At 60.0% G+C, this 91,900-nt stretch carries 74 protein-coding genes and 1 pseudogene; 26 read left to right on the forward strand and 49 right to left on the reverse strand.

Going from position 1 to position 91,900, the window contains the following annotated elements; translation table 11 throughout:
• Nucleotides 1-352 precede the first annotated feature (352 nt).
• The gene (locus ILT44_RS15110) at nucleotides 353-2,368 is read left to right on the forward strand and encodes a PAS domain S-box protein (RefSeq protein WP_204240431.1); all 2,016 of its coding nucleotides are present in this window, start codon (nucleotides 353-355) and stop codon (nucleotides 2,366-2,368) included.
• 49 nt (nucleotides 2,369-2,417) lie between these two features.
• On the opposite strand, the gene ILT44_RS15115 is transcribed toward ILT44_RS15110, so the two are convergent.
• The 4 genes from ILT44_RS15115 to ILT44_RS15130 form a co-directional block, all read right to left on the reverse strand.
• Entirely contained in the window at nucleotides 2,418-2,633 is a 216-nt protein-coding gene (locus tag ILT44_RS15115) for a DUF1059 domain-containing protein (RefSeq protein WP_204240432.1), read from the reverse strand.
• Nucleotides 2,634-2,759: 126 nt separating this feature from the next.
• Nucleotides 2,760-3,680 (reverse strand): PfkB family carbohydrate kinase, encoded by a 921-nt coding sequence (locus ILT44_RS15120; RefSeq protein ID WP_204240433.1) that lies wholly within the window; start codon nucleotides 3,678-3,680, stop codon nucleotides 2,760-2,762.
• Nucleotides 3,681-3,683: 3 nt separating this feature from the next.
• Nucleotides 3,684-4,358, reverse strand: a complete 675-nt coding sequence (locus ILT44_RS15125) for a GntR family transcriptional regulator (protein WP_204240434.1) — start codon at nucleotides 4,356-4,358, stop codon at nucleotides 3,684-3,686.
• A complete protein-coding gene (locus ILT44_RS15130; protein WP_204240435.1) occupies nucleotides 4,355-5,242 on the reverse strand; it encodes a dihydrodipicolinate synthase family protein in 888 nt (295 codons plus the stop codon). Before ILT44_RS15130 ends, ILT44_RS15125 begins: the two co-directional genes overlap by 4 nt.
• A 140-nt stretch (nucleotides 5,243-5,382) precedes the next feature.
• On the opposite strand from ILT44_RS15130, the gene ILT44_RS15135 reads away from it, so the two are divergent.
• The 5 genes from ILT44_RS15135 to ILT44_RS15155 all read left to right on the forward strand — a co-directional run bounded on the left by ILT44_RS15135 (nucleotide 5,383) and on the right by ILT44_RS15155 (nucleotide 11,180).
• Entirely contained in the window at nucleotides 5,383-6,717 is a 1,335-nt protein-coding gene (locus ILT44_RS15135) for an ABC transporter substrate-binding protein (RefSeq protein WP_204240436.1), read from the forward strand.
• A gap of 42 nt (nucleotides 6,718-6,759) precedes the next feature.
• Nucleotides 6,760-7,689, forward strand: coding sequence for a carbohydrate ABC transporter permease (locus tag ILT44_RS15140; RefSeq protein WP_204240437.1), 930 nt, complete (start codon nucleotides 6,760-6,762; stop codon nucleotides 7,687-7,689).
• Between the two features lie 2 nt (nucleotides 7,690-7,691).
• Nucleotides 7,692-8,516 carry a carbohydrate ABC transporter permease gene (locus ILT44_RS15145; RefSeq protein WP_204240438.1) on the forward strand — a complete coding sequence of 275 codons (825 nt, stop codon included), beginning with the start codon at nucleotides 7,692-7,694 and terminating at the stop codon, nucleotides 8,514-8,516.
• 315 nt (nucleotides 8,517-8,831) lie between these two features.
• The gene (locus tag ILT44_RS15150; protein WP_204240439.1) at nucleotides 8,832-10,325 is read left to right on the forward strand and encodes a hypothetical protein; all 1,494 of its coding nucleotides are present in this window, start codon (nucleotides 8,832-8,834) and stop codon (nucleotides 10,323-10,325) included.
• Nucleotides 10,326-10,523: 198 nt separating this feature from the next.
• The gene (locus ILT44_RS15155) at nucleotides 10,524-11,180 is read left to right on the forward strand and encodes a class I SAM-dependent methyltransferase (RefSeq protein WP_204240440.1); all 657 of its coding nucleotides are present in this window, start codon (nucleotides 10,524-10,526) and stop codon (nucleotides 11,178-11,180) included.
• A 618-nt stretch (nucleotides 11,181-11,798) separates the two neighbouring features.
• Here the strand turns inward: ILT44_RS15155 and ILT44_RS15160 are convergent.
• Together ILT44_RS15160 and ILT44_RS15165 are read right to left on the reverse strand one after the other, a co-directional pair.
• Nucleotides 11,799-12,047 (reverse strand): hypothetical protein, encoded by a 249-nt coding sequence (locus ILT44_RS15160; protein WP_204240441.1) that lies wholly within the window; start codon nucleotides 12,045-12,047, stop codon nucleotides 11,799-11,801.
• Between the two features lie 212 nt (nucleotides 12,048-12,259).
• Nucleotides 12,260-13,453 (reverse strand): S8 family serine peptidase, encoded by a 1,194-nt coding sequence (locus ILT44_RS15165; protein ID WP_204240442.1) that lies wholly within the window; start codon nucleotides 13,451-13,453, stop codon nucleotides 12,260-12,262.
• Between the two features lie 343 nt (nucleotides 13,454-13,796).
• Between ILT44_RS15165 and ILT44_RS15170 the strand changes: the two genes are divergently transcribed.
• On the forward strand, nucleotides 13,797-14,084 hold the full coding sequence (locus ILT44_RS15170) for a hypothetical protein (protein ID WP_204240443.1): 288 nt from the start codon (nucleotides 13,797-13,799) through the stop codon (nucleotides 14,082-14,084).
• A gap of 310 nt (nucleotides 14,085-14,394) precedes the next feature.
• On the opposite strand, the gene ILT44_RS15175 is transcribed toward ILT44_RS15170, so the two are convergent.
• Nucleotides 14,395-14,655 carry a hypothetical protein gene (locus ILT44_RS15175; RefSeq protein ID WP_204240444.1) on the reverse strand — a complete coding sequence of 87 codons (261 nt, stop codon included), beginning with the start codon at nucleotides 14,653-14,655 and terminating at the stop codon, nucleotides 14,395-14,397.
• 446 nt (nucleotides 14,656-15,101) lie between these two features.
• Here ILT44_RS15175 and ILT44_RS15180 point away from each other — a divergent pair.
• Nucleotides 15,102-15,549: pseudogene (locus ILT44_RS15180) on the forward strand ((2Fe-2S)-binding protein).
• A gap of 5 nt (nucleotides 15,550-15,554) precedes the next feature.
• Here the strand turns inward: ILT44_RS15180 and ILT44_RS15185 are convergent.
• The 6 genes from ILT44_RS15185 to ILT44_RS15210 all read right to left on the reverse strand — a co-directional run bounded on the left by ILT44_RS15185 (nucleotide 15,555) and on the right by ILT44_RS15210 (nucleotide 21,897).
• Nucleotides 15,555-16,805 carry a Gfo/Idh/MocA family protein gene (locus tag ILT44_RS15185; protein ID WP_204240445.1) on the reverse strand — a complete coding sequence of 417 codons (1,251 nt, stop codon included), beginning with the start codon at nucleotides 16,803-16,805 and terminating at the stop codon, nucleotides 15,555-15,557.
• A gap of 48 nt (nucleotides 16,806-16,853) precedes the next feature.
• The gene (locus tag ILT44_RS15190) at nucleotides 16,854-18,041 is read right to left on the reverse strand and encodes an L-dopachrome tautomerase-related protein (RefSeq protein WP_204240446.1); all 1,188 of its coding nucleotides are present in this window, start codon (nucleotides 18,039-18,041) and stop codon (nucleotides 16,854-16,856) included.
• A 120-nt stretch (nucleotides 18,042-18,161) separates the two neighbouring features.
• Nucleotides 18,162-18,371 carry a hypervirulence associated TUDOR domain-containing protein gene (locus ILT44_RS15195; RefSeq protein WP_204240447.1) on the reverse strand — a complete coding sequence of 70 codons (210 nt, stop codon included), beginning with the start codon at nucleotides 18,369-18,371 and terminating at the stop codon, nucleotides 18,162-18,164.
• A 442-nt stretch (nucleotides 18,372-18,813) separates the two neighbouring features.
• Nucleotides 18,814-19,662 carry a transporter substrate-binding domain-containing protein gene (locus ILT44_RS15200; RefSeq protein WP_204240448.1) on the reverse strand — a complete coding sequence of 283 codons (849 nt, stop codon included), beginning with the start codon at nucleotides 19,660-19,662 and terminating at the stop codon, nucleotides 18,814-18,816.
• A 164-nt stretch (nucleotides 19,663-19,826) separates the two neighbouring features.
• Nucleotides 19,827-21,248 (reverse strand): amidohydrolase, encoded by a 1,422-nt coding sequence (locus ILT44_RS15205; RefSeq protein ID WP_204240449.1) that lies wholly within the window; start codon nucleotides 21,246-21,248, stop codon nucleotides 19,827-19,829.
• A 169-nt stretch (nucleotides 21,249-21,417) separates the two neighbouring features.
• Nucleotides 21,418-21,897 carry an Lrp/AsnC family transcriptional regulator gene (locus tag ILT44_RS15210; protein WP_204240450.1) on the reverse strand — a complete coding sequence of 160 codons (480 nt, stop codon included), beginning with the start codon at nucleotides 21,895-21,897 and terminating at the stop codon, nucleotides 21,418-21,420.
• Nucleotides 21,898-22,028: 131 nt separating this feature from the next.
• On the opposite strand from ILT44_RS15210, the gene ILT44_RS15215 reads away from it, so the two are divergent.
• Nucleotides 22,029-23,417 (forward strand): aspartate aminotransferase family protein, encoded by a 1,389-nt coding sequence (locus ILT44_RS15215; protein ID WP_239468277.1) that lies wholly within the window; start codon nucleotides 22,029-22,031, stop codon nucleotides 23,415-23,417.
• 54 nt (nucleotides 23,418-23,471) lie between these two features.
• Here the strand turns inward: ILT44_RS15215 and ILT44_RS15220 are convergent, their stop codons facing one another.
• Nucleotides 23,472-24,941 (reverse strand): M81 family metallopeptidase, encoded by a 1,470-nt coding sequence (locus tag ILT44_RS15220; protein ID WP_204240452.1) that lies wholly within the window; start codon nucleotides 24,939-24,941, stop codon nucleotides 23,472-23,474.
• Between the two features lie 371 nt (nucleotides 24,942-25,312).
• Nucleotides 25,313-25,633 carry a hypothetical protein gene (locus ILT44_RS15225; protein ID WP_204240453.1) on the reverse strand — a complete coding sequence of 107 codons (321 nt, stop codon included), beginning with the start codon at nucleotides 25,631-25,633 and terminating at the stop codon, nucleotides 25,313-25,315.
• Nucleotides 25,634-26,365: 732 nt separating this feature from the next.
• Here ILT44_RS15225 and ILT44_RS15230 point away from each other — a divergent pair.
• Complete coding sequence (locus tag ILT44_RS15230) at nucleotides 26,366-27,406, forward strand: hypothetical protein (RefSeq protein ID WP_204240454.1); 1,041 nt, start codon at nucleotides 26,366-26,368, stop codon at nucleotides 27,404-27,406.
• 147 nt (nucleotides 27,407-27,553) lie between these two features.
• The gene (locus tag ILT44_RS15235; protein ID WP_204240455.1) at nucleotides 27,554-27,904 is read left to right on the forward strand and encodes a hypothetical protein; all 351 of its coding nucleotides are present in this window, start codon (nucleotides 27,554-27,556) and stop codon (nucleotides 27,902-27,904) included.
• 524 nt (nucleotides 27,905-28,428) lie between these two features.
• Here the strand turns inward: ILT44_RS15235 and ILT44_RS15240 are convergent.
• From ILT44_RS15240 to ILT44_RS15260, 5 genes are read right to left on the reverse strand one after another with little or no spacing between them, the layout of a single operon-like run.
• Nucleotides 28,429-30,762, reverse strand: a complete 2,334-nt coding sequence (locus tag ILT44_RS15240; protein ID WP_204240456.1) for a DUF4962 domain-containing protein — start codon at nucleotides 30,760-30,762, stop codon at nucleotides 28,429-28,431.
• Between the two features lie 53 nt (nucleotides 30,763-30,815).
• Nucleotides 30,816-32,363, reverse strand: coding sequence for an extracellular solute-binding protein (locus ILT44_RS15245; protein ID WP_204240457.1), 1,548 nt, complete (start codon nucleotides 32,361-32,363; stop codon nucleotides 30,816-30,818).
• 58 nt (nucleotides 32,364-32,421) lie between these two features.
• Complete coding sequence (locus ILT44_RS15250) at nucleotides 32,422-33,336, reverse strand: carbohydrate ABC transporter permease (protein WP_204240458.1); 915 nt, start codon at nucleotides 33,334-33,336, stop codon at nucleotides 32,422-32,424.
• 9 nt (nucleotides 33,337-33,345) lie between these two features.
• Nucleotides 33,346-34,383, reverse strand: coding sequence for an ABC transporter permease (locus tag ILT44_RS15255; protein WP_204240459.1), 1,038 nt, complete (start codon nucleotides 34,381-34,383; stop codon nucleotides 33,346-33,348).
• Nucleotides 34,384-34,422: 39 nt separating this feature from the next.
• Nucleotides 34,423-35,265 carry a GntR family transcriptional regulator gene (locus ILT44_RS15260; RefSeq protein ID WP_204240460.1) on the reverse strand — a complete coding sequence of 281 codons (843 nt, stop codon included), beginning with the start codon at nucleotides 35,263-35,265 and terminating at the stop codon, nucleotides 34,423-34,425.
• Between ILT44_RS15260 and ILT44_RS15265 the strand changes: the two genes are divergently transcribed.
• The gene (locus ILT44_RS15265; RefSeq protein ID WP_204240461.1) at nucleotides 35,248-36,051 is read left to right on the forward strand and encodes an SDR family NAD(P)-dependent oxidoreductase; all 804 of its coding nucleotides are present in this window, start codon (nucleotides 35,248-35,250) and stop codon (nucleotides 36,049-36,051) included. The genes ILT44_RS15260 and ILT44_RS15265 overlap by 18 nt on opposite strands.
• Nucleotides 36,052-36,143: 92 nt before the next feature.
• On the opposite strand, the gene ILT44_RS15270 is transcribed toward ILT44_RS15265, so the two are convergent.
• From ILT44_RS15270 to ILT44_RS15290, 5 genes are all read right to left on the reverse strand, one after another.
• Nucleotides 36,144-37,229 (reverse strand): alginate lyase family protein, encoded by a 1,086-nt coding sequence (locus ILT44_RS15270; RefSeq protein WP_204240462.1) that lies wholly within the window; start codon nucleotides 37,227-37,229, stop codon nucleotides 36,144-36,146.
• Nucleotides 37,230-37,376: 147 nt separating this feature from the next.
• Nucleotides 37,377-38,183, reverse strand: a complete 807-nt coding sequence (locus ILT44_RS15275) for an amidohydrolase family protein (RefSeq protein ID WP_204240463.1) — start codon at nucleotides 38,181-38,183, stop codon at nucleotides 37,377-37,379.
• Nucleotides 38,184-38,369: 186 nt separating this feature from the next.
• Nucleotides 38,370-39,311, reverse strand: coding sequence for an ABC transporter substrate-binding protein (locus ILT44_RS15280; protein ID WP_204240464.1), 942 nt, complete (start codon nucleotides 39,309-39,311; stop codon nucleotides 38,370-38,372).
• A gap of 123 nt (nucleotides 39,312-39,434) precedes the next feature.
• On the reverse strand, nucleotides 39,435-40,430 hold the full coding sequence (locus ILT44_RS15285) for an ABC transporter permease (RefSeq protein ID WP_307826518.1): 996 nt from the start codon (nucleotides 40,428-40,430) through the stop codon (nucleotides 39,435-39,437).
• Nucleotides 40,431-40,435: 5 nt separating this feature from the next.
• The gene (locus ILT44_RS15290) at nucleotides 40,436-41,980 is read right to left on the reverse strand and encodes a sugar ABC transporter ATP-binding protein (RefSeq protein ID WP_204240466.1); all 1,545 of its coding nucleotides are present in this window, start codon (nucleotides 41,978-41,980) and stop codon (nucleotides 40,436-40,438) included.
• A 511-nt stretch (nucleotides 41,981-42,491) separates the two neighbouring features.
• Here ILT44_RS15290 and ILT44_RS15295 point away from each other — a divergent pair.
• The 5 genes from ILT44_RS15295 (at nucleotide 42,492) to ILT44_RS15315 (ending at nucleotide 49,414) form a co-directional block, all read left to right on the forward strand.
• A complete protein-coding gene (locus ILT44_RS15295) occupies nucleotides 42,492-43,469 on the forward strand; it encodes an aldo/keto reductase (protein WP_204240467.1) in 978 nt (325 codons plus the stop codon).
• A gap of 84 nt (nucleotides 43,470-43,553) precedes the next feature.
• The gene (locus tag ILT44_RS15300) at nucleotides 43,554-44,006 is read left to right on the forward strand and encodes an RbsD/FucU family protein (RefSeq protein ID WP_204240468.1); all 453 of its coding nucleotides are present in this window, start codon (nucleotides 43,554-43,556) and stop codon (nucleotides 44,004-44,006) included.
• A gap of 400 nt (nucleotides 44,007-44,406) precedes the next feature.
• Nucleotides 44,407-44,835: an Lrp/AsnC family transcriptional regulator gene (locus ILT44_RS15305; RefSeq protein WP_204240469.1), complete on the forward strand. Its 429-nt coding sequence runs from the start codon at nucleotides 44,407-44,409 to the stop codon at nucleotides 44,833-44,835.
• 115 nt (nucleotides 44,836-44,950) lie between these two features.
• Nucleotides 44,951-47,986 carry an aminotransferase class III-fold pyridoxal phosphate-dependent enzyme gene (locus tag ILT44_RS15310; protein ID WP_204240470.1) on the forward strand — a complete coding sequence of 1,012 codons (3,036 nt, stop codon included), beginning with the start codon at nucleotides 44,951-44,953 and terminating at the stop codon, nucleotides 47,984-47,986.
• 132 nt (nucleotides 47,987-48,118) lie between these two features.
• Complete coding sequence (locus tag ILT44_RS15315) at nucleotides 48,119-49,414, forward strand: NAD(P)/FAD-dependent oxidoreductase (RefSeq protein ID WP_204240471.1); 1,296 nt, start codon at nucleotides 48,119-48,121, stop codon at nucleotides 49,412-49,414.
• Between the two features lie 115 nt (nucleotides 49,415-49,529).
• Here ILT44_RS15315 and ILT44_RS15320 read toward each other — a convergent pair whose 3' ends face one another.
• The 3 genes from ILT44_RS15320 to ILT44_RS15330 all read right to left on the reverse strand — a co-directional run bounded on the left by ILT44_RS15320 (nucleotide 49,530) and on the right by ILT44_RS15330 (nucleotide 52,922).
• On the reverse strand, nucleotides 49,530-50,642 hold the full coding sequence (locus ILT44_RS15320) for an amino acid ABC transporter permease (protein WP_204240472.1): 1,113 nt from the start codon (nucleotides 50,640-50,642) through the stop codon (nucleotides 49,530-49,532).
• Between the two features lie 3 nt (nucleotides 50,643-50,645).
• Nucleotides 50,646-51,818: an amino acid ABC transporter permease gene (locus ILT44_RS15325; RefSeq protein WP_204240473.1), complete on the reverse strand. Its 1,173-nt coding sequence runs from the start codon at nucleotides 51,816-51,818 to the stop codon at nucleotides 50,646-50,648.
• 66 nt (nucleotides 51,819-51,884) lie between these two features.
• The gene (locus ILT44_RS15330) at nucleotides 51,885-52,922 is read right to left on the reverse strand and encodes an amino acid ABC transporter substrate-binding protein (protein WP_204240474.1); all 1,038 of its coding nucleotides are present in this window, start codon (nucleotides 52,920-52,922) and stop codon (nucleotides 51,885-51,887) included.
• Nucleotides 52,923-53,116: 194 nt separating this feature from the next.
• Here ILT44_RS15330 and ILT44_RS15335 point away from each other — a divergent pair, with 194 nt between their 5' ends.
• Nucleotides 53,117-54,754, forward strand: coding sequence for an amidohydrolase (locus ILT44_RS15335; protein ID WP_204240475.1), 1,638 nt, complete (start codon nucleotides 53,117-53,119; stop codon nucleotides 54,752-54,754).
• 104 nt (nucleotides 54,755-54,858) lie between these two features.
• On the opposite strand, the gene ILT44_RS15340 is transcribed toward ILT44_RS15335, so the two are convergent.
• From ILT44_RS15340 to ILT44_RS15385, 10 genes are all read right to left on the reverse strand, one after another.
• Nucleotides 54,859-56,310, reverse strand: a complete 1,452-nt coding sequence (locus tag ILT44_RS15340; protein WP_204240476.1) for an amidohydrolase family protein — start codon at nucleotides 56,308-56,310, stop codon at nucleotides 54,859-54,861.
• Nucleotides 56,311-56,362: 52 nt separating this feature from the next.
• Entirely contained in the window at nucleotides 56,363-57,034 is a 672-nt protein-coding gene (locus ILT44_RS15345; RefSeq protein ID WP_204240477.1) for an aspartate/glutamate racemase family protein, read from the reverse strand.
• A gap of 7 nt (nucleotides 57,035-57,041) precedes the next feature.
• Nucleotides 57,042-58,412 carry an amidohydrolase family protein gene (locus ILT44_RS15350; protein ID WP_204240478.1) on the reverse strand — a complete coding sequence of 457 codons (1,371 nt, stop codon included), beginning with the start codon at nucleotides 58,410-58,412 and terminating at the stop codon, nucleotides 57,042-57,044.
• Nucleotides 58,413-58,559: 147 nt separating this feature from the next.
• Entirely contained in the window at nucleotides 58,560-60,023 is a 1,464-nt protein-coding gene (hydA, locus tag ILT44_RS15355; protein ID WP_204240479.1) for a dihydropyrimidinase, read from the reverse strand.
• Nucleotides 60,024-60,216: 193 nt separating this feature from the next.
• Nucleotides 60,217-60,717 (reverse strand): hypothetical protein, encoded by a 501-nt coding sequence (locus ILT44_RS15360; protein WP_204240480.1) that lies wholly within the window; start codon nucleotides 60,715-60,717, stop codon nucleotides 60,217-60,219.
• Nucleotides 60,714-62,561, reverse strand: coding sequence for a glycoside hydrolase family 15 protein (locus ILT44_RS15365; protein ID WP_204240481.1), 1,848 nt, complete (start codon nucleotides 62,559-62,561; stop codon nucleotides 60,714-60,716). The genes ILT44_RS15360 and ILT44_RS15365 overlap by 4 nt, the downstream gene beginning before the upstream one ends.
• A 5-nt stretch (nucleotides 62,562-62,566) precedes the next feature.
• Nucleotides 62,567-63,043, reverse strand: coding sequence for a DUF2231 domain-containing protein (locus tag ILT44_RS15370; RefSeq protein WP_204240482.1), 477 nt, complete (start codon nucleotides 63,041-63,043; stop codon nucleotides 62,567-62,569).
• Nucleotides 63,044-63,053: 10 nt separating this feature from the next.
• Nucleotides 63,054-64,124, reverse strand: coding sequence for an SDR family oxidoreductase (locus ILT44_RS15375; RefSeq protein ID WP_307826516.1), 1,071 nt, complete (start codon nucleotides 64,122-64,124; stop codon nucleotides 63,054-63,056).
• Entirely contained in the window at nucleotides 64,121-64,831 is a 711-nt protein-coding gene (locus ILT44_RS15380) for an RNA polymerase sigma factor (RefSeq protein WP_204240484.1), read from the reverse strand. The genes ILT44_RS15375 and ILT44_RS15380 overlap by 4 nt, the downstream gene beginning before the upstream one ends.
• Nucleotides 64,832-65,091: 260 nt before the next feature.
• A complete protein-coding gene (locus ILT44_RS15385) occupies nucleotides 65,092-65,475 on the reverse strand; it encodes a hypothetical protein (protein ID WP_204240485.1) in 384 nt (127 codons plus the stop codon).
• A gap of 678 nt (nucleotides 65,476-66,153) precedes the next feature.
• On the opposite strand from ILT44_RS15385, the gene hemN reads away from it, so the two are divergent.
• Nucleotides 66,154-67,506: an oxygen-independent coproporphyrinogen III oxidase gene (gene hemN / locus ILT44_RS15390; protein WP_204240486.1), complete on the forward strand. Its 1,353-nt coding sequence runs from the start codon at nucleotides 66,154-66,156 to the stop codon at nucleotides 67,504-67,506.
• Nucleotides 67,507-67,521: 15 nt separating this feature from the next.
• Here the strand turns inward: hemN and ILT44_RS15395 are convergent, their stop codons facing one another.
• Nucleotides 67,522-67,980, reverse strand: a complete 459-nt coding sequence (locus ILT44_RS15395; RefSeq protein WP_204240487.1) for a MarR family winged helix-turn-helix transcriptional regulator — start codon at nucleotides 67,978-67,980, stop codon at nucleotides 67,522-67,524.
• 59 nt (nucleotides 67,981-68,039) lie between these two features.
• Here ILT44_RS15395 and hmgA point away from each other — a divergent pair, with 59 nt between their 5' ends.
• From hmgA to ILT44_RS15410, 3 genes are all read left to right on the forward strand, one after another.
• Complete coding sequence (gene hmgA, locus ILT44_RS15400) at nucleotides 68,040-69,395, forward strand: homogentisate 1,2-dioxygenase (RefSeq protein WP_239468275.1); 1,356 nt, start codon at nucleotides 68,040-68,042, stop codon at nucleotides 69,393-69,395.
• A 223-nt stretch (nucleotides 69,396-69,618) separates the two neighbouring features.
• Nucleotides 69,619-69,783, forward strand: a complete 165-nt coding sequence (locus tag ILT44_RS15405) for a hypothetical protein (protein ID WP_204240488.1) — start codon at nucleotides 69,619-69,621, stop codon at nucleotides 69,781-69,783.
• Between the two features lie 206 nt (nucleotides 69,784-69,989).
• Entirely contained in the window at nucleotides 69,990-71,873 is a 1,884-nt protein-coding gene (locus ILT44_RS15410; protein ID WP_204240489.1) for a tetratricopeptide repeat protein, read from the forward strand.
• Nucleotides 71,874-71,892: 19 nt separating this feature from the next.
• Here the strand turns inward: ILT44_RS15410 and ILT44_RS15415 are convergent, their stop codons facing one another.
• From ILT44_RS15415 to ILT44_RS15430, 4 genes are all read right to left on the reverse strand, one after another.
• The gene (locus ILT44_RS15415) at nucleotides 71,893-73,803 is read right to left on the reverse strand and encodes a CHASE2 domain-containing protein (protein ID WP_204240490.1); all 1,911 of its coding nucleotides are present in this window, start codon (nucleotides 73,801-73,803) and stop codon (nucleotides 71,893-71,895) included.
• 6 nt (nucleotides 73,804-73,809) lie between these two features.
• Complete coding sequence (locus tag ILT44_RS15420; protein ID WP_204240491.1) at nucleotides 73,810-74,319, reverse strand: FecR domain-containing protein; 510 nt, start codon at nucleotides 74,317-74,319, stop codon at nucleotides 73,810-73,812.
• A 206-nt stretch (nucleotides 74,320-74,525) separates the two neighbouring features.
• Nucleotides 74,526-75,299 carry a trans-aconitate 2-methyltransferase gene (gene tam / locus ILT44_RS15425; RefSeq protein ID WP_204240492.1) on the reverse strand — a complete coding sequence of 258 codons (774 nt, stop codon included), beginning with the start codon at nucleotides 75,297-75,299 and terminating at the stop codon, nucleotides 74,526-74,528.
• A 62-nt stretch (nucleotides 75,300-75,361) separates the two neighbouring features.
• On the reverse strand, nucleotides 75,362-76,522 hold the full coding sequence (locus ILT44_RS15430; RefSeq protein WP_204240493.1) for an adenylate/guanylate cyclase domain-containing protein: 1,161 nt from the start codon (nucleotides 76,520-76,522) through the stop codon (nucleotides 75,362-75,364).
• A gap of 293 nt (nucleotides 76,523-76,815) precedes the next feature.
• Here ILT44_RS15430 and ILT44_RS15435 point away from each other — a divergent pair, with 293 nt between their 5' ends.
• The gene (locus ILT44_RS15435) at nucleotides 76,816-77,640 is read left to right on the forward strand and encodes a DUF2189 domain-containing protein (RefSeq protein ID WP_204240494.1); all 825 of its coding nucleotides are present in this window, start codon (nucleotides 76,816-76,818) and stop codon (nucleotides 77,638-77,640) included.
• A gap of 57 nt (nucleotides 77,641-77,697) precedes the next feature.
• On the opposite strand, the gene ILT44_RS15440 is transcribed toward ILT44_RS15435, so the two are convergent.
• From ILT44_RS15440 to ILT44_RS15460, 5 genes are read right to left on the reverse strand one after another with little or no spacing between them, the layout of a single operon-like run.
• Nucleotides 77,698-78,033 (reverse strand): cytochrome C oxidase subunit IV family protein, encoded by a 336-nt coding sequence (locus ILT44_RS15440; RefSeq protein ID WP_204240495.1) that lies wholly within the window; start codon nucleotides 78,031-78,033, stop codon nucleotides 77,698-77,700.
• An 8-nt stretch (nucleotides 78,034-78,041) separates the two neighbouring features.
• A complete protein-coding gene (locus ILT44_RS15445; protein WP_204240496.1) occupies nucleotides 78,042-78,767 on the reverse strand; it encodes a heme-copper oxidase subunit III family protein in 726 nt (241 codons plus the stop codon).
• Nucleotides 78,768-78,779: 12 nt separating this feature from the next.
• Nucleotides 78,780-79,484 carry a cytochrome c oxidase subunit 3 gene (locus tag ILT44_RS15450; protein WP_204240497.1) on the reverse strand — a complete coding sequence of 235 codons (705 nt, stop codon included), beginning with the start codon at nucleotides 79,482-79,484 and terminating at the stop codon, nucleotides 78,780-78,782.
• Nucleotides 79,477-81,258: a cbb3-type cytochrome c oxidase subunit I gene (locus tag ILT44_RS15455; RefSeq protein ID WP_204240498.1), complete on the reverse strand. Its 1,782-nt coding sequence runs from the start codon at nucleotides 81,256-81,258 to the stop codon at nucleotides 79,477-79,479. The genes ILT44_RS15450 and ILT44_RS15455 overlap by 8 nt, the downstream gene beginning before the upstream one ends.
• Before the next feature lie 38 nt (nucleotides 81,259-81,296).
• Nucleotides 81,297-82,124 carry a cytochrome c oxidase subunit II gene (locus tag ILT44_RS15460; protein ID WP_204240499.1) on the reverse strand — a complete coding sequence of 276 codons (828 nt, stop codon included), beginning with the start codon at nucleotides 82,122-82,124 and terminating at the stop codon, nucleotides 81,297-81,299.
• A 660-nt stretch (nucleotides 82,125-82,784) separates the two neighbouring features.
• Between ILT44_RS15460 and ILT44_RS15465 the strand changes: the two genes are divergently transcribed.
• Together ILT44_RS15465 and ILT44_RS15470 are read left to right on the forward strand one after the other, a co-directional pair.
• Nucleotides 82,785-84,725, forward strand: coding sequence for an autotransporter assembly complex protein TamA (locus ILT44_RS15465; RefSeq protein WP_372441170.1), 1,941 nt, complete (start codon nucleotides 82,785-82,787; stop codon nucleotides 84,723-84,725).
• Nucleotides 84,725-89,026: a translocation/assembly module TamB domain-containing protein gene (locus tag ILT44_RS15470; RefSeq protein WP_204240501.1), complete on the forward strand. Its 4,302-nt coding sequence runs from the start codon at nucleotides 84,725-84,727 to the stop codon at nucleotides 89,024-89,026. The genes ILT44_RS15465 and ILT44_RS15470 overlap by 1 nt, the downstream gene beginning before the upstream one ends.
• Before the next feature lie 52 nt (nucleotides 89,027-89,078).
• On the opposite strand, the gene ILT44_RS15475 is transcribed toward ILT44_RS15470, so the two are convergent.
• A complete protein-coding gene (locus tag ILT44_RS15475) occupies nucleotides 89,079-90,080 on the reverse strand; it encodes a Bug family tripartite tricarboxylate transporter substrate binding protein (protein WP_204240502.1) in 1,002 nt (333 codons plus the stop codon).
• Nucleotides 90,081-90,401: 321 nt separating this feature from the next.
• Here ILT44_RS15475 and ILT44_RS15480 point away from each other — a divergent pair.
• Nucleotides 90,402-91,900 (forward strand): HAMP domain-containing protein (locus ILT44_RS15480; RefSeq protein WP_204240503.1); only part of this gene is annotated, 1,499 nt, incomplete at its 3' end.

The following is a 91,900-nucleotide window of genomic DNA, read 5'->3' on the forward strand; positions in this document are numbered from 1 at the left end:
CCGAGCAGAAGTGGCTTTCCACCACCGGCTTCCTCGACAAAATCGACGAAAACCTCAAAAAAGCCATGGCGGGTTAAGAAAGAAACCGCCTCTCCCCACCTTTGGGGGGAGGCTTGCGCGCGGCACATCTGTCCGGACAGCCAGCCTTTCGTTCAAAGGGTTGCGGAGGGCTGACCTCCTGCCTGCTCATACTTTCCTGAATAGGCACCTTTCCGTGTTCGGTTCGTCCCGTCCGTCAAAGCAAGCCTATTTCGGCATCAGGCTCCCTTAGGTGATCTCTCGACTTGCAGCGCAGCCGCTGTATCTTTGCGGCATGATCTCATCGCGACGTTTCACGATCCGCCAGTGCCTGATGGCGTTTGGTACTGCCCTTGTGTTGCCGGGTCTTGTCTTCGCGGCTCTTCTGTTGTGGCGCTACGCAAGTTCAGAGCGTAGCCGCTACGAGGAGGAGGCGCTCGGCACGGCACAGCGCATCATGGCGGCGGTCGACCGCGAACTGGTCGGCATCCAAGCGTCGGCCCAAGCGCTGGCAACCTCCTCAACCCTGCTGGAGGGCAACTTCGAGGCCTTCCAGCGCCAGGCCCAAATGACTCTGCAATCCTGGTCGCGGCAGAGGACCGATGACTACGCGATCGTGGTGCGCGACACCACAGGGCAGCAGGTCGTGAACACCCGTCTGCCTTGGGGCAGCCCGCTGTCCAAGGGCGCCAACCTGCCGATTGACCAGCAGGTGATCGCCTCCAAGCAGCCGGTCATCCAGGACCTGTTCATCGGGGCCACGGCAGGACGCCCGATCATCAGCATCCGCGTTCCTGTTGTCAAAGACGATACCGTCACGCATGTGCTGTCCATGGCTGTCGAACCTCGGCGGATCGCCGAGATCCTGCTCGCCCAGAACCTTCCCGCTTCGTGGGTCGCCACCATGATCGACCGGGCCAATCGCGTCGTGGCACGATCCCGGCAGCATGAGGCCTTCATCAGTAAGGCCGCCCCTGACGAGTTCCTCAATGCCGCTCGGGAGGCAGGCGGGATCTGGGAGGGGCACAATCTGGAGGGAACGGCGGTCCTGGGAGCCTATGCCCGCTCAGGCGTATCGGGCTGGACAGCGTTCGTCGGCGTGCCGGCAGACATTGTCCAAGCCCCACTGCGCCGCTCACTCTGGACGTTGTTCGGGCTGGGCGCTGTGCTGATCCTGCTGTCTCTGCTCCTGGCTCGCAGCTTCGGACAACGCATCTCCACCCCCGTGGAGAGGCTGGTCGATCTGGCGCAACATCTCGCCCGGAGCGAACCTGTCGCCGTGCCATTCACCGGACTTGTTGAGATTGATCGGGTTGGAAGCGCGCTCGCCTCCGCCTCGACGGAACTCCGTGACCGGGAGGACGCCTTGAGACGCAGCGAAGCCCGTCTGCGGGCAACCCAGAACAATGCCGCCGTGGGCATTGCCGAGGTCGACCGGGACGGGCGGTTCGTCTCGGTCAACGAGGCCCGCTGCAAGCTGACGGGCCATAGCCACGAGGAGCTGATCGGTCTTCACTTTGGCCACGCGACCGACCCGGAAATCCTGGAGAAGGATCTCAACCTATTCGCACGGCAGGTGGCCGGAGAAATGGACACCTACACCACCGACAGCAGGTTTCAGCGCAAGGACGGCAGCCGCGGCTGGGCACGTGTGACCAGTACCGCCGTGCGGGATGATACCGGCGGATTTCTCTATGCGATCCGGGTGGTCGAAGACATCACGGAGCGCTGGCAGGCGGATCGGCGTCAGAAACTGCTCATCGACGAGCTGAACCATCGGGTGAAGAATACGCTGGCTACGGTGCAGTCGCTGGCCTGGCAGGCAGCAAGACCGGGGCTGCCGCCACAGGTGGCGCAAGCGCGGTTTCAGGAGAGGCTGCTGGCGCTCTCACGCACCCACAACCTGCTCAACGAAACGCACTGGGAGGGAGCTTCCCTCAGGACGATCCTGGGAACCGAACTTCAGCCCTATGCGACGGCAAGCCAGCGCATCCAGCTCAACGGGCCAGACCTGCATCTGCCGCCTCGACAGGCCGTGGTCCTGGGCATGGCCTTCCATGAACTTGCCACCAACGCGGTCAAGTACGGCGCCCTGTCGGTGGCGTCAGGTCGGGTGCAGGTGGACTGGAAGGTCGACGGACAAGGTGAGGCAGCCGTCGTAACGATCGACTGGTGCGAGCTGGGCGGACCTGTGCTCGAGTCTCAGCCGAGTCCTGGTTTTGGTTCCCGGCTCCTGCGGCAGACCATCACCCACGAACTCGCTGGGCAGCTCGATCTCCGCTACGAGCATGAAGGGGTGTGCTGCGCCATCGCCGTGCCGATCGGAACGGCGAGCCAGCAGGCGGCCTGAGCCGCAAGACCAGTCTACCGTCGCTCGAGAACTGTCTCGTTTCGGCCAGTCACGCGGCTCGGCTTGGCGCTGCCTCTGATGGCATACCGTCTAGGATCGCGCCCCGGAGCTGGTCGCGCAGCTCGGGCGTGTCCTGATGCCCGTGCACGGCTACTGCGTGCTGCACGGCGGCCTCAAGCAGTTCGGCCTCACTGTCGGCGATGATGCTGATCGAGCAGTTCATCTCGCTCGGGAAGGCACGGCAGTCGATGAATTTGCGTCCCATGGTGACCTCCATGATCACAGCAACCCCGCCCGTCAGGCAGCTGCAATCTTACGGCCCAGGCCGCCCTGCCGCAACCGGATTGCTATCGGGATGGCAGAGCAAGGGCCGCCCATATGTTGGTGGCAGTCACATATGGCTTATTCGTTCCAGCAGCTCTGGGAGCCGAGGAGAGCCGAGCCGTCCTCCGAAATGCTCGCACTTCATGGCTGCTGCAACATTCGCCAGCTGAGCGGCCTGTGCCACACTCCAATTGTTGACGAGACCGTAGACATAGGTGCCATGCCAAACGTCCCCAGCATTCAAGGTGTCCACAGCGCTGATGGATATTGATGCGAACTCATGGACAGCCCCTGTGGCAGAGGCGCTGCGTTGCCATATCAACGACCCTGCTGCGCCGAGTGTCACTCCGACGACATCGGCTTCAAGGTCCGCTGCAATCTCCATCAGAGCCTCCCTGGGCGAGGCATTGGCAGCGAGGGAAAGCAAGGCAGGCTCGGAAAACAAAACATGGTCTGCAAGGGTGGTCATCTCGCGTAGCGCATCCGGCGGTGCAACATCGGCATCAAGAATGGTCGGAACCTTGTGACGGCGCGCTTCGGCAAGCAACGCCCTTGCACCTTCGAGCCAACGCATGTCGACAAGAACGGCAGCGGCGCTCGCCACTTCGTGCAAGGGGAGCCAACTTGGATCAGGGTCGAGTGATGGGTCCGTGTAGGGCACCACGAGTCGTTCCCCCGCACGGTCAACGAGAATGGTTGAGAAGGCGGTACGGGCGCCTGGGATCCTGCGGATCCGGTCGATGCGGACGGATTCTCGGGACAGGTCGTGCAGGAAGCTATCGCCGCTAGGGTCGTCGCCGACCCTGGCCCAGAGTTCGACATTGCCGCCAAGGCGGGCGATGGTGGTCGCAGCGGCCGTTGCCATCCCGGAGGCAGCCTGAACGGCGCTTTCCGGCAGCACCTTGGTGCCATGATCCGGAATCCGGTCAACCTTGAAGATGGTGTCCCAGAATGCGCATCCGAGGCAGATCACCGGCTTCCGGTTCATCGTCTACTCGAGCCTGAGGGCCCGCGCGCGAGCGTTCATGATGTGGGCAATGGTGGATTCCACGGCGGCCTGGGAATCACGCCGCTTCATGGCCGCGATAATGGCAAGGTGCTCCCGCATCACCGGGATCACGAGGTCCTCGTCGAGGCTCGTCTCGTTCTGGCGAATGAGGCGGACCTTGATCCAGTTCACCCGGTAGGCCTTCGAGATGATGTCGTTGTTGAGATCATCAATGACCGTTTCGTGGAACTCCCGATCGACCTGCTGAGCCTCAGCGACAAGTTTTTCCGTCAACCCATTGTCTGCTGCCGAAACAATCGATTGATGCGCAGCTTCAATCCGTACGATGGCGGCATCGCTGGCTGTTTGAGTGAAGGAAGCGATCGCCTCCCGCTCTAGGATCAGCCGGAACTGAAATGCATTGCGGATCAACGTGATGTCGAGGGGCAGGATCTGCAATCCGCGTTGCGGCACGGTCACGATCAAGCCTTCCGCTTCCAGTCGTGGAATCAGTTCGCGGATTGCGCCGAGAGGTTGTCCGGTGAGAACTACCAGCTCTCGCTGGGTCATGAACTGACCGGGCTTGATCTGGCTTCGCAACAAGTAATCAGTGAAGACGTCGTAGGCCCGCTCCCGCAGCTTGAGTTCCGAGCGGGGCGCTTGGCGAGCCATGCTCATGCGACAGCCTTGATCACTTTTCCGAATGGCTCCAGCAACGAAATCGCCCGCGCCGTGCTCCCTTCATCCAATGTCGGCAGCGGAGGCCTTGCCACCGCCCAAACCGGGTCTCGGCGGACATGGGCCGTGAGAGCCTTCACCATGGGAACGATGGGGTGGCGCCCGATCTCCTGAACCAATTCGACGATGCGAGGGTCATCACGACCGTTCTCGGCGAGAGCGATCACGGCTTCGGGCAGAATGTTGGCAACGCCGCAGATGGACCCTGCAGCGCCCGCGGCACATGCGCGACCAAGATAGGTTTCGTCGCCGACAAGGATATCGAGATCTGGGAAGGCCTTGATCAGAGCGAAGGTTGCCTCGGCATTGCACGCGCTGTCTTTCACGCCCCTGATGGCGCCAGGATAGCGTTCCTTCAGGCAGGATATGACCATGTGGGACAAGGGCACGCCGGTCATGCCCGGAATGTGGTAGAGAATGATATCCCGCAGATTGCTGCCGACGGCCTCGAACACGACCGAATACCAGTTGATGACAGCGTCGTCCGGGGCAGGGCGGAAATAGAAGGGTGGCGCCAGCAGGACGGCATGGGCACCACGGCGCAGGGCTTGGCTTGTGCTGTAGGCGGCCTCCTCCGGCGAGCAGGCGATCACGCCTTCCACCAATTTCTCCGCCGGGATGCCACTGTCCACTATTTCGTTCGCGATGCGCTCGCGTTCGGCGGCGCCGACGGAGGGACCTTCTCCGGTTGTCCCAAACAGGGTCGCTGTCCGGCAACCGCGGGCCAAGCAATCTTTGGCATGGGAGGCCAAGCGGTGAACGTCCACCTTTCCATCCGAAAAAGGGGTAATTAGGGCGGGGCTGATGCCAAAGCTGAGCGACAAGGGAGCCTCCAATAACAGCTTCGGCGTTAGGCCGAACAACTGCTGTGTTGACACTAACATGTTACATGGTGCTTAATCGCTTGCAAGCGCTGAAAAGAGTCCGAATGGACCGTTACATTAAATCACGGAGGAGACGAGCAATGGCTGCAAAAGGCGGTTCGGTTACGCGTCGTACATTTCTTGCAAGCACGGCGGCTGCGGCCGCATACGGCCTCGGTGGCGTAACGCCGGCCTTTGCGGACGTGAACTGGAAGAAATACGCCGGCGCAAAGATCGGGGTAAACCTGATCAAGAGTCCGCGTGGCGAGGTTCTCCAGAAGCACGAAAAGGAATTTACCGACCTGACGGGCATTCAGGTGTCCTCCGAGCAGACCCCGGAACAGCAGCAACGGCAGAAGGCCGTTATCGAGTTGAACTCAGGCAGCCCGAGCTTCGACGTGGTCCACATCAGCTACCACGTTCAGAAGCGCCAGTTCGAGAAGGCCGGCTGGCTGGCTGACATCAGCGGCTTCATGAAGAACCCGGAATTGACGGATCCAAGCCTCACCGAAAGCGACTTCTCCCAGGCTGGCCTGCTCTATGCCAAAAATCCGCAGGGGCAGATGCTGTCGCTTCCGTTCTCCGTCGATTACTGGATGGTGTACTGGAACAAGGAACTCTTTGCGAAGAAGGGGCTCGCCTATCCGCAGACCTTCGACGAGATGGTGAAAGTTGCGGAGGCGCTGACGGATCCGAAGGAGGGGACTTACGGCTTCGTTGCCCGTGGTCTGAAGAATGCCAATGTTCCCGTCTGGACGAGTTTCCTTCTCGGCCACGGCATCGATCCCGTCGACGCCAACGGCAACCTGATGACGGACACACCGGAAGCCATTGAGGCTGCAAAACTCTATCAGCGCCTTCTTACCAAGTCTGCGCCCCAGGGCGTTGCCGGCTTCAACTGGTCGGAATGCCAATCGGCCTTCTTGCAGGGCAAGGTCGGCATGTGGCTCGACGGCGTCGGCTTCGCACCCCCGCTGGAGGATCCGGAGAAGTCTCGAGTGGTCGGCAAGGTCGGCTACGGTGTCATGCCGCGCGGGCCGAAGGCACAGGCCTCAGCGACCTTCGGTGACGGCATCGGCGTCACCGCCGCCAGCAAGAACAAGGAGGCTGCCTATCTCTATTGCCAATGGGCCATCTCGAAGCTGATGGGTGCGCGCCTGTTGCAGGCGGGTGGTGGCGTTCCGTTCCGCCAGTCTATCCTCAGCGACCCCGAGACTCGCAAGGGCGTGAAGATGCCGCCGGCCTGGATCGACGCAGTGGTGGAATCGGGCAAGATCAGCAAGCTCGGCCTTCCCGTCATTCAACCGGTGACGGAGTTCCGCGACGTCATCGGCATCGGTCTGACGAATCTTATCGGAGGAGGGGATCCGGCCGCTGAGATGAAAAAGGCGACGGAGCAGTTCAAGCCTATTCTTGAGCGCAGCGAGAAGGCTTGATGCAGGCGGAACGGCAGAAGATCAGCATGGTGGAGCATGTCCATGTCCACCATCGCTGAGCGCCCGGTCGCTGCGGTGCCGGCGGCGTCTGCAACAGGCGCCCGACCGAAACGCACCTATTGGCCCTTCGTCGTTCCCGCTGTGGCTGTGGTGGGATCGGTGATCGTGTTCCCGTGGGTCTTCACGGTGTGGATGAGCATGCATGAATGGACGGTCGGTGGAGCGCGGCGCTTCAGCGGCTTGTCCAACTACCTGCGGCTCATGTCGGACGAGCGCTTTCTGACCTCCGTGGGTCATACGCTTGTCTACACGCTTCTGGCCGTGGTGCTGCCGCTGATCTTCGGCACCCTGGCAGCCCTCATCTTCAACTCCCGCCTGCCCTTCCGGGGTATCCTGCGCGGTGTGTTCGTCATGCCGATGATGGCCACGCCCGTTGCTGTCGCCCTCGTATGGACGATGATGTTCCATCCGCAGTTGGGAGTTCTGAACTACCTTCTGTCGCTGGTCGGGATTGGACCCCAGGCTTGGGTCTTCAGTCCCTCGACCGTGATCCCGTCGCTGGTTCTGGTCGAAACCTGGCAATGGACGCCGCTCGTCATGCTGATCGTCCTGGGCGGGCTCGCGGCCATTCCGACGGAACCCTATGAAAGCGCCGCCATCGATGGAGCAACCATCTTTCAGCGCTTCCGCTACATTACACTGCCGATGATCGCCCCGTTCCTCATGGTCGCCGTAATCATCAGGACCATCGATGCTCTGAAGAGCTTCGACATCATTTACGCTATCACGCAGGGCGGACCGGGCACGGCGTCGGAGACAATCAATCTCTATCTCTACAGCGTCGCCTTTGCCTATTACGACGTCGGCTACGGATCGGCGATTGCAGTCGTGTTCTTCGCCATCGTCATCGCCCTGTCCCTTCTCATGCTCCATCTTCGTCAGCGCACGAAATGGATCGACGTTCAGGGGTGAGCATGAACCTCCGAAGAGCCGCCAACTCGCTCGGCCTTCTGTTCGTCGGCCTCGTGCTGGTCTCGCCGGCCATCCTGTTCTTTCTTTGGATGATCTCGCTCTCGCTCAAATTCGAGGTCGATAACGCCGCTTACCCGCCGATTCTGATCCCGGAACGATTCGCCTGGAAGAATTATACCGGCGTGTTCGAATCCAACCGTTTCGGCCTGTTCTTCCTCAACAGCCTGATCGTGACCGGTGCTGCAACGGGCCTTGCACTGCTGATCGGTGTGCCAGCCGGCTATGGCATTGCCCGCATGAAGGCAAACAAGGCTGCCGTGGTCGTGCTCATTGCCCGCATGACCCCCGGCCTGTCTTACCTGATCCCGCTCTTCCTCCTCTTCCAGTGGCTGGGGCTCATGGGCACGCTGGTGCCACAGATCATCGCACACCTCGTGATCACGGTTCCGATCGTGATCTGGATCATGATCGGCTACTTCGAGACAACCCCGCTCGAACTTGAGGAGGCGGCCGTCATCGATGGCGCGAATCGGTGGCACGTTTTTCGCCACATTGCCCTGCCGATTGCGAAGCCTGGCATCACCGTCGCTTTCATTCTCGCGGTGATTTTCTCCTGGAACAACTTCGTCTTTGGGGTCGTGCTGGCAGGCCGGGAAACCCGAACCTTGCCGGTCGCGGTCTACAACATGCTGTCCTTCGAGCAGTTGAGCTGGGGACCCTTGGCGGCAGCAGCATTGATCGTAACCCTGCCGGTCCTCGTGCTGACGATCATCGCGCAGCGACAAATCGTAGCCGGCCTTACAGCCGGAGCCGTGAAGGGCGGCTAGAATCATTCCAGCGGTAAAGTCCGAGCACGGGAAGTGGTTCGCTTCTGGCATGGGATTGACCTTAGCCGTATTTCGCACTGCTGGGATGAGCAGACCTTCGTTCAGCTCTGCGGTCTTCCGAGCTTGACCCCGAGCTGCATGCGGCAGCGAGAAACGCAAGGATTTATAAATCCTAGCCTCATGTCATTGTCATGATATTCTCGTACTCTCCGAGCTGCGCACTTCCGCTCAATCGCCATAGTTGGAAGTACATCTTTTGCGCAGTACTGGTTCAGCCATACGACACGCAAGGTGTTCTCCTGCGAAGGGCCGAGCATGAAGCTTTTCACGATAGGTGACAGCATTTCGCAAGGGTTCATGTCCATGGCCGCGGCAAGGACCGAGCTTTCCTACTCGACCTTGCTTGCAAGGTGCATGGGGCTGGTGCCTGGGACAGACGAGTACTCCATTCCGATGTGGGGAGCAGGCGGCCTGCCGTTCAACATCGAGAACCTCATGAGGAGCCTTCAAAGGCAGTATGGGGCGGATATCCGAGGCCCAATCGAGTGGCTGGCCGCCGTCACATCGGTCAACGGCTTCCTTGACAATATCGAGGACCATTACGAACGCGGGCAGGGCAATATCGCGCTCCCGCAGGCGGGCAGGCGCCAGTTTTACCCCAACGTCTCGGTGGCGGGCTTCACGGTCGCCGATGCCTGGAAGGTCACGCCACGATTGTGCTTGGACCGCATCGCGATGGACCAGGAGAAAAACGGGGGCGACGGATTGTTCTTCTCCCTGCCCAACTGCCGCTTCGAGCGGACCGCGCACGCGGTGCTCAATCCGTCGCGCGATCCGCAGTACGATGACTTCAGCCAGTTGCGGTGGCTGGAGCATCATCACGTAGACGGGGAGGGAGTCGAGAACCTCATCCTCTGGCTCGGCGCCAACAACGCCTTGGGCACGATCGTCCGGATGGACGTGATGTCAACGGAGGAGGCCGAGGATCCGCCCCTTGAGATGGACCTCGACCAGCGGAACAGGTTCAACCTTTGGACGACGGAGCACTTCGAGGCCGAGTACGAGGAATTGATGGAGAAGGTCCACGACACTCTCACCCGGGGCAAGTGCGACTGCAAGGTATTCATCGGAACAGTGCCGGCTGTCACCATCGCCCCGCTCGCCCGAGGAGTCGGCAACTCCCGGGAAGAGGACGACCCTTTCAAGGTCCTGAAGAGGGCCACCTATTTCGACCGCTACACCTACTTCCTCTTCGACCACGACTACGCCCGCCGGAGCGGCAACTCGCTCACCTTCGAGCAGGCCTACCAGATCGACTCGACCATCGCGGAATACAACAAGACCATCAAGAGGATCGTCACCGCTTACAACAGGAAAAGCAGGGACACGGAAGGCCCGAAGGTCGAGTACTTTCTTGTCGACATCTGCGATCAGTTGCTCCGCCTTGCCTTCAAGCGGAATCACGGCAAGCCGACATACGAGCTGCCGCAGGAGATCATCGACCTGAACATGCGCCTCGGACGCACGGTGGACACCGTCTACTACACCGTTGACCGCATGGGGAGGATGTCGGCCGGGGGCGTATTCAGCCTGGATGGTGTCCACCCGACTGCACTTGGCCACGGTCTCATCGCCTTGGAGTTCCTCAAGGCTTTCGAGAAGGCGAAGGTGCCAATGGTAAGGGGACTGGATTGGAACGGGATCGCAGCCAGCGACAGCCTCTACACCAATCCGATATCGTTGATGCCCGAACTCTACGACAACACGAGATTGGCCGAGCTGCTGCTGGACCTGCTGCGGTTGCCGTGACCAGAGGCCGAACACTGGTATTATTCTCGGAATCTGCAGCGCAGGCAGTTCCGTACTCGGCCGCGTCTAGACTGACAAACTCCAGGCCTTGCTTATCGGGAGTGAAGCATACTTTCTCGCGGACACGAATACGAATGAGGTTATTTTGGGTATCGGCAAAGCGCTGATGGCGCATATAGATTATGAGCGAGGCAGAGCATGACAAAGGTCCGCGAGGCGTTGCTGAAGACGATATGGCGCGGTCAGGACCCGTTCCTGAACTATCCCAGCCAGCTGTATCGCCAAGATCAACAGGGGTGGGCATCAAGCCACCATTACCTGACCGATGCCATTGAGGCGCTCCGGCCAGCGGTCGTAGTCGAGGTTGGCGTCTGGAAGGGCGCATCAGTTTTATCGCTAGCTTCAAAGATGAAAGCGATGAACCTCGATGGCGTGGTGATTGCCATCGATACCTGGCTCGGAGCGTGGGATCACTGGACCAACGATGAGTGGTTCGCCCATCTGAATTTCAGCAACGGCTATCCTGCGCTCTATCATACCTTTGCGGCTAACATTGTTGGGGAAGGACTACAGGACTACGTCCTCCCCCTTCCGCTCGATTCGGTGAACGCCGCAAACGTCCTGCGACATCATCATGTCGAGCCTGACGTGGTCCATATCGACGGTGGCCATGACTATTATGCCGTCACGGCGGATTTGCGCGAATGGTGGCCGATGATCCGGCCACAGGGTGTGCTCATTGGTGACGACTACCCCCATTGGCCCGGAGTGAAGAAGGCCTTTGACGACTTCTTTATCGGCCAAAGCAAGTTCCCATTTGACGTCGACCCGCCGAAGTGCCGGATCTTCAAGTAAGGCCTTCTCTGATGCTATGGAGGAAACACACGCGCCATTCCGGTCAAACCTGAGCAGTATTGTCGCCACAATCGGAAACAAGGATCCGTCTGTGCTGATTCCAGCTCAACGATTGTGAGGATGCATGACCCGTAAGGATCGCGTTGTGCTCTATGGCCGTCTTGGCCTTATCTTGATGGCGTTTGCCATGATCGGAGGGGTGGTGGCCGAACCGCTTCTCCGGCCTTTGTGGCCCTCACGGCTGACGGTGGCTCAACGGTAGCACATTCTGAAGCCGGCTCCTCATGCTGAGCACATACCGAGGATCGTCCAGCCCTCATCGCAAAAGGCGACATCGCCCTCGCGCGATCCTTAGTCGTCATTCTCCATGCGATGCCAGCCGTGCTTGGAGCGATCATCAACCCCGATCACGGTAGCGATAAACCCGCCGCTCATCTTCCGTAATGACGGTATTGACTTGGGTATGGCCCCCGTTTGAGGATTTTGAGCTGGGGTTCGACGGGGTGTTGTCGTTTTGGCATGGCGTCGCAAAAGAAAGGATGCCCAGCACCTTTCCTGGTGCTGCGTGGCTTGTGACGAGGTGCCGATGATCTTCCGCTCCCCTCAGGGGGCGGCTCGTCAGCGTTGCTGCCTCAGCCGAAGGGTGTTCAGCAGATCTACATAGGGCTGCCGCTGCTTCTGATGAACGCGACGCACCTTTTCCTTGATGTAGTTCTTCAGCTCTTCGTCAGAAGAGGTGGTGTCAACCTTGCTGAGCTCAACATGATGCTGGTAGTCGATGTCGCTTATTCTATGCAGAACTTCTCTGACAACATGATGCAATTCGGAAGGATAAGTGCTGTAAGCATTATTGTAAGCTCTAGGCATACTATCTCCTCCCATATACATTCGTTCTCTTCAGAAAATCTCCCGTCATTACTTATTGGTGCTATCGGCGATTCGCGGCAAAAATGAGCCGGCTCGATAACGATCTAGCGGGTACGCAGGCTAAGGATCGCGATCAGACAATGATAGGCGCTCGCAATCCTCTGAGGCGCAGACGCATCTCAAGGCGGTGTCCCCAGATTGGTGTGTCCGGGTTAAGGCATCCCGAGGGTCTGCTTCTCGAATGGAAAAGCAAGCGGTGGGGTCTGGGTTGTAGCCACCGGCGCCAAGCTGGCAGGTGGTGCGCACAGGCCGGCCATGTGGATAAGGCCATATCCATACGTCGGATCCCATCCTGGCTCGCCGAGATCGCGGGTATGCTGCTCCAGGCGGGCCTGAACCGCTTCGGGGTCCAACTGCGGGTTGGAGGCAAGCAGAAGACCTGCGGCGGCGGATACGAAGGGCACCGCATAGGATGTGCCTGTCTTCAGGGCGCCGCTGCCCTGGACTGAGGCCGTCCAGACATTCACTCCAGGTCCTGCAAGGTCGATGTAGGCGCCTTGGGTGGCGCGGCGATAGACATTCAGGTCTTGATCTACCGCGGTGATTGCGATGACACCGGGATAGGCTGCCGGATACGCCGGCTCCGCGCTGGCGCCGTTGTTGCCCGCAGCGGCAATGATCACAATGCCCTCGGCTTGGGCTGCCTTGATAGCGTTCTGGAGAACTGCGTTGGCAGGGCCTGACAGGCTCAGGTTGATCACCCGAACACCGCGCTCGGCCAAGGCTTCAATGGCCGACACCAGGGACATCACATCCGTTCGGTCGGCGGTGCCTCCGTCGCGGTAGAATGCGTCCACCGCGATCAGCTTCGCCTCCGGCAGCAGACCTGGCGTTGAGCTCCCGGGGCGGCCCACCAGGAGAGCGGCAATCGCAGTGCCATGCTCCGGCAGGGAAGCATCGGCATGGGGGGCAGGACGGGCTACAATCTCGATGGCCTGACCTTTGAGTGCATCGTGGTCGAGGTTGATGCTGGTATCGATCATCCCAATAAGAGGTGTCGGGCCGCATTGCGTCGCGCGAGCTGCCGACCAGCTTACCAGAGCGGTTGCTTGGCACTCGGCGCCGGTGCATGTCCCCATGCCTTCATCGAGATAGTAGAAGTGATCAAGATCGGTTGTGGCTCGCGCATCGACCACTTGGACGGCTTGCCGGGCCTGAGTCAGGGACGTGCCCTGTGGAACGCGCAATCGGACGATCTGTGCGGCAATGCGGCCTAGTGTCTGGGTCTCGATCTGGAACCCTTGAGCGGTGAGCCGGACAAGATCCTCGCGCGACAGGCCTGACACCACGATGGAATCTGCGGCCTGACGCGGCTTGGGTCGGGTGTCGATGGCTTCGACGACCATGGGAGCACCGGCTTGCACAACCGCCATTGGGCTTGGGGTCGGTGCTATAGCTGGTACCGGGGAGGCTGGCTGGACTTGGCTCGATGATTGCAAATTCGATGCGGAGCCTGTGCTCCGTTGTGTCGGGGTTGGAGGGGCACTCACCGATCTCGGAGAGGCCTTCGGGGCTTGGTTTACTGTTTGTGGGATAGATGTGGGGATGGCGCTCTGAGATCTGGCTGGCGGGTTGGTAGGAACCACTGCGGGGACAGCCTTCGTCTGCGGTGACACCTGCGCTGTCGCTGGGGCCGGAGAGGCGACTGGCGCCTGGCTTGGGATTGCTCGATTGGCAGGGATTGTGCCCTTGCTCTTCGGCGCCGCGGTGCTGCTGGTCACGGCCTTTGCGCTGGTACCTTGGTTGTTGGTTGCCTTACCGGCTTTCGCTGAACTCCCGTTGCGGCTGCCGGCGGTCGCCTTGCCGCTGGTCTTCGAGGAGGCGGTGGCACCCTGTGCCCCGGCCTTTCCCTTTTTACCTGCTGTACTGGCCCAATCGTTGGCTACTACGCTGGTGTCGTTGCTCCTCTTGCCGTTTGCGTTATTGCTTTTGCCTGCAATCCCGCCGCTGTGGCCTCCGGCCTTGGTGCCGCCCTGACTGGTGCCAACTCCGCCTGTGCCTCCGCCAGGACTGCTGCCGTTGCCGCGACCATTGTTGTTGCCAACGCTGCCTCCGAGTCCTCCTCCGGCGCCAATGCCACCTCCGATGCTACCACCTCCACCTGAGCTGTTGCCGCGGCTGCCTCCGTTGCCAAGACCATTGCCGCCACTGGTACCAAGGCTGCCTCCAGCGCCAAAGCCGCCTCCGGCACTGCCGCCGGCGCTGTTACCAGGGCCAATCCCTCCGCCGAGAGCTCCTCCACCGATGCCTCCAATACCCCCGCTATTGCCATAGCCGGCTCCACCGCCTAGGCCACCAAGGCCGCCATCATTCGAGTTTCCTTTGCTGCCGCCATTGCCGTTGCTGCTGCCAAGGCCGGCATTCCCTCCGGCCTCACCACCGCCAGCACTGGACCCGCCGCCCATGGGTCCGCCATCGCTGCCTTTGCCACCGTTTCCTTTGCCGCCGCCGTCACTGCCTTTGTCGCCAGCATGGCCGTTTCCGCCACCATTTCCATTGCCGCCGCCATTCCCGTTTCCATTTCCGCCACCATTGTTTCCTGACCCATCGCTGTCCTTGGCGGAGGCTGAAACGTCCACAATAGGCCAACTGGCTCCGTGGCTCAGGTCAAGTTGAACCCGAAGGGGGAGAGCAGCAGCGGTGCCTGCTGCGACAATGAGAAGATGTCGCCACCAACGTGTCATGACTGCTTCTCGCGACGGCACTCCAAACCTGAGTGTTCGTCCATTAAGGCCAAGCTTAAGAACAGAAGCCGGCCGACCATACGCTTCACATAGCGCTGAAACACGACGACATTATCATAGCTAATATGAATGGGAGCGATCCAATCACTTCTTGTGTCAGGTGTTAAACTTGGCAATGAAGGTCGCGTGCAGGTGCCGTTATACGCAGCACCGCAAGAGAGCGGATCCGGGCTCGTCAGGTCATCTGCCAGGAACCTTGACAGATTTGATCCATTGAAAATCGTTTGCTGCCAAATCATCGCCTGCGCGGCTGCCCTGGACCAGCCTGCTCGACCTGTTGCGGGATCATCTCGGCCTGACAGGCACCAAGAAGGGCTGCGATCACGGGCAATGCGGGGCCTGCACGGTGATCGTCACGGCAGGCGGATCAATTCCTGCATGGCTTTCGCCGTCATGAACGATGGCACGGAGATCGCTACCGTCGAAGCTCTGGCCAGAAATGGAGCGCTGCATCACTTGCAGCAGGTTTTCATCGATCACGATGCCTTTCAATGCGGCTATTGCACGCCTGGGCAGATCTGCTCTGGTGTCGCCTCATCGAAGAGGGCACGGCGCATACACGCGACGAAATCCGCGAACTGATGAGAGGCAATATTCCTACGGGCAACCACATCCGCGAATACCCAATCACTATCGACAAGCTGCCCAGATTGGCTGATCCGCTGTCCGGGAGGTCAGGGACCAACATCGCCCCTTAGACCTTTCAGCGTGTGGAACCTGTGGCTTCCATCGAGACTGGTCGCCCTTCGCAGGCACTCTGGTAGATCGCCTGCATGATGAGAATATCACGCAAGCCCTCCTCTCCGGGTGTCTTCGGGTCATGATTGTTCATCACGCTCTGGGAGAAGTGATCCATCTCGGCGGCAAACTGGCTCTGCTCCTTCACCTTCACCTTCACCTCCTGACGGCCCTTCTCGGTCTGCAGGGCGAGCTTGTTGCCTTCGTATTCCGTGGCCGGATCGAGAATGATCGAGCCTTTCTCGCCGAAGGCCTGGATGCGCTTCACTGAGGCCGTGGAATAGGAGGAGGAGAGATTGGCCACTGCCCCGGACGGAAAGCGCAGCTGGAACGCGACTCTATCCTCCACCTCGCGAAACCGCGGGTCGTCCTTCGTGTTCGCAATCTGGCCGAACGCCTCCACCGGCTCTTCTCCGGTGAGATAACGCGCCGCCTGGAGCGAGTAGATGCCGATGTCGTAGCGCGATCCACCGCCGGCGAGCGACTTCACCATGCGCCATTGATCCGCAGGATCCTTCGGGTCGAGAATGCGGCCATGGTCACTGGTGACGAGGCGAAGCGCCCCGATCTCGCCGTCGCGAACCTTACGAATGGCTTCCACATTGTGCGGCTCAAACTGGGCGCGGTACGCCACCATGAGCTTTCGCCCAGCTTCGCGGCCTGCGCTGATCATCGTCTCGCATTCCTCGACCGTCACTGCCATGGGCTTTTCGCAGAACACATGCTTGCCGGCCTTGAAGGCCCGCACGGTGTATTCCGCATGAAGCGCATTGGGCAGGATGACATAGACGACGTCCACTTCCGGGTTGTCGGCGATACGGTCGAAGGTCTGGTAGTCGTAGAGGTCGCGGGTGTCGACGCCGTAACGAGAGGCGACCTGCTCCGCCTTCTGACGGTTGCCCGAGACCAGCGCGACCAGCTTGGAACAACGGCTCTCGCCAAACGAGGGGAGGATCTGGTTGAGAGCGAACTTGCCGAGACCCACCACGGCCCATCCAAGCCTGCGCCCGGGCTCTACCGGCGTCTCCTGTTCCATTTCCGGAAACGGCCTGCCCGTCGGACGCGACGGCGGCAAACCGGGCATCGATCCACCGCCGCCTTGGGCGAAAGCGGGCCCGATCAGCCCAAGGCCTGACCCCAGCAGGCCGCCGCCCGTGCTGCGCAGAAACAGGCGACGGGACAGATCAAGCCTACCGTCTTTGTCAAACAAGTTCATCGGGATCTCCATCAGGGAGGAGGGCTCCGGGGGCACTCTCATTCATCGTCACTGCTGTGGCTGGGTGGGTGAAGTGAGGGAGCCGGTCGCTTCCGCGCTGTCGAGCCTCATGCGCCAGAGCTGGGTCGGCAGGCTCTTGGGTGATTCAGGCCTGTAGGTGGTCGAGTCCTGGATGCGGGACGTCGTGAAATAGAGCATGCCGTCAGGTCCCTCGGCGAGGGTGTCCGGCCACCGGAGCTGCTTGTCCTGCACGAGGACAGTCGGACGGCTGCCCTGCTGGCCGCTGAGAATGCGAACCTTGAGAGCGTCCTCTTCCGGTGCCGTCACGATCATCCGGTCGCCGCGGCGCGTGATCAGTAGACCGTCGGCGACGCCGTTCTCGCCTACGGTCTTGATCTTGGCTACAATCTCCCGGTCGGAAGCCTGGGCGTTCTCAAGAGTGTCGGTGGAAATCCGGTAGAGCGTCCTGCCCTTGATGGCCTGCCAATAGAGATGCCGTCCGTCCGGAGTGAGGGCGATACCGTCGGCGGCGAATTCAACGCCGCGTCCGTCAGGACGCCGCAACACTTGACCATCCGCCTTTACCTGCACGTCCTTCTCGACCTGCGTGCTCGGATGACCATTGAGCACACGGCGCGCCCTGCCGCTTTGCAGATCGACCACGACGAGCGCGCCCTTCACGCCCGAATCCGTAATGTAGGCGTGGTGACCGTCGGGAGAGAAGCGCACATCGTTGAGATAGGAGCCCTGAGGCGCAATGTCTTCGGTGAATGAAATCGTTTGGCTCGGCTGGTTCGTCTTCAGATCGATCTTCACCAGCTTGGGACCGCCGGCGACGACCTTGTCCTGAGCGGGTGCTGCCGGATCGAGCACCCAGAGGTTGCCTAGACTGTCCGCTACGACACTCTGTACGCAGACCCAATGATCCTGGGGCGCCATCTCGTCCTTCTTTGCATTGCGCCACTCGTTCCAGCGCTGATCCGGATAAGGTTTGATCGACCCATCCTTCATCACCTCGGCCACGGAGACGGGTGCGTCCTCGGTCCAGCGAGGGAAGTTCACGAAGATGCGCCCATCCTGCGAAACGGCCACGCCGGTGACCTGATGATCCAAGGCAGCCACCTGCTCGAAGGGCTGCTGCGATGGAGATGTTTGGGCCATGGCTGAGCCGAGGCACACGGAGGCCGCAAGACAGGCGCCAAGCAGGAGCGTTGCGTGAAGAGGAGCGTAGCGCATGGAAACTCCAGTGGGATGTGGCGAAGGGGGGTGCCGCGCACATCTCCCATGACCCATCAACCGGGCGAGGCCGCCCTCGTTCCAACTCAGATCGCTCTCTGCCCGATGTTTAAGTCTTGGTCACGCCTTCTTGAGACCATCTGCTTTATGGGCCGCGATCTTGCCCGACTTGTCGCTCTTCACGATGTATTCGGGGTTGTCCTTGGACGCCGCTACCTTGTGGCCCTTGATCTGCGTCGGGCTAATCTGCTTTTTCACCACCTTCCCGGTGCTGTGGCCTCCCGATGAGTCCCAGGAGACCTTGTCACCGGCTTTCAGTGACTTCGCCATGACGAGTTCCTTCCGAATGATTGGTATCCGTCGGCAACTCAAGTCCAAGCGTTACGTTCCAAACAGCATTAAGTCGAGGGTTGGAATTTCAGCTTTGCAGCATCGTGTGGGCCGGCTCTTCAACCGGTGCCCTCTCGATCTCCTCGTGGCCGGGCGCGCCAGCCTGCATCGTCAAGCTCAAAGGATGCGGTCGGGCAGCTCACAGGCGGCGTCGCCTTCGACTTCAAAAATTGTCTCGCCGGTATCGTCTGCCTCTCTTTTCGAAGCATCAGCGTCGAAGCCGAAGGAAACTGCCCGCCGCCAATAGGCGTCAGGTAAACGAGGTCGGACGTGGGGGTGCAAGATGGTCGCGATTTAGGGACGGGACGAAAAGAGCAGCTTCTACCTTTGACTGCTTATTGGAACAGCCGGATCACGTAGCAAGGTGATCCGGCTGAAATCGTCAGCGCAGGCTGGACGGTGTGATGTCGAAGCCAAACCATTTCATGGAGAGGGTTTTCAACGTTCCATCAGCGGCAGATGCCCTGATGGCGGCATCGAATTTAGCTTTGAGATCAGCATCTGATTTCCGAAAACCTAAGCCGACGCCGCCACCGAAGACGCCGCCGTCAAGCACTGGGCCGATGAGCACGATATTCTGGAAACCTGGGGCCTTTGATGAGTTGTGCAGGAAGCTTCTCCCGTTGATCTCAGCGTCGACCCGTCCGGCGATCAGATCAAGGTTGATCTCTTCATTCTTCTGGTATTCCCGGATCTCTGCGACGTCCTTGAAGTAGGTTTTAGCAAATTCGGCAGAGACCGATGCCGTCTGGACGCCGATCGCCTTGCCCTTGAGCAGTTTTCGCATCTCCTCAATTTTAGCTGCGGCGCTCTCACTCGTAAGGGTCAGGGTTCCATTCCTCCCCGGCATCGCCTCGAGGGGGCTTCCCTTCATGGTCGCGAAAACATTGCCGGTGCCGCCGTAGGGAATGGAGAAGTTGATAGTCTCTTCACGTTTCTTCGTGATCGACATGCTGGCCATGATCACGTCGAACTTCCCAGCATTGAGCGCTGGAATCATGCCGCTGAAATCCTGCACTTCGATGATGCATTTCACCTGCATCTTCTCGCAAAGCGCCTTTGCATACTCGACCTCGAAACCTTCGATGGATCCATCAGGCTTCGACAGGCTGTAGGGTGGCGATTCCCCGTCGGTAGCAATGCGGATCGTGGACGGAGCCTGGGCGAGTGTCGGTCCTACCCCGAGCAACGTGATGGCAAGACCTAAAGCTAAGGAAAGATGTCGTTTCATAAGCCGTCCCCTTTGTTATGCCTGCTGTCGTTTAGACCTCGATAAACAAACGCATGATGGATCCGTTGCGGTAGGCCACGCATCCTATCGACCCTTGTTACCTTCCTCCCAGAGCGTCGGTTTTTATTCGCTCTGTCTTCATCCTGAAAAGGACGAATTCTTATCTAGTTTGGCGCCGCCGTCGGCAGATCGAGCTGTGCCGCATTCTCGATCGGGTTCTTGAACGGGTGGTTGGCCCGGAAGTCCGCGTGCTCTTGGCAGGCAGCCCGCAGAAGGTATGGCTCTGCATAGAGCGCGGCAGCGACCTCAGCCATGGCTTTTGCCGCGAAGACCATGCCCTTGTGCGCCGCTGGCGCACATCCCTGTGCAACCATCTGCCAGGAATGCGCAGGTGTGCCGACCGCGCATGTAGCAACGCGGCACTGTACCGTCGGGGCCACCCAACTGACGGTTCCCACGTCGGTCGATCCGATAGCATTGGGCGATCCTGCGCCGAGCGGATATATCTCCTCCGTCAAAGCGGCACCTGAATCCGGCGCAAGGTTGAAGTTCATGCGAGCACTGCGAATGTCGGCCGGGTTGAGTGTTGTCTGGATCGCGGCCGCATAAGCCTGATCTGCGATATCGAATCCCGGGCTGCCAAGGCGCCTGAGGGTCTCATCCATCAGTTGCTCAAGAACGGAATTGCCGATGAGGTTGGCCTCTCCTGCAACCTGAGCCCAGGACATGGTGGTTCCTGTCATCAATGCGGCGCCCCGGGCAATGTCGACGACCCTTGAAAACAACGACCACATCTCCTCGAGCGTCGCGGCGCGGACGAGATGTCGTGCGCGTGCCTGCGCCTGAACCACATTGGGAGCGATGCCGCCCGTCTCGGTAATGGCATAATGCACCCGTGCGCCGGGCGGCATATGCTCTCGCAGGTAGTTGACGCCCACGTTCATCAATTCGATGGCATCAAGAGCGCTGCGGCCAAGATGAGGCGCTGCCGCCGCATGGGCGGCCCGCCCCGAAAACGCGAATTCCGCCTCCACACAGGCCAGAGAGAGCGGAGTTGTGACGCCTGTAAAGGGTCCGGGATGCCAGCAGATGGCGATGTCGACGTCGTCGAAAACCCCTGCTTTTACCATAAAGCTTTTTGCCGATCCGCCTTCCTCGGCCGGACAGCCGATATATCGCACCCGCCCGGGCAGGTTGCTTTGGGCCAGCCATTCCTTGAGAGCCGCAGCCGCAAGAAGCGAGGCGGAACCCAGCAGGTTATGGCCACAGCCGTGCCCGTTGCCTCCTTGAATCAGTGGTTGTGGCGCAGTGATTCCGGCGACCTGGCTCAATCTGGGAAGAGCATCGTATTCCCCCAGAACGGCAATGACCGGTCCATCCCGTCCGGCTTCACCTCCGACAGCTGTTGGCATGCCGGCGATTTGCTTCAGCACGCGGAAGCCTTCGACTTCGATCATCCGAGCATGCTCGGCAGAGGAACGGAACTCCTGAAAATTGAGTTCCGGAGTGCCCCAAACGCGATCACTGAGATCGCAGTAGATCTGGCGCCTCCTGTCCACATAAGCCGAAACCGGCTCATTCCCCATGGTCAACTCCGACAGTCGTTCCCAGGCTGCCTCGGCAAGTCCTCTCCGGATATTATGCTATTACCAGTGGCCAAGGTCAGCAAAATCGAGTGGCTTTCATACTGAATTCCCCGTGTTGGGCCAAGCTAACGCAGGAATCCTGCAAAAGGATCTCAATGCTGGGTGTACCTCATTTCTCAGACGATCCCGAGATGGGAAGGACGAAGCTTGCCTTGACACGATCCATGACCACCATGGTTTTGAAACCCTTGATATCCGGGTTCTCATAAAAGAAGCGACGCGTGAACTGTTCATAATCCTGCATGTCCCGCGCCGTCACGATCAAGGCGAAATCCGCTTCGCCCGTGACGTAGAGGCCGATCATGATTTCGGCAGTGGAGCGAATAGCCTTCTTGAAGCGGTCGATGATGTCGGTGCGCTCGCGCTCGAGTGAAACCAGCACCAGCATCGAAATCGGGCGACCCACCGCTTTTGGTGAGATGATGGAGACATCCCCCTCGATGACCCCCTCACTGCGGAGGCGTCTTAGCCGCCGCTGGCACGCTGTGGGCGAAAGCCCGACGAGTTCTCCGAGCTGATCGGATGTCATCTTGTTGTTTCGTTGAACGGCGTTCAGGAGGAGAACGTCGATATCGTCCAGATCTGTCATGCAGAACTCCTGCACGTATGGGTGAGTATACGCCGGAAATAATCTTGCATGGCCTGATGTTCGCTGCCAAGCAATTACTGAATCGGTTAGGGTTAGCCGAGATCCAGCCCTTGACGTGCGAGAAGCATCTTATGCTCAACGATAATAACCAACTTAACGCCTGGGATCGTGATCACTTCTTTCACCCGTCGACCCACATGGGGACCCATGCCCGCGGCGAAAGTAATACGCGTGTGATGAGCAGCGGGGAGGGCGTTTACATTACCGACAAGACTGGCCGACAGAGCCTTGATGCTTTTGCAGGACTCTACTGCGTCAACGTCGGTTACGGTCGCCAGAAGATCGTCGATGCGATTGCAGAACAGGCAAAGAACCTTGCCTATTACCATGCGTATGTCGGTCATGGCACGAAAGCATCGATCACGCTTGCTAGAATGATCGTTGAACGATCACCAAAAGGGATGAGCCGGGTCTACTTCGGGCTGTCGGGCTCTGATGCGAACGAAACAAACCTGAAGCTCATCTGGTACTACAACAACGTCCTGGGGCGCCCTGAGAAGAAGAAGATCATCTCCCGGTGGCGGGGATATCATGGCTCGGGAGTCATGACCGGAAGCCTGACGGGGCTTGAACTCTTTCACAGAGCGTTCGATCTACCGCGGACGCCCATCCTGCATACGGAGGCACCGTATTACTTCCGCCGCGCGGATCGCTCCCAGACCGGGGAGCAGTTCTCGCAATATTGTGCGGACAAGTTGGAGGAGATGATCCTCGCCGAGGGGCCGGAGACAATTGCCGCTTTCATCGGCGAGCCGGTTCTGGGAACCGGAGGCATCGTGCCGCCGCCGGCAGACTATTGGGAGAAGATCCAGGCTGTTCTTGCCAAATACGACGTTCTTCTCGTCGCCGATGAGGTGATCACAGGCTTCGGCCGGCTTGGGACGATGTTTGGTTCGGACCGGTACGGGATGTCTCCGGATCTCATCACCATCGCCAAGGGGCTGACCTCGGCTTACGCACCTCTCTCAGGCAGTATCGTTTCCGATAAGATGTGGCAGGTTCTCGTCCAGGGTTCGGACAGGATGGGCGCGATCGGCCATGGCTGGACTTATTCCGCGCATCCTCTCTGCGTCGCAGCCGGCATCGCCAATCTTGAGCTGATCGATGAAATGAACCTCGTTGAGAATGCTTTTTCGGTGGGAACATACTTCCGCCAGCAGCTGACGGATGCCCTGTCCGAGCATCGCCACGTCGGTGAAGTTCGCGGCGAGGGGTTGATGGCGGCCGTCGAGTTCGTCGAAGACAGAAGCGATCGCCGCTTCTTCGATCCTTCCAAGGCGATCGGTCAGAAAGTGGCAGCCGCCCTTCTCGAGCGCGGGGTGATCGGCCGCGCCATGCCGCAGGGCGATATTCTCGGCTTAGCGCCACCCCTCTGTCTCACGCGTGAGGAAGCCGACGTCATCGTCAAGGCTGCGCGGGCGGCTGTGGATGCCGTCTTCCCATCAGGGAGCCGATTATAATCCGGATAGGCGTCAACGGAGGCTAGTCCTGAGCGAATCTTTGGTTGCTGCTCTCTAGACGAGAAGCCTTCCCGGTGGGAGCGGATCCAGGGGCCAAAGCGGCCGTTCGATGTTTCGGTAGGGCAGCTTTTGGATGTCGAGCGGGGAGGGGCCGCCGCCATCGGTGTAAAGCACCGCTCGTGCGATGGGGGCGTAAGCAGCATAGAAATGATTGGTCGACTTCAGGCAGATGATCCGCTTCGACTGAGGCTCAATGCCCACACTCGTGAATATCTCGAGCCCGATCGCCTGTGATCGCGTCGAAAGCAGTGATATCTCGATCCCTCCGAGCCGGATGCCAACCGCATCTCCAATCGCGACCTTGGCATCGCCAAAGCTCTGCACACCGTTTCGCACGATTCCTACTATCTCAACTTCGGCGTCTATGGGCAAACCCGATGTGGCTGCTGCCTTGCCACCGAAACGCAACGGAAGGGTCGCGCCGACTCCTGCGCCAAGGCAGAACTCGACGGCAATCGGATCCCAGATTGGTCCGAACGCGGCCTCCTGGACATTCAAAGTGATCATTCGGCGCAGGAGATTGGTGTTGTCCGACGGAGATCCTCCACCAGCGTTATCAGTGGGATCGGCAATCACGTATGGCCCCGGTTCCGGATCGTTGAGCGCCTGCTCAAGCGCAGAGTCAAAAGCCATAGAGGGAGCTGCGAACTGACCTCGCAGGTGGCGGAACGATTCTCCCAACTCCTCTGCGAGCGCCTCGCCATATGGTTTGTTCCCGTCGGTGACAACAAGGATCCGACATCCCATCTCTGCCACGTCGCCGAGCTGAAAGCCGTGTGCCAGTGAGATGGAAAGAACGCTGTTCTTGCCCTCGAGGGCTTTCATCTGATCGACAAAGTCTCGGCCCGGGCTTCGCGATGTGGGGACGCGCTCAATCATCCGGCAGTCGTAAAGCGACATCACTGGGCTAAGAGTGCCGCGGATCGAGCTCAGAAGAATGTCAATCAACTCCTCAGCCCGCTCGGCATAATCCGTGTGAGGGTACTCCTTAAAGAGAACGATCGCGTCGGCCTGTCTGACGCATTGCTCGGTCAAATGGCAGTGGGGATCAAGCTCGACGCCGATCTTGACATCTGGGCCAACGATCTCCCTGACGCGGGTGATCAGGTCGCCCTCACAATCCACATAGCCATGGGCCATCATCGCGCCATGTAATCCAAGCAGAACCCCATCAACAGGCAATGCTGCCCGCAACTGATCGAGAATTTCATCTCTGACGCTCTCGTAGTCCGCTTGCCTGCACAGGCCTGCCGGATCTGCCCAGAAGCAGGACCCTTCGATCAAGGTGTAGCCGTCACGTCTGGCGCGCTGGCGGGCCACCCAGAGAGGCGCGGTGCTATGGGTAATTCGGTCTGGATGAGTTCCTGTCGGAAAGTATGCTCCGGCCTCGAAGCTTCTTCGGGTCGTGGGGATCGGTGAAAACGTGTTTGTCTCTGTCGCGAGCGAGGCAACGAACAGTCGCATCAGATCATTCACCCCTCAATCGATCAATGATCGGCATTCTAAGGTGCCAGCACGTGCCGGTTCATGGTGTTGCTCTCGGGAGCCGCACTGAACAAGAAAAAAGCTCGGGAAGTATGACAAAAACATTCTCTCTTTCAAGGGCTTGTTCTCTAGCGCTTTGCCGCTCCTAACCTGGAATGCCCTTTTGACTTACCGTATCTGGCCCCTTGAAATGTTGAGAGCGCAAGTTGTTCACGACATCCACCGAAGCAGTTCAGCTCGAAGGGCGGATATAGCATGATTGGTCTCGCGCTTGCTCAAGACCCCTGTTTCAGAGAATGATATGGCGGAATCGACCTAACTCTTGTCGTTGTAAGTGGGCAGGCCGCTCATTAGTGTGCTGTCGCCAGATGCACCTCGTCTGACGAGGCCGCGCTGGGGAGCGGCTGCGCCAAATCGGGTTGAGGCGATGATCGGTCCTTGTTCTGGGTCGCCTCGAAGGCATGCATGAACGAACGTGGTCGGTTGCGCAGGTCCATCAGCGCGCGCAATTCGGTGGCTGGCAGATCCATCGGCTTCGCATCGCGCCACCGTCTGCGGAACTTAGGCTTCCTCGAGAAGAGTCCCCATGCGCTTTCGACTTCCTCTTCCACTTGTAAAATGATCCTTCCGGAAAAAGATTTCCGGAGATTGAAACGCCCCGTCAGAGCCATTGTCGTATCCCTTGATCTGGATTTTTGACCCAAAGACCTTATAGCAACATAGTATCGCTAAAACCTTAAGACACAAGGTAAACGCTGCAGGTCTGAGCAACCCAAACCGAGATCCTCTACTGTCTCAAGACCGAGGATCCGGATAGCGGGGGAGGCGGGCGATTGGGTTCTAGCCAGTACCATACCCCTGCAACGCTGCCGCCGCGCTCCAAGGCCGTCTGACAGGCTGTGATACTCACGAACTCACCGCCCATTGTGAGAGCCTGCCTGTGGGAGCCAGCAAAGCAGCTTGGGATGAGCAGATTTATAGTGGAAGCAGGGCTGTACTGGGTACAATTCTAAAATGGGTTTCAAAGCTGCAAAGGGCCTTAAGGGCTCAAAGGTAGCATCGCCCGAAATTCCCAAGAGCCCTACACGCCGAGAACACAATGCAGGTGAGTAATCGATCTCCGTTGGTGTGGGAGACCCGAAGCAGCACATTGCCCGCTACGGTTATGCATCCTTGAGGACGGACGTGTGCAATCGATGGAAGATGATCAAGGATCGCCCATGGTAAAGCAAAAGATTTGGCAGCCCCCTACTACGGTACAGTGCAACGGGCATGTCTCATCTGTGCCTAGAGTTACGAAGTGGTGTGCCATAATCGCTATTTTGGTCGCTGGAGGTGTTACGCCGTACTTAATGCCCAAATTTGCAGCCCCTATGCGGGCAACGGACGATCACTCGCCCAACATGACTGACCCTCAACCGAGCCCCGGTAGCAATCATGCAGACGGACTTGCCTCGCTTACATGGTATCCGCCGCCAGCTGGCAGGTGGCAGAACTTTCCTCTGCTCACGCCAGAAAACTCTACCGGAGCTGTTGCGAGTAATGAGGCCAATGCTCTTGCATTCCAGGTCGCCTTCGAGCGGGAGAAGGATCGGGCCGATGCTGCGCAATTACTGATAACGGACCTCAAGGAGCAACTCACCAGTTTAAAGGAAGAGCACGGAGAAAAACAGGAAGAGGTCATCGTGCTTCGAGAGGAGCTTGCTGAAGCAAAGACGGGCACACTGCAAATCATCGGACAGCAGCGAGCCACTATCAAGGAGGATAAGCGGGCAAACAGCGCCTTACCCAGCGAGACTGCATCTTACGAGGAACTGAATAGTCTGAGAGCAAGCGCGAGTGCGGCCTGGAAAGTAGCAGACAGCGAGAGGAAGAAGGCAGCGGCCGCTTTTGAACAATTGGAAGTCGTGCAAGGCCAGCTCACTGTTCTCGCTGCGCTTGAGTGGAGTAGGAAAGAGGTCAAGAGTCAACTGAGGTCGAGGGAGGATCAGGTTATTGCAGCTCCGCTTCTTGAAAGTCGCGAAGAGCTGCCACCAGTAACTCGAACGTTCCAACTCCCACAGACCCTGGAGGTTGACCGAGCTCCATCAAAGAGGCCGGAAATCGATCTCAAACGGGAATCTCAGCGGGGGAAGGGCCAAGTCGCGACACACGGAAATACTCGTCCAGTCTCAGCGCAGCGTGAAGCAAAGGCTCTGACTCGAGACGACGGCAAGGCAACGATTGCTGCAAGTCGCAGCCGTAGGGTTCAATCCGAGGCTGAGTCATCGAGACTGACAAGACTGACGCTTGAGACCCGCGGACAAAATGTCAGGATAGTTGAGAGAGCTCCCCCCAGAATAAGCCCAAGACCTCGCATACTCACACAAAGCGTTGATAATTCGCGCAATCCTGCCGCTCTCAGTCTCCCAAGTGCCTTGCGGCCTGACAGCAGGCTTTGGTGAACCCCAATTGGCTCACAGTCTCAGCGGTCGCGACAACGATCTTAGTATCAGGAGGAGCCATGCTTCGCGCATCAATCGTTACCATCACTGCCATAATGCTGATGGCCGCTCAGCCTGTCTTCGCCAAAGGTGGAGGTGAGGGAGGCAATGGCGGCGGCGGGAAAGACGGAGGCAGCGGAAAGGATGGAGGCAGCGGGAAAGATGGAGGCGGCGGTCAAGGAAACGGAGGTGGAAAGGGTGGAGGGGGAGGCCAAGATCAAGGAAACAGTGGAGGCAACGGTAACGGTGCTGGAAACAGCGGAGGGCGTGGTGGCCAAGGAAATGGGAACAACAGCAATGGTGGTGGGACCGCCGAGGGTCGCGGGAATCAGGGTAACGGGCGCAGCGGAGGAAATGCCGCGGGTGCCGGCAACCCAGGAAATGGCAATGGCGGCGGGAGCAGCAGCGGAAACAACGCAGCCACTGGCGGCCAGAACGTCGGAGCTAGCGGTGGTTTAGGAAGCTCCGGTGCTACCGGTGCGGTCAGCAATAACAGTGCCAGCACATCTGTGGGAGCGTCCAACCCCGTATCCACAGCCGCGACAAGCAATGTGACAGGTGCGGCAAATCAGCAGACGACGACTCCAAGTCCAACGGTTCCAACAGGCGGGACTTTAGCACCTGCCTCGCTCACAGCTGGTGGGGGCAGTGCCGAATTGAGCCTGCCATCCTCACTTGTCCCCCGCCTCGAACCATCAGGAAGCGAAAAGATAAACTCTGTCGTGCGGTTGATCCCACGAGCTGACATCCCAAGCCAAATTCTCCAAGCATGCCGTAACTCCATCGTAGCGGCTGCGCGTCCGTACCGGGCGATCCGGGTGGATGCCGTGAGTGCAGGGCAAGGGAGCCGTATACCGAGCGGCGGATTTACAGCTCCCATTGAGGTAAGGGTCGTATATGCCCGTGCAAATGCACTTCAAATCCGTCAGTCTCGCGTTGCGTGCCGGCTGAATGCTGCAGGGGCGGTCGTGGCCCTTCGCTGATCAGAATTCCTTTGGCAGGACTACTGAGAACTCCTGGTCGTATTCGTCCACGAAATAGATATCCGTGCTGAAGCCTTGGTCGTCGATGAAGTGCAGGACACGTGACGGCTGATCGAGAGCATAAGGAACGAGCAGGGTCACGAGGTTGTGCTGACGCGCGGCGGGCACTTCTGTGGCTAGATGCCATTGCAATGGCAGCCCCTCAATTTCCACCGGGTCAACGTCCGTGAAGCCCTGCTGCTGCCGGAGAACGGGCTTGCCCGCGCTGCTGAAGACGAAGTGGCCGTAAAGGCCTGCCCGGTTGCCGGTCACTCGGAAGGTCTGTCCGCCAATCTCCATCTCGTTTTCAGTGTGAAACAGGAACGTGATCGGCTCCGGTGCGTCGAGCGATACCCGATCGACGACGACGAAGTAGCGTTCGTGCACGAAATGCACGTCTCTTTGCACCAGCTTCACGCCGGGATTGAAAGACTGGTAGGCGGCGGTGGCGTCCCCCCTTATGAAGATGTTCCTATAGTCCTGCTCCGCGGCGAGAAGCCTGCCCGAGGCAGCCTTGCCCAGAGCTTTGTCGCGCTCTGCATACTGACCCTTGCCGCCGATCAGGATCGCGTTCTTCGAGCGCGTCTGTCGGCGCCACTGACGGTGCATGGTCGAGTTGAATGCGACGTAGTAGCCGCCTTGGATGGCAAGATCTTCCCCGAAGGCCCGCAGCAAAAATGCATTTTGGTCACCATGGCTATGGCTCAGGGAACCGTATGGACTGCTCTTGAAGACGAACTGGAGATGGCGCATCGGATCGCTCATGTCCTTCTGCACAGCCACCCAGCCGATGTCGTGGAACACTCGCAGGACGGGAAGATTTGTCGGCAGCTCCGCTTCTACTGCCGGAAAATCGTGGGCATATTGCAGATCCTCGAAGGCGAAATCCCACCAGCCATAATTATAGAAGAGATCCTCGGTGCCAGGGTCGTCGCGCCTCACCTGTTCGAAATACCATTGATAAAATCCATTGCCCGTCGCTCCCGCGAACTGGCGCATGTTATAGCCGGTCTTTAGGCTCGGCGGATCACCCATCGTGGAATCGTCGCCGAAGCAGGTGCGTCGCACCCCAGGAGCCTTCGTATAGAGGGGAAAGTCGCCCGTAGTCTGGAAGAAAGCCCGCTGGAGAACGTCAACGCCGTGATAGTTTCGGATGAGACTGGCTGCTTCCAGCAGATAGGCCATCCCCGTGGTCCAATAATGCGGACCTTCGGCCCATCCGCCGTCTTCCCCACCCCAGGGCGAGTAGATGCTGAACAAGTATTCGATCGTGTAATCGAGCCAGGTGCGGATCTCCTCTTCCTCGCCGAGCAGAGCGATGCAGCAGGGCGTCAGCACGGCTGACAGGGCTCGTACGGCATGGCTGTCATAAGGAAAGATATGAATGCGGGCATGGCCGATGACATGCTCGGCGATTTCACGGGTTCTCGCGAGGAGGGCTGTTCGAACGATTTCCTGCTCATGAGGGTCGAGACGATCATAAAGCCAGTCATAGCCCCATGCCAGGGCGCTCGCCACGCGAAAAGCGGCCTCGTCGTTATAGGAGCGGGAGGTTGGGCCGAGCACATCCCATTCGGCGACCGCCAGCAGCCACTCTTTGGCGCGTTCGAGCAGTCCCTCGTCCTCAAGCAGACGGCCAGCGATGGCGAGGTGCCTGATGGCGTAGATCACTTCCTGGCAGTCGATGTACATCTGTCGCCACAGGGAAGCGACACGCTTGTTGTCGGGATAGGGTGCCGGCTCAGCGATGATCGGGCGGTCTATCCACGGCTTGACAGAGCGCTCGTAAAAATTCTGAAAGCTGCAATGATCCGGGTTTTGCTTCAGAGCCGCAGCGAAGGCTGAGATCTTGTCGGAGTCGAGCCAGAGGCGCGGATGGGATTGGGTGGCGGCTTTCGCCCGGTCCTGGCTGGATGAAAGAGGAACTGGCTTCAGGTCCGCCGGTACGGTGAAGCTGCGGCTCTCGCTCCAGGCGCTTGCAGGAGCACCCTGAACGGGATCCCAAACTGCATAGGCCCAGGTGTATTCGCCGGGAGCATAGCCATGATCCGGCGTGAAGAAGTTTCTGTGCAGGTCCTCGTAGATGAACAAGGGCTCGCCGTCCGAGCTGCCGCTTTCCGTCACCTTGAGTACATATCGGGATCCTTCATCCAGAGTCGGAAGCCACACGAAGCGCGGAGGGTTCTCATAGACCTCCTCGGCGTCCGGGCTGTATCTCACTGTCAGCGTTCCAGCTCTGGGCTGATCGAGAAGGTACCGTTTGGTGCTGACATTGGCATAGACGTTGGTCGACATGATGACGGATCCGAAAGAGTGAGGCCGCCGGCTTTGAGGCCGGCGGCAGACATTCACCGATATTGGCGATCATAGGCTTTTTGCATGACGGCAAGGACTTGGTCCAAGCCGAGCTTCTTCAGCTGGGCGTTGTAGGATTCCCAGTCCTTGTCGACGTCGCGTGATCCGAGAACCCAGGCCTGCATCTGCTCGATCATGTAGGTCTGGATGTTGGGCATGTGACGGTCGAAGACCTGACGCTCATCGACCGTCATGCTGACGCCCAGGAACTCATCGATGAGGTAGTTGCCCTTCTCATAAAGCTCGATGCCCTTGAGCGCGTCCTCGTTGGTCCACTGGCGCTCATATTCATAATCTTGCCAGAAGCCGATTGGGATCTGCGCGCCGATATCCCACATCTGAGCATTGACCGGGGCTTTGGCATTCAGGATCTCCGGCTTGTAACGCGGCTTGCCGTCGACCATGTCGTAATGCTGCCCCTCGACGCCGAAATTCGAGAGCAGTCGGCCCTGGGGCGTGAAGTAGAAGTCGAAGAGCTTGATCGTCTCTACGGGATTTTTGTTGGTCGTGGTGATGGCCCACCCATCTGGACGCAGGCGCGCGCGCCGGTTCTCGTTGATGCGCTTGCCTGAAGGGCTCGCCGGCGGCTCGATCGCCAGGAACTTCAGGTCAGGCACCTTATCCTTGAGGCTCGTGTTATACCCGGCGGTCGAAGCGAACCAATCATAGGTCATGCCACCCTGATTGGCTCCGAGAAGAGCCTCGCGGGCACGGGCGCGGCGGGTATAAACCTCCTTGTCGATAAGACCTTCCGCGTACCATTTAGCGATGTTGCGCATGCCTATGCGGTAGTTGTCGCCGGTATAGGGATGCTTGACCTTGCCGTTGTCGATGTAAAAGTCGTGCGCCGCATCCGAGCCGCTGGAGCGGCCATCCCAAAGCACCACGAGACGCTGGAGTTCGGAGTCGGGCTCGCGGAAGAAGAGCGGCACCTCATCCTTCTGGCCATTGCCGTTCGGATCGCGCTCACGGAAGGCCTTCAGCACCGTGTAGAGTTCATCCACGTTCTGTGGCGGCTGCAGGCCGAGCTTCTCCAGCCAGTCGTAGCGGATGAACCAGCCGCGAGCGAACTTGCCGTCGGGCACGTAGGGAACCCAGTAGATATTCCCGTCAGGAGCCGTGATGGCCTTGCGCACTTCCTGGTTCTCGGCAAGGAATCGCTTCAGGTTCGGCGCATGCTGGTCGATGAGCTTATTGAGGGGTTGGAAGGCTCCTTCCATCCCATAGCGCACGAAATCGTGACGAAGTTCATTCCCGGCGACGATGTCCGGCAGGTTGCCGGAGGCGATCAGGAGGTTGAACGCCTCCCGGCTGAGGGTGGTGGCCTTCGAGGCCACGTTCTTCAGTTTGATCCCCGTAAGTCGGGTCAATTCCTTGGCCACGGGCCAGTCATCGTTCCACACATACTTGTCACGGAAATGCATGTGGATCGTCAGTTCAAGCGGTTTGTCGACGATCTTGGTGCTCTTGGCGTCCTGAGCCACAGCGGGCGTCGCGGCCAGTACGGCCGACAGCAGCGCGGCTGTCATGATCCTTTTCATGGTAGTCCTCCGAAAGCGTTTCCTCTGGGGCTCGCCGACTCGGCGCGACGCTCCCTCGTTATTCTTTGATGCCGCCGAGTGTGATGCCTTTGTTGAAATATTTCTGGACATACGGAAAAATGACTACGATGGGCAGGATCGACACGACCATGATCGCTGCCGTGATGGTTTCGAACGAATATTCCGTGGACATCAGTGCGCTGGCGAAGCTGTCGTCGCTGCGCATGTCCACGATGGTCCGTTTCAGATAAACCTGAAGCGGGACCTTCTCCTCGCTGCGCAGGAGCACCATGGCCCAGAAATAGCCGTTCCAGCGGGAGACGAGACACAGGAGCCCAACCGTCATGATCGCGGGCTTGGCAAGTGGGATGAAGATCTTCCACAGAAGCTGGAAGTCGCTCGCACCGTCGATCCGCGCGGCCTCCTCGAAGGAGGTTGGCACGGCCTCGAAATAGTTGCGCAGCAGGATCACGTTGAAGGCGTTGCAGGCGAACGCCAAGACGATTCCCATCCGAGCGTCGAGCAGACCGAGGTCGCGAATGTTGAGGAAGAATGGAATAAGTCCGGCATGGAACCACATGGTGAAGGCCACCATGAAGCCAATGAGGCGCCGACCCCTGAGCCTCGCCCGCGACAGCGCGAATGCGCCCGGCACCATGATGAGAAGACTCGTGAGAGTGCCGAAGAAGGCGTAGAACAGCGTGTTGCCGTAGGCGATCCAGAATTTCTGGTCCGCCAGCACGTACTCGTAGGCGGCGAAAGTGATGTCCACGGGCCAGAGCGTGACCTGGCCAGACGTGACTGCAAAGCCTGAGCTCAGCGATGCCGACAGGATGTAGACGAACGGGTAGAGAGTGCTCAGTACGAAGAGCAGCAGGAGCGCTGTATTGACGACACCAAAGATTTTGTCTCCGCGAGTATAGAGATTGAAAGGTTCGGACGAGCTGTCGGACGTGAGTGCGCGAGTCGCCATGTTCGAACCTCACCACACCGAGTTCTGGCTGTAGCGCCTGCTCAGCCAATTGGCGCTGACCACCAGGATGAGGGCGACGACGGCGTTGAAGAGATCCGCCGCGGTGCCGAGCGCATACTGATTATTCTGAATACCGGCTCGGTAGATGAAGGTCGAGATCACGTCCGCGGTCTCGAAGGTGGCAGGCTGATAAAGGAGGATGATGTACTCGAAATTCACCTCAATGAGCTGGCCGACGCGGATGATCAGCATGATCATGATCACAGGGACGAGAGATGGCAGCGTGATGTATCGCATCATCTGCAAGCGCGATGCGCCGTCCATGCGGGCGGATTCATACAATGCAGGATTGATGCCGGCGATCGCTGCGAGGTAGACGATCGAGTCGAATCCTGCCTCTTTCCAAATGTTCGAACCTATGAAGATTGGGCGAAAGTATTCGGGGATCGTGAGGAAATAGATTTTCTCGAAGCCGAGCCAGTCGAGCATGATGTTCACGATCCCGGTCGTTGGCGAAAGAAAGTTCACCACGAGCCCGGCGATGATCACCAGCGAGATGAAATGCGGCAGATAGGTGATGGTTTGGGCGATGCGTCGAAAGCCTTGGTGGTGGATCTCGTTGAACATCAATGCCAGGATGATCGGCACCGGGAAGGCGAAAACAAGCGAGTAAAAGCTGATGAGCAGGGTGTTCTTGACCGCTCGCAGGAAGTACTCGTTGCTGAACAATGCCACGAAGTTGTCGAAGCCCACCCAGGGACTGCCTTCAATGCCACGAAAGAGGCTGTATTGCTTGAAGGCGATCTGAAGTCCGTACATGGGTGCGTAGAGGAAAACGGCGAACCAGATGATCATCGGCGCGAGAAGCACGTAGAGCTGCCAGTCCCGGCGCACATCCGCGAGGAGGGTGCGAACCACGCTTCCGATGCTGAAGGTCCGGGCAGGCGGAAAGGCTGGCGGCGTGGCAAGTTCCGGCGTCGCGATGACCCCGTCCATGACTCTAACGGCTCCGCCCCCGCTCTCCCGATCGAGTGCCGCCTCTGCCATTCTACGTGTCCTCCCGTTGTCTCCGTCTGTATTCTTGCTTTATGCGGAGAGACGATATCGTGGTCGTTCTCGGTTGATAGCCTCGAAGAGCGCCCAGAACTCCAGGTTCTCGCCGAGTTCCCAGACTTTGTTCTCGATGCTGCCGAGATGGTCTTGCATGGCCTCTTCCGCCTTCGCTGTATTCTTGTCGGCAATGGCTGCGGTGATCGTCCGATGCTGAGCCAAGACCCGGTCCGTGGCGCGGATGTTCAGGCGTTGCTTAAGGCTGCGGATCCGGTCGATCTCGACTTTCGCGGTCTCGATCACTTGGATGACTCCTGGCAATTTCGCGGCTTCGATGATCAACGCGTGAAACTCTTCGTCAAGGTGCCGGAATGCCGTGTAGTCTTCTGCCGCTACAGCCGCCTCTTGGCGAGCGAGGCAGGCTTTCAGATTGCAGACATCCTCAAGGGTCCGTTCACTGGCGGCTCGACGGGCTGCGCCGCTTTCAAGCTGCAGGCGAACGAAGCAGCCCTCCAGGAAGCGATCGAGGTTGATAGGGGCCACATAGGTCCGGCTTTTCGGAACGACAGTGACGAGACCTTCCTCCGCCAACCGGATGATCGCTTCACGCACCGGGGTCTTGCTGACCTTAAGGCATGCGGCCACGTCCTTTTCCGACAAGGTTTGCCATGGAAGCAGAATCGTTTCGAGGATGAGTTCCCTCAGTGCCCCATGAACCTGCACGACGAGCGGCCCTTCACCTGTTAGGAGGCTGGGACCAAGAAAATCAGTGAGGGGGCGTTCAGGGCTTAGCATCATGACAGAAATATTAGCTCCTGAAGCTAAGATATCAGTTGACGATGCCCTGACAAGCGGCGTTTGATGAAAAAATACGCCCAAGCCTATACGGAGGTTGGCATGACACCTGAGTCCCGATTCACTGGAAAAACCGTCTTAATCACTGGTGGGGCGTCGGGAATCGGCGGTGCCACCACTCGGGCATTCGCCTCGAGCGGGGCGAGGGTCGCGTTCACCTATGTGACGAGTGCCGACGAGACCGCTGCCCTGGAAAAGGACTTCAACGGTTCCAGTCGTCAAGTTATGGGCATCAAAGCCGACATGACCGATTCAGCCAGCGTTGCCGATGCTTTTGCGGGGGTTGAGGAGGCATTCGGGCCTATCGATATTCTCTTTGCCAATGCTGGCGGCCTGCTCAAGCGCAGCCGCTGTGTCGAGACATCCCTGGATCTCTGGCAGGAGGCGATTGCCATCAATCTTACAAGTACGTTCCTGGCCTGCCAGTCGGCCCTGCGCAGCATGGAGCCACGCAAGTCCGGAACCATTGTGCTGATGTCCTCCCTTGCGGCTTTCGACGGCGGAGGACCTGGCGCTTCCCATTACGCGGCGACGAAGGGGGCCGTCGCGACTTATGTCCGAGCGCTGGCGAAAGAGGTCGGTCCCCTGGGAATCCGTGTCAATGGTGTGGCGCCGGGCCTAATCGGTACGCGCTTCCATGACGTGTTCAGCACGCCTGAGGGACGGAAAGCGACAGTCGAGCGAACTCCTCTCCGTCGTGAGGGTGTTCCTGAAGACGTTGCCGAAGCGGTACTCTACCTTGCCTCGGACAGTGCCTCCTATTTGTCCGGTGAAATCATCCAGATCAACGGTGGCCTCGGCATGGTCTGAACCGGATACGGCGAGCCTTTCTGCGTTCCGACCACCTCTCGGTGACCCTAACCTTGCCGGGGTCAGCAGGGCTGAAATATCCTGAGGGGAACTCACCTGCTGACTTGGAACAAAAGTGTCAAATCTCCGCCAAGTCCACTTGAGGCGACAGGGCGCTTTGAAGCCAGAACGGCCTCGATTTCAGGTGAGGGGAAGCAGCTCTGATAGATCTCAAGCCAGGCGATGCGGTTTGACGGCACGGTTCCGTCGCCGGGGTAGGGTTCCTGCTTGGCACCCGTGACCCTCTCAAAGTAAGATGGATCGTCAAGGGAGCTCACCACCCGGTTCACCAGCCGGCGCAGGGCCCCATTATGCTCGGTATAAAGATCGATACCTCGGTTGCGCGCCAACTCCGCGGTGGCGACCAGCAGTTCTGTTGCGAGGATGTGGTAGTCACGCGCGCGCTTGCCGCGGTCGATCTCGAGGGGCAGCGTGCCCTCCAGCGTGATCTGCGCAAGGCCAACGCGCGCGCTGTCGATGCCCCATTCGGTCAGGCGCCTGTCGCCGGTGGCGATGCCCGCCGCGGTTGCGCTCAGGCCCGCCCAATAGCGATGATTGTTACGCCCCGAGATCTCCCTGTTGTTGTCCATGAAGGTGGCCACTTGCTTGCCCAGTGTATGCAGCCAAGCTTTGACCCGCTTCTTCGGCTCTTCCTCCAACCCTGAGGCATTCTGGATCTGGAGATAGGCCAGTGCGAAGCCTCCGAGAGTTTGGCCCAGGTTGAACAGGGCCTGCTTCGACCGCATATCGGTCATCGCGTCTGCCGCAGCCCAGCGCTCTAGCCAAGCAAGTGCGCACTGGGCCGCCGCCGGATTCCTCGGGGCTGAGCGTACATAGTCGTTGGCTATCTTCACCAAAGCTTTAGCGTACGCGCGCAGGGGCTCCACAGCCTTCAGGTAGGTCTCGTTGGCATTTTCATCAATCGTCGCACGCGAGGTATCACTCTGCTTGTACTTGCTCTGCGTCTCGAGGGTTATCACGGGCGCCCCGGGCGCTTCGCATTCGTATTTCGGCTTTGCATGGTCATCGCCTTTTACCGTTGCCGGCACCAGATAGCCTGCCCCCTGCGCATAGCTAGGTGCCGTGAGAAGTGGGGCGAGAAGAACCGCAATAAGCGACGTGCTGCGCAGAAGCCGCATATCGGAGCTGAGAGGCATATGAACTGATCCTATTGCAGTTTCGTACTTATCTATGCCTGGGTGTACTTATCGCCAGGCTCATTGTTCTGACTCCTTTGGGATCGGATGAGGTTAGATCCTCCCAGGTGAACATTTAGGACCGAGACGTCAGACCAGCCCGTAAAAGCGCTGAGCCGTACCGCCGAAAATAGCGGTCTTTTGATCCTCTGTCAGATGGTCAGTGAGTTCCTGCGCCCATTGCCACCATTGAGGATAGGTGCTGCGCAAGGTGCACACTGGCCAATCGCTTCCGAACATGAGGCGCTCAGGCCCGAATAGGTCGATAAGGGCTTCGGCGACAGGCTGGAGCGTATCCTTTGAAGGCGGCTTCCTGCACTCGGTGACGAGGCCTGAAAACTTGCAATGCACATGAGGGATGCTCGCCACTTGCGCCAAATCCCTTCGCCAGGGATCCAGGCGCTCGCCAATGGGCGGCTTTGCGCCATGGTCAATAACAATCTTCAAGTCTGGATGGCGCTCGATCAAACGCAGGAGATTGGGAAGGTGATGAGGAAGAACCAAGGCATCGAAACGCAGGCCAAGATCTGTCAGGGCCCGATAGAAAGGAGACAGTTCGGCCTTCAGCATCCAGTGGTCGTCCGGGATATCCTGCAGCATCGGGCGGACGCCGCGGAGCAGCTTGTTCAAGGCTAAGCGCTCCAGATCGTCTATGGCATGAGGTGAGAGCATATCGATCCAGCCGACCACTCCTTTAACCTGCGGCTCGGCCTCCGCAACCGACAGGAGAAACCGGGTTTCCTCCAGGGTCGGAGCTGCCTGGACAAGGACCACGTAATCGATGCCGGCCTGTTCCCAGGACGATCGTACGTCGTTGATCATGAAATCGCGATAGATGGGGGCAAGATCTGGAGTGAGCCAGCCGTAATCGCCTCGCAACAGCTGCCAGACATGCATATGGGAGTCGATACGCGGGTGTTGGCTCATTTCTAACTAAAATCAGTTCGGGCGTGAGAACTCCAAACCTGCCGATCTTCAAAGGATTAGCCCGAAGACATGGTGTTAGGAGTCCTGGTCGCCGATGGCTGCCCATCTTCGACTGAGCACGGGAGAGGGAATGGACCCTCTCCCGGTAGGCCTCGCTCAATCATAGAGAACGGTTGCGATCTTTGGATCGCTCATGTTCGACTTGTCGTAGTAGAAGAAGCCGGTGTCGATAACCTTATCAAGCTTCTCGCCCTTGAGTGCTTTCACAGCAGCCTCAACCGTCTTGTAACCAATGCCAACCGGGTTCTGGGTGATTGCACCCGCCATGAGACCTTCCTGGATCGCCTGCTTCTGCTGCTTGCCGGAATCATAGCCGATAATGACGATCTTGCGGTTCATCTCACGGGCGCCGTTGACCACGCCAATCGCCGAGCCTTCGTTGGCGCCGAAGATACCCTTGAGCCGGGGATTGGCTTGGAGAATGGATTTCGTGATCTCCGTCGACTTCAGGTGATCGCCGGAGCCATACTGAACGCTCACGATGTTGATCTTCGGATATTTCTCCTTGACCCGGTTCAGGAAGCCGTCGCGACGGTCGATGCCCGTGCGGCTGGTCTGATCGTGAACCACGAGGGCAACGTCGCCTTCGCCGCCGATCAATTCCGCCATCCTGTCCGCGGCCAATGCCGCAGCTGCCAGGTTGTTCGTGGTGGCCGTGGTCACAGGAATGTCGCTGTCAACGCCGGAGTCAAAGGCCACGACCGGAATCTTGGCGGCCTGCGCCTTTCGCAGAAGTGGGATAGCCGCTTGGCTGTCGAGCGCCGCAAAGCCGATCGCCTTGGGATTCTTGGCAAGAGCAGCCGAGAGCATGTCGATCTGCTTGTCGACCATGGTCTCACTGTCCGGCCCCTCAAATGTTATGCGCACATTATTGTCCTTGGCAGCCTGCTCGGCTCCGGCCTTGACGGCTTGCCAGAACTGATGCTGGAAACCCTTCGAGACGAGCGGGATATAAATCTCTTGGGCTGCTGAGGGGCCTGCAAATCCGATCACCGCTGTGATGCCGATCGCACTGAGAAGAATGCGTCTATTCCACATTTTTTCCTCCTGATTGTGACTCGTGGTCGACCCCGGCGTGCTTGTGATAATCGTGCGCCGGATTGATAAGGCTTCTATGATTTTGTCTGCTCCTCCATGATCACGAGAGGTGAGGGGAGATCCTTAGCTTCTGCGGCGCAGGATATCCGCATAGACGGCGAGAATGATGATGACTCCGGTCACGACCGTTTGCCATTCCTGGGCCACCGAGAGGATGCGCAGACCGTTCGTAAGGACGCTGATGATCAACGCGCCGATGATCGTTCCAAGGATCGTGCCGCGCCCGCCGCTCAGGGAGGTGCCGCCAATGACCACGGCCGCAATGGCGTCGAGTTCATAGCCTTGGCCGAGTGCAGGCTGGGCAGAGTTGAGACGCGAGGCGATGATGAGACCGGCGATGCCGCAGATCCCACCTGAGACCGTATAGACAATGATCTTCCAGAAGTCGGTATTGACGCCCGAGAGACGCACCGCCTCCTCATTCGATCCGAGTGCGAACGTGTAGCGGCCAAGAGCGGTCCGTGTGAGAACAAGGCTGGAAGCCACCGCAACGACGAACAGGATCAGAACTCCATTGGGAATGGGCAGGAAAGGCAAGATCGCTCCGATGAAGGATTCCTGCGAGATCATTGAGAAATTGGGTGTATCGTTAAAATAGATCGGCCGGGTCCCCGAGATCACGAGGGCGAGGCCCTTCAAGAGCATCATCATGCCAAGTGTGGCGATGAAGGGCGGAATTTTCATCTTGGCGATGAGGGTGCCAGACACCGATCCACACAGCGCCCCTGCCGCAATGGCCGCGAGGATTCCCACTGGCATGGGCAGGCCCCAATAGGTCAGGAACACGCCTGCAATGACCGCGCAGAACGTCATCAAGGTGCCAACCGACAAGTCGATTCCGCCAGTGATGATGACGAATGTCGCAGCGACGGCGAGAACACCGTTCACGGCCGTCGCCTGCAGGATCCCGATGAGATTATCAGCCTGGAGGAAATTCTCGGAGGCGATGCTGAAGACGGCCATGAGAGCGATCAGGCTGGCGAAAGCAAGAAGCTTCTGCCACGCCCCCTGGCTCAACACAGCGGACCTGATAACGGTCTGGGTTTCCTTTTCTACGATGGTCGTCACGAGATGGACCCCTTCGTTGCCGCGTTCACATTATCTGCAGTGATACTATGACGCTGTGTTGCAAGACGCATGATATCCTCCTGCGTCGTTCCCTCGGAAGGCAGCTCGCCTGTCATCCTTCCTTCGCACATCACGGCGATCCGATGGCTCATGCGCAGGATCTCGGGCAGCTCGGACGAGATCATCACGATGGCTCGTCCCTGTTCCGCAAGGGCGTTCAGAAGCTTGTAGATTTCATTTTTCGCCCCGATGTCTATGCCGCGAGTGGGTTCGTCGAAGAACAGGATCTCGCAGTCCCGCGCAAGCCATTTGGCGATCACGATCTTCTGCTGATTGCCGCCCGACAGAAACCGTACCTCCTGGGCTTCCGAGGGCGTTTTAATCCGCAATCGCCCGATGTAGGAGCGCGCGGTCTCCCGGATGGCTCGTGCCTTGAGGAACACATTCATGGAAAGGAACTTGCTCAGACAGGGCATGACGATATTGGCCGCCACATCCATGCCTGTTGCAAGCCCGAAGCGCTTTCGATCCTCGGAGAGATAGCCAATGCCGAGCCGCACGGCGTCCTGTGGCGAGCGGATCGTCACAGGCTGACCTCTGACGATGATCTCTCCGCTATCGATGGGGTCTGCACCAAAGATCGCTCGCGCGACTTCCGTGCGGCCGGCACCCATGAGACCTGCGAAACCAAGAATTTCGCCTTTCCGCAGCTTGAAGCTGACATCTTGAATAGTGCTGCTTCGCCGCAGATTGCGGACCTCAAGCACCACCTCATGACTCGACAGGTCGGGAACGTCCGTTTTGGTCTCGGTCAGGCTGCGGCCAACCATCATCGAGATGATCGTATCGACACTCGTCGAAGCGGTAGGGACCGTGCCGACATATTCGCCATCGCGCATGACGGTGACGCGGTCGGAGATTTCCTCCAGCTCGTCCATCTTATGGGAGATATAGACGATGCCGACACCCTCGGCCTTGAGCTGGCGGATGATGCTGAACAGCTCCGCAATCTCGGCACTGTTCAAGGCAGCGGTGGGTTCGTCCATGATCAAGACCTTGGACCTGAATGACAGGGCTTTGGCGATCTCGACCATCTGCTGTTTGGCCACCGTCAGTCCGCCAACTTCGGCCTGAGGGTCGAGCCTCAGATGCATGCGCTTAAAGATTTCGGCGGCAGCCCGGTTCAGTGCCTCCTCATCGAGCAGGAGACCCATGGCCCGCTTGGGCTCGCGACCGATAAAGATGTTCTGGGCGGCAGTGAGATCATTCATCAGGTTCAGCTCCTGATGAATGATGCTGATGCCTAAGTCCTGGGCCGCACGCGGAGAGGGTATATCGACGGGCGTGCCGTCGATGAGGATCTCCCCAGCATCCTTGTGATAGATTCCGGCGAGAACCTTCATCAGGGTCGATTTACCGGCGCCGTTCTCTCCCATCAGGGCGTGGACCTCGCCCGCAAATAGCTCGAAACGAGCTTTCTTGAGAGCCTTCACGCCTGGGAACGACTTGTCCAGATCCGTGATCGTGACAAGCGGCTTCATGAGCGGCTCTCTAGGTGCAACACTGCACCAGAAGTATTGGGGAAGCCATCAGCACTCGCCATACTGGGCGTATCCTGACGCAGCCGAGCGAGGGCGCCGAGACACTCAAGATTCCAGGCCGCTGCGGTCGTGAGCAGGACTTTGTCCTGTACCCGCATCTGTTCCTCCCGGCCGCCGCCCTTTGACGATCCTTTGCTCTCGACACCATTCGTTCGGCGCCTTCCGGAACCGGATGGAATTGAGCGTCGGAAGCTTTCTTGTTTTGAGGATGATATTCATGAAGCCAAGGGGCAGGCAACTGGAAATATGGGATCAAGAAAGAGGGTGGATCAGCAACTGTAACTTTATCTCTTAGCCAGACTAGGGTGATTGGAATCTCAAGCGACTCACTGCCGTTGTTGTCAGCGGCTACAGCGCTTGCCGGCTCGATGGCAGCGCAATAGGCTTGAACCTCTTCCTCGAAGAGGCCCGCGGGACGAAGGATGCCGAGGGACCTGAATGGAGCAATCAGATGTCCATCGACCCAATCCAGAAGAGCCGGCTCGGACGCACGAACCTTTCGGTCTCCAAGGTCTGTTTCGGCACCTCCTCTTTAGGAGATATGCCGGGGACCTATGGCTACGACGTCAGCGAAGACAGGGCTCGAGAGACCGTGCGAGCCATCTTCTCCGGCCCTGTGAATTTTCTCGATACGTCGCGCATCTATGGTTTCGGCCGCAGCGAGGAACGAATCGGCGATGTCATCCGTGAACGCGGAGGATTGCCGGAAGGATTTGTGCTTTCGACCAAGCTGGATCGCGACCCGAGGACCAACCGCTTCGATGCCTCGCAGGCGCGGCGCTCCCTGGAGGAGAGCCTCAAGGCTCTCCGGCTCGACCGCATTGACCTCCTGCATCTTCATGATCCGGAGCACGCCGACTCGCTCGAAGCCACCATCGGCGCGCACGGAGCCCTTCCGGAATTGTTCAAGATGAAGGAGGAGGGGCTGGTCAAAGCCGTCGGGCTTGCCGCAGGACCTGTGGAGATCATGATGCCACTTCTGCGTGACTGGGACTTCGACGCAATGATTACGCATAATCGTTTCACCTTAGCCAACCGCAATGCGGAGGCGATGATCAGCTTCGCACATTCCAAGGGAATTTCCGTTCTCAACGCGGCGCCCTATGCGGGCGGTGTTTTGGCAAAGGGCTCCGATTCATACCGACGCTACGTCTACCAAGAGGCTTCGGAGGGTCAGCTTGACCCCATTCGCCGAATCGAGGCGATCTGCGCCAAGCACGGTGTTCCACCAGGCGCCGTCGCCCTGCAGTTCTCGATGCGCGACGAGCGGGTAACATCCACGATCTGCGGAGTCAGCAAGCCCGAACGGGTTGTTCAAACGCTCGAATGGGCACGCTGGTCGATTCCCCAGACAGTCTGGGATGAACTGGCATCTCTGTCTTACTCAACTGACGACCCGGAGGCGAGCCGCCAATACAATCCAGAATAAGCCGTCGGTGCGGGTTCTTTGCAGCTTTCTTGTGCAGCGCCATGTATGGACCCAGACCCTTCAATCAGTCAGGGATTGTCAGCCATGCTGAAAAACATTGATCCTCTCCTATCTCCAGATCTGCTGATGGTGTTACGCTCAATGGGACATGGCGATGAAATCGCTGTCGTCGACGGCAATTTTCCGGCAGCTGCCATGGCTCGGCGCCTCGTCAGACTCGATGGGCTGCCGGTAACAGCCGTGACCAATGCAATTCTATCAGTCATGCCTCTCGACGACTTCGTGCCGGAGGCGGCATGGCGCATGGAAGTCGTGGGTGACCCTCAAGCGGAGCAACCGATCTTCGATGAGTTCCGTGCAATCATTGCGCTTCATGAGGGATCGGCCTTTCACCTTGCGGCTCTTGAGCGTTTTGCCTTCTACGAGCAGGCCAAGGCTGCATATGCCATCGTTTCAACAGGAGAGACCAGACTTTATGGAAACGTAATTTTGAAGAAAGGTGTTGTTCGCAGTGCATCCCGTCCATCAGGAGAATGACGAAGGTCTCTCCTGGGTTCTTCGCGTTCTGCATCCTATGAAGTGACATAGGTTTCCTATCGCATTGGGATAAACGAGCGCTTTAGATAGCCGGTTCCTTTATTCAGGCACGTAGCGTGGACAGGTCGTTTTGTTTGTCTATGCAAAGGAAGGATCGATATCTAGCCGATCCGGGCGGCAGTCGATTTGGCAGACGGTCACTCGCATGTCTCAGACCTCTCTCTACACGGTTGCTGTAAGCCTGGCACTATCCTAAGACAACGAAAAGTGTCTGCTTTTTTACAAAGCTTACATATGTGGCTCAAGCATTGCGGCGGGAAATGCGCGGGTATTGTAAAGCTGGTTAAAGTAATTTAACAGAAGTTCTGCACCTTCAAAGCGGATCTGGGCATCGAAATACATGGACGAGAAGAATCTTCAGATCCTGCATCTTCTCCAGCAGAATGCCCGGCTTCCGCTTAAAACCCTAGCCGGCAAAGTCGGACTGGCGCGCAGCTCCGTTCGTGAGCGGATCGCCCGCATGGAAGCGGAAGGCATCATTCTCGGTTATAGGGCCGATGTCCGGCAGGACCATCGGGGAGGAGAGGTCGTTCGGGCCCTGCTGATGATCCGGCTTGGACGAACGCCGGCCCGCGAGACCGTCTCCCGCATCACGGCTCTTCCAGCCGTCCGCAGATGCCTCTCCGTCAGTGGAGACTTGGATCTGGTGGTCGAGATTGAAGCAGGTGCCATGTCAGGTCTCAATGCTGCTCGAGACGAGATCGCCCTCATCCCGGAGGTCGCGGATGTCACGACGGCGATTATCCTGAAGGATGAGAAACCAGCCTGAGCGGTGAACATCGACGCCTGAGCCGCCAATATGGCGGTCTGGCCGCCATATTGACTGGTGCAGCCGCCTCCCTACCAGTGTCAGATTTCGGGAAACACAAACTTGGAATGCTGCCGTGACCATTCTCGACAACCCTCGTCCTGCTTTTTCGAGCCCCGAAGCGCATGAGCTTTTGCAGGCCCAGTTTGGCATTGAAGGTGAGCTCACCTCCCTGCCGAGCGAGCGGGACCAGAACTTTCGCGTCGAGACGCCAAGCGGGCAGGATTTGACGTTCAAGATCATGAACGCGGCAGAACCACTTTCCGCCATAGAATTCCAGACTGCTCTCCTGCGCCACTTGGAGAACTGCGATCCGGACTTGGCCGTGCCGCGGATCGTGCCTACGGCGGGTGGGCAGGATTATGCGCTGATCGACGGCGCGGCCGGGCAGCACGCCGTTCGCCTTGTGTCCTATCTCCCGGGACACCCGCTCGCCAAAGAGAGGAAGACACCGCAGGTCCTGCATGGCATTGGGAGCCTGCTTGGGCGACTCGATCGGGCGCTTGACAGCTTCGGTCATGCGGGAGCTCACCGCTCCTTCGATTGGGAGATCCGTACTGCGCCTCTATCGCGGGAGCGCTTGCATGCTGTCACTGATCCGGAGCAACGCAGGCTCGTCGAAAGAGTCCTCGATATCTATGACACCCGTGTTGTGCCGGCCTTGAAGCACCTGCGCTGCGGCGTCATTCACAACGATGCCAATGACTGGAATATCCTTGTTGCTGATGGACACGTCAATGGCCTTATCGATTTTGGCGATGCCGTACACTCGCCCGTCGTCGCCGAAGTCGCCGTGGCCTGCACCTATGCCATGCTGGACGAGGCAAGCCCCATCGAGGCGGCTGCCCGGATCGTTTCCGGTTACCATGCCCAGTATCCTCTCCGGGACGAGGAATTCGCCATGATCCTGGATTTGATCATGGCCCGCCTCTCCATCAGCGTCACCATGTCGGCTGCCCGTCGCATGGGTGCTGCCGACGATCCCTACCTCTTCGTGAGTGAAAAGCCTGCTTGGGATCTTCTGCGAAAAATCTCCGTGATCGACCATCGTATCGCGACTGGCATTCTGCGTCAGGCCTGCGGGCTTGAGGCCGCGCCGGGAGCCCGCCGGATTCGGGAGTGGCTCTCCGCCAATCGCCGAAACCTTGCGCCTGTGATGAAGCCGCACCCGGCTCGTCAGGCGAAGCATGTTCTGAACCTCGGCAGCATGGACGAACCCTTGGCAGCTGCAAGTGCTGCCCAGGACAATGCCGGTGCCGACCGTGCCTATGCCGAACTGGTACGCAAGCACGGTTTCACCCTTGGTCTTGGCCCCTGGGGAGAGCGGCGCACCATCTATACTGCACCCTTCTTCGAGTCGGTGCTGGCTGAAGGCACACGTCGCAATGTGCATCTGGGGCTCGATATCTTCGCACCAGCCGGGGTGGAGATGTTCACGCCCATGGCTGCGACCGTCGTTGCGGCCACGATCAACCCGGAGCCGCAGGATTATGGCGGCCTCATCCTGCTTGAGCATGAGCCGGAACCCGGCCTTCGCTTCTGGACGCTCTGGGGACATCTCGACCATGCATCAGTCCGGGAGCGCTACGTCGGCGAGCGCCTGGAAGCCGGCGCCTTGGTGGCCCGACTCGGAGATTATGATGAGAACGGCGGCTGGGTGCCTCACGTTCACCTTCAACTGAGCACGGTGGCCTATGAGGATGTCAGCATCATCCCCGGTGTCGGCGAAGAGGCATTTGTCGCTGTCTGGGAGGATATTTACCCGCGTCCCTACGATTTCGCAGGACTGACATCCGAGGCCCTCGAGCGAGCCGGCCGCGAGAGGGAGGAACTCGTCGAGAAGAGGCGCGAGCGGCTGGGACGCAATGTCAGTATGTCCTACAGCACACCTCTCAAAATGGTGCGAGGCGAAGGTGTCTGGCTCATCGACGATTCAGGACGTGCCTATCTCGACTGCTATAACAACGTCGCTCATCTGGGCCATTGCCATCCGAATGTGGTGCAAGCGATTGCCCGTCAAGCCGCACTTCTCAACACCAACACGCGCTATCTTCACGATGCGATCATCGATTATACGGAGAAGCTGGCTCAAAGCCTGCCTAAAGAGCTCGACACATTCTTCGTCGTCTGCACAGGGAGTGAGGCCAATGACTTGGCATTGCGCATGGCGCGGGCCTTCACCGGTCGCAACGACATGCTGGTGCTCGACTGGGCCTACCATGGCCATACACAGTCTCTGATCGACATCAGCCCCTACAAGTACAAGCGAAGGGGAGGGCGTGGGCGGCCAGCCTTCACCCACGAGCTTCCGATTCCCGAAGTATACCGCGCGCCTATTGAAGGAACACCGGAGGAGATCGGCAGCCATTATGCTGCCGAGGCCGGGAGGATCATCTCTGATCTCGTGTCGTCGGGCCATGCTCCAGCGGCGTTCATCGCAGAAACGATCCCGAGTGTCGCAGGGCAGATCTTCCTTCCTCCTGGGTACTTGAAGGAAGTCTATGCGCGGGTTCGCGCCGCGGGAGGCATTGCAATCGCCGACGAGGTGCAGGTCGGGTTTGGTCGCGTCGGAAGCTCTATGTGGGCTTTCGAGGAGCATGGTGTCGTGCCTGATATTGTCAGCATGGGCAAGCCTATTGGCAATGGCCACCCGCTCGCGGTCGTCGCGGTGCGCCGTGAGATTGCGCAGGCTTTCGCGAACGGTATGGAGTATTTCAACACGTTCGGCGGGAATCCCGTATCCTGTGCAGCAGGACTTGCAGTTCTTGATACGCTCGAGAAGGAGAACCTGCTTGCCAATGCTTCGGAGCAGGGCGCCTATCTTCTCAACGGCATGAAGCGCCTCCAGGAGAAGTATCCAGCAATCGGGGATGTCCGCGGCCGGGGCCTGTTCCTGGGAATTGAGATGGTCCGGGACCGATCAACCAAAGAACATGCAGGCGACTTGGCTTCCAAGATTTCCAACAGGGCGAAGGAACATGGTGTTCTCATGGGTACTGACGGTCCCTACGATAACGTCATCAAGCTGCGCCCGCCGATGATCTTCAAACACGAGCACGCGGACTTGCTCCTCCAGGTTCTTGACCAGTCCATGGCCGATGTCCTTCAGTGACTCGTAAGGCGGAACTCTCAATCGGGAAGCAAAGCTATGCTCGGTCAACTGAAGAAAGTATGAGAGGTAGCTTTAAAGCCACCGATGATGCCGGTAAGGTTCGAGGGAGATTGCAAGGAGCGGGAGCTTTTCATGACTGGCTACGGAGATACCTACTACTCCCGCACGCTCACGGATGCGTCGCCACGCCCCTCCCTTGAGGGAATGGTGACTGCCGATGTTGCCATCGTTGGCGGCGGGCTTGCAGGTCTCACGGCAGCTCTCGATCTGGCACGCTCAGGTCGCTCGGTTGTGGTGCTTGAGGCGGAAAGGGTCGGCTGGGGTGCGTCAGGGCGGAACGGAGGTTTTGTCGGCCCCGGCTATGCAACGAGTCATGCCAATATTACCCGCATGGTAGGCCCTGAAAAAGCCCGGGAATTGCATCGGCTTTCGATCGAGGGCGTGCGCATTGTCGAGGATAATATCAACGATCTTGCCATAAGCGACAACAAGCGGGTCTACGGCAAGATGAGCGTGCTCCGGTATGATGATCCGAGCAGCCTCGCACGACATTGCGAGATGATGCAGAGGGAATTCGACTATCATCTTGAGGTCATGCCAACTGAGGCCGTGCGGGCCGTTCTGCGTTCGTCGAAGTACTATCAGGCTCTTCACGATCCCGCCTGCTTTCACTTCCACCCTCTCAATTATGCCCGGTCCATGGCAACGGCGATCGAATCTCTGGGTGGGCGGATCTTCGAGGGATCCCGCGTTACGGGCTGCGATCTCGATGATGTGGAAAAGACGGTCAGGACAGCCTACGGTGAAGTAAGGGCCCGTGATGTGGTCCTGGCGGGTGGAGGTTATACGGACAATTTGGTCCCCCGCCTGCGCCGCAGCATCTTGCCGATTGCGACCTATGTTCTTCTAACGGAATCAGCACCGGAGAGGATCGCAGAGGCGGTGCGCACGCCGATGGCGATCAGCGACAACCGCCGTGCGGGCGATTACTACCGTCTTGTCGATGAGGGAACACGCCTTCTCTGGGGTGGGCGGATCACAACGCGCACGACCGAGCCGCGCCGTCTCGCGGAGATGATGCAGAAGACGATGATATCCACCTATCCTCAACTCAAGGGTTTACGTGTGGAGACGGCATGGTCGGGCCTTATGGCCTATGCTCGCCACCTAATGCCGCTCATCGGAAAACTTCAGCCCGGAGTCTGGTACGTCTTCGGATTTGGCGGACGCGGCATGAACACGACGGCCATTGGAGGACGAGTGATCGCAGAAGGGATTCTCGGCCGGACCGATCGTTATCGTCTCTACGAACCCTTTGGTCTCGTATGGAGCGGGGGTCCTTTCGGCGTTGCCGCAGCCCAACTCACCTACTGGACTTATCAGGTCATGGATCTTGCCAAGGAACGCCGTGCGGCACGTGCCACCTGATGTGAGTTTTGTTTTGAGCACCATCTTATGACTAAATGGAAGGGCGCCTCGATCGAGGCGCCCTTCCATTTAGTCATAAGAGCTGTTCACGCAAGTCGGCAGCGTTCCAAATTTCCTAGTCGTGCCCGAGCCGCATGCGACGCTCAAGGAACCGGCTGTAGGCGCCCATTCCGTAAGAGAAGAATAGGAAGACGGCAGCTGCGAAGACGTATCCTTCCATGACCGCAATCCCAACCCATGCCGGATCCTGCATCGCCGTGCGAACGGTGGAAAGAAAGTCCAGAAGGCCAATGATCGTGACGAGCGTCGTGTCCTGGAAAAAGCCGATGGAGATATTCACCAGCGGCGGGATCGCGATCTTCAAGGCCTGTGGCAGAACCACGAGACGCATGGATTGCCAATAATGCAGTCCCATGGCGCTGGAAGCCTCGTGCTGCCCGCGGGGGATCGCCTGCAGACCGCCGCGGACGGCTTCCGCGATATACGCGGCCGCGAAGATGATGATGGCAATCTGGGCCCGCAGCAGTTTGTCCACTGTGACGCCGCTCGGCATGAAGAGCGGCAGCATGACTGATGCCATGAACAAGATGCTGATGAGGGGCACACCTCGAATCACTTCGATGAAGACGATGGCGATGACACGAATGGCAGGCAGCTTCGAGGAGCGGGCCAAAGCCAGTAAGACCCCAAGCGGAAATCCGAGCGCCAGCCCGACCGCCGAGAGCAGGAAGGAGAGGGGCAGGCCGCTCCATTGCGTCGTCGGCACATATCGAAGACCGAAGATGCCACCTCCAATGAGAACTGCCGTTGCTGCGATTGTGATCCCCCAGAGGACGAGAAGCTTCCTGTTCCAGAAGCGCGGGACCATTGTGATGCCGATCGCACCCAGGAACAGGGTCATCGCCAGCAGCACGCGCCAATGTTCATCGTAAGGGTAGACACCGAAGATCATGAAGCGAAGTTTTGCTTCATAGAAAGGCCAGCAAGCTCCTTGCCCCACTTTGCAGGCCTGTGCCCCTCCTTCGGTGACCGCTCGGGTCACAAGCCATCCATAAGCGCCTTTGACGCCAAGCCAGAGAACCCACAGGCAAACCAGTGTGACCGCTGCATTCACTGGAGTCCCGAAAAGAGGCTTGAACGTGCGCTGAAGCAGGCGACGCTCCACATTAGGCCCGCGCTGAAGCGGCATCTTCAGTTGCGCTTCGGCGATCTCAGTCGCAGTCGTCATGGCCTAGCGCTCCTTCAGCGCGACGCGGCTGTTATACCAGTTCATGAATATGGAAATTGTGATCGACAGGCCGAGATAGACCAGCATGAAGATCGCGATCCCCTCAATCGCCTGGCCCGTTTGGTTCATGGTCGTGTTCGAAACCATCACGAGATCCGGGTACCCGATGGCGATGGCAAGCGATGAGTTCTTGAAAAGGCTCAAATAGCTGCTGGTGAGCGGAGGAATGATGACCCGAAGCGCTTGAGGAAGGACGACGAGGCGCATGGTGGATCCGTCTCTCAGGCCCAATGCACGTGCTGCCTCCCACTGCCCCTTGCGCACCGACAATATGCCGCTTCGCACGATCTCTGCGATGCCGGCCGACGCGGAAAGGGCAAGCCCGACGAGGAGAGCGGTAAATTCCGGCGTGAGCTGGGCGCCTCCTGTCAGCCGGAAGCGCCCTTTCTCAGGGACACTGATCGTGAAATCGGGCTGCATGATCAGGATCGCGAGAATCGGTGGAGTCAGCAGGACGAGGGCAATCAGAGGCCAGATGGTCCGCTCTCCGCCGGTTCTGATGCGCTCAGCTGTTGCCCGGCGACGCAAAGCAACCGCGAGTGCCCCTCCGAGAACCAGTGCGACGAGAATGATCGTATGGGCGCTTGTCCATAACAGAGATGGCACGGTCAGGCCGCTGTTGCTCAGGAAGACATGAGGAAGAACCTCCCATGCCTCGCGGACAGCTGGCAGGCCGGTGACGATCAGAGCATACCAGAGAAAAAGGTAAAGCAGGAGAGGCACATTGCGGAGCGCCTCAACATAGAGAAAGGCGAGGAAGGCCAGCAGCGGATTGCGAGAGAGGCGGGCAATGCCGACAATAAGGCCTAGGATCGTTGCAATCACGACACTCCAGGCGGAAACCCAAATCGTGTTGACGATGCCGGCCAAGATCGCACGGCCATAGGTATCGGTCGGCTTGTAGTCGATCAATGTCTGACTGATGACGAAGCCAGCCTCACGGCTCAAATAGGCGAAGCCTGTGGCAATATTCTGTTCCGCCAGCTTCTGCGAGACGTTCGAGAAAAGGTAAAGTCCCAGAACGACGATGCTCCCGACGGCGAGCACCTGATAAAGGATGGCCCGGAAGCGGAGATTGTAGAGGAGCCTCGTCCCGCTCAACGCATCGACACGCATGGTGATCCTTTCCGGGGAGCGCCGAAGAAAAAACGGGCGGCCGCCAGGCCGCCCGCTGATCTCAGATTACCGGAACGGCGGAGAGTAGAGCAGGCCACCTTTGGTCCAGAGCTCGTTCGGGCCGCGCGTCAGGCCCAGGCGGGTCTTGGGGCCGAGGTTGCGGTCAAAGACTTCCCCATAGTTTCCGACGGATTTGATGATGTTGTAGGCCCACTTGTTGTCGAGGCCGAGCATCTTTCCGAAGTCGCCATTCACACCCAGCATGCGCTGGATTTCAGGATCTTCGCTCTTCAGGAACTCGTCCACTTTGGCCTGGGTGACGCCTTTCTCCTCGGCACCTATGAGAGCATAGATCGACCAGTTCAGAATATCGCGCCAGTTGGGGTCGTTCTGACGAATTGTCGGAGCAAGCGGTTCCTTCGAGATGGTTTCGGGCAAAACCACATACTGCGAGGGATCATTGGCGATGGCGCGTACGGAAGCGAGGTCCGAACGATCCGTCGTTATGGCATCGCAGCGTCCATTGAAGAAGGCATTTCTCCACTCGTCGGAATTCTCAAAGACCACCGACTCATACTTGATGTTCTTCGGCCGGAAGAAATCTTCCAGGTTCTGGAGCGTCGTGGTGCCGGGCAGCAGGCAGATCGCCGCATTGGCGAGCTCGCCGGCGCTCTTCACGTTGAGCTTGGCCGGCGCCATCAGGCCTTGGCCGTCATAGAACACGACGGGCCCGAAATCGAGGCCGAGGGACGCGTCACGCGTATAGCTCCAGGTGTTCTGCCGGGAAAGAATATCGACTTCACCTGACTGGACGGCCTGGAAGCGCACGTTCGTATTGAGCGGAACGTATTCAACCTTATCCGGATCGGCAAAGATCGCTGCCGACACGGCGCGGCAGATGTCCACGTCGAACCCGCGGCGAATGCCCTTGTCGTCAGCATAGGAGAAGCCGGGAGCGACCGGCGACACGCCGCAGAGAATCTTGCCGCGTTTCTTGACGGTGTCGAGCGTCGCTTGAGCAGAAGCGGGTGCCGCCGAAACAGCGGCAACGCCGGCAATGAGGCCCATTGCAAGCCAGCGGGCCATAGATTTGGATTGTATCATTGTACTCCCTCTTTCCGTGCGCCTTATCTGGTCGCTAACGCTTCAAGCTAGACCCGAAACAACTGGAGTTTCAAGGGCAGATTTTCCCAGCGTCATATTTCTGGGAACTTGCTGGCTGGCTAAAAGGTATGCAATCTTGCCCCTGTTCAACTGCAGCCGTTGCCGCAGCTCCGTCCTTAATGCGTGAGTCGTTCATGCCCATTCTGCCGAAAGCCGACATCGTCCTCACGAACGGCCGCATCTTTCGTGGACTTTCAGAACAGGTGACCGAAGCAATTGCCCTCTGGGCAGGGCAGGTCCTGGCGGCAGGCACAGCCGCCGAGATGCAGCCTCTCATTGGCCCGTCGACCCGCGTGATCGATCTCGCGGGGAGGCTTGCAACGCCAGGGCTGTGCGACTCCCACATGCATCTTCTCCCCTATGGGGTCATCATGGGCCATGTGGATGTACGGCCTGCTTCCGCACCCACTCTTGCGGCTTTGCTCGAAAAGGTCAGGCAGCGCGTCTCGGTCACGCCTCCCGGCCAATGGATCCAGGGGCGCGGATACGACCAGTTCGAGCTTGATGTCAGGCGTCATCCCCTCCGTGAAGAGCTTGATGCGGTTGCCCCCGACCATCCCGTTGCGATCGTGAGAGCCTGCGGCCATGTGACGATCTGCAACTCTAGAGCGCTTGAACTTGCAGGAATCGACGAGGTGACCCCAGTCCCGCAGGGAGGTGCCATCGAGCAGAGGGACGGACGATTGACCGGCTTGCTGGCCGAGACCGGGCGGGACCGTTTGAAGGCCGTGCTGCCGGAACCGACGGATCAGGAACTCGTTCAGGCGATCGACGATGCCGGCCGCGCATGCTTGTCCTACGGCATCACCAGCGTGATGGACGCAGGCGTCGGCATGAGGGCGGGATACCGTGAGGTCGCTGCCTATCGCATCGCCCAGCGCCTCGGCCGCCTGCCTGTGCGGACGACCCAGTGCCTGCTCGGAGGGCCAGGAGGCATCGTCGAGCAGGCCTATGCAGACGGTGTGGTGACAGGCGTGGGCGACTCCATGCTGCGCGTCGGGCCTGTGAAGATCTTCACCGACGGCAGTGCAGGCGGACGAACGGCCGCCATGTCCGAGCCCTATGTAGGGGAGCCTATAACGACGGGATTGATGCTCCTGCACGACAACGAGATGAATGACCTCGTGCACGAGTATCATTCAAAAGGCTATCAACTTGCCGTCCATGCCATCGGCGACGCTGCCATCGAACAGACCTTGAATGCCTTCGAGCGGGCTCTCGAGGCGATGCCGGATCCCGATCGCCGCCACAGGATCGAGCACGCGGGCTATGCGCGGGCTGACCAGAACGCCCGCATGAAGCGCCTGGGCGTTCAGCCTGTGCCGCAGCCTGTATTCATCTATGACTTCGGAGACTTGTACATTTCCGTTGTAGGCGAAAAGCGGGCAAAGCCCTCCTATCCACTCAGAACCTGGATCGACCTTGGCTTCAAGCCGGCCGCCGGCAGTGATGCGCCCGTCTGCGACATCAATCCCTTCCCCAACTTCTTCTCGATGCTGACCCGCAAAACGTCCCATGGCACCGTCATGGACGAGCGGGAGGTTGTATCCATCGAACAGGCCATCACTGCATTCACCGAGTTCGGCGCCTATGTGAACAAGTCCGAGCATGAATGGGGGCGTCTCGTCCCCGGACTTGCAGCGGATGTCGCGGTGTTTTCCCGTGATCTCATGACAGCCTCGCCCGAGGAGATCCTGCATGACACCCGATGCGATCTCACGATCCGCGGAGGCGAGATCGTCTTCGACCGCCATGGGGAGGCGGCTCGCTGATTCGAGCTAGGCTGGCAGAAGATTGGTTTGATAAAATAGCTCCGAGTTGTCTCGGAGCTTTCTTGCATTCTGTGGGCCTGACACAAAAAAATCTGCCAGTTCCATCAATTACGAACAGGAAACACGCGGGGGCTCAGTTGCTCGAGGTCTCGGCCTGCCCAGTCGCGCTGCGGCGCTGCCGCAATGGCTTCGGCCTGTCCCCTGCGAAGCATCTCAAGGTCTTCGCTGATGTCGAAGTCCAGCACCTCACCGTTCCGGACGACCTGACGCCCGTCCACATAGACGTCCTTGATGGCTCGGTCATTGGCCGAATAGACGAGGCTTCGAATGGGTTCGTAATCGGGCTGCATATAAGGATTGCCCATGTCGACCACCGAGAAATCCGCTTTGCAGCCTGGAGCAAGGCGCCCCAGGTCGGGGCGCCGGATCATGTCGGCACCGACGGCAGTCGCGGCCATGAACGCATCCCGCGTCGTGGCGGAGGTAAAGCTTCCCGCGATGATGCGGCCCGCATAACAGGCCATGCGAAGTTCGTCGAGCATGTTGTGTGGGAAGCTGTCCGTGCCGATACCACACCGGATACCCGCCTTGGCGTAGCGACTCAGGGTGTTCAAGGCAATACCGCGTCGGGCGAAGACCACAGGGCAGTGCGCGACCTGAGCGCCGCTGTCGCGCAGGCGCTCGAAATCGTTGGCGTGCGGCCAATGCAGCCAAGGGTGGTCGTTCAGGAAGATGCAGTGGCCGATGATCGTATCCGGCCCGAGGGCACCGATCTTGTCCAGCCATTCGATGGGTGTGCATCCATAACGGCGCATGATCTCCTGAAATTCCACGATGCTCTGTGCGGCATGGATCTGGATCGGCTGGCTCCGCTCACGTGCGGCCTCGAGCGCGTCGCGGATCTGCCCCTCCGTACAGGTGTCGATCTGGGCCGGGCCGATGAATCCGGTGATACGCCCGCTTGGGTGTTTCGAGGCGGCATCAGCAATTGCAATCGCCTCACGCAGCAATCGGTCGCCCGTGGCCGGATCGAGATCATACTCCACCGAGTGGCCGTTGGTGGTTTTCCATGGGCCGGAGCGAAACATGCCCCAGAGCACGGCGCGAATACCAGTTTCCGCGTATTCGTCCGCCCAGGTCTCCCGTGGCCTGCCGAGATCGCAGATGGTGGTCACACCGCTCTTCAACAACTCCGACGCCGCAACCCGCAATGCCGGGCGTGTGTATTCCGGGCCAATCTGGAAAACCGGCATGAACTCGTACAGCGAGCTCTGACCGAGGCGCGGACTGCCCAACTCCTCCAGCATCCCCTTCCAGCCGGGCTCATGGCCTGGGTGACTGTGAACGTTCACAAAACCAGGCATGATCATCATCCGGCTTGCGTCGACCTCGGCATCGACAGGACCGGAATAACCCGCTCCAACATGGACGATATCCGAGCCTTGGATCGCAAAATCCGCGTTGCGAAGATAAATGTGGGATCGAGCGGCCTCATCCCAGGCGACGATCCAATCACAATTGCGGAAGAGGGTCGTCTTGGCGACAACGCTGGTCATTTCAGACTCCATACGACAGAGAAGGAAGATCCTGCAGATAAGCTTGAGCGCACTAGGACGTTCGAGCGTGCGAGAGGCGGACATGGCCGACGGCCATAGCAACGGCTGCTTGAGTTGGCTCGACGACAGGAATTCCAACGGCCTCCTCCAGGGCGTTGCGATAGCTGGCCATGCCGGCACAGCCCATGACAAGCACGTCGGCTCCATGAACGTCCTTCAACGTGCGGCCCACCTCGATCATGCGACTTAAGGTTCGCGTTTCGTCGGAAAGCTCCGCAACGCCTAGTCCGATCGGCAGGTCGGCTGCGAAGCGGTCCATGACACCCATTGCACCGAGATAGCGGAGATGCCTTGGAATCGAGGTTGGCAGGATGGCAATGATCCCAAATCGCTGGCCGAGCGTGAGGGCTGTCAGTACGCCGCATTCGGCTATTCCGAAGACACGGCGCCGGCTCTGCTCGCGAAGCGCGTGGAGGCCAGGATCGGAGAAGCATGCGATCACAAAGGCGCCCGCGCTCTCTTCCAGTTCGGACGCCTTGCGCAGCATGGGCATGATGACACCGTCCACATCCCGCTGTGACTGGATGCCGGGCGGACCCTCCGCCAGGGACAGGCAAACGATGCTCGGTCCATCGGCACTCCTCAAGGGGGTGACGGCCTTGTCTATTGCTGCCGTAACAGTTTTTGAGGAGTTCGGATTGATGACATAGACCGACGGTCCCATCTTTGTATCATCCTCGGACAGCGAGCGGCAGGGAATAGGGAGCCAAGGTTGAGAGGGAGCGGCCCTGAGGATCATCCTGTTCAGCGCGCCGGCAGGCGCGCTTCTGCGCGTCCTGAAGCTCTCGAATTGCTCCGTCATAGTCCAAGTTGACGATTCGGTGGCCCTTCACGACCGCGTCGCCGTCCACGTAGACGTCGCGAATGGCGCGCTCGGCCGCACAGTGGATCAGATTGCGCAGCGGGTCATGGACCGGCTGCATGGCCGGATGGCTCAGATCCACGAGCGTTAGATCCGCTTTGGCGCCAGCCGCCAGCCGCCCAATGTCGCTTCGACCGAGGGCTTTTGCTCCGCCGAGTGTTGCGGCAGAAACCAGACTGCCCGTATCGAGGTCGAAGACACTCCGTCCTGCAATGCGGGAGCAGATCAAAGCCTCGCGCAGCTCCTCCAGCATATTGAAGGGATAGCTGTCAGTGCCGATGCCCACATTGACGCCTGCGCGACAGTAAGCGCCCAGACTTTCCAGCGTCATGCCGCTGCGCGCGAAAGTCACGGGGCAGTGGGCCACCGAAGTGCCGCTTCTGGCAAGTCGAGCAAGGTCGTCGCGGCTGCGTTGCCGTGTCCAGGTATGATGATCCAGGAAAATACAATGGCCCAGGATCAGATCCGGTCCAAGCACGCCCAGACGCTCCAGCAGGGCAGGTGCAGTCTCTCCGGTGCGCCGGAGCAGCTCCTCGTGCTCGGCCATGGTTTGCGCCGCATGGATGGTGATCCGCATGCCGCGGCGGCGCGCTTCAGCGACGGCATCCTGAATCAACTCCTCGGAACATGTTTCGATCTGTGATGGCGCAATCACGCCATCGATTCGGCCGCTGGGATGCGTACATGCTTGGTCCACGAAGGCCAGAGCCTCAGCGTAGCGCTCTCGTCCCCGGGCCTTGTTCCATTCGAAATCGAGGCGGTGACTGCCGGCCATCCGCCATTGCGCTTCGCGAAAACCAGGCGCGAGGTAGGCTCGCAACCCGCTTTCGGCGGCCAGGGAAAGCCATTTGGAATGAGGAGAGGCGATATCGAGATGGGTGGTCACGCCGCTGCGCATCAGGTCGCCCAGCATGATCGTCTGGCAGGCGGCTTTGGCATCGTCATCCGCGTCGATGAGGGCGGAATATTCATAAAGGGCGTTGCCCCAAAGCGCTGCTGTTCCAACGTCCTCGAACAGGCCTTTGGCAATGGGTTCATCGCCGGAATGGCAGTGGACGTTCACAAATCCCGGCATCACCATCAAGGAGGCGCCGGCAATAACCTCGTCGACGTGACCCTCATAGGCCGGACCCACATGCAGGATGCCGTCCTTGGAGAAGACTATATCGACATCTTGCATGTAGACGTGTTGAGAGGTGCTCTCGTCCCAAGCGACAACCCAAGCCGCGCGTCGGACAGCTGTTACCGTATTAGTCATGATGAACCGAGCCGGTGCAGATGTGAAGGTTGATAGGTGGGCGGGCCCGTGAAAAATCGACGTTGCAGGTCACAGGAGTTGAGCCCCAAAGTTAGTTGCCGGATCGAACTCGGGGCTCAACTTCCCGGCTGGGCGCATGGACGCAGCGCACCCGCGCAGCTGCAGCTGACCTGAACCTGGGGCGGCCTGGAGTTTTCCGTCTGCGATGATGATGTCGCCTCGACGCAGAACCGTTTCCGGCCAACCCCGCAGCGTACGACCGGCAAAGGGGTTGTAGCCGACATTGTCGTGCAGGCCATCATCGGTGAGCGTCACCTCGCGATCCGGGTTCCAAATCGCAATGTCGGCGTCAGCGCCGATTGCGATGGCACCCTTTCGGGGATGGAGGCCATAGATCTTCGCCGGGGCCGTTGCCGTCAGCTCGACAAACTTTTCGAGGCTGGACCTTCCTTGGCTCACCATGGCATCGAACAGAAGCGGCAAGCGTGTTTCGAGCCCTGGAAGCCCATTGGCGATCTGCTTGAAATCAGCTTCGGGGCCGGCGGCAAGCTTGCCACTGGAATCAAACCTGTATGGTGCGTGGTCGGAGGAGACGACCTGAAGATCCCCAAGTTCCAGCGCTCGCCAGAGCGCTTCCTGGTCGGCCGTTGAGCGGGGAGGAGGGCTGCACATCCATTTGGCGCCTTCGAGGCCCGGGCGGTCCAGGTCCTGCGCCGTTAGAAACAAGTATTGCGGACAGGTTTCGGCGAAGACTTTGATGCCTTCGCCGCGCGCGCGCCGGATAACGGCAGCGCCTTCCGCCGTGGATACATGGAACAGCATGATGGGCTGGTCCAGGAGCTGAGAGAAGCGGATGAGACGCTCAAAAGCCTCGATTTCGCATACGCGAGGGTGACTCACACCATGGTACTTCGGCTCGATGTAACCTCGGGATACGAGCCTGTCGGCCATCCACTTGATCATGCCGTGGTTCTCGGCATGGGCGCAGACCAGCGCTCCATATTTCCGGGCGACCATCATCACATCCAACATCTGCTCGTCGAGCAGGCGGACACGATCATAGGTCATGAAAATCTTGATCGAACGATGCCCGCTTTCGATCAGCCGGGGCAGGTCATGCTCCAGCGCTTCCGGCGTCGGGTCGGAAATCCAAAGATGGAAAGCGTAATCCGTCACAGCGCCGGCTGCCGCAACGCGCGAGTAATTCTCCACGACATCCTGCAGCCTGTCCCCTCGATGCTGCGCTGCGAAGGAGATCACCGTCGTCGTGCCGCCGAACGCTGCGGAGCGCGTAGCCGTCTCAAATGTATCCGCATTCATCAGCCCGCCGCCGGACAATTGCTGGATATGACAATGGGCGTCTACTCCGCCCGGGAGAACGAGCTTGCCCGCGGCCTCGATCGTACGGAGCCCCCGAGGCAGGTTCTGGCCTAGTGCGGTGATCACGCCGCCATGAACAGCGATGTCCATGGACGTGACACCATCGGTGGTCGCAACGGATCCACCTTTGATCACCAAATCGAACTCGGTCATGGGCCCCAAAGCTTTAGGGTGGGAGAGCTCACAATCTATGCAGATGAAATCGGCCTCAGCAAGGGGAAGTTGATAGTGAGCTTAGAGATGGTCCCTATTCCATGATGGGTCATGGCGGACCGGATGTAACCATGCATCAGGGTTGCTTTGGCCGTCGTCGCTGAGATGCGGAAGCGTTTTGTCCGCTTTCTTCCTACGCCATCGCCATCTGTGGCAGGCCGCCCAATACGGCCCCGTACACGGCCTGGCCGGCGAGGGTCGTCAGAGGCGTCCGATGGCCGTAATTCAACCCCATGAAGCCGGGAGGCTCGAGCTGCCGTATCGCGGATGCGCCATCATATTCCGACGCCATGCGTGGATGAAGGTAGGGCAGGAGAGGGAGGCCGCAGACAAGCAGGAACACTCCGTGCAGCAGGCCTGCCGCGGCACCAAGCCACCACGTGTAGAGACCGAGGCTGGCGAACATGACGAAGTAGAGGAAGGCAAAGAGCCACCCTCCGATGACATAGAATACGAACCCTACAATGACGGCCCGCCGCCGATCCCCGGTGAAGAACGTACCGGCGAGAAAAGGCAGGCTCAGACGGGAAAGCCCCAGGCCCTGGGCGCCCTGAAGAACAGTGGTCATCGCGACTGTCGCTGCGAGGCCCCAGATCATCATGCTCCAGAATGGCGGCAGGCCTGCAGAGGTCATCGGCCCGAACCCGTCTCTGCCTCTGCTAGCGCAATGGCCGCATTGATAAGACCGATATGAGTGAAAGCTTGGGGAAAGTTGCCGAGTGCCGCTCCTGTTGGAACGTCGATCTCCTCGGCATAGAGCCCAACATCATTGGCAAAGGAAAGGATGTGCTCGAAGGTCTCGATGGCAGCAGTCAGGTCGCCACGCTTTGCCAAGTTGTCGACAGCCCAGAAACTGCAGATCCCGAACGCGCCTTCAGGCGAGTCCACACCATCAAGACCTCGTTTATAACGATAGAGAAGACCATCGCATCCGAGCCGCTCATGGATTCTTTCGAACGTGGTGCGCATGCGGGGGTGACCTGGGTCCTTGTATCCCAGGCAGCCCATCAGCAGCAGCGCGGCATCCAGGCAGTCGCCGTCGAACTCGCTGGTGTAGCTGCCGAGTGCCTCGTTGAAGCCGCGTGTCTCGATGGCCTGTGCAATGCCATCACGTTCCTGGCGGTATTTGTCCGCATCGATGGTGATGCCGCCATGCTCCTGTAGTCTGATCAAGCTGTCGAGCGCAGACCAGCACATGACCTTTGAGAACGTGTACTGACGCTTGTCGCCGCGGACCTCCCAGATGCCATGGTCGGGGGCTCGCCAGTGCTTGCAGACAATTTCGCCGAAGCCGACGAGCAGCTTTGCCTCATCGGGCTGGAGCCGTCCGCCATTCCTGACAAAGTGATAGGCCGCGGACACGACCTCGCCATAGATGTCCATCTGGACTTGCGCATGGGCTCCATTGCCGATCCGAACAGGGCGGGATCCACGGTAGCCGGACAGGTGGCCGAGTTCTTCCTCCTTGAGATTGGTTCGGCCATAGACATCGTACATGACCTGAAGCTTGGGCCAGGTCAGTCGCGTGGCATGCAGGAGCCACTGCAGGAACGATGCGGCCTCATTCTGATAGCCCAGTCCGGTGAAGGCCCTCATGGTGAGGGTCGCGTCACGCAGCCAGCAGTAGCGATAGTCCCAGTTGCGGCCGGCTCCGATGGCTTCAGGCAGGGATGCGGTCGGTGCCGCGACCACTGCGCCCGACAGGGCGAAGGTCATCAGCTTCAGCGTGATGGCGCTGCGTTGGACCGCCTCCCTGTAAGCACCTTCGTAGGTGCATTGCGCTGTCCAGCGCCGCCACCATTCGATCGTCCGATGGAGACGCTCCTGCGCATGCTCCCCCAAGGGAGGGATGACAGCGACATCTCCCTTCGTGTAGGCCAGCGAGAAGCGCAGCCTTTCACCTGCTCTGACGCGAACCCGCCCAATGACGGCAGTTCCATCCGGCGCCGGATCAAGGCGGGCATCCGAGGTCAGCAGGCAAAGTTCGTCGCGCCAGGAGCAGGACCATCCAAGGGCGCCACGGGATCGGATGCGAACCTTCTCCCGTGCATAGTCCGGGCGGGGCTCAAACCGGACGTCCAGGATCACCTCGCCCTCAACGCCTTCCAGCACCCGAAGGACCTCCCGCATGGGCGCGAGGCGGCCTGCATCTTCCTCAATGGGCATCAAGTCAATCAGGCGCGCCATGCCGGAGGCTGTCCGGAATGTGGTTTCCAGGACCGGGGTCCCTGGAAGATAGCGCCGCGATGCCTGAAACTCCTGGTTTGTCCCTATAGCAAAGCGCCCGCCGCGCTGTGGGTCGAGGAGCGCGGCGAACACGCTCGTCCCGGAGAAATGCGGCAGGCAGAGCCAGTCGAGGGACCCTGCCCGCGAGATGAGCGCAGCGGTGCGGCAGTCACCGATCACCGCATAGTCACCGATCTCAGGATAGGCAGTGCGGGTGGAGAGCGCGTCCGAACGGACCACGGAGTCGAGCATTCGGATCAGGTTCCCTGATCCGACACGGCAACCCGGTGACGGTAGACCATCTCCCACCCCCGCCAGCCTGTGTAGAGCAGGAGGAGCACCACGACGAGCGAGATGAGAAGCCCAGTCGGCAGCACGGCAGCGTCGCCGGCGTCGTAGCGGCGATACCAATTCCACAATGAGAGGAGCACCACGACAATGTTGCCGAGCATGTGGTGCCAAGCTGCCGATAGGCTACGGATTCGTCTATCGCCCAGGAAATCGGTCAGGCCGGCAACAGCCGCAAGAGCCGCCATGGCGAGTGCGGCGCCCAAGAGGTAGATTGAGGCCGTGCTCCAGGCGCCGTTGCCCGTGTTCCAGAAAAGCAGATCACATACGAGAGTGGCTACAAGGAAGGCCACCGGAAATGGGATCAGCATCGGGTGCAGCGGGTGCCCGGCGATCTGCGCAGTGCTTTGGGGATTGCGCTCTCGTACAATGGTATCGGCTCTCATGGCGTTCTCCTCATTCAGCAGGAAGGTCAGAAAGGGTATTGCCCTTTCTCGTTGCGTGTCGTCGCATCAGTCCGATGGAAGCCGCGACAGCGCCCAGCACCAAAGCCCCAGCGAGACCGCGCACCAACGACGCGGAGGCGGTGATCGCTTGAGATCGCGACGCAGGTGCGAAACGACCGCTGAGCCTCGCTTGGTCTTCAGCCGCCTCGAACAGATTGTCGGGCCGGCGCGCCGCGGGCTCGTGCGTCATCTGCCCGTCCCAGGCACGGCGGGCCATCAGGTGATCGAGAAGACCTGGAGCGGCCATGGTTCCCAGGATGGCTTTGATGGTGGGGCTGCCGACCCAGAGTTCCCGCGGCGCTTCGTAGGCCGCCCGGACGATCGCCTCCGCGGCGACCTGGGGATCGTGGATCGGAGGGACCGGCTGAAGCCGACGGGGCAGGCGGCTTCGCGCCCAATCGAATTGCGGGGTGTTCACAGCCGGCAGGTGAACCATGGTCAGCCTGATCGGGCTGCTCTCGTGGATCAGTTCGCTGCGCAGCGAGTCCGTGAAGCCCCGCGCGGCCGCCTTGGCAGCGCAATAGGCGGACTGAAGCGGGATGGAACGGTAGGCGAGGGCAGAGCCGACCTGAACGATGGTTCCCGCTCCCTGCCGGCGCATGTGCTTCAACGCAGTCAACGTGCCGTGCACTTGGCCGAGATAGGTGACCTCCGTCACACGCTTGAACTCGGCGGGCGTGATCTCATCGACCGGTGCAAACACAGTCGCCATGGCGTTGTTGACCCAGACATCAATGCCGCCCCATGCAGCAATCACCTGATCGCCGGCCTCCACAACGGCGTCGGAGTCGGCGACGTCGACAGACAGGGTCAACGCCCTCCCACCAGCCTGCTCAACCTCACGCTTGGCATCCTCAAGCCCTTTGCGACCGCGAGCCAGCAAGGCAACGGACCAGCCGCGTTGGCCAAAGGCAGCCGCTGCTGCGCGTCCTATACCGGCCGAGGCTCCTGTGATGACGACGATCGGACGCCTCTTCGCCTCTGCTGATGTGGTTGACATTTCTGGAAGTGGAACGGTCATTCTTCAGTGTGTTCCGACAAGCTGAGCCGCTCCAGTACAGCCTCCGTGATTCGGGTGCAGCGGGTGCCGGCACACGGGAAGACGTCCCCAACCGCGGATGACAGGGTTCGGTCGAGGGACTGTCTCAGGAGACGCCGGGCGCGGTGAAGCCGGGTCTTCACCGTCTCGGGCCGCAGACCCAGTTGAGAGGCTGTCTCCTCGATGCTCATCTCCTCGATGTCCCGAAGAACGAAGACCGTGCGGAAGGAGGCAGGCAGCTGGTCCACCGCGTGTTCCAGCAGACGCCGCACCTCGGACCGGGTGGCGGCCGCTTCTGGGTCGCTGTCCTGGCGGGCTGCCGGCAGGTAGATCACGCGGGCCTCTCCCTGATCGTTGATGGCATCAATATCCTTCAGACTGACCGTGGTGCGCCGTCGTCGGAGCCGGCCCAATGCCTCGTTGAGCGCAATGCGCGTGAGCCAGGTCGAGAGCTGCGCGTCGCCGCGGAAGCCGTCCAGATGAGTGAAGGCGCGAAAGTAGGTGTCCTGAACCACGTCTTCCGCCTCGGTGTCATCATTGAGGACGCTGCGGGCCACACGGTAGAGGCGGCGATTGTGCCGCTGCATGATGAGCTGCACTGCAGCTTCGTCCCGGCTTCGGGCGCGTTCCACCAGCATTTCATCACTGAGTGTCTCCAATGATGCCGCCGTGACCGCTACCGCCTGCATAGCCAAGCTCCTGTCTCTGCCTATTAGATGGGGCATTTCGATAAAGGTTCCCATCGTCCCTTAGCTGGCCCTTATCCGGCGCTCGACCATGCAAAGACAAGGGATCACATTCCGCCAATCGCCTGTCCTCTCGACGCTCTCAATGAGAGGTCTGCAATTAGAAGCCGAACGGGAGGCCATTTCAGATCGCTCCCCTTTCAGCTGCCAGTACTGTTTGCGCCAGCCTGCGGCTACTATGTGACAAAGGGGGTTTGAGGAGGCTAACTCGGCTTGTCCATATCACCTGCCGGAAGGGCGAGATGTTCGCTCAAAATCCGTACGATCCTGACGACATCGGCTCTCGGAATGGCAAAGGCGACGGGTCCATAGGACGGATGGTCGAACGCGAGAAGCGAGCCGTCGATGCTGGCCACTTGAACGTACCAAGGGGGTTCAATCACGGTTTCCACTGTCCTCCCATCCAGCGGGTGCTTCTGCGAGCCTTCGACCATGCGGGACCTCGCCTGGCCGAGCACCTGGATCAGCTTCGTGAGCTGTTCAAGGTTCAGTGACGCCGGGTGGGTAGGGCTTCCTGCAGGGCCGATCTCGATCGTCACTGATTGCCGGTCATCGGAGACCTTCACCCCAGCTCTCAACCCAGCCATGACCATGCCTCCATGTTCGTCCGGGTCATATGGCTGGCACCCCTCAATTCAACCGGACACAGCCTGAAGGGACACCGTGTACCGCTAAAGTGATGAAGCCGCCCTGCCTCTCGGACCTCGACGAGCCTGAAGCGCCGGAGACCATCACGAAACGGGGGCGCCTTTGCAGGATAAATCCGGCATTCGGGAATAGAACGGGAGGCGAGGTGTCTTAGACAAACGGTTGCGCTTTAAACCTAATTGCCCGTGAAAAGAGGTGGATCAATGCCCCGTGGCGCCTCAAAACTGCCTGAGGATCCGTTCGATGGTTTGCGCTTGCCTTTGAGTGCCTGGAGGGCCCTGGAGAGCGCACGGATTACTTCACTCGATCAGTTGAAGGCTTTGGCTCCCCTTATTGGGCAGATCCCTGGGATCGAGCCGAGCACGGCTGACGTGATCAAGGATAGGTTAGATCGCCTCGCCAGCAGGAGAATATTACGGGTGAGATTTATCTTTCCAAAGCGTTCCCGCGGCAGAGGTTGACCTGACGTTCCAGGTCCGATCCCGGGCGTCCTCAGCCTCCAGGAACTCAGGGCCAAATTGACCAAGGTCAAAGAACCGGTGGGCAAAGCCGGATACAGCCTCGCCAGGATCTGCAATCGAAGCGGCCATTGCAGCATGTCACCCGGCGAGGGCCCCATGAGAGATGACCTTAGAGCGCGATATGGGGAGGAGCGGCTTCCTCGCTACACCAGCTACCCCACAGCGCCGCAATTCTCGGATGCCGTCGGTCAAGAGGCCTACGGGCAATGGCTCACCTCCCTTCCGGCTGACGCCGCTGCCTCCCTTTACCTCCATGTCCCGTTCTGCCGCTCCATGTGCTGGTATTGCGGCTGCCACACCACAATCACCCGGCGCGACGCCCCGATCACCGATTACCTCGCTGTCCTGCGCCGCGAGATCGAACTGGTGGCGGAACGTCTGGCCAGCCCCTTGGCCGTGCGCCATGTGCATTTCGGAGGTGGAACTCCAACCATAATGGAGCCGTACGAGCTTCTCGGCCTCGTAGTCCTCATGAGGCAGAGATTCATTCTCGACGATACCGCGGAGGTTGCGGTGGAAATCGATCCGCGCACCCTGACACCGGCCATGATCGCGGCATTGAGGGAGGCGGGAGTCAACCGCGCGAGCCTCGGCGTCCAGAGCTTCGATCCGGCCGTGCAGCGCGCCATCAACCGCGTCCAGAGCCTCGAGCAGACGGCCCGTGCGGTGGAAGGCCTGAGAGCTGCAGGGGTGCGTGGCATCAACTTTGACCTCATCTATGGGCTCCCGCACCAGACCGTGGACTCTTGTATCGACACGGTCCGACAGGGCATAGAGCTTCGCCCCGAGCGGTTCTCCGTCTTCGGCTATGCGCACGTGCCCTCGTTCAAGAAGCATCAGCGTAGGATCGACGAGGCGACGCTGCCCGATGGCGAGGCCCGATACGCCCAAGCCGAGGCGATGGCAGAGGCTCTGATGAGCGTGGGATACTGCCGGATCGGCCTCGATCACTACGCATTGCCCGACGATTCTATGGTGAAGGCTCAGGTCGAGGGTGCTCTGCATAGGAATTTCCAGGGCTACACGACGGATCCAAGCGATATCCTGATCGGTTTCGGCGCCTCCGCGATCGGCCAGCTGTCGCAAGGCTATGCTCAGAACGAGGTCGTTCTCGGGCGCTATGCCGAGCGAATCCAGCGTGGGGAGCTGGCGACGGCGAAAGGCTATGCGCTGACAGACGACGACCGCCTGCGGGCCGACCTGATCGAGCGCGTGATGTGCGACTTCCGGGTCGATGTGGGCGAGATCTGCCGCCGTCACGAAACCGCCCCTGAGATCATTCTTCAGGCAATCCCGAAGCTGCGCATGCTGCAGGACGACGGCATCGTCCATTTGGAAGGCGACGTGCTGTCGGTCAACGACAACGCTCGCTTCCTCGTCAGGAGCGTGGCTTCCGCCTTTGACGCCTATCTTGGCTTCTCCGGACGGACCCATAGCCGTGTGGTCTGACCACATGGCTCGACGTCAATCCCGCTCGCCTCCAGCTCTTGCTGCAATCCTGACGATCTCTTCGAGGTGCCCGAGAGCTTCCAGGAAGGGGCCGACCTCGGGGCCAAGTTGTTCCAGCAGGCGGCGCTCGAAGGCGACCGCCTTGGGAACGATCTGTCCGTAGACCCTCTCACCCTGCGCCGTGAGCGTTAGGATCTCCTCGCGCCGGTCCTGCTCGCTCTGTCGGCGCCTGAGCCAGCGCCGCTCCTCCAGCGCCCGCACCGCTCGGCTGACTTTCGTCTTGTGCATGGCCGAGTGCCGGCCGATCGCTTTGGCGCTCATCGCCTCGAACTGCCCAAGCGTAGCCAGAACGCGCCATTCCGGGATCGTCAGGTCGTGGTGCGGACCATAGACGGAGCGGAAATCCTGTGAGACCGCCGCTGCAATCCGGTTGAGCCGGTAAGGCAGGAACTGCTCGAGCTGGAGTTTGACCATCGGGTTGTTAGTTACAAAATTGACAGTTACATTTGTGACCAACTGTGGAGGCTAAGCTCATGAATGTCCAGAACCCGCCCCTGCCACAAGCTGCAGACCGGATCGAGAGCGCTATCCAGCCAGGCTACATGTCCGGTTTCGGCAACGGCTTCGAGACCGAGGCGCTGCCGGGCGCGCTGCCCATCGGCCGAAACTCGCCCCAGAAATGCGCCTATGGCCTTTATGCCGAGCAGCTCTCCGGCTCGCCCTTCACGGCGCCCCGCACCACCAACGAGAGATCCTGGCTCTACCGCATCCGCCCGACCGTGTCCCATTGGGGCCAGTTCCGGAAGGGGGATATGGGCCTGTGGCGCACCGCTCCCGCCGCCGAGGTCGAGGTGCCCATCGCGCCCATGCGCTGGGATCCCATCCCGCTCCCGAGCGAATCCGTCTCGTTCCTGGAGGGCATCCGCACCATCACCACCGCGGGCGATGCCGGTTCTCAGGCTGGCATGGGGGCCCATATCTATCTCATCACCCGCTCGATGGAGGATGAGTATTTCTATAATGCCGACGGTGAGCTGCTGTTCGTGCCGCAACAGGGCTCCCTGCGCCTCTGGACCGAGTTCGGCATCATTGACATCGAGCCGGGCGAGATCGCCGTGATCCCGCGCGGCGTGAAGATCCGCGTGGAGCTCATGGGCGGTCCTGCCCGCGGCTACCTGTGCGAGAATTACGGCGGCGCGTTCACACTGCCTGAGCGAGGGCCGATCGGCGCCAACTGCCTGGCCAATCCCCGCGACTTCCTCACCCCCGTGGCGGCCTACGAGGACAGGGATGCGCCTTCGAAGATGTATGTGAAATGGGGCGGCTCGCTGTGGGTGGCCGACATGGACCACTCGCCGCTCGACGTGGTGGCTTGGCACGGCAACTATGCCCCGTACAAGTACGATCTACGGCGCTACTCGCCGGTGGGGCCGGTGCTGTACGACCATGCGGATCCTTCGATCTTCACGGTGCTGACCTCGCCTTCCGAGACGCCCGGTACGGCCAACATCGACTTCGTGATCTTCCCCGAGCGCTGGCTCGTGGCGGAGAACACCTTCCGGCCTCCCTGGTACCACATGAATGTCATGAGCGAGTTCATGGGCCTGATCTATGGCGTCTATGATGCCAAGACCGGCGGCGGGTTCGTGCCGGGCGGCATATCGCTCCACAACACCATGTTGCCGCACGGGCCTGACATGGACGCATTCGAGAAGGCAAGCAATGTGGAACTCAAACCCCACAAGCTGGAAGGTACAATGGCCTTCATGTTCGAGACTCGCTTTCCGCAGAAAGTGACGGCTTTTGCTGCGAACACTGAGGCACTCCAGAAGGAGTATGGCGCCTACGGCCATAAGCTGAAGAAGCACTTCAATCCGAACCAGCGTTGAGCGGAAATATCATGGCGCAGCAGCACCGAGGTCGAAGATTTCCGTGCTGTCATCCCAACAACTAGGGTCATCCATACGTAGTAGCTATAAGTCTGATATATCGTTGCTGTTCATGGTCTGAGAAAGCCTGCCACATTGCAGCCGCACTGCAACGCTTTGCTTCACCAACAGGCGCTCACATCGCGTGCCTGTTGGTGCAAGGGAAAAGCGGAACAAGCTGCTGATGAAATTGGAACGAAAGAACCTGTCGCCCGCGCTGGAGACGAACACCGTCCTGGCCGAACTCGAACGCACGATGGTGGCATCCATCGCCTTGATGAAGCGCCTGAGGCGCGAGAGGAGGCGTTCGGTTCGCATCGATCACTCTGCCGAGCAGCAGAGCGTCTGAGCGAGGTTATTAGGCTGTCATCAGAAAGGCAGGGAACATCATGTTCCCTGCCTGGAAGAACTTTAGTTTCGAACCGCCACGTTGTAACGGTCTTCACTCCGACAAGCAGAGTTCAAGAGTGAATGGTGCTCGTGTGCCGCACAGCACGGACACAATCTGCACTCGCGCCTATCCTCCTGCTTCCTACAGGAAGGAGGACTCCGCTCATGACGACCTTCAACGCTCATCATCGTCATCGTTCCTCGCGATCCGCTCTTCTTGCAGCAACGGCTGCTTGGGCCCTTGTCGCAGCGAGTGCTGCCAGTGCCTGCCCTCTGGGTAGTCACGACAGTCCGCGGGTCCGGATGCTCCATGCTCTGCAGAAGCCGAACCAGCATGGCGGCTCAGGTCATCATATGTCCGTCGCGCAGCTGCAGCCGCAAATGCAGGATGTGAAGCCGAAGCGCACGGAGCTGGGCACCTATAGCCGCGACCTGCCGCGTGGGGCTGCAGCTCCCAGCTCGGATGCAAAGCCTCCGCTTCATGCCAATCTAGGCAGTCTGTCCTGGGCGGTGACCAAGGATCCGAAAGGGGAGGCCCAGGCTTACTTCAATCAGGGTTATCGTTTAGGCTGGGGCTTCAATCATGCGGAGGCTGCACGTGCCTTCCGGGCGGCGCAGGAGCTCGATCCGGATTGCGCCATGTGCCTGTGGGGCGAGGCTTGGGTGCTTGGCCCTCACATCAATTATCCCATGGATGCAGACGCAAATGCGCGCGCTCTGATCGTGCTCGAGAAGGCGCGGAGTCTCGGCCCTACCAGTGGAGACCTGCAGATCGCGCTGGTGGACGCGCTCTCGAAGCGGCATTCGCCTGATCCCAAGGCCGACCGCAAGGCGCTGGATCAGGCCTATGCCGATGCCATGGAGGCAGTCCAGGCCCGGTTCCCGCAGGATGCCAATGTGGCGGTTCTCACGGCAGATGCCCTCATGAATCTGACGCCTTGGGATTACTGGGCCGATGGCGGTCAAACGCCGAAGGGAAAAACCGAAAAGATCGTTGCTCTGCTGGAGGGTGTGCTCGGAACCGCCCAATCCAGCACGATAGAGGCCAATCCCGACCATCCAGGCGCTGTTCATCTCTACATTCATACCGTGGAAGCATCCGACCATCCGGAGAGTGCGGCGCCGCATGCTGCTCGTCTGGAAAGCCTGATGCCCGGCGCGGGACATCTGGTGCACATGCCGAGCCACATCTGGTATCGGCTCGGGCGCTGGCGCGAGAGCCTCGATGCGAATGTGCGTGCCGCCGCTGCCGACGAGTCGATCGTGAATCAGGGCGGGGCAAGCGTTCTCTATTCCGAGGCATACTATGCTCACAACGTCCATTTTCTCATGGTTTCCGCCCTCACTGGCGGTGACGGCCGTTCGGCCGTCGAAGCCGCAGGGAAACTCTCTGGCATCGTTACCGAGCGTGCGAAGCGTGAGGTCCCGTGGACCCAGCCGATTGCGGCAGCACCCTACAACGTTCATGCATTGTTCTCGAAGCCCGAGGAGGTGCTGGCGCTGCCGGAGCCCGAGGGAGATTTCCCTTATATCAAGGCCGCATGGCACTATGCACGCGGTGTCGCCCTGGCTCGCCTCGGACGCGCTGACGAAGCCCGCCAGGAGGCTGGCGCCATAGACGCACTGGCAAAGAGGCCTGAGATCGTGGCTCTGCCCGATGCCGGTGTGCCCGGGACGGATGTGCTTTCGATCGCGGTGCACGAGATCGAGGCGAGAATTGCGCAGCATGCCGGTGATCAGGCGCAGGCTGCCGCGCTGTTCGCGGAGGCTGCGGCGATTCAGGACGGGCTGCCCTACATGGAGCCGCCCTATTGGTACTACCCGGTGCATCAATCCCTCGGAGCGGCGTTGATGGCACAGGGCAAGCCTGCCGAGGCAGTCGCAGCTTTCCGGGAGGCGCTTCAGCGCTCACCGAACAATGGCTGGGCCGCTGCGGGACTGATGCGTGCAGCGCAGGCGCAGGGCGACCAAGCAACGGCCGATGAAGCGAAGGTTCTGATGCAGAAGAACTGGTTCGGGGCCGACATGCCAACTCCCGAGCAGCTCTGAACGTGCACCCTTATAATGATCAGGACGGACTCCGGTGAATGTCACCGGAGTCCGAATGCATTTGACCTATGCTTGCATTCCTCCGCCAGAGCCAGATCGGAAGAGAACCGGATCGGCCACGGATCGAAGTCGGGAATGTTCCATCCAGAAGACCGGATCCGAAAACCGAGCACGCTGAGCCTGCCGCTTGGTGGAGGTCATCGCTCAAGGCGACATCGGCGTGATGATACGCGGCAACCTCCATCAACCGACTCGCCACATTGACAGTATCGCCGATGGCCGTGATGTGCTGATGGCTGTCGCCGCCGAGCCTGGACGCAATGATCTCTCCGAAATGCGCTCCGATCTTGAAGCCGATATGGGACGCAATCGGATCGGGCAGTCCGGCAATCCAGCTCTCCATGCGCGAGCAGAGGCCGACGCAGGCCTCCACAGCATGGCAGGCATCCTCAGGCGAGGAATCCGGCAGCCCGAATAGGATCATTGCGCCATCGCCCATGAAGCTGGCGACGATGCCCTGATGGCGCACTGCTTCCTGGTCCACGAGAGCATGAAAGCCGCGCAGCATCTCGCGGGTTTCGTCGAGAGGCAGAAGCTCGCTCAGGCCCGTGAAGCCCGACAGATCGATAAAGATCACAGCCGCCTTCTGGCGCACCGGCTTCATGAGGAAAGCAGGATCCTCGGCGAGTCGCTTTGTGAGGCTCGGAGGCTGGAAGCGGCGCAGGGTCCTGCTCTGCACGTTAAGCCTGTCTGCCCGAAGCCGGTCGAGCCAGAGCTGCGCCGCCCCGAAAATCATTGCTGCAGGCAGGGCTGTCAGGAGCGGAAGGGTGGCGCTGAGCCAGATACCCTGCATGAATGCGAAGACGGTCAATCCAATCCACGAGATCGCGACAACGGCGATGATCGCAAATCCCCAGATGCTACGGTGCCAGGCCAGGAGCAGAACGAACAGGATCGGCAGCAATACAGCCACAGTGCCGTCGGCGAGACGGACCTGTCTATCGCGTATAAGGCCGTCGCCTTGCATGAGGTGGGCCATGGCGGTCGCCAGAACCTCGACGCCCGGCAATACCGGGTCGAAGGGCGTCGGGAAAGCATCGCCACCCCCTGTCACCGTCGCGCCGATCACCACGATGCTGTCGCGGATGGCATCCTGTTGGATGTAGCCTTGCAAAACCTGACCGGCGCTGACGGTGCGAATGCTGCCGGCAGGGCCATAGAAGCGGAGGGGAAGGGCATATCCGCTGTCAGTGCGCGTCGTGACGTCGCCGATCATGAGACTGTCTGCCCCCATGGTCGGATCGTGCCTCATGGCAATCGATACCGTGCGCAGGGGGAAGGACGGTATGATCTGATGGCCGGATCGCACCAGAAGTGGAATGTGGCGCGGCGCTCCTGATGCATCCGTGGCGATGTTCACGACGCCCAGTGCCGAGGTGTTGGCCAAAGCATCGATCGGCAGGAGCAGTCTCTGTGCCGTCGGAAGACCACTCAAACTGTCCCCGACGGGATCGGCCGCATGCTGGGGGGTGCGTCCAAACAGACCTGCGGCAGCCAGGACGCTCGGTGTTTCACCCAAAGCCCTTGCCAGCGCTTGATCACCCTCGGCCGATCCTGGATCGACGAAGAGGATGTCGAGGGCAATAACCTTCGGACTCATGCGTCCGACAGCCGAGACGAGCTGCGCCATCGTCGCTCGCGGCAGGGGATAGGCTCCGACTTGTTGCACGGTCTGATCGTCGATGGCGACGATGGTAATGCCCTCAGGTACCGGGCGCGGACCTTGGATCAGAAATCGCAGGTCGATCAGAGGCGCTTCCAGGCGATCGAGAATGGAAGAGCCGCCCTGCCAGTGCAGCAAGGCTAGCCCGGCTCCCCAAAGGCCCGCCAAGGCGGCGGCGATGAGCGGTATGGCAAATCGTCCGCCCATGGGGCTCTACCGCCCGAGACGGGCGAGCAGGGCGGCTGCGCGAGCTTCGGGCCAGCGTCGGACAATCAGGGGGGACGTGCCCGGCTCCACATCGACTCCTTCCCCGGGGCCGAGGCTCACGCTTCGGGTGTTGCCTTGGACCCGCCGCACCGAAACGCGGCCGGTCACAACGAACACGGATGTCCAGCTGCCGCTGACATCGACGGCCCATTGCGTGCCGCGCACCGCGGCAATGGCCTGCGGCGTCAGGATCTGAAAGCCCTGTCTTGCGGATCGTGCCGGTGCATCGATGAAGATGGCGCGGCTTTGCAGGTTGACCGCGTCAGGCTGACCATCCCGGTTCTGATCTACGAGATTGAAGCCTGCTCCTGCCTCCGCCTCAATGGTGAGACCATCCCGGCAGCGCAGGATCTGTCGCTGCGAGGCTGCTGTCTGCATTACGCAGCCGATCCCTTGAGCGGCGGCGTTCTCATGCAGGGACAGATGAACCAGGAAGGCCAGCAGGAAGAGCCGCATGGTAGAATGACAAAACGACCGATGACTTGTCCGATCCCATGCCATGATGCTTCTCCGTTGCTCAAGGAATGGCTTCTGTCCTGAACGGCTCGGATGTCCATGGGTTATACTATGAAGGACATGAGAGAACCAGCGATGTGCCCGGTGTCACCTTCCGTTATGCTGCTCTGGAAGTTTGGTGCGGCGGTGGCCGGCGCGCCTGCCACTCATTGCCGTCGTGCGACGAAGAACAGGCGCGGGAAGCGGAGAAGGACCTTTCCGTCCTGCTGCGCCGGATAGGCCTTCTCGATCTCCACCCGATAGCGGCGCAGGTATTCCGACTGTTCTTCGGGCGAGAGAGGATCCAGATAGGGCCTCAACCCGGTGCTCCTGAGCCAGTCGACGATAGCGTCGGCATCCGCGAGGGGATGAACATAGGTCGTCTGCCATATATCGACCGAGCACCCGGCCCGCTGCAGCCAAGAGTAATAATCCTCGAATGATCCGATCTCCTCGCGGGCTTGGGACGCCGATGCCAACCTTTCGGCCCATGGTCCCTCTTGGGAAACCTTCTCCATGAGCCTGTGGGAGGGCTCCTGCAGATTGTTGGGCATCTGAACGGCGAGGCAGCCTCCGGTCTTCAGAAAGGAGACGAGGCGTGCGAGCAGATGCGGATGGTCCGGCAGCCACTGCAGGACGGCATTGGCGAAGATCAGGTCATAGCGCTCGTCCGGCTGCCATGCCGCAATGTCCACCTCCTCAAAGGCCGCTCTAGGGAGGCGCTCCCGCGCTTTCGCGAGCATGCTAGGCGAATTGTCGAGGCCGAGCACGTGTGCATTCGGGTGGCGCTCAACGATCAGCCCCGTGCTGTTTCCTGGCCCGCACCCGATATCCACGGCGTTGCGGATCTCTGTCAGGGGAATGCGCCCGATAAGGTCGATGGCGGGTCGCGTCCGCTCGTCCTCAAACTTCAGGTATTGTCCAGCGTTCCAGTCTGCCAAGGAAGGGCCTCGTCGTTCAGGGTTGCAGGATTGCCGCGTGTGAGCCTGGCATATGCAGCACTTTACTCCGGCAAGGTAAAGACCTGCTGCGGATGATCGATCCCTCGCAGGCGGTGGTATCCGAGATCGGCAAGGGGTCGTTCGAGCTCTCTTGCGAAGACCTGCGAGATGATGATGGGCCGGTCGAGGTGCTTGGCCAGATCGAGAAGCCGGCTAGCCCGGTTCACGGCAGGGCCGATGACCGTGAAGTCGAGCCGGCGCGATGCCCCGACATTGCCGTAGGCGACTTCGCCGAAGTGAAGGGACAGGCTGTGCATCAGCGGGGATCCGCCTGCCGACCTCCGAAGCTCATTCTCCACATCGGTCCTGCTGCAGAATTCCTGTGCTGCCGCGAGGGCGCTCGCGCAGGCTGCCCTGCTGTTCTGTGCGGCCGAGGTCGGAAAGATCGCCAGCACCGCATCACCGATGAATTTCAGCACTTCGCCGCCGTGCTTCTCGACAACATCTCCGACGATCCCAAACCATCCATTCAGGTCTGCCAAAACGTCTGGGATCGGAGATTGCTCCGACATAAGCGTGAAGCCGCGAAGGTCCGTAAACCAGATGGCGGCTTCGATGAAGTCTACTGCACCGCGATCCACCTGTCCCTCGATGATGCGCTGCCCTGTTCTGGGGCCTACATAGGTATCGAGCAGATCGATTGCGATCCGCCGCAGAACGTGCCGCTCCATGTAGGGGCTGACCAGCTTCGAGACGATCTGCAGGCTGTCGAGCTCCGCCGGGGTGAAGCCTTTGGCCTCGCGTGTCGCAAAGGATATGACGGCGGTGCGGGTCAGGTCGAGGAAGGGGAGCGGGTACATGACGTAATCTGTCGCTCCGGCCTGCCGAAGTTCCTCCAGAAGCGGCATATCCGGGAAAGGACCATCCAGACGCCGTCGGAACGGTCTGGCGGTTTCATCGACGATCCGGGTGGGACTGTTGAGATAGGATGACGAAGTTGCTGCCGTCGCGCGATCCGCCTCGCTCACAGACAGTCGCTCGTCCGTCCAGACATGCTGCCAACCGCTAATTTCAGGATGCAGCACCTCGAGACCGAGGGAGGCGCGCCATATGGGCCAGCCTGCTTGGGTAAGTTGACGGCAGAAGGACACGAACAGGTCCTCGACAGTCCCGTGCGGGGCCCCCTGGGCCAGCCAGCGTGCAATCCCGTCAACCGGATCCATAGCGCTCGTACCTGCCTTGCCATGACAGCTCATCTGATCATTCGGGATGGAGATTGGCAAACAAGGGAACGAGCATTCCTGAGTTCCCGCGACCAAGAATTGCCTTTCGCGAACTTGGAAGATCCGATGGAATAGGCTCCTAGTTCGGTGTACCGGCAGGTTTTCATTCCATGGCGACATCTGCATTGTTCCGGCGTATACTCATGGCATAGGTTGCGGTATCGCGTGACCACCGCATTGTGCACGCATGGCCGTGACTTCAACTGCCAAGGTTCATCCCTGGAGGAGTGGTTATGGCCCAATTCCACGTTGTCGCCGGTGCAAGCGAGGTTCCGGCCCATCCGATTGTCAGAAAGATCACCCCGGCTGACTTGAAGGAGGCGCTGGCGAGAGGATTCGACGATTTCTGGGCCATGCCGTCTCATCTCGTCTTTCTCGGGCTGATCTACCCTATTCTCGGCGTATGCCTTGCGGCCCTGACATTCAGCAACAATGCGCTGCCTTTGCTCTACCCGTTGGCCTCGGGCTTCGCACTGGTGGGACCCTTCGCGGCCATCGGCCTTTACGAGATCAGCAGACGGCGGGAACTCGGTCTATCTGTCTCCTGGCAGGATGCCTTTGACGTTCTCAAGTCTCCGTCGATCCCATCGATTGCCGCCCTCGGTTTCCTCCTGCTGGTGATCTTCCTCGTGTGGCTGACAACGGCCCGCCTGCTTTACCAATCCATTTTCGGCTATGCGGTGCCGGCATCGTACTCCGAGTTCGTCAGTCAGGTGCTGGCAACGTCGGAAGGCATGAAGCTGATCGTCCTCGGCAACATCCTCGGCTTTTGCTTCGCGGTTGCGGTGTTGAGCATCAGCGTCATCTCGTTCCCGCTTCTTCTCGATCGGGATGTCGGTGTGGCCGTCGCCATCTACACGTCGGTCAAGGCGGTCGTCATGAACCCGCTCACCATGGCGCTATGGGGCCTGATCGTGGCGGCAGGGCTCCTTGTCGGGTCGATCCCGCTTTTCGTGGGGCTTGCAATCGTGATGCCGGTGCTCGGGCATGCAACCTGGCACCTTTATCGCCGGGTCGTAGAGCCTCCCCATCCTGAAGATGCCCATCCTGCGATATAACCTGCTTTTCTCATAAAAGCTGAAGGCGGTCCGATCACAGGGCCGCCTTCATGCTGATCAGGTTCCTGGACTGAAGAACGATATCCGGGACAGGAGCGTGTAGTCCGCTTCCAGAACCATGATCGCCACGAAGACCAGCACGGCGCTGATCGGCACCAGGATGGCATAGACCAGAGAGAGGCGCTCCCAGGCCATGTGCATGAAGACGGCGATGATGAGGCCTGCCTTCAACATCATGAACAGAAGAATGAGGGAATATCTCAAAAGTCCCTCAAGCTGGAAGTAGTCCACGAAGTAGGAGCAGGCGCTCAGAACGAACAGCCAGGCCCAGACCACGAGATAGAGCCTGATCGGATGCTGCTGCCCCTGCGCATGGGCGGATGCCTGTGCCATGATCCCTCTCACCAGAGATAAAAGAAGGCGAAGATGAAGACCCACACCAGATCGACGAAGTGCCAGTAGAGTCCCATGATCTCAACCGCTTCGTAGTTTCCTCTGCGGCTGGTGAAGAAGCCTCGTCTTTCCTGATCGTAGTCACCCCGCCAGACCTTGCGCGCGACAATCAGGAGGAAGAGCACGCCGAAGCTGACGTGGGTGCCATGGAAGCCCGTGATCATGAAGAAAGTCGAACCGAATTGTGCGGCTCCCCAGGGGTTCGACCACGGGCGCACGCCTTCGTGGATCAGCTTGGTCCATTCGAAGGCCTGCATCCCGACGAAGGTGGCCCCGAGAAGCGCCGTCACCAGCATCAGAACAGCCGTCTTCCTGCGGTCGCGGCGATAGGCGAAGTTCACCGCCATGGCCATGGTTCCGCTGCTGCTGATCAGCACGAAGGTCATGATCGCGATCAGGATGAGGGGGAGGCTGGTGCCTCCGATGGTCAGCGCAAAGACCTCGCTGGCATTGGGCCATGCCACGGTCGTGGACATGCGCGCGGTCATGTAGGAGATCAGGAAGCAGCTGAAGACGAAGGTGTCGCTCAGGAGAAAGATCCACATCATGGCCTTTCCCCAGGAAATGCTCCTGAAGGCCTGCCTATCGGAGGAAAAATCGGCCGCGAGGCTTCGCAGGCCCGAAGCCTCGATGTGGGTGCCTGTTGTTCCTTCCGTAAAAGCCTGCTCCGTCATTCACAAAACCTCTCAGGTGAGCAACTGCCGGCAGATGTCGATGAAATCGCCCGCCCAACCGGTCCAGATGCTCAAGAGAACGAGCCAGACGAAGAGCAGGAAGTGCCAGTAAGTCGCGCAGAGTTCCACGGACAGGCGCAGCCGATCGGTCGAGGTAGGGTGCCATGCCTTCTCGCTCGTTCGGACCAATGCCACCAGACCGCCCAGGACATGAAGTCCGTGCGCGCCGGTCAGGATATAGAAGAAGTCATTGGCTGGATTGATGGTGAGCCGATAACCCTCTTGCGCCAATTGCTGCCATGCGACGAGCTGGCCTGATAGAAAGGCAAGGGCCGAAACACCTGCCGCGATCAGAGTGAACTTGAGTTCACCCGTCTCGCCACGGCGTACCGCGACCTTGGCGCCATGAAGAGCGAGGCTGCTTGCAACGAGCATGGCTGTGTTGAGCCAAAGGATCGAGGGGATCGGCATGGTGCGCCAATCCGGAAGCTGCATGCGCATCGCGTAGGCGCTGATGAAGAGTGCGAAGAAGGAGCCGATGACGGCCAGAAGCACACCCAATCCGACCTTTGCGGGAGCAACAGGTTCAGGCTCCAGGTCTTGCAGGGTGCCGGCTGCTGACGGTTCCAGCCAGGGCTTGGACGCCAGACCCTGCCGCGAGAGCCACCATGTGCCGATGATCGCCAATATGCTCAGGAAAAAGAGAATGCTACCCATGGATCGACCCCGATCCGGCTCGTGTGGGTCCAGGCTGGCTCTGGGCTAGGAAATCCTGGTCGGCTCCCGGCACGCTGTAATCGTAGGCCCAGCGGTAGACGACAGGAAGATCCTTGCCCCAGTTGCCGTGCGGCGGCGGTGTTTCGGGGGTCTGCCATTCCAGCGTGGTGGCACGCCAGGGATTGCCGCCAGCCGGTTTGCCGTGGCGCAGGCTCCAGAAGAGATTGAAAACGAAGACCAGTTGCGTTGCGCCGACGATCAGGGCCACGATGGTGATGAAGGCATTGAGCGCGTGCGCCGACGGGGGCACGAAGGCCATGTCTGCGATGTCATGGTAGCGGCGCGGTATTCCCATCAGGCCTAGATAGTGCATGGGAAAGAAGATCGCGTAGGCGCCGAGGAACGTGACCCAGAAATGGAGCTTGCCCAGCGGGTCGTTCAGCATGCGCCCTGTCACCTTCGGATACCAATGGTAGATCGCGCCGAAGATTACCAGGATCGGCGCCACGCCCATGACCATATGAAAGTGCGCGACGACGAACATCGTGTCAGAGAGTGGAACATCCACGACGACGTTGCCCAGGAAAAGGCCTGTGAGGCCGCCGTTCACGAAGGTGACGATGAAGGCAAGCGCAAACAGCATGGGAACGGTGAGGTGAATGTCACCCCGCCAGAGCGTCAGGATCCAGTTATAGACCTTGATAGCTGTCGGGACGGCGATGATCAGGGTTGTGGTGGCGAAGAAGAACCCGAAATAGGGGTTCATGCCGCTCACGTACATATGGTGCGCCCATACGATGAAGCTGAGCGCGCCGATGGCGAGCAGGGCCCAGACCATCATGCGATAGCCGAAGATGTTGCGTCGCGCATGAGTGCTGATGAGATCCGAAACGATGCCGAAGGCGGGAAGGGCGACGATGTAGACTTCGGGATGTCCGAAGAACCAGAAGAGATGCTGGAAGAGAAGGGGAGAACCGCCGTTACGGTCCAAAGGCTGCCCCATCTCGACCATGACCGGCATGAAGAAGCTGGTTCCGAGCACCCGGTCGAAAAGCATCATCACGGCCCCGACGAACAGGGCAGGGAAGGCGAGCAGCGCCATGAAGCTCGCGGTGAAGATTCCCCAGACCGTGAGCGGCATGCGCATCAGGGTCATGCCGCGGGCCCGCGCCTGCAGCACGGTTACGACGTAGTTCAAGCCACCCATGGTGAAACCGATGATGAAGGTCATCAGCGACACGAGCATCAGGATGATGCCCCAATCCTGTCCACCCGGCGTGCCGGAAAGAATGGCCTGCGGAGGATAGAGCGTCCATCCGGCGCCGGTGGGTCCACCCGGCACGAAGAAGCTTGCCACGAGGATCAGCACGGCAAGCAGATAGATCCAGAAGCTCAGCATGTTCACATAGGGAAAAACCATGTCTCGGGCGCCGACCATCAGCGGGATGAGGTAGTTGCCGAAACCGCCCAGGAACAGGGCGGTCAGCACGTAGACCACCATCATCATGCCGTGCATGGTGATGAACTGATAATAAGCGTTGGCATCGATGAAGGAAAAGACGCCGGGAAATCCTAGCTGCAGGCGCATCAGCCATGACAGGACAAGGGCTATCAGCCCGACGGAGAGGGCGACGAAGGAATACTGGATGGCGATTACCTTCGCATCCTGGCTGAAGACGTATTTCGTCAGCCAGCTATGCGGATGATAGAGCTCGACGTCCTCGACATCGGGCGCCGCAATCACTCCCGTCGGGCCAAGCGGGACATCAACCATCAGGATTCTCTCCCTGGATGCCGTTGCATCAACCTCGATCAATCAGGCATGGAAGCTCCGGTCTTCGGGGCCGGCAGAAGGCGCGCAAAGCTCTTCGATGCCTTATCCTGCAGCCATGCCTGATATTCACTCTCTTCCTGGACGATGACCTTGCCACGCATCTGCGGATGCCCGACGCCGCAGAGTTCGGCGCAGAGGATCTCGAAGGTTCCTGTTCTTATGGGTGTAAACCAGATGTAGGAGATCTGCCCCGGCACCAGATCCATCTTCGCGCGAAACTCTGGTACGTAGAAGTCATGGAGGACGTCGGGGGAGCGCAGAAGCGCCTTGACCGGTTTGTTGACAGGCAGATGAAGCTCACCGCCTTCGATGACGATATCGTCCTGAGATTTCGGGTCCTCCCGATTCAGGCCGAGCGGATTGTCAGGGCTGATCAGGCGCGCGTCCGACGCGGCGAGTTGGCCGTCGGGTCCCGGAAGCCTGAAGCTCCATTGCCATTGCTGGCCGAAGATCTCGATATCGGTGGCGTCTTCCGGGACGGTGATGAATTGTCGCCAGACGAAGAGGCCGGGTGCCAGCATGGCCGCAACGCCGACGCCGGTCACGATGGTCAGCCACCATTCCAGGCGCTTGTTCTCGGGCTCATAATGGGCTCGCCGTCCTGCCTGATGGCGAAAGCGGTAGACGCAGTAGGCCATGAAGAAGATGACGGCAACGAAGACCGCGCCGGTGATCCAGAACGTAATGATGATCGTGTTGTCGATATAGCGCCAGTTCGAAGCGATCGGCGTCCACCACCAGGGGCTGACAAGGTGGAAGACCACCGAGCCGACAGCGACCAGAACAAGTATGAGCGCTACAGCCATTCCTCATCTATCCTTGCCTCGAGAGGCGGTGGATTTGAAGCGTAAGGCGCAACTCAATTTTACATCGAATCTCTACCTTGATCGAGACCTCGCCAAGGAAGTCAGAACCAAGATTTACTCACAAAATACCGGCTGTGAGGCGGCTGGTCTAAACATAGCAGCAACTTGAACTCTGCCTGCAGCACGTGGAAAAACTACACCCACCAGATGTGACGGTCAATGAGGCTTGACTATTGTAAGTGTAGAGGTTGTCCAGCAAAACATTTTGTTTCACATGAAACAAAACTGCACGTGTCAATGCTTGTGATCGTCAGAAAGGAAACATGAGCGGAAAAGTGACTGAAATCCGGCAAAATTATGTCGCGGTGTTAGGTTGATACAGCTGCAGATCTTATGTTGAAGAACATAGTTCATGAGTAAGGCTATGGATGTTTTCCTCATTCTCGGGTTGTGCAGTGTCATTATTCAACAATTAGCCTGAAATCGAACGGCTGGGGTTTTGCCGCTAGGGAAACTATGGTTAGGTACAATCCCAATTAATCCAAACAGGACCGAGCCCCAGTTCCCTGAGCGGTGGGTAGGGTTGTGATCCAAAAACATTGATCTGTCGTGACCAGGGAGAGAGAGCATCAAGTGCTGTGGTTGAGCACCAGACGATGGATTGTGTTTCTCTTTCTGGTAGGCGTTCTGTTCAGTGGACTGCCATCTAATCCTGCCGTCGCGTTCGATCTCTTCGGCTGGTTTCGCGGAAGTGACGAACCACCTGCTCCCAGTGCGGAAGCCCTGCCTTATTCTCTCGATTATGTTGTCGGTGGCGACAATAAGGACCTGCAGCAGACGCTAAAGGATGCCTCGACGCTCCAGAGCCTCCAATCGGATCCTCCACCGGATGCTGCCGCCTTGGTAGCGAGGGCAGGGGCCGATCTGCCGCGTTTGATCGATGCGCTGTGGGGGGCGGGGTATTATAACGCCCGCGTCACGATCAATGTCGCCGGCGTTCCGATGGTCCTGCAAGCCACCCGCACGGAGACTGCAACAAGGGCGGTTGCGGGCTACCGCGCCCGGGCCCTTGTGCCCATTCAGATCGTTGCAGATCCGGGGCCTCAGTTTGCTCTCAGGAATGTTTCCGTTCTGGATTCACGAACCGGCCGGCCCTTCGCACCGAGCGAACTCCCGCCGCGGGTCGTAAAGATCAAGCCGGGCGATCCGGCGCGCTCTGCCGACATCCTGGCCGCCGAAGCGCGGATCGTCGATCACTTCCGCTCCCAGTCGCGGCCGTTTGCCAAAGTTCAGCAGCAGAACCCGGTGGTGTTTCACCCAGCCCAGGCGATGGATGTGACGCTGGGCATCGATCCGGGCCCTCGCGCCGGCATCGGAGCGATCACCATTCAAGGGGCCGAGAATGTCGATCCGGCCGTGGTGCGATCCTTCATCTATACCGAACCAGGAGATCCTTATTCACCGGCAGCGCTAGCTTCGATGCGCAAGTCGATCTCCCAGATCGAAGCCTTGTCGTCCGTGCGGATCCGCGAAGCGGAGACGCTCGACGCCTATGGAAACCTGCCTCTCTTCGTGGAAATCACCGAGCGTCCGCCGCGCATCATCGGGGCCTCGGCCCAATACTCGACAACGGATGGACCGGCGCTGAGGGCTTATTGGGCGCACCGAAACCTGTTCGGCGGTGCCGAGAGGCTGCGGTTGGAAGGCAATATCTTCTACCTCACGGAGGATGGCGGCCAGCCCGATCGGAATGAGGAGTCCGGCTGGGACAATCTCGGCGGTCGATTCCGTGCAAGCTTCCTGAAGCCGGCGCTTTGGGGAACCCGCAACGACCTGCTCGTCGATGCACTGGTCGAACGCGACCGGACGGAGGGCTATACCAGCCGGCTTGTGAATGCGGCTGCCGGTATCCGCCACCGCTTCAGCCAGACCTTTTCGATCCAGGGTGGGATCGAGTACGAGCGCGGGCAGGCCACGGATATTCTCGGACAGATCGACTACACCCTCGTCGGCCTGCCCCTCTCGCTCAGCTACGACTCGACCGACAACCCTCTTAACCCCACCAAAGGCGTCAGGCTGATCGCTTCGGTCACACCATATCCGGAGTTCCTCGGCTCATCGGTTCCGATCACAGTCGCGCGGGGAACGGCGTCGACCTACTATGCCTTCGACGAAGAAGCCCGCTATGTGCTGGCAGGCCGCCTCGGACTCGGCTCCATCGTCGGTGCGGACCTCGACGAGATTCCTGCCAACCGCCGCTTCTACGCCGGCGGCGGCGGCTCCGTTCGCGGCTACCACTACCAGAGTCTCTCACCGACCTTTCTGGGCGAGCCGATCGGCGGCCGGAGCTTGCTCGAGGCTTCTCTCGAGGCCCGCATCAAGATCACCGACACCATCGGCATCGTTCCCTTCGTCGATGCGGGCACCGCCTTTGAGTCGAGCTATCCGGACTTCGACGAGTCCATCCGCGTCGCTGTCGGCCTGGGCCTGCGCTATTACACGGGGATTGGTCCCATCCGCCTGGATGTCGCGATCCCGGTCAATCCGGAGCGAGGCGATCCCTCCTACGCCATCTATATCGGAATCGGGCAGGCCTTCTGATGAAAAAGCCAATCCGCTCCCTCGCCCTGTTGATAGTCCTTCTCACGGTGACGTTCGTTGCCTCCTGGTTTCTCGTCTCGCGCCCGAGCCAGGCACAGAGCGATCAGGGTGTTCTGGCGAGCCTGATCTCGCGCCTCCTCTCCACACCGACCACGCGCGTTACCATCGGCAGCATCGAGGGCGCACTCTCCTCAAATGCCGTCATTCGGGACGTGCGCATCGAGGATCGAGACGGCGTCTGGCTCAATCTCGACCGCGCCAATCTCGTCTGGAGCCGAACGGCGCTCCTGCGCGGACGGCTCCAGGTCGACGAACTCACCATCGGCCGACTTCGGATTCAGCGCAGGCCATTACCGGCCGAGGAGGACGCGCCGGTCTCCGACGAGCCGATCCTGCCCGAGTTGCCGGTCAGGGTCATCATCGACCGTTTCGCCCTGCAGGAACTGGCTCTTGGCGAGCCGGTGCTGGGCACGGAAGCCCGGCTTTCGGCGGTAGGTTCCGCCCAAATCGGAAATCCTTCAGAAGGCCTCGATCTGACCTTCGCTGCACAGCGCCTCGACGTTCCCGGGCAGTTGTCGATCGATCTCACCTACGTTCCGCAGACGAACCGCCTCGCCCTCGACCTCAATCATCAGGAACCTGCAGGCGGCATTGCCGCCCGGCTTCTGGAACTCCCCGGCCTTCCACCAGTCAGCTTGAAGATCGCGGGGCAGGGCCCTTTGAGCGACTTTGCGGCGCGGCTCGATTTCGCAGCCGGGCCGACGATCGGAGCGGCAGGCACCACAACGGTCAGGCGCACCAATGCGGCCTATGATCTGAACGTGGATCTCGCAGCCCGCATCGAAGGGCTTCTGCCAGCACCGGCCGCCCCGGTCTTCAGCGGCACCACGCAGCTGGTCGGAAACGTGAACGTCGCCGATGACGGCGGCATTCGCTTCCAACCGGTTCAGATCACGTCGAATGTCGCACGCTTCGACATGAGCGGAACGATCAGCTCCGGCAAGGTCCTCGATCTGCGGCTCATTGCCCGCGCCCTGCCGACGGATGGCGCCAAGACCCGCGCAGGCGAGGCGGAGATCGCCCGGCTCAACTTCGACGGCACGGTGCAGGGCCCACTGACCGCGCCTCGCGTCAACGGCTCTCTCGACGCCGCCGAGGTCCGGCTGCCGCAGGGCTCCCTTGATGCGCTGAACGCCCGCGTGGCCATGAACCCGGTGGAGGGCGTCTCGCCCCCCGACCGCTTCTCCTTTGCCATCGATGCCAATGCGAGCGGGATCCGCCCCGCCGACGCGGCGCTCGCACGGGCGCTGGGAACGACCCTCTCGGTCACGTCACGTGGTTCCTTCGATCTCGAAGGCGTTGCCAGCGTCGAGACCGCACGCATCGAGACATCTACAGCGCAGGCGAGTTTCACCGGTCGTGTCGGATCGACCATCCTCGATGGCTCCTTGGATGCCAACATCCCGGCGCTCGCGGCCTTCTCCGGAGTCGCCGGGCAGACGCTGCGGGGCTCGGCAGCCCTCACGGCACGGCTGTCCGGTAATCCAAGGCGCTACGACATGGCGGCTGTCATCGATGCGAGACTGAGAGAACTCTCCACCGGAACGCCGGCGCTCGACGGCCTCCTGGGACGCACGGTAAGTGCCGCAGGCACGATGCGCCGCATTCCGAACGGGTTCGCCTTCGACGATTTCCGCATCGACGGCGCGCACCTCGATGCCCGCGTGGATGGACGGGCCACGCAATCGGCTGCGGATCTGGGACTCGATGTCACTATCGACGAGTTGCGGCATGTGGACGGGCGCATTACGGCGGGACGGGCGAATCTTGCGGCGCGTCTCTCGGGCTCCCTCGAACGGCCGGACGTGACCGGGAGAGCGACGCTGAGCGATGTTCGCGCCCTTGGCCGCTCCATCCCACGCCTTGCTCTCGATCTCAATGCAAAGGATGTGACAGGAGCCGTCGACGCGGCTCTTACCCTCGATGGGCAGGTCGACGGCAAGCCTGCAACCGGCTCCCTTCATCTGGCGAAGCCGCCTGAAGGGGGGTGGCTGCTCGATCGGCTCGATCTGGACATCGGCTCGGTGGCCCTCAACGGCAATCTCCGCCTGGGGGCCGATCAGCTGGCACAGGGCGAGATTTCCCTCTCCGGCAGCAATTTCGACGATCTCTCTCCTCTCGTGCTGACCAAGCTCGATGGAGCGCTTGACGCAGTCGTCTCGCTCAGCGCGCGCGATGGCGGCCAGGATGCGCGGATCACTGCAAGCGGCTCGCGCTTTGCAGTAGCGGACATCATCGTGCGGGACTTCGACACGCGGCTCGCGGTTCAGGATCTGTACCGTCGTCCGATGATCGACGGCTCCGTCTCGGCCGCAGCGCTGACCGCCGGCGGTCAGACCTATCAGGATGTACGCTTCGTTGCCGAGGGCACGCCTGCTGCCTCGCGCTTTACCGCTTCAGCGACAGGACAGGGCTTCAATCTCGATGCGCAGGGCCGCGTCGTGCCGGGCGACGCGACGCGGATCGAGATTGCCTCCTTCACGGCCCGCCGCGGCGGCAGGCGGCTGGCCTTGGCTCAGCCTGCCGCCATTGTGCTGCAGGATGGCTCCGTTGCCCTGTCCAATCTTGTGATCGCAGCGGATCAGGGCCGGATCGCCGTCTCTGGCACCGTCGGTGACAGGCTCGATCTCTCCGTCGACATCCGCAATCTGCCGCTTCAGGTGGCCGAGATCGTCGAGCCGAATCTCGGTCTCGCCGGCACAGTCAATGGCAGCGCAGCCATCACAGGAACCGCAAGTAATCCGAGCGGAACCTATCGCGTCACTGTAGCGGGCCTTGCAACTGCGCAAACCCGTCAGTCCGGGTTGCCGCCGCTTGCCATCGAAGCCCAGGGCCGACTGGCCGATCAGCGTGTCGGGATCGATGCACGAATTACCGTTGGGCGCACCGGCACCTTCCAGGTTTCCGGCAGCGTTCCGATCGATGCGACGGATGAACTGGCGCTCAGGGTATCGGGACGGGCAGACCTTGCCATTGCGAACACCGTCCTCTCGGCTTCCGGCCAGCGCCTCACCGGAGCGGCCAATCTGGATCTCTCGGTTGCCGGAACGATCTCCGATCCTCGCATCCAGGGCAGCGCTGCCATTTCCAACGGCAGCTTCTCCGATGCGCTGCAGGGCGTCCAGCTGAACGCCATCTCCGGTCGGCTTGCTGCGCGTGGACAGGTGCTTGTCATCGAAAGCCTGTCCGCACAGACGCCGAATGGCGGCTCCCTCGCGGCCCGTGGCCAGGTGACCATTGATCCGGCCGCGGGTTTCCCCGGCGAGATCCGGATCACCGGCAGCCGGGCGCAGCTCGTCTCCAATGAAACAGTCGAGGCAAGCGCCAATCTGGATCTGATCCTGTCCGGACCGTTGACGAGCCGGCCGCGGGCAGCCGGGCGCGTCGATATCATCACGATGAACGTCTCTGTGCCCGACCGGCTTCCGACGACCTTGCGGCCGCTGCCTGGGACCAAGCATGTGCGGCCCACCCCGACCGCAGCGGCGCGGCTCGCCCTGGCTCAGCGGCGGCAATCCGCCTCCGCCAGGGGTACGCCCTTCCGGGCCGAGCTCGATCTGACGCTGACGGCGCAGAACCGCATCTTCGTGCGAGGGAGGGGCATCAATGCCGAACTCGGCGGCGACCTGAGGCTTCAGGGCACGACCCAGGATCCCATCGCCATCGGCGCCTTCGAGCTGCGCCGCGGTCGCTTCGATCTCTTGGGGCAGCGGATCGAGTTCGTGCGCGGCCGGCTGGACTTTACGGGGGATCTCACGCCGTCCCTCGACTTCCTGGCCGAGACCCAGTCCGGGGACGTGACGGCACGCATTGCGGTGACGGGGCCGGCCTCGAGCCCGCAATTTGCTTTCAGCTCCGAACCTGATCTACCGCAGGACGAAGTGCTCTCCCGGATCCTGTTCCAGAGGCCGTCCGGTGGGCTGTCCGCCGGCCAGGCGCTGCAGCTCGCACAGGCCGTGGCGCAGCTCTCCGGCGGTTCGGGGAATGATGCCTTCGAGCGCCTGCGCCGCTCGCTCGGCGTCGACAGCCTCGATATCACCGTTGGCGCTGGCGGAGGGCCAGGAGTCGGTGTCTCGCGCTACATCAGCGACAATGTGCGCGTGGGCGTAAAAGCCGGCGCCCAGCCTGAGGAGAGCGGCGTCACGGTTGATATCGACCTGACGCGACGTTTCAAGGCCCAAGGCGAGATCAATGCCGAAGGCGGCAGCTCCGTCGGACTAGGCTACGAGCTAGAGTACTAGCGGCTCACGGGCGAGTGACGGAGCTGTCGAATGTAGCCCCGCACCAGCGGGATCAGTCGACCTTCGCGCCCGAGGCTTTGACGACCTTCGCCCATTTCTCGTGCTCGCTCTTGACATAGGTCATAAGCTCATCCGGGCTCATGGGCTGGATCTCGCCGCCGAGATCGGCAAAGCGCTTCTGCAACTCCGGCGTCTCCAGCGCCTTGCGGACCTCCTGATTCAGTTTGGCCGTAATCTCGGGTGGCGTTCCTTTCGGAGCAAACAGCGCAAACCAGCTCGAAGCCTCGAAGCCGGGGAGGCCCGCCTCCGCGAGGGTCGGCTTGTCGGGAATGGCCGGGGAGCGTTTGGACGAGGTGACCGCAAGCGCCCGCAGGTTTCCACCGCGAACCTGCTCGATCGAGGAGGGCAGGTTGTCGAACATCACGTCCACCTGTCCCCCGATCAGGTCGTTCACCGCCGGTCCGCTGCCGCGATAGGGCACGTGGGGCATCTCGATGCCCGTCATCTGCTTGAAGAGCTCGCCGGAGAGATGGATCGAGGTGCCGTTGCCGGACGAGGCCATCGTGAACCTGCCCGGAGTCGCCTTCGCTTCGGCAATGAATTCCTGCACGGTGGTGGCCTTCACCTTCTTGGGACTGACCACCATCAGGTTCGGCACGCCGGCCACATAGGCAACCGGGGCGAAATCTGTCAGGGCATCATACGGCATCTTGGCATAGAGGCTCGGGTTGATCGCATGGGTGCCGACGGTGCCCATGACCAGGGTATATCCGTCCGGTTCGGCCTTCGCGACGGCGTCCGCCCCGATGTTGCCGCCGGCGCCGCCGCGGTTCTCGATCACGAATTGCTGCCCAAGGGACTGGGACAGCTTCTCACCGACGAGACGGGCAAAGATGTCCGTGGTGCCGCCCGGCGTAAACGGCACGATGAGGCGAACCGGTCGCGTCGGATAGGCTGCCGGCTGGGCGAGCGCGGCTCCTGAGGCTAGGGAGGCCGAGGCGACCAGGACTAGACCAAGCATGTGCCGGCGCGAGCAGCTGGAAAGAATTGGCATGATGGCTCCCTTGATGGTTGATGTCGTTGACCGCGCCGGCATTCCGAAACGGCAAGCGTCATGAGAGCGCAACCCAAGTCTCTGGGCAATGGGTCTCGATGATCCTTGGCAGCAAGCTCCTGGAATGCAAAGGTTCTCTCCTCAATAGCTACTCAGTAACATTCACTGGATGAAAAATTTCTGCTTGCAGGGAACTCCGATCCCTTGAAAAGAGTTACGCAAGGTCGAATTCCATCTGAAGACGAACAAAGTAGCTTTTGGGACGTCGGCATATGGGGATCCAGGCGAGAGTAAGCTTGGAACAGCGTAACGGGGGGCCTTATGTCACAAGTTGAAACCGCCATTTCGCAGCTTGATCCCAAGCTGCTTCTCAAAACATTGCGTGCGTTCAAGAGAGGCGACTTCTCCGCACGCCTGCCGTCTGACCTGACCGGTATCGACGGCGAGATCGCGGAGGCCTTCAACGACATCGCCGACCTGAACAAGGGACTCGCCCAGGAACTGGACCGGGTAGCCAAGGTGGTCGGCAAGGAAGGCCGGATCGGCGAGCGTGGGCGTCTGGCTGCAGCCACCGGTTGCTGGAACGAATGTATCGACTCGGTCAACTCGATGATCGGCGACCTCGTTCAGCCGACGACCGAAGTGGCCCGCGTGATCGGCGCCGTCGCCAAAGGCGATCTCAGCCAAAGCATGCAACTCGAAATCGAAGGCCGGCCCCTACGCGGCGAATTCCTGCGCATCGGCAAGGTGGTCAACACCATGGTTGGCCAGCTCAGCTCCTTCGCCTCGGAAGTGACGCGCGTCGCGAAAGAGGTGGGCACCGAGGGCAAGCTCGGTGGCCAAGCCCAGGTGAAAGGCGTGGCCGGCACCTGGAAGGACCTGACCGACAACGTCAACATGATGGCCGCCAACCTCACAGGTCAGGTGCGTAATATCGCGGAAGTGACGACTGCGGTGGCAAACGGCAATCTGTCCAAGAAGATCACCGTCGACGTCAAAGGCGAGATGCTGGAGCTGAAGAACACCATCAACACCATGGTGGATCAGCTGAACTCCTTCGCCTCGGAAGTGACGCGCGTCGCGAAAGAGGTGGGCACCGAGGGCAAGCTCGGTGGCCAGGCGCAGGTGAAGGGTGTCGGCGGCACCTGGAAGGATCTGACCGACAACGTCAACATGATGGCCGCGAACCTCACCGGCCAGGTGCGAGGCATCGCCGAGGTCGTGACCGCGGTCGCCGTGGGTAATCTCACCCGGAAGCTCACGGTGGATGCGAAGGGCGAGATCGCCGCTCTGGCGGACACCATCAACGGCATGATCGACACGCTGGCCACCTTTGCCGATCAGGTGACGAACGTGGCGCGCGAGGTGGGCATTGAAGGCAAGCTCGGCGGACAGGCCCTCGTGCCCGGTGCCGCCGGTCTCTGGCGCGATCTCACCGACAACGTCAACATGATGGCGGCGAACCTGACAGGTCAGGTGCGTAACATCGCCGACGTGACCACGGCGGTCGCGAACGGTGACCTTTCCAAGAAGATCACCGTCGATGTCAAAGGCGAGATGCTGGAGCTGAAGAACACCATCAACACCATGGTGGACCAGCTCAACTCCTTCGCCTCCGAGGTGACCCGCGTGGCGCGCGAGGTGGGTACGGAAGGCAAGCTCGGTGGACAGGCGCAGGTTCGCGGTGTCGGCGGCACCTGGAAGGACCTCACCGACAACGTCAACATGATGGCGGCGAACCTGACAGGCCAGGTGCGTAACATCGCCGACGTGACCACCGCGGTGGCGAACGGCGACCTTTCCAAGAAGATCACAGTCGA

Origin of the sequence: Microvirga arvi, assembly GCF_016892765.1 — a bacterium.
GTDB classification, from domain to species: domain Bacteria; phylum Pseudomonadota; class Alphaproteobacteria; order Rhizobiales; family Beijerinckiaceae; genus Microvirga; species Microvirga arvi.

Coding starts and splice junctions, on each gene's coding strand:
- ILT44_RS15220 (WP_204240452.1), bottom strand. CDS start 24,941: ATGCGACTGTTCGTTGCCTCGCTCGCGACAGAGACAAACACGTTTTCA.
- ILT44_RS15290 (WP_204240466.1), bottom strand. CDS start 41,980: ATGAAGCCGCTTGTCACGATCACGGATCTGGACAAGTCGTTCCCAGGC.
- ILT44_RS15135 (WP_204240436.1), top strand. CDS start 5,383: ATGGCTGCAAAAGGCGGTTCGGTTACGCGTCGTACATTTCTTGCAAGC.
- ILT44_RS15160 (WP_204240441.1), bottom strand. CDS start 12,047: ATGCCTAGAGCTTACAATAATGCTTACAGCACTTATCCTTCCGAATTG.
- ILT44_RS15335 (WP_204240475.1), top strand. CDS start 53,117: ATGCCCATTCTGCCGAAAGCCGACATCGTCCTCACGAACGGCCGCATC.
- ILT44_RS15255 (WP_204240459.1), bottom strand. CDS start 34,383: ATGGCAGAGGCGGCACTCGATCGGGAGAGCGGGGGCGGAGCCGTTAGA.
- ILT44_RS15125 (WP_204240434.1), bottom strand. CDS start 4,358: ATGAGCATGGCTCGCCAAGCGCCCCGCTCGGAACTCAAGCTGCGGGAG.
- hmgA (WP_239468275.1), top strand. CDS start 68,040: ATGAATGTCCAGAACCCGCCCCTGCCACAAGCTGCAGACCGGATCGAG.
- ILT44_RS15345 (WP_204240477.1), bottom strand. CDS start 57,034: ATGGGACCGTCGGTCTATGTCATCAATCCGAACTCCTCAAAAACTGTT.
- ILT44_RS15365 (WP_204240481.1), bottom strand. CDS start 62,561: ATGCTCGACTCCGTGGTCCGTTCGGACGCGCTCTCCACCCGCACTGCC.
- ILT44_RS15120 (WP_204240433.1), bottom strand. CDS start 3,680: ATGAACCGGAAGCCGGTGATCTGCCTCGGATGCGCATTCTGGGACACC.
- ILT44_RS15320 (WP_204240472.1), bottom strand. CDS start 50,642: ATGACGACTGCGACTGAGATCGCCGAAGCGCAACTGAAGATGCCGCTT.
- ILT44_RS15140 (WP_204240437.1), top strand. CDS start 6,760: ATGTCCACCATCGCTGAGCGCCCGGTCGCTGCGGTGCCGGCGGCGTCT.
- ILT44_RS15475 (WP_204240502.1), bottom strand. CDS start 90,080: ATGCCAATTCTTTCCAGCTGCTCGCGCCGGCACATGCTTGGTCTAGTC.
- ILT44_RS15470 (WP_204240501.1), top strand. CDS start 84,725: ATGAAAAAGCCAATCCGCTCCCTCGCCCTGTTGATAGTCCTTCTCACG.
- ILT44_RS15370 (WP_204240482.1), bottom strand. CDS start 63,043: ATGAGAGCCGATACCATTGTACGAGAGCGCAATCCCCAAAGCACTGCG.
- ILT44_RS15175 (WP_204240444.1), bottom strand. CDS start 14,655: ATGGGTCAGGAAACAATGGTGGCGGAAATGGAAACGGGAATGGCGGCG.
- ILT44_RS15115 (WP_204240432.1), bottom strand. CDS start 2,633: ATGGGACGCAAATTCATCGACTGCCGTGCCTTCCCGAGCGAGATGAAC.
- ILT44_RS15360 (WP_204240480.1), bottom strand. CDS start 60,717: ATGACCTCTGCAGGCCTGCCGCCATTCTGGAGCATGATGATCTGGGGC.
- ILT44_RS15190 (WP_204240446.1), bottom strand. CDS start 18,041: ATGCGCTACGCTCCTCTTCACGCAACGCTCCTGCTTGGCGCCTGTCTT.
- ILT44_RS15340 (WP_204240476.1), bottom strand. CDS start 56,310: ATGACCAGCGTTGTCGCCAAGACGACCCTCTTCCGCAATTGTGATTGG.
- ILT44_RS15375 (WP_307826516.1), bottom strand. CDS start 64,124: ATGACCGTTCCACTTCCAGAAATGTCAACCACATCAGCAGAGGCGAAG.
- ILT44_RS15210 (WP_204240450.1), bottom strand. CDS start 21,897: ATGACAGATCTGGACGATATCGACGTTCTCCTCCTGAACGCCGTTCAA.
- ILT44_RS15240 (WP_204240456.1), bottom strand. CDS start 30,762: ATGTCGACCAACGTCTATGCCAATGTCAGCACCAAACGGTACCTTCTC.
- ILT44_RS15410 (WP_204240489.1), top strand. CDS start 69,990: ATGACGACCTTCAACGCTCATCATCGTCATCGTTCCTCGCGATCCGCT.
- ILT44_RS15200 (WP_204240448.1), bottom strand. CDS start 19,662: ATGAAACGACATCTTTCCTTAGCTTTAGGTCTTGCCATCACGTTGCTC.
- ILT44_RS15305 (WP_204240469.1), top strand. CDS start 44,407: ATGGACGAGAAGAATCTTCAGATCCTGCATCTTCTCCAGCAGAATGCC.
- ILT44_RS15420 (WP_204240491.1), bottom strand. CDS start 74,319: ATGCGGCTCTTCCTGCTGGCCTTCCTGGTTCATCTGTCCCTGCATGAG.
- ILT44_RS15450 (WP_204240497.1), bottom strand. CDS start 79,484: ATGGGTAGCATTCTCTTTTTCCTGAGCATATTGGCGATCATCGGCACA.
- ILT44_RS15440 (WP_204240495.1), bottom strand. CDS start 78,033: ATGGCACAGGCATCCGCCCATGCGCAGGGGCAGCAGCATCCGATCAGG.
- ILT44_RS15195 (WP_204240447.1), bottom strand. CDS start 18,371: ATGGCGAAGTCACTGAAAGCCGGTGACAAGGTCTCCTGGGACTCATCG.
- ILT44_RS15145 (WP_204240438.1), top strand. CDS start 7,692: ATGAACCTCCGAAGAGCCGCCAACTCGCTCGGCCTTCTGTTCGTCGGC.
- ILT44_RS15445 (WP_204240496.1), bottom strand. CDS start 78,767: ATGACGGAGCAGGCTTTTACGGAAGGAACAACAGGCACCCACATCGAG.
- hydA (WP_204240479.1), bottom strand. CDS start 60,023: ATGACCGAGTTCGATTTGGTGATCAAAGGTGGATCCGTTGCGACCACC.
- hemN (WP_204240486.1), top strand. CDS start 66,154: ATGAGAGATGACCTTAGAGCGCGATATGGGGAGGAGCGGCTTCCTCGC.
- ILT44_RS15110 (WP_204240431.1), top strand. CDS start 353: ATGGCGTTTGGTACTGCCCTTGTGTTGCCGGGTCTTGTCTTCGCGGCT.
- ILT44_RS15165 (WP_204240442.1), bottom strand. CDS start 13,453: ATGGTCGTCGAAGCCATCGACACCCGACCCAAGCCGCGTCAGGCCGCA.
- ILT44_RS15455 (WP_204240498.1), bottom strand. CDS start 81,258: ATGGTTGATGTCCCGCTTGGCCCGACGGGAGTGATTGCGGCGCCCGAT.
- ILT44_RS15430 (WP_204240493.1), bottom strand. CDS start 76,522: ATGGATCCGGTTGACGGGATTGCACGCTGGCTGGCCCAGGGGGCCCCG.
- ILT44_RS15295 (WP_204240467.1), top strand. CDS start 42,492: ATGTCCATCGACCCAATCCAGAAGAGCCGGCTCGGACGCACGAACCTT.
- ILT44_RS15460 (WP_204240499.1), bottom strand. CDS start 82,124: ATGGCTGTAGCGCTCATACTTGTTCTGGTCGCTGTCGGCTCGGTGGTC.
- ILT44_RS15245 (WP_204240457.1), bottom strand. CDS start 32,363: ATGAAAAGGATCATGACAGCCGCGCTGCTGTCGGCCGTACTGGCCGCG.
- ILT44_RS15350 (WP_204240478.1), bottom strand. CDS start 58,412: ATGCAAGATGTCGATATAGTCTTCTCCAAGGACGGCATCCTGCATGTG.
- ILT44_RS15300 (WP_204240468.1), top strand. CDS start 43,554: ATGCTGAAAAACATTGATCCTCTCCTATCTCCAGATCTGCTGATGGTG.
- ILT44_RS15235 (WP_204240455.1), top strand. CDS start 27,554: ATGGCGGCGGCGGGAAAGACGGAGGCAGCGGAAAGGATGGAGGCAGCG.
- ILT44_RS15185 (WP_204240445.1), bottom strand. CDS start 16,805: ATGAACTTGTTTGACAAAGACGGTAGGCTTGATCTGTCCCGTCGCCTG.
- ILT44_RS15380 (WP_204240484.1), bottom strand. CDS start 64,831: ATGCAGGCGGTAGCGGTCACGGCGGCATCATTGGAGACACTCAGTGAT.
- ILT44_RS15330 (WP_204240474.1), bottom strand. CDS start 52,922: ATGATACAATCCAAATCTATGGCCCGCTGGCTTGCAATGGGCCTCATT.
- ILT44_RS15415 (WP_204240490.1), bottom strand. CDS start 73,803: ATGGGCGGACGATTTGCCATACCGCTCATCGCCGCCGCCTTGGCGGGC.
- ILT44_RS15385 (WP_204240485.1), bottom strand. CDS start 65,475: ATGGCTGGGTTGAGAGCTGGGGTGAAGGTCTCCGATGACCGGCAATCA.
- ILT44_RS15405 (WP_204240488.1), top strand. CDS start 69,619: ATGAAATTGGAACGAAAGAACCTGTCGCCCGCGCTGGAGACGAACACC.
- ILT44_RS15250 (WP_204240458.1), bottom strand. CDS start 33,336: ATGGCGACTCGCGCACTCACGTCCGACAGCTCGTCCGAACCTTTCAAT.
- ILT44_RS15435 (WP_204240494.1), top strand. CDS start 76,816: ATGGCCCAATTCCACGTTGTCGCCGGTGCAAGCGAGGTTCCGGCCCAT.
- ILT44_RS15225 (WP_204240453.1), bottom strand. CDS start 25,633: ATGGCTCTGACGGGGCGTTTCAATCTCCGGAAATCTTTTTCCGGAAGG.
- ILT44_RS15215 (WP_239468277.1), top strand. CDS start 22,029: ATGCTCAACGATAATAACCAACTTAACGCCTGGGATCGTGATCACTTC.
- ILT44_RS15205 (WP_204240449.1), bottom strand. CDS start 21,248: ATGGGGAATGAGCCGGTTTCGGCTTATGTGGACAGGAGGCGCCAGATC.
- ILT44_RS15395 (WP_204240487.1), bottom strand. CDS start 67,980: ATGGTCAAACTCCAGCTCGAGCAGTTCCTGCCTTACCGGCTCAACCGG.
- ILT44_RS15270 (WP_204240462.1), bottom strand. CDS start 37,229: ATGCGGCTTCTGCGCAGCACGTCGCTTATTGCGGTTCTTCTCGCCCCA.
- ILT44_RS15150 (WP_204240439.1), top strand. CDS start 8,832: ATGAAGCTTTTCACGATAGGTGACAGCATTTCGCAAGGGTTCATGTCC.
- ILT44_RS15265 (WP_204240461.1), top strand. CDS start 35,248: ATGAAAAAATACGCCCAAGCCTATACGGAGGTTGGCATGACACCTGAG.
- ILT44_RS15325 (WP_204240473.1), bottom strand. CDS start 51,818: ATGCGTGTCGATGCGTTGAGCGGGACGAGGCTCCTCTACAATCTCCGC.
- ILT44_RS15315 (WP_204240471.1), top strand. CDS start 48,119: ATGACTGGCTACGGAGATACCTACTACTCCCGCACGCTCACGGATGCG.
- ILT44_RS15230 (WP_204240454.1), top strand. CDS start 26,366: ATGACTGACCCTCAACCGAGCCCCGGTAGCAATCATGCAGACGGACTT.
- ILT44_RS15275 (WP_204240463.1), bottom strand. CDS start 38,183: ATGCATGTCTGGCAGCTGTTGCGAGGCGATTACGGCTGGCTCACTCCA.
- ILT44_RS15280 (WP_204240464.1), bottom strand. CDS start 39,311: ATGTGGAATAGACGCATTCTTCTCAGTGCGATCGGCATCACAGCGGTG.
- ILT44_RS15155 (WP_204240440.1), top strand. CDS start 10,524: ATGACAAAGGTCCGCGAGGCGTTGCTGAAGACGATATGGCGCGGTCAG.